The organism is Hymenobacter sp. BT188 (assembly GCF_014333585.1).
Classification (GTDB): domain Bacteria; phylum Bacteroidota; class Bacteroidia; order Cytophagales; family Hymenobacteraceae; genus Hymenobacter.
Map to the genome: position 1 here is coordinate 1 of NZ_JACSCW010000001.1, position 115343 is coordinate 115343.

Consider the following 115343-nt stretch of genomic DNA (forward strand, 5'->3'; position numbering starts at 1 on the left):
TAATTCCCCCTCCCCCTGATCAGGATGGCGAAGATTTCCAAACCCCACGGCAAAATCTACCTAATCTATACAAAGAGTCGAAAAAAAAGCCCCCCAAATATACAAGGGGGCTTTTTTTGTCGACTCTATGCTATTTATGTAGTGGCAACGTATCCTCCTTTTCCTCCTTGGGCAACACCAGAGATATAATAACCGATATCACCAGAATGAAGCCCACAACTCCCAAAGAAATGGCCATAGGAATGTGGAAGTAATCAGTAATTAAGAGTTTAAAACCGATAAAGATCAGGATGAGTGATAGGCCGTAATGCAGGTAGTGGAAAAGTCGCATGAGGCCTTCCAAAGCAAAATACAAAGCCCGCAAACCAAGCAGTGCAAACACATTGGAAGTGTACACGATAAACGTGTCGCGGGAGACGGCGAGAATGGCAGGAATAGAATCGGCGGCAAACACCACGTCGGTAGTTTCGACCATCACCAATACCACAAACAGGGGAGTAGCGAAGAGTAGATTTTCTTTGCGCACGAAAAAGCGTCCATCCTCTATCTTGCTGGTAATGGGCATGTAGCGGCTCAGAAACTTTACTACCGGATTGTTATCCGGATCTATTTCGGGCTCACTGCCGCTAGTGGCCATCTTTATGCCGGTATAAATCAGGAAGGCGCCCAGCACATACAGCAGGAAGTGAAACTTGGCCAGCAAGGCTGCTCCCACCAGAATAAAGATTGCCCGCAGCACCAAGGCTCCGATAATACCCCAAAATAGGATCTTATGCTGGTATTGCTGCGGAACCTTGAAGTAGCTGAAAATGAGTAGGAACACGAATAAGTTGTCCACGCTCAGGGACTTCTCAATCAGGTAGCCGGTAAGGAACTCTAGTCCGGCCTGTTCTCCCATCGTGCGGTACACGAGGTAATTGAAACAAAGAGAAAGGGCAATCCAGAAGGCACTCCACCCTAGGGCTTCGCGCATTTTTACCACATGGGCCTTGCGGTTGAACACCAGCAAATCCAGCATTAGCATTGCCAATACAAAGATGTTGAAGCCGACCCAAAAGGCGGGGGTATTTTCCATTCGTTGTTAGTAGGTAGATACTGGACCGCTGCCCGGCAGCAACTCCGCCGTAGGTGCCTTACCTAGTTTAGCGGGCCGGGGTTGCAGTCGTAACTGAAATAGCGTCGGAGCTGCCAACTGACGTCCGATCGAAGCGTCGAAACCAACTAGCTACTTTCATCTGCACGACGCCAAAAAACGCTTCTTTAAAAATACCCTTCGACATTTTGGAGGTGCCGCGGGTACGATCAGTAAAGATGATTGGGACTTCTTTTATGCGGAAACCATACTTGTAAGCTAGCCATTTCATCTCAATCTGGAAGGCGTAGCCAACAAAACGGATGCGGTCAAGCTCAATAGTGCGCAATACCTCCGCCGAATAGCACTTGAAGCCCGCCGTAGCATCGGCAATAGGCATACCCGTGATGAAGCGAACGTAGGCGGAGGCAAACCACGACATCAAAACCCGATCCATGGGCCAGTTGACCACATTCACGCCCTGGCAGTAGCGACTGCCGATGGCCATGTCGTAACCTTCCATGGTGCAGGCTTCATATAAACGCTGAAGATCCTCGGGGTTATGTGAGAAGTCAGCGTCCATCTCAAACACATAGCTGTAGCTCCGCTTCAGAGCCCAGCGGAAGCCATGAATATAGGCTGTGCCCAAACCCAGCTTCCCACGGCGTTCTTCCAGAAAAAGGCGGTCGGGAAACTCACTTTGCAGCTCTCGTACAACCTGAGCGGTACCATCAGGCGAACCATCGTCGATGACGAGCACATCGAAGGCTTTCGGCAACGAGAATACCTTGCGAATAATCAACTCCGCGTTTTCGCGCTCGTTGTACGTCGGAATTAGGACCAGCCCATCATTCATTGGATCAAAGATAGAAATATAGGCACTCAAGCTGCACTTTTGGCGATTTTTTCTGCCATTTGACGAGCGTAACGCACACAGTCGGGCACGCCAACACCAGCCCGCCAATTGGCCACAGACTCTATTCCCTGTGTCGCCAGATCATCGGCAGCGGCATGAGCCGCTACAATGTTTGCATCAAATTGCGGAATAGCCTTAGCCCAGTAGTATTGGTACTGCCACAGCGGGGCACTCTTAATTCCGTAGAAGCGGCTTAATTCTGTGTGTACGGCCGCCTTTTGCTCATCGGCCGGCTGGCCAGCCTGAGCCGCGTACTGGCTGCCACCCACAAAGGTGGTAAACAGCACCTGATCAGTAGGGGCCCGGTCGGGGAAGATAGAACTAGTCCAGATGCTGCCAGCCGAGTAGGGTTGCTCTACCTTCGGGTGAAGAGCACCAAAGCCATCAAGCGGGTGGATGACATCGGTGCGGCGGTAGGCAGTGAATACGGCCGCCATCGGCGGATAATTCACCGATGCTAAGGCAGACGCTGCTTCCGGAAAAAGCGGTTCAAGCAAAGGCGCAGCGGCATAGGCAGGTAGGGCCAAGGCTACCACATCGTAGGAGGCATCTGAAAAAGCCCCCCGAGTTGTCTGAACGTGGTATTTACCCGCCGCATCACGCGTCAGGCCTGTTATAGGCTGGCCCGGATGCCGGTGAGTAAGATGATTGCTAAGAGCTATGGCTAGTGTTTGGAGGCCGCCACGCAGAGAGAAAATTTTGCGCCGTCCACCCGCACCGCCCGATTTGGCCAAGCCGCGCAGCACCGATCCGTGCGTTTGCTCCAGGGCAGCGAGTTTCGGGAAAGTCTTGTGTAGCAGCAGCTGTTCCGGGTCGCCGGCGTAAATGCCTGAGATAAACGGATTAAGGGCGTAATCAACGACTTCGGAGCCAAAGCGCCGCCGAAAAAAGCCCCCCAGCGTCTCCTGCGGATTGATTGGAGCGGCAGGACGGACAAATTCGCGCAACAGATTCAGCTTGGCTTTGAAGCCGAAAAAACCACTGGTAAGCAAAGCCGGCGGCGAGGCCGGCAAGCGATGATAGCGTCCATCGCGAAGTATGTAACGGTTAGCGCTGACGGCGGCCGTATCCTGAATTTCGCTGGTAAGGTTCAGGTCGGCGAGCAGGTCGCGCAGCTCGTCACTGAGCTGCAGGGAGTTGGGGCCGGTTTCAAGCAGATACCCATCTCGGCGCTCGGAGCGCAAATTGCCCCCCAGCACCTCATTTGCCTCAAACAAGTCGTAAGCAATACCCGCTTTTTGTAAGTAAAAAGCGAGCGTAAGCCCCGAAATTCCGCCTCCCAGAATAGCGACTTTCATCAGTCAGTGAAAAGTAAATGCCGCTAAGTTATGCGAGCTGAATAGTGGCCCACGAGCGACACTTTCATCAACACACACGGCAGCTAATAAATGCCTTTAATCAGCAGTGGCTTCAAAGGTAAGGCCGCTAATTTGCCCCCCAGCCAGAATCAGTAGCTTTATGCCAATGAATAACCCGCAAACTGCTACTTCCTCCCGCGCCAAAGCCGTCTTTCTGGACCGCGATGGTGTTTTGAATAAAGAAATTGGCGAATACGTCTGGCGCCTGGAGGATTTTGAGATACTGGAAGGTGTGCCCGAAAGCCTCGCGCGCCTCAAAGTGGCTGGCTATTATCTGATTGTGGTGACCAACCAGGCTGGTATCGCCAAGGGCTTGTACACAGCCGCCGAGGTAAAGGCTTGCTATGCCAAGCTGCAAGCGGCCTGCAATGGTGTTCTGGATGCGCTTTACTTCGCGCCGGGGCATCCTTCGGTAAGCGAGTCGCTGCTGCGCAAGCCGGATTCGCTGATGGTGGAAAAAGGCTTGGCCCGCTTTCATCTCAATCCGGCTCAGTGCTGGATAATCGGTGACCGACTTCGCGACATAGAAGCCGGTGCGCGTGCCGGAGTGCGTGGCATATTGGTTGGCGATATCGCTATTCATGCCGACCTCGTGCAGGCCAGTAATTTAGTAGGCGCTACTGATTTCATTCTTGGTAATAGCTAAACGACTGCTTAGCTCTCTACACGCACAAAAGCCGGCCTCCCACTGAAGGAAAGCCGGCTTTGATGCGTGTAGCAAAACCTTGGCAACTTACTGCCGCGCGGCCGAAGTTTGTTCTGCGCTAGCCGTAATGGAAGACGAAACCTGGGTAGCAGGCTTGGTAGTGGAATAAGCCGGGCACTTGGTGCGGCATGAGCCCAGGCCGGCCAGTCCGACAACGGCTACTAGAAGCAGTTTTTTCATGATAAAGTACAAGTTGAGAGGAGATTCGGACGCTGATACTGCATTCCTCAAATGTTATGCCCGATAACGTTCAGGCGAAATTTAAATTATCTGTGTGGCTCGAATTATACGGAGCTTATGCAAAAGCACTGCATCAGCGTATGTTTTAGACTCTAATATACTTCAGTCTTACCCAATTTTCGATTGCAAATAGGGTTAAGAATACTTTCCTGAGCGGAACAAGATCTGAGTCGTGTTGTTGCCAACTATTGATACTTGATATTACTAAAAAAGCCCCCCAAAACAAACATGGGGGGGCTTTTTAGTGCATCAGCTACAGTTCAACAAGCGAAGTGCCAGGCGTAGTCGGTAATTCTACTGCTGATAGCCCAAAATGCGCATCATGCTGTCGCTGTCTTGCTCGTCGGCAAATACCCAATTGCGCAGAGTGCCGTCGGCGTCGCGGTCGAGGATAACGTGCTTGGGCGCCGGGATAAGGCAGTGCTTGAGGCCACCGTAGCCGGAAAGGCTTTCCTGATAGGCGCCCGTATGGAAAAATCCAACGTAGAGCGGCTTGGCGTCGGTGGGCTTGCGCTCGGGCAGGAACACCTGATAAATGTGCTTTTCAGCGTTGTAGTAGTCCTGCGAGTCGCAGGTGAGGCCGCCCAGCTGAATCTTCTTGTAAGACTTCTCCCAGCCATTCAGCGCCAGCATGATAAAGCGCTGATTCAGGGCCCAGGTATCGGGTAAGTTGGTGATGAAAGAGCCGTCGATCATGTACCACAACTCCTTGTCATTCTGAAGCTTCTCATCCAGAATAGAGTAGATAGTAGCTCCGCTTTCGCCCACCGTGAAAATACCGAACTCGGTGAAAATATGCGGCTCCGGTACACCTTCCTCCTTGCAAATACGCTTGATGGTGCGCAGAATCTCTTCTACCATGTACTGATAGTCATATTCGGGCTGAATGCTGGTTTGAATGGGCAAGCCGCCGCCGATATCAATAGTGGTAAGGGTAGGGCACACGCGGCGTAGCTCGCAGTATTTATGCACGAAGCGCGACAGTTCCGACCAATAGTAGCTGGTGTCCTTAATACCAGTATTGATGAAATAATGCAGCATAGTAAGCTGAAAGCGCGGGTCTTCCTTGATTTTCTGCTCGTATAGCGGTACTGCATCGGCATAGCGAATGCCCAGGCGGGAGGTGTAAAACTGGAAACGCGGCTCCTCGTCGGAAGCCAGGCGCATCCCTATGTTGCACTTCTCAGTGACGTGGTCGTGGTAATAATCTATCTCAGCGAGGTTGTCCAAAATGGGCATGCAGTTCACGAAGCCCTCATTGATCAGCTCCGTGAGATGCCGCCGATACCGCTCGCGCTTAAAGCCGTTGGCAATGATATAGCTCTGCTTATTGAGCTTGCCCCGCCGATACAGCTCGCGCACAATGTGAATATCAAAGCCCGAAGAAGTTTCGATATGAATGTCGTTTTTTAGGGCTTCTTCCAGCACAAAGCTGAAGTGCGACGACTTGGTGCAGTAGCAGTAGGTATAAGTGCCTTGGTAATCGGTTTTCTCGATAGCGTCGGCGAACCATTTTTTAGCCCGCTGAATCTGGGAGCTTATTTTAGGTAAATACGTGAGACGCAGCGGGGTGCCATGCTCTTTCACGATGTCCATGAGCGGAATATCGTGGAAGCGAAGCTCGTTGTCCTGAACGGTAAAGTCGACAGTTGGGAAATCGAAGGTTTGGGAAATCAGGTCGTGGTAGGTATCCATTAGGGAAAGTAAGGAACTGAATGGGTAGAATTAGAGGACGGAGCGGGCAATAAAGTGGTCAGGCGGGAAGTCACTAACTGCTTTTTCCGTACGTCAACAACAGATTGGCCTTTTGCGGGCTTTTCCGCACCTTTGTAGGCCGGCAAAGATAGGCGGTAGGTGGGTACTCCGATGCGGGGCGCCCAGGGCGAGAGCGGTGAGACGTGGTCCTGCTCTCTGGTATTCGGCCAAGGCCCTTAGCCGCCTGTTGCTGTCGGCGCATCGTTCTTTTATGAAACGTATTAAGCTCATCGAAGTCCGCTCCGAGCTAGGGGCCGGGACTCGCGGGGCCAGTCTGGGCGTGGATGCGCTACGGATTGCCTGTTTAAACAAAGGTTCTGATTATTTCCGCCGGTTCAATTCCGTGGCTGTGCCGGACCTGAATCATGTGCTGTTCGATAAAAACCACTTCCCTTACGCCAAGCACATCGACTCAGTTTATACGGTTCAAAAAAACATTGCCAACACGGTTGAACAAACATTACGCCTCGGAGAATTTCCACTAGTTCTGGCCGGCGACCATTCCAACGCTGCCGCAACTATAGCAGGTATTAAAACCGCTTATCCGCACAAAACGCTGGGCGTGGTGTGGATAGACGCCCACGCCGATATTCACTCGCCCTATACTACGCCCTCAGGCAATATTCATGGCATGCCCATCGCCATGGCGCTGAACGAGGATAATCTGGAGTGCCAGCGGAATGTGCCGGAGCCTGAAACTGAATTTTTCTGGCATCGGCTCAAAAACCTAGGCGAACCCGGCCCCAAGCTCAAGCCTGAACACCTTGTGTATGTAGTGGTGCGCGATACGGAGCACGAGGAGAACGAAGTAATCAAGCGCCACAACATTAAGAACTTCGGCTTGGCTGAATTCAAAGAGAAAGGCCCGAAGCAGGTAGCCCGCGAAATTTATGAGCGCCTCCGCTATTGCGACTTAGTGTACGTGTCGTTCGACGTAGACTCCCTAGACTCGCGCTTCAGCAAAGGCACCGGCACACCCGTAAAGGAAGGCCTGAATGTAGAAGAGGCCATTGCCTTATGCCAGGCGCTCTTGGATAATGACCGGGTCGTGTGCTTCGAAATGGTAGAAATAAACCCGACACTCGACTCGGAAAACACGATGGCACGAAATGCCTTCGACATTCTGGAAGCAGCCACCGATACCATCCAAAATCATCTGCAACATGCCGACGCTACCTCGCGCCAAAGCCGCGCCACCACGTAGTAATGCTAGCTTCTACTAAGTGAGTTGCCGTAAGCGCAACTTCCAACGTGTATACATGCAACATGGGATGCTGGGGGGCTTTTTTAGTTGGCTGTAGTGCCTAATTTAAATCTCAACAGTAGTTTTTGCTGCTAAAGCTGCGGTGGCTTACCTATATTCAATTCCAGTTCAGACTAAAAATTCAGGTATATGAAGCTCAGGAACGCGCGGTTGGGAATAATGGCTTTGGCGCTAAGTGCCTGCTCCGTAACGCCCCAAAAGCGCGGCCCTGAAGGCGATGTGCCTGGCCAAACCGTAAGCGCCGCTGTTACGGGCACCGTAAGCTACCGCGAGCGAATAGCACTGCCGCCCACAGCTATAGTAAAGCTGCAACTCCTAGACGTAAGCTTCGCCGATGTAGCCGCCACTGTGCTCGACTCCCTGACCCTGCGCCCCTCGGAGGGCAAGCAGGTGCCCTACGAGTTTTTGCTGCGCTACGATCCGGCCCAAATAAATGCGCAGAGCACTTACGCCGTGCAGGCACGCATACTGGCAGATGGCAAATTGCTATTCACGACCACCCAAGCCTACCCCGTTATTACCCACGGCAACCCCCTCGACGTGAACATTGTGCTCCAGCAGGTGGGTGCTAAATAAGAGGCTGGGGGGCTTTTTCGTAACCTAAGCCGTAGCTTGCACTACTTTTGTGCCGCTTAACTTCCTAATTCTCCGCACCCCGTGCAACAACTCGAACAAGACATCAAAGCTGCGCTGAGCGCCGCTATTCAGCAGGTATTTGGCGCTACGGTTACAACTGAGCAGCTTGTTATTCAGCCCACACGCAAAGAATTTGCCGGCACATTTACGCTCGTGACGTTTTCGCTGACGAAAAGCTTGGGCAAAGGCCCGGAGCAGATAGGGCAGGCGCTGGGCGAATGGCTGGCTGCCAATGAACCCCGCGTGAGTAGCTTTAATGTAGTTAAAGGCTTTCTGAACCTGGAAATAGGCGACAGTGAGTGGCTGCGCCAATTTGCCGAAATGCTAGCCCGTCCCGATGGTGCTCCGGTGCCTTCAAATGGCCCCCAGCGCGTGGTAGTGGAGTATTCATCGCCTAATACCAACAAGCCTCTGCACCTGGGCCACCTGCGCAATATCTTTCTGGGCTACTCCGTGGCCGAGATTGTAAAAGCCACTGGTGCCACCGTTACCAAGGCCAACCTCATCAACGACCGCGGTATCCACATCTGTAAGTCGATGCTGGCGTATCAGCGCTTTGGACAGGGCGAAACGCCGCAAAGCTCGGGTATCAAAGGCGACCATCTGATCGGGAAATACTACGTGCTGTTTGAGCGCCATTACCGCGAGGAAGTGCGGCAATTGGAAGCCGAAGGCGTGGCCCAGGATATAGCTAAGCGCAAGGCGCCGCTGATGACAGAGGCGCAACAAATGCTGCAACAATGGGAGCAGGGCGATGCGGAAGTGCTGGCCCTTTGGAAGCAAATGAACGGCTGGGTGTACGAAGGCTTCGATGAAACCTACCGTACTATTGGCGTCGACTTCGACAAGTATTACTACGAATCCGAAACCTACTTGCTGGGCAAAGAGCGCGTGGAAGAAGGCTTGCAAAAAGGCGTGTTCTTCCGCAAAGACGACGGCTCGGTGTGGGTTGATTTAAAGGAAGAAGGCCTCGACGAAAAACTTCTGCTCCGCGCCGACGGCACCAGCGTCTACATCACCCAGGACCTGGGCACGGCGGAGCTGAAATACCAGGATTTCAACTACGATTCATCGGTCTACGTTATTGCCGACGAGCAGAATTACCACATGCAGGTGTTGCAGGCGGTGTTGCACAAACTAGGCAAGCCCTACGCAACGGCCATTCATCACCTGAGCTACGGCATGGTTGACTTGCCTTCGGGTCGCATGAAGTCGCGGGAGGGAACTGTAGTGGATGCTGATGAACTGGTGCAGGAAATGGTAGATACGGCCCGCCGCACTACCCAAGAGTTAGGGAAGATCGAAGGCCTCACCTCAGAGGAAGCCGAGCAACTCTACCACACCTTGGCGTTGGGAGCCCTTAAGTATTTCTTGCTGAAGGTTGACCCCAAAAAGCGCATGCTCTTCAACCCCGAGGAAAGCATCAACTTCCAGGGCAATACCGGTCCGTTTGTGCAGTATACGCACGCTCGCATTGCGGCCATTATGCGCAAAGCCGCAGAGCTGGGCCTGACTGGGGGGCAAATTGACAGCCCCGAAAGTCTGCACGAAACCGAGCGTGACGCCGTGCAGCTGCTGGCCGGATATCCTGGGGTTGTGGCGGAAGCTGCTCGTCTTATGGCTCCCTCCATTCTGGTGCAGTACGTGTACGAAGTGGCAAAAGCATACAACCGCTTCTACACCGAAGTGCCCGTGTTTGGCGAGCCCGACGAAATGAAGCGCCGCTTCCGCGTAGCTCTTTCCGCCCAAACCGGCCGTACCATCAAAGCCGGTATGCGCCTGCTAGGTATCACCGTGCCCGAGCGAATGTAAAAGTTAAGCTGCCTGCCTTCACTTAAATGCAAAAGGCAAGCAGTTTTTCTAAGTAGTCAAAGCCGAAATACGCTCCTATGCGTTTCGTCGAATACCATCCTGTATGAAAAGTGTAGCAGTTTATTGCGGTGCCAATGCCGGCCTCAATGATATCTTTCGCCAGCAAGCCGAGGTGATGGGGCAAACCCTGGCCGAGCGTAAGATGACGCTGGTTTATGGCGGTGGTCGGGTAGGCCTCATGGGGGCCATCGCTGATAGCGTACTGCGCCACGGTGGGCGCGCCATCGGGGTCATTCCCGATTTTCTGGTAGAGAAGGAAGTAGAACACCGCGGCCTGACAGAGCTGCACATCGTCAAATCAATGCACGAGCGGAAACTGCTGATGGCTGATTTAGCGGAAGGCTTCGTGGCTATGCCCGGGGGCTACGGCACGCTGGAAGAGCTGTTCGAAGTACTTACTTGGGGCCAACTCGGGCTGCACCGCAAGCCGGTGGCCGTACTTAATGTGGATGGCTACTATGATCAGCTGCTGGCTTTGCTCGATACGATGGCAGGGGAGGGATTACTGCGCCAGGAGAACCGTGCGCAGCTATTGCAACACGAATCACCATCAGTGCTGCTGGATAAGATGCTGCATTTTGAGCCGATTGAGGTAGAAAAATGGCTTACTCCGCCCACAACCTAAGCCGGCAGCCTTGCTACTTGAGGAGGTAGAAGGAAGCGCACCTTCATCTCTGTCTTTTATCTTATCAAGCCCAAAACATTGCGTCATTACCAGCGGTTTGGGCGATGCTACCCGTATTGGTTTTACTACTTAGCTCTTGAAAAAGCCCCCCATGCAAGCTTCAGCTATTCTTCTAACGGTCGCGCTTGCGTCCTGCGGCATTTCCTCTTCCTCCCAGCCTACAACCGATTCTACTACCATGACTACCACTGCTCCCGAAACCGCCGCTGCTGGCACCGTGTATGATTACACCGTCAAAACCATCGATGGTAAAGATATGAAGCTCAGTCAGTTTGCTGGCAAAAAGCTGCTCATCGTAAACGTGGCCTCGGAATGCGGCTACACGCCCCAATACAAGGAGTTGGAAGAACTGCACAAAAAGCACGGCGACAAAGTGACGGTGCTGGGCTTTCCAGCCAATAATTTTGGTGGTCAGGAGCCCGGTACCAACGAGGAAATTGCCACTTTCTGCGAGAAGAACTTTGGCGTAACCTTTCCTCTTTTTGAGAAAGTATCAGTGAAAGGCGACGACACAGCGCCCCTGTTTCAGTTCCTGGCTGACAAAACCAAGAACGGCGCCATCAGCGACGCACCCACTTGGAATTTCTGCAAATATCTGGTGGATGAGCAGGGCCACGTAGTCGGTTTTTATCCTTCCAAAGTAAAGCCCATGAGCGATGAGCTAGTGAGCGCTATTCTGAAATAGAAGGTTTATAGCTTTTGTTTCTTCTGCAAAACGTCATGCTTCGAGAGACTTAGCATGACGTTTTGATTTCCGCTTCTGGCGTATGACTACCTCTTCGGCTTCTTCTACATCTACACACCCAAGCCCCGTCAAAGCTTGGGTTTCGGCTTTCCGGCCTCGTACGTTGCCCCTTGCGCTGGCTAGTATTCTCACGGGGGGCTTTTTAGCTGCCGCTGGGGGACAATTTAATGGCGCAGTCGTTGGGCTGGCGGCGCTTACTACCATCTTACTCCAGATTCTGAGTAACCTCGCCAACGACTACGGCGATTCCCAAAATGGCGCCGACAGCGTGCACCGCGAAGGGCCATTGCGGGCCGTGCAAGCCGGCTATATCACGCCGGCCCGTATGAAGCAGGCTATGGGCGTGTTTGGCGTGGCCGCTTTTGTATCGGGGCTGACGCTGCTCTGGGTAGCGCTGGGCGCGGCTGGCATGTGGATTCTGCTAACGTTTTTGCTGCTGGGCCTGGCCGCCATTTGGGCTGCAATCAACTACACAGCGGGCAGCAATCCGTATGGTTACGCCGGTTTGGGTGACGTGTCGGTGTTCATCTTTTTTGGGCTTGTGGGCGTGGGTGGCACTTATTTTCTGCAAACCCAGACGCTGCCGTTGGCTGTTCTGCTTCCTGCTATTACCTTAGGCTGCTTTGCTACGGCCGTGCTCAACGTAAACAATATCCGCGACCTGCGCTCCGACGAGCTAGCCGGTAAAATCACGATTCCCGTGCGGCTGGGGGGCAAATCGGCGCGGCGCTACCACTGGCTACTGCTGATATTCGGCCTGGGCAGCGCCACTGTGTACGTCGCGCTCACGTATCACTCGCCTTGGCAGTGGCTGTTTGTGCTTTCAGTTCCACTTTTCTGGTTCAATGGCCGTCAGGTTTGGGCGCGGCAAGACTCCAAACAACTCGATCCGCTGCTAAAGCAAATGGCCATGAGTACGCTGGTATTTGTGCTGCTGTTTGGAATAGGGCAGCTTCTGTAGTACCTGCTCTTGCGCATTTGTAGTAATTTCTGGGGGGCAAATGTGTACATTAGCCAGTACTATGCGTGCATTAAACCTGCCCTCGTTATTCTATAGTCGATTTATATTAGTGTGGAGCTGCCTGTTCAGCTTCTTTGCCGCTGCTCCGGCGCGTGCTGCCACGGAAGATACGCTGGTAATGCGGCCTTCCGGCGCCGATTTTTTTATCGATGGCTCCTACTATAGTGTGCTGGAGGACTCCTCGAGTCAGTTAACAATTCATGACGTGCGCCGCCCGGCAAGGGCCAGCCAGTTTGCCCCCTACACCGGCGCACCGAACATGAGTAATACGAATTCGGCGTATTGGCTGCGCTTTACCGTGCGCAACGAAGACCCTTCGGGTACGCACTGGTTTCTCGATTTATTCGATTCCCATATCAATGATGTGCGGTTTTTTCAGCCTACCGCTACCGGCTACAAACAGATTCATACCGGCGCCGATCTGCCTTTCGCCACGCGCCCCCATCCTTACAAAGACTTTCTGTTTGACCTTCCCTTATCGCTCGGGGAGACTCAAACGTATTACCTGCGCTTAGCGTCTGATTCTAAGACGAGCTTTCGCGCCATGATGCGCAATGAGCCGGTGCTGCTCACTCATTTCCAGACCCAATACGGATTGCTGGGGAGCTTTTATGGAGTGCTTTTCATCATGGTAGTGTACAATCTGTGCATCTACCTTTTTATCGGGGAAGAAACCTACCTACGCTACGTGCTGTACGTGCTGAGCTGTAGCCTGTTATTCTTATCCGAGGATGGGCTGGGGTTTGAATATGTGTGGTCAGATTTGCCGTGGCTTAACCGCCTGATCAATGCTGGAGCACCCGTATTGCTGCTCTTTACCTTTATGCACTACGCGCGCGGCTTCCTCGATACATCCCTGCGCGTGCCCCGCCTCGACTGGTGGATTCGGCTGATTGGTACCCTGAGTGTGGCCCTGCTGCTGGCCGATATAGTGATAGTGCAATCGGGCTTTAGCTTCTGGCTGTATCTGCTGCCTTATTGTCTTATTTATTATGCTGCTGTGCTGGTGTATCAGCAGGGGCTGCGGGCGGCGCGCTATTTTTTGCTGGCGCACGCGCTGGTAGCTGTCAGTCTGGTTTTCCTCATTACCCGCAAGCTGGGCATCGAATTCTTAAATAATCACTTCACTGTGTACAGCATGAACGTGGCGTTCGTGGTGGAAGTGACCATCTTATCCTACGCGCTGGGTGAAAAGATTAAGGGAATCAAAGATGCCCGGCTCGCCGTGCAGGCTCGCCTGGTTAAGCAGCTCCGCAAAAAGCATCTGGCCCAAGACCGCCTGGTGGAGCAGCTCCAGCAAAACCAGCAGCTCAAGGATCAGCTCAACTCAGAGCTGGAAGCGCAGGTAGCCCGCCGCACCCAGGAACTGCGTCAGCAAAGCGAAACCATAGCTGCCCAAAACCGCGAGCTGCTGCAAGCCAACGGATTATTAGCCCTGCAATCGGCCGCTATTGAAAAGCTAAACGCCAACCTTCAACATGATTTGCAGCAGGCGCAGACCGCCCGTGTCTTAGCCAAAGAGGTAGATTTTGGCGAGTTCAGCCAGATCTATCCCGACAAAGATGCCTGTCTGAGCTACTTAGCGGACCTGAAATGGGCAAATGGCTACCAGTGTCGCAAGTGTGGCTATGAGAAATACTGCGCCGGCCGCGAGCCCCACGCGCGGCGCTGTACCCGCTGCCGCTACGTGGAGTCGGCTACGGCCTATACTATGTTGCAGAAGTGTAAGTTCTCGATAGTCAAGGCTTTGTACGCAGTGTTTCTGATTAACGCCCACCAAGGCAATTACTCTTCCCAAGAGATGTCCCGCCTTTTGGACCTGCGCCAGGCCACGTGCTGGAGCTTTAGTCAGAAAGTAATGGATGCCATGCGCCGCCGCCGCCAGTCGCCCGATTATGAGGTAAACGAAAGCTGGACACATATCCTGCTTGACGCCACCAGTGAGACAGAGACAGATGAGAACTCTGATTCAGACTTTTCTGCTTCGCTTTCTCAAAAGGCCTGAACCCTCAGAGCAGTAGCACACTGATATTTGCCGGGCAGGGGCAGAGTCGGCTTAGCAAATAGCGCTAGCTGGATAGAGTAGCCCTTTCAATTTCCTTCTTCGGTATCTCAGAGAAAATCATTTAAAAGATGACTAACCGACTGTTTTTGTGAAAAAAATTCTGTCTGACTCCACTTTTTTTCATTGTTTCTTAGCCGTTGTCTCCTCCCTCGGGCTTAAGTCAGCTATAGCGCAGTAGCCCACAATTAGCTGTGTTTTACGTGTGCAGTAAGTGTATAAATAAGAATCGATATTCATCAAAAAAGCTCGTTTTGAGGCTGTAGAGGGCTTTTTTGCTTTGCGTTTTCAAAACAAGGACGAATATATTTGAGAAAACTTCTCTGTCCTTATGAGATTACCTACTTCCTTTTTACGGGTATCTTTTCCTTTCAAGAATACGGGGGCATCATCGACGAGCCATCTTGGCAAGCTTGCTCTGCAAGGGCTCACGCTCGGTGCGTTGCTCAGTGCTAGTCAGGGTTGCCAACGGACAAGTACCTCCGCCACAGTTCCGGCAACTACTGTCACTGCTTCAGCTCCGCCCGCCACCAGTTTTAAGCCCGCGCCCGTGAGCGAGCGGGTGCGCGCCCTACTCGCGCAAATGACGTTGGAGGAGAAAATTGGGCAGATGACCCAGCTCGCCAATACAACCATTAATAATACCGGGCAGCAGAAGGACATCACCTTAGACTCCGCCAAGCTGATTCCGCTCATCAAGCAGTTTCACGTCGGCTCCTTCCTTAATGGTGAAGCAGTTGAGCCAGCACAGTGGGCTAAATATTCGGCTGCTTTACAGCGCATTGCGATGCGCGAATCGCGTCTGCATATTCCCATCATCTATGGCATCGACCACATGCATGGGGCCAGCTATGTGTCTGGGGCGGCCATTTTTCCTCACAACTTAAATCTGGGGGCCACTTTCAATCCTGAGTTTTCCCGTCAGGCAGCTCGTGCTACTGTGCTTGAGTCGGCTGATCTGGGGCACCACTGGGTATTCGCCCCCGTCATAGACTTAGGTGTAAATGCGCAGTGGCCCCGCTTATACGAAACCTACGGCGAAGATCCATTGGTGGCATCGGTGATGGGCGCTGCTTTTGTGCGGGAGATGCAGGAAAATAAGGAAATTGCCCCCTACAAAGTGGCCGCTTGCGGTAAGCACTTCCTCGGCTATTCCGATCCGCGTACCGGCTGGGACCGCACGGTAGCCGAGATTTCCGATCAGCGTATTGAAGAGTTTTTTCGTCCTTCTTTTCAGGCCGCAATCGATTCAGGACTCAAGAGCATTATGATAAACAGCGGCCAGATCAATGGTGAGCCGGTGCACGCCTCGCGCCGCATTCTCACCGATCTGCTCCGCACCAAAATGGGCTTTCAGGGCGTGGCCGTCACCGATTGGGAGGACATTATACGCTTAGTGCGCATCCAGAAAGTAGCGGCCAACGAGAAGGAAGCCACGTTTATGGCCATCGACGCGGGCGTAGATATAGCCATGACGCCCTATACGACCACCTTTTGCACCCTAGTTAAGGAACTGGTGCAGGAAGGTCGCCTGACGGAAGAGCGCATCAACTTGTCCGCAGGCCGCATACTGCAATTGAAGGATGACCTGGGCTTGTTCGAAAATCCGATGCCCCGCACCGACCGCCTCAGTCGGATTGGAGACCCCGCCCTGAAACAACAAACCGTAGAGGCTGCCCGCGAGTCTATCGTACTGCTCAAAAACACGAATAATTTACTGCCCCTTGCAGCGTCTGAAGTAAAGCGCCTATTGGTGGTTGGTCCTTCGGCTGACTCGCGCGCAAACCTAGCTGGTGGCTGGACACTGGCGTGGCAGGGCAGGGCAGAAGAGGCTTATCCTAAAGAAGTTCTGACCATTTACGCAGCTCTAAAGAAGGAGTATCCCAATGCCCAGGTTGAAACCGTTGCCTACCGTGATGCAGCCGGTGCGTTGGCGCTGCCACGCATAACCGCCGCCGCTCGCCGTGCTGATGCCGTTATTATGGCTCTCGGTGAGCGACCCTACACGGAAGGATTAGGTAATACCAGCGACCTGACGCTGCCCGAAGACCAACTGCAATTGGCTCGGGCAGTGCAGGCTGTGGGCAAGCCCTCTGTATTGGTGGTGATAGGAGGGAGGCCCAGCATTATTCGGGCCGTAGCCGATGGCTCGGGAGGCATTTTGTGGGGCGGGCTGCCCGGCTTTGGCGGCGGTCAGGCCATCGCTGAGATTATTAGCGGCAAGGTAAACCCCAGCGGCAAGCTACCCTTTACTTATCCGCAGTTTGCTGGCCACTTATCGCCGTATCATCACGATAATAATGAGAATAGCCTGGAGCTTAGCGACTTTGGGGCTGGCTTCGAGAACCGGGGGGCAAAATACAAGCCTTCTATGCTCACTGAGTTTGGGCAGGGCCTGAGCTACACTACCTTCAGTTACAGCGACTTAGCTCTTGCCGACTCAGTGCTTAGCGGCAATGCTACGCTGCGCGCTACCGTGCGCGTGACCAACGCGGGCTCCCGCGCCGGTAAAGAGGCTGCGCTCTGGTTTCTGACCGATGAAGTAGGCCGGATCACCCGCCCCGTGCGCTTGCTCAAGCACTTCGAAAAAGCCCAATACAAAGCTGGTGAAAGCCGTGAGCTGGTTTTTGAGATTCAGCCCCAACGCGATTTAACCTACCCCGACGCCGATGGCCGTCGGCAACTAGAAGATGGCTATTTCACGCTTCGTATTGGCGATCAACTAAAACGTTTCCGCTACACAGGTGCCACTGCTCAAGTAGGTGGCACTGGCAGTGGCGCAAAAGATTCCAAACCTTAATTTCTCACCTGTAGCGCTGACTATTAGTCAGGGCTGTTCAGGTTTTCCACGCTTGCTTTCAGCTTACTTATTTTCCTACCCACATGACCCTAAATTCTTACTCATCCTTCTTGCGAAGAGCCATTCTGCTGACGGCCTGTGGGTTGCCAGCGGTTGTGGCTCCCGCTTTGGCCGGGCGAAATTTGCCCCCCAGCCCCGCTGCCGCTTCTCTCGCAACGGCCGATGTGCCCGTATCGGGCCGCGTAACCCAGTCTAATGGCGAAGGCTTGCCGGGCGTAACGGTGCTCGTAAAAGGCACATCCATAGGTGCTTCTACCAGCAGCGACGGTACTTTCTCGCTCAACGTACCCGAAGGCAGCACCCTAGTGTTCAGCTCCATTGGCTTTACCAGCCGCGAGTTGCCCGTAACGGGAGCAACAACCAGTCTTAATGTAACTCTGGAGAGCGATACGAAGTCGCTGAACGAAGTAGTCGTGGTAGGTTATGGCACCCAGGAGCGGGGCAGCGTAACCGGCGCTATTTCATCGGTGGCCAGTGAAGAGATTGTGCGCCAGCCGGTCGCCGATGTTACCCAGGCTATTCAAGGCAAGGTTTCCGGTGTCACCATTATCTCCAACGGCGGCGCTCCTGGTGGCGCGGCTGGTACTTCGGTGCGTATTCGCGGCATAACTTCAGCCGGTAATAACAGCCCACTGTACGTAGTAGATGGTTTTCCTTTGCCTTCGAGCGACCAGGAAAATCAACTGAACGCCATCAGTCCCAATGACATCGAAACCATTGATATTCTGAAGGATGCATCAGCGACGGCTATCTACGGGGTGCGTGCTGCCAACGGGGTTGTAATCATCACAACCAAGCGCGGCAAGGCTGGTAAGACCAATGTTAATTTCGATGTGTACCGCGGTATTCAGAGCGTGGCCCGCAAGCTGGACTTGCTGAACGCACAGGAATATGCCGTTATCAACAACGAGAACCGCATCGCGGCCGGTCTGCCGATTGTGGTAGATCAGTTGCGTAACCCCGCCGCTTTGGGTGAAGGCACCGACTGGCAGGACCTCGTATTCCGTCAGGCTCAGATTCAGAACTATTCCCTTTCGGCCACGGGCGGCAGCGAAAGCGCGCGCTATGCTTTGTCGGGTACCTATTTCCAGCAGGATGGTACTATTGTCGGCACCAACTTCGAGCGCTTCACTCTGCGGGCCAACGGCGACGTGCAGGTAGGCAGAATGCTGAAGCTGGGCAATAGCATTCAACTCACTCACTTACAGGACCGCCAGGTAACGACCAACAGCGGAGAATATGGCGTAGTGCAGCACTTGCTGCGTATCCCGTCTACCGTGCAGCCTTATCGGCCTGATGGCTACTGGTACGAGCCAAGCGGCAGCGTCGACAACTTTATTGAGGAGAATCCCCTCGCCAGCGCCCAGCGGACCAACCAGAAATTCACCCGCAACCGGGCATTGATCAGCTTATACGCTGAGCTAGAGCCAGTCAAAGGCCTGCGCTTGCGTACCAATGTAGGTGGCGACTTCATCTTCGACAACTTCAATGCGTTTGCCCCTTCTGCCCCGACGCTGGCAGGCTTCAGCTCACGCTATACGGTGGCGGGTGCCACGGCTACTTCTGCCTACGCGCCTACCTACCTGATCGAGAATACGGCCACCTACGATCATCTCTTTGCCGACAAGCACCAGGTCACCTTCCTGTTAGGTCAGTCGGCTCAGGAGTTTAACCGTAGCAACGTAGAGGCTTATCGCACGGGCTATCTTCGCAACGACTTGCAGGTAATCAACGCCGGTCCTCTCAATACGCTGTTAGCGAATGCGGGCACCATAAATGCCCCCCAGCGCCTGGCCAGCTACTTTGGTCGTCTCAACTACGAGTTTGATGGTAAGTACCTGTTATCGGCCGTAGCCCGCTACGACGGTTCCTCCGTATTCCCTCCCGGCGATAAGTTCGGCTTCTTCCCTGGCGTATCTGCAGGCTGGCGCATCTCCGAAGAAGAGTTTTTGAAAGACAATACTACCATCAGCAACCTGAAACTTCGGGCTGGCTACGGCAAAGTGGGTAACCCACTGAACGCGGGGCGTTTTTCTTACCTCTACTCTGTCAACTTCGGTATCACGTATCCATTCGGTCCGGATGGCACGATCAATACGGGCGGAGCACCCACGCGCTTGTCAAACCCTGAGCTGCGCTGGGAAACCAACAACCAGGCAAACATTGGTCTGGACATGGGCTTCCTAGAAAATCGCTTCGAGGCCAGCATCGACCTCTACAACCGCAGCTCGCCCAACCTGATTGCTCCCGTGCCGCCGCTCTTCGCTTCGGGCACCTACGAGCCAGTGAATCGTAACGCGGCCTCCGCTTACAACCGTGGTGTCGACTTTAGCTTTACTTCCCGCAATGTGCAGGGCTCAGGGCAAGGCTTCAACTGGACCACGACGCTGAACCTGTCGGCTTTCAAAACGGAGCTGGAGTCATTGGGTAAAGGCTTGCCTTACAATGGGTTGAGTTCCTTGAGCGGAGTTATCGTGCGCTACGACGAGGGCTATGCCTTTGGTTCATTCTTCGGTTACACGGCCGATGGCCTGTTTCAGACGCAGGATGAAGTAGCTGCGCATGCTAAACAGCAAACCGGTACCGCCCCCGGCGATATCCGCTTCCGCGATCTGAATGGGGATAATGTCATCAACGCCGATGACCGGACCTTTATCGGTAATCCTAACCCCGACTTCACGTACGGTATTACCAATAATCTGACCTTCAAGGGTTTCGATCTGAGCTTCTTTATTCAGGGTTCGCAGGGCAACGACGTGTATAACCTGAACCGCTACATCACGGAAGGTGCCCTGTATGGTACTACCAATGGCACTACCCGCGTACTGAACCGCTGGACCGGCCCCGGCACCAGCAACGACGTGCCTCGCGCCATTGATGGCGACCCGAATACCAACCTGCGCGTGTCTACCTACTTCATAGAGGATGGCTCTTACGCCCGCATCAAAAACCTGACCCTAGGCTATACGCTGCCAACAGGCTTGCTGAGCCGGATTTCGGCCACTCAGCTGCGCGTGTACGTCACGGCTCAGAACCTGGCCACGCTGACCAAGTACAGCGGCTTCGATCCTGAGGTGAGCGCCAGCGGCGTCGACCTGGGTATCTATCCCCAGTCGCGCGTATTCATGGCCGGCTTAAACATCGGGTTTTAATCCTTTCTAAACTCCCACAGAACAATGACTATCTCAAAATATACGTGCGGCGCTTTTCTGCTCACGCTGGGCTTACTGACCGGCTGCGGTGAGAAATTCCTAGAGGAGGCCCCCACCGACCAGATAACGGACGCTAACTTCTACAAAACCCAAACCGACGCCATTCAGGCCGTGACGGCCGCTTATAGCGAGCTGACGAAAGAAGGCCAGTACAATGCGGCTTTGTGGGCCATGGATATCATGGCGGACGTCTCGACTACGGGCGGCGGCGGCGGCGGCGATGGTATTGAATACCAGCAGCTCGACAACTACAATACTCCCACTACCAATATCATTGCTAACCGTCTCTGGGGCGGGTCCTTTATTGGTGTTCAGCGGGCTAATATTGTTCTGCAAAAGGTGCCCCTGATTACGAATATTGATCCCAATATTCAAAAGCGTTGCTTAGGCGAAGCACAGTTTCTGCGGGCTAAGTATTACTTCGACTTAGTACGGGCCTACGGCGATGTACCTTTGTATACTGTACCGCCCGTCACGGCGGCTGAGGTAAATATCCCACGTACGCCCGCCGTTCAGGTATATGCGCAGATCGAAAAGGATTTAATTGAGGCTATTGGTAATTTGCCCGCTTCGTATAGCGGGGAAGATATCGGTCGGGCTACGAAGTGGGCAGCTACGGGGCTGCTGGCCAAGGTGTATCTCACCCAGGATAAAAAGACGGAAGCCGCTCAGCGAGCTCGCGAAGTCATTGCTGGCTCCGGCAAAACCCTGTACGCCAACTACGCCGATATCTTTAAAGTAGAAAACGACAACGGCCAGGAGTCGCTATTTGAAGTGCAGTTCGTGAACGGCCGCAACCAATACGACCGAAACAATGTAGGCTCGGCGGCCAACCAGTTTTTTGCCCCCCGCGGCGGTGGACTCACGCCTGTAGGCGATGGCTACGGCTTCAACATTCCGGAGCCCGACTTCGTGAACGGCTATGAGGCCGGCGATACGCGCAAAGCCGTCAGCATCTTCTCGCCTGGCGACGCGTGGCCCGGTGGCGGAACGAATCCTGGTAGCCTGCCGGGTTCTCCCTTCGGTTACAGCTCCAAGAAATGGTTCATCGGTAAAGTGAACACCAACATCTGGGATTCGCCCCTGAATATGAAGGTAATGCGCTTGGCTGAAGTGTATTTGATTCTGGCTGAGGCCGTAGGACCAACAGCTGAAGGCGTAGAAGCTATCAACAAAGTGCGCCGCCGGGCGTTCGGGCTGCCTATTAATACGCCTTCTGCCGCCCGCGACCTGACCACGACAACTCCCAACTTCACGGATGCTGTGCTGCGGGAGCGTCTCTACGAGCTCGCCTTTGAGATGGACCGTTGGTTTGACCTGAAGCGGACGGGCAAGTTCATTACGCGCATGACGGAACACTCCGCTTTCCTGCGGACGCTTGGTGTGCAGCGCGGCGTACCAACGGCAACCAATCTGGTGCTGCCCATTCCGCAGTCGGAGATTGATGCCAACCCTGCTCTCATTCAGAACCCTGGCTACTAAGCCACTTCCCACCGACGATTTACTTCGATTTATATGAAAAATACCTGGAATAAAGCGGGTTTGGCGCTACTAAGCGGCTCGTTGCTGCTTGCCTCCTGCGACAAAGAAGACACGGGGCAGATAGAAGGGGTAGTGCCAACGGCCGATTTTACAGCTGCTGTTAATACCACTGAGTTTCCCACCGTTGTCACGTTCACGAATACCAGCCAGAATAGCTTCCTCTATCAGTGGGATTTTGGCGATAACTCTATTGGCAGCGGCGAAACTGTAACACACACATATCCGCGCGGTGGCACCTACAAAGTCCGGCTCATAGCCGCTGGCCGGGGTGGTACTGGCACTTCGCCCGAGAAGGACGTAGTAGTTCCTTCGCCTTGCGCTAATGCTTCCTTCGCGGGGCTCACTGACTGCAACGGAGGCGGTGTCACCGTCTGGACGTACTCACGCGCTGCCGGAGCGATAGAGGTACTGGCGGCCGATGACCGCACGGTGGTATCGAGCTCGGCTGCCAATAGCCTGCCTGCCTGCCAAGCCGACGATCAGTTCAGCTTCAGCAGCGGCTATCAGTATATCTACAAGAGTGGGGGGCAAACCTCTGTGAACGGTGCTTGCGCTACGGCCGCTGATGCCAATTCTGCCTTCCGGTTTCGCCCCAATGGCGGCGGCCCGGCCCAAATTGTTCTCCAGGCTGAGAATGCCTTCATTGGCACTTCCAGCCCCGCCTCGGCTCGCACCTACGACATCGTGGAAGCTACTGCCCAGCGTCTGCGTCTGAAAAGCACGAATGCCAACGGCACCAAAACCGTGGTAACACTCGTGCCCTTCAATGCCACTGACCCAATTCGTCAGCTGCTCACGGGTGGCTCGTCTAAAACCTGGATGCTCGACAACGCTACCGATGCGCCCATCATCGTGGGTACGGAAGGTAATCCGCTACAGTACTTTGCGGGCGTAAAGGCAGGCGAGTTGCCTACTTGCCAATCTGATGACGAGTACACATTCTCTGCGACGAACACGCTGACGTATAATGCGAAAGCTGAAACGTTCTCGGCGGCCGCTGGCTTTACCTGTCAGCCAGCGCAGTCGGGTACTTCCACTTTCACCTTTGGCCCAGCGAGCGGCACTGGCTTAGCGCAGTTTGTTCTGGCACGGACGAATGCCTTCATCGGCACCACCGATGCTTCGCCCACGGAGCGCGTGTATCGCATTATCTCCATCGATGATAAGAAGATGACGTTGCGGGCGGGTAGTGGTGCAAACGGGGGCACCGTGTTTACCATGAAATTCGTGGCCAAGTAAAGTCGTGCTGAGAGCTGTGGATGCTGTTGATTAACTGTTTGTTTTATGAGAAAAGGTAGCTTGAAGTACCATCGGAGCTTGGGGGGCATTTTTGTTGGTGCCGTATTGTGTTGCCTAACCGCAACGGCCTGCACAGAGGAAAAAGAAGCTTCTGTGCCAGCCCCAACGCCCACACCTCCCGCCGCCACTGAAGTAAACGCCGACCCCCGCGACTATAATCAGTACACGGAGCTGGTGTGGAGCGACGAGTTTGATGGCAGCGCTCTGAACCAGACAAAGTGGACCTATGAAGTAAGCGACAACTGGTTCAACAATGAGCTGCAAGCCACTACCAACAGCAGCGAAAACCTCTTTCTTACTGGCGGCAACCTAACCATTCAGGCGAAGCGGGAACAGTTGCGCAACCGGCAGTACACTTCGGCCCGCATCATTACAAAGGGCAAGCAGGACTTCGCCTACGGCCGCATCGACGTGCGCGCGAAGCTGCCCAAGGGCAAAGGTATTTGGCCGGCCATTTGGATGCTGGGCAGCAACGACAGCCAGGCCCCCTGGCCGGCCTGCGGCGAAATCGACATTATGGAGTTACGCGGCAGTCAGCCGGCGGTGAATATCAGTACCGTGCACTTTGGTAACACGGTGGCCGAGCGTAAATTTAAAGGCACGGAGATACGCTTGCCCAGCGGCGATTTTTCCGACGACTATCACATCTTCAGCTTGGTGCGCAGCAAGGGCCAGTTGCGGTGGTTTCTGGATGGCCAGCAGTATTTCACCATTACGCCCAACGACGCTTCCCCATATCCCTTCGACAATAAGTTCTACATGATTCTGAACGTGGCCGTGGGGGGCGATTTTGACGGCAACCCCGATGCCAGCACCACTTTTCCCAAGCAGATGCAGGTAGATTATGTGCGGTATTATCAGTACAAATAAAGCTGCTGCAAAAGCGTATTAGTTGACCTTTGAGGGGCTTTTTTCCGAGTAATCCTCCGCTTTTGCAGCAGTTGATAGTCCTTGCTCCAGACTGAGTAATTCAGTTTGGTAGTGAGTGTCAGAGCCGGTTCGTCGCGTTTGAGGTGCGAGCCGGCTCTTTGACTTTATTTGAGTATATCGGTTGAAAACACCTGTTTTCCTTAAAATGGGTATGGGTAAATCGATAGAGTAAATAGCATCAAAAAAGGCCCATTTTATCTGTGAAATCGCAGATAAAATGGGCCTTTTTTGTATCAGATTTTGGCTAATAAATAGACTGGTTTTTTAGCAAAAGCGAGTCGCAAAAACTGTTCGTTTGACCATTTTTATTTGTAGAGAATCAGCTTTTGAGAGTAGAATTTCAAGGATTAAATTGTTTAGAAAACTGATTAGATTCAGAGCGTAATCGTCTAAGTAATAATTATATAATAAAAAATGTATCTACATATGATGTAATTTAAGAAATAATGTTTGCTAACTCAATCGTTTACAATTTCATAATTCAAAGATCCAGTTGTTCAGGTAAAATAAAGCCCATTTCTTGTCGGCATCAGTTAAATTTTTTTTAACGCTTAAAAACCGACACATGAGAAAAATCTTACTACTGTGCATGCTTACAGTATTTGCCCTCCTTGTCCACCAAGTCGAGGCGCAGGTACGCACTATCTCTGGAAAGGTGGCGGCAGCAGATGGTAGCACGCTTCCGGGCGTTACTGTGGTGGTGAAGGGAACCACGCAAGGGGCCTCTACTGATGCCGATGGCGCTTACACCTTGGCAGCGGTGCCAACCACGGCTACTATCCTTGTGTATTCCTTTATCGGCTACGATACGAAAGAGGTAGCAATAGGGGATAAGACGACCATCGATGTGAACTTGGCGCCTAATACTACCGGTCTCGACGAGGTAGTAGTAATTGGCTACGGTACCCAGCTTCGCCGCGAGCTGACGGGTTCAGTAGCTACCATCAGCGGAACGGATATAGCTCAGAAGCCAGTGCAGAGCTTTGAGCAGTCGTTGCAGGGCCGCGCCCCCGGCGTGAACGTAACGACTCCTAATGGCGTGCTGAATACACCGCCCGTTGTGCGGATTCGGGGAGTGAACTCCATCAACCTCAGCTCGGCCCCGTTGTATGTAATCGACGGTATCCCAGCGTTCAGCGGCAACAATTCGGCTCTTTCCAGTGTGCCAAACAACCCGCTCAGCAACGTTAATCCCAATGATATCGAAAGCATTGAAGTGCTGAAGGATGCCGCTGCCGCTGCTATCTACGGCTCCCGGGCCGCGGGGGGCGTTATTCTGGTAACGACGAAGAGTGGCAAAAAAGGTCAGAGCCGTATCTCTCTCGATTCGTGGGTAGGCTGGAGCAAGCCCGTCCGCCTGTACGAAGTGCTGGGTGCTGAGGATTATATGTTGATCAAAAACGAGGCTGTTCGCAATCTGAATGCAAACCGCGCCTCCGTAGGGGCCGTTGCCAACAACCGGGAAGGATTCCTGCCTTCTTTTGATGCTGATGGGAATGTTGTTGACACTCGTTGGTATGATTACATCTACCGCACTGGCTTTTCACATTCCAACGCTCTGAACTTCTCGGGCGGTACTGAAAAGACGACCTATTATGCCTCGGTTGGCTACACGGGCCAGAATGGTATGTTGAAGAATAACGAATTTCAGCGTCTGTCGGGCCGGATAAACATCGACCACAAAGTCTATAAGAACTTCACCGTAGGCGCTCGTATCGGCTATTCTAATAACTACAACTCCTCGCCCAACTCTGGCTCAATTGGCGATGCCGCTTTCAGCATAGCAGGCTTAGGTCGGGCTCCGCTGGTATTGCCTCCAAACGTAGCTGCTCGCAATCCCGACGGCACTCCAAATATTAATACGGCGGGCAACGGCGTCGGGCCAGGAGCTAATACCAACCCAGCTCCTAACTACGCCCCCTTGGTCACGGGCTACTACAACCCACTGGTTGACTTAGAGAACAACTACTTCACCTCCGAAGGCAATGAGATTCAGGGTAGTTTGTATGCCAACTGGGAAATACTGAGAGGCCTGAACGTACGAACCACTTATGGTTTGAACAACAGTTCTTTCGAAGATCAGCTGTTCTATACTGCCTTATCCGGCGACGGCTATTCTTCGGGTGGACAAGCTGCCAACTATTTCCGCACCAACAAGCGCTGGAATTGGCAAAACACCGCTCAGTACGACCGTAGCTTCGGCAATCATAATGCTTCCATCCTGTTAGGTGGCGAGCAGCAGCGCACGCAGGTAGACCGCTGGGGAGCCAGCCGTACGCAGGTAGCTGACGACTTCTTTAACACGTACCAAGGCAACTACACCAACATTGCCGTATCGGGCAACTCCCAGGGAGAAAACTACTTAGTTTCTTACTTCGGCCGTTTGACCTACGATTTTGCCAAAAAATATCTGGCCTCTATTAATGTGCGTCGCGACGGCTACTCAGCTTGGGGCAACGAGAAATGGGGTAATTTCTACGGGGCATCTCTGGGCTACATTGTATCGGAGGAGCAGTTCTGGAAGGATGCCGCCTTTTCCAATGTCTTCAACTTCCTGAAGTTCACGGGTAGCTATGGCGAGGTAGGCAATAGCCAGGGAATTAATGACTTCGCTTCGTTGTCGACGTATGGTTCGGGCCTGTATGGCTCTAGTGCTACGCTGGGCTATTCCACGGCCGGCAACCCGGATCTGACGTGGGAAACCAGCAAAAAGACCGATGTTGGCTTTTCCTTCGGTGTATTCCAAGATCGGGTGCAGGGTGATTTCTCTTACTATCACAACCTAGTCGATGGGTTGATTCTAGACGTGCCCCAGGCACCTTCCAGAGGTGTCCCGAATAACACGATTGCAGCCAACGTAGGCTCCATGCGCAACACCGGCGTTGAGTTGAACCTTAACCTGCGGGCTATCCAGGGCAAGGATTTCAGCTGGACGGTTAACGGCAACTTTACAACCCTGAAAAACCGCGTATTGACGCTTGTTACTGAAGGCCAGCGCATTGCTACGGCTACTTCCGGTCTGGAGATTGTCAACTTCACGGAAGTGGGCCGGTCGGTGGGCGAAATCCTGGCTGTTCCCTCCATGGGCGTTAATCCGGCTAACGGTCAGCGGATGGTGCGCAAGATCGACGGCACCATCGTTCAATACAATCACTTAGGAACGTCCGGTCCCGGCTCCACGGGCTGGACAACGCTTGACGGCGTGAACACCACGGCTCCTACGCAGCTAGCCGACGGTATTTACTTTGGCCCAACGCTGCCCAAGTGGTACGGCGGCTTCGATAACACGTTCCGCTACAAGAATTTCGACTTGGGCGTATTCATTCAGTACTCGGGGGGCAATTACATCTATAATGGCACCAAGTCGGGTTTGCATGATCAGCGCTTCTGGAATAACGAGAAGGATATCCTGAACCGTTGGACCTCAGAAAACACGAATGCTGAATGGCCCCGCGTGGTGTACGGCGACAACGTGTCGAACGGCTCCGCGCTGGTGATATCGAGTAATGTAGAAAAGGGTGATTTCGCTCGTCTGCGCAATGTGTCGCTGGGCTATTCGGTGCCTTCAATCTTGGCTACCAAGTTGGGACTTGCCACCGCTCGCGTGTATGTGCAGGTGCAGAATGCGGCCTTGCTCACGAAATACTCAGGTATTGACCCCGAAATCTCGACAAACGGCAACAGCAATACGGGCTCAGGTGTCGACCGCAACTCCATCGGTCAGGCCCGCACGTTCACGGCTGGCTTCAACATTGGTTTCTAATTCTAGCTCCCTCTGATACAGATGAATACGATACTAAATAATAAGGCGAAGGTGGCTATCTGCACTGCCTTGCTAAGCATGGGAGCATTCTCCTGCCAAACTGATTTGCTGGAGCCGGTGCCCGAAACGGTGTTCTCCGACTTAGTGGTGTTCGACACTCCCACGCGGGTTGCGCTACAGGTTAATTCCCTCTACACATATGTAAAGGCAGGCGCTTTTTACGGTGGCCGCTACCAGGTGTATGGCGATATCCGGGCCGACGATTTTATCGTGCAAACGAGTAATAACGTGACGGGCTACAGCGTGTGGAATCATACGCTTACCGAGTCGTCGCAGAACGACGTTACCAATCTTTGGAACGCGGCTTATGCGGCCATTAACCAGGCTAATGTGTTCTTGGCTGGACTTGATGCCAACACGGCGAAGTTTGTCGCTCCGGCCTTTCCCGCCGACTTCGCAACTACTACGGCCAACGCTTACCGGGGTGAGGCCCGGCTACTTCGGGCGCTGAGCTACCATGCGCTTTTGCAGCTGTATGCTCGGCCATATGCTGATGGTCAGGGCAGTAAGCCCGGCTTGCCTTTGCGCATTATGGCAGAAACTGGCTCGACCAACAACGACTTGGCGCGCAGCACAGTAGCCGAAGTGTACGACCAGATTTTGGCTGATCTGATCTTTGCCGAGCAAAATTTGCCCCTAACGTATAGTGGTGCTGCCCTAAACACAACCAGAGCACATCGCAATACCGCTATTGCCCTAAAAACGCGGGTACTCTTGGCAATGGGACGCTATGCTGAGGTTATTACGGAAGCTAATAAGATTGTGTCTGCCGCCGCGCCTTTTACCGCGACTAGTGGCGTGACTCATGCTCTCAATCTTTCGATAACCGCCGTATTTACCTTTCCAGAGGAAACCTCAGAGAGCATCCTGAGCTTCCCGTTCACTGCTCAAAACGCTCCTGGCACCCAGAATCAGCTGGGATTTTACTTCCTGCCAGGCTCACGGGGTGGCAACGGTGAGTACGCGCTGAACTCTGATGGTATTCTGGGCAATACGGCCTGGTCGGCCACAGATGCGCGCAGAACGAACTTCGTATTCCGGGTCGGAACTACTCCTTTTCTGACGAAGTATTCCAACGGCTCTACTTCCACAAACCCGTTCCTGGATAAAGCGCCGGTTATTCGGTACGCTGAGGTGCTCCTGAATTTGGCTGAGGCGCGTGCTCGAGTAAACGGGCCCACCGATGCTCAGGCTTTGGCCCTGCTCAATGCTGTGCGTACGCGCTCTGCAGGCACCCCTTATACGCAAGCTACGGTAAGCAACATTCTGCTTGAGCGCCGTATCGAGTTTTTGGGCGAGGGAATTCGCAACCTGGATATTATGCGATTGAATGCAACGATTCCAGGTAAAAGCTCTGTCAGCGCTGTAGCACCATCAGATCCGCTGTATGTGTGGCCGATTCCGGCTGGCGAGCTACAGGCAAATGCGCTGATGACTCGCAACTAGACTATTCACCACAAACACCAAAAAGCCCCCCAACAATATGCTGGGGGGCTTTTTTTGGCTCGATGCGTATGCCACGCTCATGTGCACGGATGAAGATTCTGTGGACTAGAAATGAGAGAAATAAACTTTCATATTCAGGCTCACCATCAGCTCTAGATCAATAAAAAGCCCTGCCTACTTAAGTAGGCAGGGCTTTTTATCAAAACTGCGCAGCTAGCTTAGGGGTTAATGTGCTTGCGTTTTTGAGCACGACGCTGTTGGGCTTGCTTCACCCGGCGATACAACGCCTCCAGAGGCGTTTCTACTTTTTTCGTGGTAGTAGCTGCATCTTTCAGCTCTTCAACCTTTTTTGTTTTGGTAGGCTTCATAAGGGAAGTATTTAGGTGCTTATCAACGGTAGATATTCCGAGAAGGATACATTTACTCATTGAATTGCCAAATGTAAGGCCTTTTTATTCAGGCATCTATTTGCTGATTTTTTACCTCCCCTTGCTTAGTACCTTCATTTGCCTGTTCAGGGTAGGTGTAATGGCAGGTTGAATAAGCAAATGGGCTGTAGAGCGAAGTGCTGCTTTTCCCTTACTCAGCAATATTGTCTAGACCTAAAAAAGCCCCCCAGACCAACACTAGGGGACTTTTTATTCTCAAAATGATGCATCCTGACGAATAACCTCAAGGCCGGCAATTCATTCGTAATATTAAGGTCACACTTAGGTAACATAGGGGTAACATATAATGCCGCACTTTGTGCCAGCATTATCCTTTCATGAAGAAATTGTTACTCAGCTTGCTGGTTTTATTAGCCAGTCAAGCTTACGGTCAAATGGCCGACTCGCTGCCTCCAACCCCGCCGGCTGCTAAAAAATGGTACCAGAACATTGCTATCCGGGGCTACGCGCAGGCACGCTACAACCGTTTGCTTGAGACCAACCCCGACCTGACCTGTGAGCAGTGCGACAGGTCGTGGGGCAGAAATGGTGGATTTTTCCTGCGGCGGGTGCGGGTAATTTTCTTCGGGCAGCTGCACGAGCGCGTCTATTTTTATCTGCAGCCTGACTTTGCCAGCGTTCCAAGTGGGAGCAGCTCCCAGAACTTTGGGCAATTGCGCGATGCCTACATCGATCTGGGCCTGGATAAGGCTAGCCGTTTTCGGCTGCGGATAGGGCAGAGCAAAGTGCCTTATGGATTCGAGAATATGCAGTCGAGCCAGAACCGTCTGGCCCTCGACCGCAATGACGGCCTAAATAGCGCTGTGGCTAATGAGCGGGATCTAGGAGTCATGTTTTACTGGGCGCCTACGGCCGTGCGGCAGCGCTTGGCCCAGCTCGTCAAGGATGGACTCAAAGGCTCCGGCGACTACGGCATGCTGGGCGTGGGCGCTTACAATGGCCAGACCGCCAACCGCCCGGAGCTTAACAACCAGCGCCACATAGTAGCGCGCTTCACGTACCCGCTGGTCATGGGTCGGCAGATCATAGAGCCGGGACTACAGGCCTATACCGGCGAGTACGTGGTAGCCAAGGATCAACTGTCGGCCCGCGTGAAGTACCGACCCGACCTGCGCTACCCCGATCAGCGCGTGGCAGCCACTTTCGTGCTTTATCCCCAGCCGTTCGGGGTGCAGGCCGAATACAATGTGGGCCGAGGCCCCGAGTTTAACCCCCGCACCGATAGCATTGAAACCCAAAACCTGCACGGCGGCTACATGCTGCTGAACTACCGGCTACGCTATAAACAGCAGCAGCTTTATCCGTTTCTGCGCATTCAGTACTACGATGGCGGCAAAAAGCACGAGCGTGACGCCCGCAGCTACACCGTGCGCGAGGCCGAAATCGGAGCGGAGTGGCAGCCGTTCAGCAGCTTCGAACTGGTGGCCATGTACACGCTTTCCTCGCGACGCTTCGAGGATTCTCAGCGACCCCGCAACCAGGAGCGCGGTGGGTTGTTGCGCCTGCAGGCTCAAGTCAACTTTTAAGTAGTTAATTACCTTGCCCGACTCCCAACAGGCTGCGAGGTAGGTGACCCACTTGCCTAAGCTAGTTCCGCCAGCAACTTTAGGAGTTTGGCAGCTTGGCTTCCTATAAAAAAAAGCCCCCCAGATAGTTATCTGGGGGGCTTTTACTTGAGTTCTACTCTTTGTCAGCTACTGAAGGCGCCGCTTGCGCGGTCTCGGTGCTGCCGCCTTCAGGCCGCGGACCACGACCATTGCGGTTGCGGCCACCGCGCTTGCGACGCTTCTGACCTTCACCAGTGTCTCCTTCAGCCCGAGGCTCGCGTGGTGGGCGTGGTGGGCTGCTGCCATTCGTTGGTTCTCCCTCAGCTCTGGGTGCACGTGGCTCCCGCACTTCGCCTTCTGGGCGCGGGGCACGTGGCGGGCGCTGGTAGGGCTGGGCGGGCGCACCACCGGCATCGAGGGCAGCCAGGGCCGCGTTAGCCTTGGCAATACGCTCTTTCTGTGCCGGATCGTTGGCATCTGCATCGCGGCGGGGTGGGCGGCTGCCATCCCGAGGGCCTTCACGGCGGGGGCCACGGCCGCCGCCATCACGCGAGCTGCCACCGGCTGAGTGTCCATTGCGAGCCGGACGACCACCAATTTTGCCCCCCAGACCACTAAAGCGCTTCGGGTCAAACTCCGGGGCGGGGCCTAAGCCCAATTCCTCGGTGATATTCTTCTTTTCCAGCTCCCGCTCAATAAGCTTTTCAATCTTAAGAACGCGGTCCTGGTCCTGGTCGGCAATGAAGGTAATAGCCGTGCCGGTAGTAGCCGCGCGGGCCGTGCGGCCAATGCGGTGAACATAATCCTCGGCTGCCCGCGGAATATCATAGTTCACCACGTGCGAAAGGCTGTCGATATCAATGCCGCGGCTGAGCACATCGGTGGCTACCAGAATCGGGAACTGCTTGTTCTTGAAGTCACGCATGATCTTCTCGCGCTCTTCCTGAGTGCGGTCGGAACTAATGCCCTGGGCCACGTAGCCTAGCTTATTGATAGACCGCACAATGTTGCCCACTGCTGCTTTTTGCGAGGTAAACAGTACCATACTCTGCACATTCTGGGTTTTGAGAATGTGTTCTAGAATGTAAATTTTCTGGCGGTCGAAAGCCATGTACAGCTGCTGATCAATGCCAGCAGCAGGCTTGGACACGGCCAACCGAATTTCCTCGGGCTCATTGAGAATCTGCTTCGAGAAGTCGCGGATTTTATTGGGCATGGTTGCCGAGAACAGCAGCGTCTGGCGCTTTTTCGGCAACTGCCCCACGATGTTGAGGATGTCATCAGAGAAGCCCATATCCATCATTTTATCGGCCTCGTCCAGCACCAGATACTTTATCTGATCGAACTTCACATAGCCCATTTGCAAGTGAGCAATCAGGCGACCGGGCGTAGCAATGATAATGTCGGCTCCGCTGGTGAGGGCGCGCTTCTGCTGCTCCCAACCTTCACTTTTGCCGCCGCCATAAATGGCTATGCTGCTGGCTTCTACGAAGTAGCCGAAGCCCGTTACCTGCTCATCAATCTGTGTGGCCAGCTCGCGGGTGGGCACCAGAATGAGGGTCGAAGTGTGGCCGTGCTTGGCGTGCGAGATGCGGTCGAGGAGGGGGAGGAGGTAGGCCGCCGTTTTGCCGGTACCCGTCTGGGCGCAGGCAATCAGGTCTTTACCTTCAATAATTTTGGGAATCGCCTGCTCCTGTATGGGCGTGGCGTTCAGATAATTCATGGCATCCACACCGGCCAGAAGGTCGTCGTGGAGATTAAACTCGCTAAATTTCAAGGTGCAGCTAAGTGAAGTGAAGAAATAGCTGACCTTGTTTTTCTGGTCAGCGAACCGCTTGATTTAGTGCAAATATACGCCATTTTGAAGCGCTGCCATTGGGGCTACATTTGCTTGCATCACAGATGAGTGCGGAGTATATAGAATAAGACAAACGTCTTCGTGCTGCGGTTCAAAAGCAGCTGTAACGGACCAGTTAAAGAAGTGCCGCTTGCCGGATTTATCTTGCCGAACTTCTGCTGGCCAAAAATGGATCTGACTACCTTGCCTTCTGCTAATTATATAGTTGAAAAAGCCTCCCAGCCTTTCACTGGCATATTTATTCTGGAATTAGCCTCTGTGCTAGCGGGGCCGCAGGTCGGTCAGTTCTTCGCCGAACTGGGAGCAACAGTTATGAAAGTAGAAGCCCCCAGCGGCGATGTAACCCGCACTTGGAAGACCGCCTCTGAAACTGCTGAGACGGATATATCAGCGTATTTCGCTGCTTCTAATTGGGGTAAAAAGTCCATCGTGCTGGACCTTACCACGGCTGATGGCCAAGCGGCTATCCGTACGCTCGCCGTTCGCGCCGACATTGTGCTGGCCAGCTATAAACCAGGCGATGCCGAAAAGCTGGGCGCCGATTACGCTACCCTTTCGGCCGCCAATCCGCGCCTCATCTACGGTCATCTCACTGGCTACGGCCCTGCTATCAACCGCGCGGGTTATGATGCGGTGCTACAGGCCGAAGCGGGGTTCATGTACCTGAATGGCCCGCCCGGTAGTGAGCCGCTGAAAATGCCGGTAGCTCTAATCGATCTGTTGGCCGCTCACCAGCTGAAAGAGGGCTTGCTCACCGCGCTTTACCAGCGTACGCACACCGGCCGCGGTGCCTATGTGCAGGCGTCTTTGCTCGACAGCGCATTGGCTTCCTTGGCCAATCAGGCCGCGACCTGGCTTGTTACTGGCCACGACCCCAAGCCTTTAGGATCCGGGCATCCGGGCATTGTGCCTTACGGTACCGTGTACCGCGCCGCCGACGGCCGGCATCTGGTGCTGGCCGTCGGCAGCGACCGGCAGTTTGGATTGCTATGTGCCGCCCTGGCCCGGCCGGAGTGGGCAACAGATGCCCGCTTTCAAACGAATGCCCTGCGCGTGGCTAATCGAATAGCGTTGGAAGAACTGTTGCGCCAACGCATAGCTGAAGTGAATGGCAAGGAGCTGCTGCAGACGCTGGAAAAGCAGGCCGTGCCAGCCGGCGCGGTGCGCAAGGTAGGAGAAGCGATAAAACACGAGTCGGCGGAGCGCATGATTTTGCCCCCCACAGCCGATTTTCCGCATTCGGGTCTGCGAACGGTCGCTTTTCAGAGCAGCACCTGGGAGCCGGTACCTGCACTTGCCAGCCCGCCACATTTAGCTCAGCACCAGGCAGAAAACGGGTTGTTGGCCCCTGAGTTGTAGTAGTTCGATTTGGCCAAAGCTGGCTTGGCACAGCTTTGGTTCACTAACTTAACAAGCTCAACCGCGTAACTTCCTACTACTGCTCACGGCTTTTCGGTCCGGCGGCTGCCTTTACTACCCTTTGCAATTATGGCCAAAAGAACCCCCAAAAAACCAATTGCTGACCCTATAAAGGATGCTGAAACTACTCATAAACATGAGGAGGCGATGGCTGCCGCCGAAGTAATTACGGCTGAGGTAGCCACTGAGCGTCTGGCACTTATTTCGGAAGGACTGAAGCAAAAAGCCACGGCCAAGCAAGCCATATTCCGGAACACCAGCGCCGCCTTTGAGTTGCTGCGTCAGGTATCGATGGAACTGACGCTGGAGCTAAGTCGGCGCATCACGGCCATCGATTCTACGGTGGTAATTGAGTACCGGCCAATCAACGAAATGGAGTTTCATATCCGTTTCTCCGGCGACCTGCTTATGTTCGTGATGCACTCCAATATTGTCACTTTCCCCGATGACTACGGCCCCATGCCGAGCAAGTACGTAGAAGAGGATTTCCGGCGCCGCTTCTTTGGTCATATTATGGCTTACAATTTCATGGCCGATAGCATCAAATATCAGCGCCTCAATGACCCTGGTTATTTAGTGGGTCGATTGCTCATTAATATCGAAAATCACTACTTCATCGAGGGTGTAAAAGAGCTCGAACTGCCTGATATAAATATGGCGGATAACATGCTCACCCACGATGCCCTGAAACTGTTTGTAGAAAGCGCCATGATTGCCGCCGTAAACAACGATTTGATTGCGCCGCCACTCCAGGAAATACAGAAAATTACAGTAAAGCAAAAGATCGAAAATCAACAGGTAAGCCGTGGTAGTAAACTAGGATTTAGCTTCTACAGTGGCCAGCACCATCTCGAATAGTTACACCCTTGGCTATTCAAGTTTTATATCTTTACGAGAAATTTCAGGTTAGTAAAAAGCCCCCCAGAGGCAGCTCTGGGGGGCTTTTTATTGAAAAATTTGCTTCGATTACAATGTGCTATTTGTCAGGCCCAAGTAGTTTTATTTCTAGATCGAATAGCCGATTTTTTCGCGTACTCGATTAAGAACTTCCCGTCCATAAGCCTGCGCTTTGCGAGCGCCTTCGGCCAAACGTGCGTCAAGCTCAGGCAGATTTTGCATATAGAAATTAAACTGCTCACGCTCGGTAGCAAAGCGCTGCATGATTAGGTCAAATAACGCCTGTTTGGCGTGGCCATAACCGTAGCCGCCAGCCAGATATTTCTCGCGCATTATTTCAGTATCGGTAGGCGTAGCGAGCAGCGAGTGCAGCTTGAAAATAGTGTCGTTTTCCGGGTCTTTCGGGTCGTCAAGTCCGCGGCTATCCGTCACGATAGTTTTGATGGTTTTGAGTAGCTCTTTTTCGGGGGCAAATATGTCGATGATATTGCCATAGCTCTTGCTCATTTTCTGCCCATCGGTACCCGGAATTGTCATTAATTGCTCATCAACACGAGCCTTAGGCAGCACAAACGTTTCGCCGTAGCGGCTGTTGAATGTAGCGGCAATATCACGCGTGATTTCCAGGTGCTGAATCTGGTCTTTGCCCACGGGTACAATATCGGCGTCGTAGAGCAGGATATCCGCAGCCATAAGCACAGGGTACGTAAACAGGCCCGCATTTACGTCCGCCAGCCGATCCGACTTATCCTTGAATGAGTGGGCATTCGCCAGCATCGGGTACGGCGTGAAGCAGCTCAGATACCAGGTCAGTTCCGTTACCTGCGGCACATCGGACTGGCGATAAAACAGGTTTTTCTCCGTGTCAAATCCGCAGGCCAGCCAGGCTGCGGCCACGGCGTAGGTGTTTTGCCGCAGTACCTGCGCGTCGCGCACCGTAGTGAGTGAATGCAGATCAGCAATGAAATACAGCGAGTCGTTCTGGGCGCTTTTCGACAGCTCAATTGCGGGCAAAATGGCCCCCAGTAAGTTGCCGAGGTGTGGACGGCCGGTGCTTTGGATACCGGTGAGAATTCGGGACATGAAAAAGAGAGTCTAAAACTCGCTGGCCAAGCCCGTGCGGGGAACGTCCACGAAAGGCTGACCAGTATTGAGTGAATGGATGAAAGCTTCGAGATTACGCTGTGAAATGCGTTTATCTGTTAGCAGTTTAATTAAGTCCCCTCGGTTTTGGACGTAAGGCGCCAATGCTAGGCGCAGTTCTTTGCTATTCTTTGGCAACGAAGTCGCCTCTTCTTCATTTGGCCGTTGTAACAAATAGGTGTTAAGGGTATAGGCACCACCATACGACATCATGGAACCACCTGATCCCATTATAGGCGCATATCTGTTTTCCTCGTTGTAACGCATGAGCACTACTTGCCCACTGTCAAGGAGTTGTACAAATGTCAGTTTCATTACCTTTTCAGCTGTAACTGTTGGAACAATAAAGCCGCTAGCAGTAGTGAAATTGCAGTTGCCAATTTGAAAACGATATACATCTTCTGGCAATAGTTTGACTACTTCTCCTTTCCCATTCTTGAAGTCTAAATAATTCGAGTGAAGTCGAATCATACCTACATGCCTTGTTTGGCTATCATTGCCAAAAATGCAGGAACCAGACTGAAAACCTTGAGCTAATAATAAATGAGGCAATAAAACCCCGAAAAACGAAAGTAGAAATGCACGCATAAAGGCTTTGATTATTAACATCTACAGTTGGTTTGATTCTTACACACTTACATCAGCCGCTGCTTCCTGCTGCAATTCCACAGTTCCTTCGCTGCCTAGGTAGCGGTCAATCAGAAAATGGGCCAAATAAATTACCGGCGTCAGCATAATTGCCGCCGCGAATTTATACCAGTAGTTCGTGTTGGCTACGCTGAGCACTTGCTCAAACGACCAGTTGCCGAATAAGTAAAACGCCACGTACAGTACCACGAAGCTATCCACAAGCTGGGAGATGAGCGTGGAGCCAGTAGCGCGCAGCCACACGTAGCGCCCACCCGTCAGGCGCCGTATTGCCTGAAATACCGTCGCGTCGAGCACCTGCCCAATCAGAAAGGCCGTGATAGAACCGGCAATAATTCCCAGACCCTGGCGGAAAATGCTTTGGTAAGCAAAGTCAATATTGAATGGACGGCCAGCCGCGTCCGTCTTGTTTACATCGAGCCAGAAGGTGGCGGGGGGCAAATGTGTGGTGGCCAGAATAACCACGAAGGAATACAGAATCAGGCCCACGGTGAGGTAGCTGATACGCAGCACGCCCGCCCGCCCAAAGTATTCGTTGATGATATCGGTGGTGACAAATACGACTGGCCAAATAAGCACACCGGCCGTCAGGTTGCCGGGCAGCCCCATCAGGGCATCTACCGAAAAAATCTTGACTCCAATGATTTCTGCCAGCAATGCATTCACTACAAAAATCCCGCTGAGCACGAGGTAAAGCTGCTGTTTTTTGCGTCCGAAAGGGGTCATAAAAGCAGGAGCACGCTATAGCACGCTCAGATTTCGGTTGAAAAGAACTACTGGCTCAGTAAGCGGCCGGCAGCTACTTAGAGGGTAACTATTTTGCCTTCAGTCGCCAGCTCTACCCACTCAAATACCGCTTTTGCCTCATCCAATAAAGGCTCCAGCTCGCGGTAGCGGGAGGAGAAGTGACCAATAAGCAGGCGGTGAGCATTGGCCCGACGCGCCAGGTGTGCCGCCTGCCGTGCTGTAGAATGATGGGTAAGCGTGGCCCGCTCGCGCATATCATCCATGAAAGTAGCCTCATGATACAGCAGATCCACGTCGCGCACCAAGTCGGCAAGGGCAGGAGTGTAGAGCGTATCGGCGCAGTAGGCGTAGCTGCGCGAAGGCGAAGGATCGGTGGTAACATCGGCATTGGCCACCACCAGATTGCCGGCTTCGTCGAATATATCTTCGCCCTGGGCCAGTCGGCTGAGCTGAGCTGGCGTGAGGTCGGCGGGGAGGCGGGTTTTATCGAGGTGGCGGCGCTTGGGGTGCTCCCGAAACAAATAGCCACAGCACGGAATCCGGTGCCGCATGGGCAGGCTATGTACAGTCAGATACTTGTCCTCATACACCAGCGCATGCTGCGTAGTATCAACGGGGGTAAAGTTCAGCTCGAAAGAAAGCTGGGTATGGGAGTAGCGAAATTGTGTACTGATGATATCGTCGAGGCCAGCTGGGCCGAAGAGCAGCAGCGGTTCGGTGCGGCCGTGCAGGTGCATGGTGGAAAGCAGCCCAAACAGTCCGAAAAAGTGGTCGCCGTGGAGGTGAGAAATAAAAATGGCCCCCAGTCGCTGGTGGCGCACTTTGTATTCCATCAGGCGTCGCTGCGTGCCTTCGCCGCAATCAATGAGGTAGGAGTTCGCGTCGACGGAGAGCACCTGGGCTGTGTGGTGCCGGTTGAGAAAAGGCGTGGCCGAAGCACTACCCAGTATTTTTAGCTCAAACTCCATGTGAGAAAGATGAATGGCTGAATGGAGGAATGAGTGAAATAGTAGTCGGATAAAAGACAGTTATTCACGCATTCCCCATTCACTCATCTAGCTATAAAAAAAAGTTGGTCGTCTACTATCAGCTTCGATAAACTGACAACAGACAACCAACAGCAGATAACTGAAAAACCTATTCCTTGCTGGTCAAGTCGCGCTCGATAGCGTGCAGAAATACGCGGTCAATCCCTTCTTCAACGGTGGGCAGAATATGCAATACAGATTCAAGCTTGCTGATGGTGATAAGCTTCATCACATGGTCTTGCAGGCCCGTGAGCACCAGCAAACCGCCGGTAGAATTGCATAAGCGGTTGGCAATCAGGATGGAGCTAAGCCCGGAAGAATCAGTGTACTTCACGTTACCCAGATCCAGGATGAGGTTATTGATGCCTTCCGCGTTCAGCTTGACAAACTCCGATTTCAGGTCCGGGGCCACCGTGGTGTCCAGCTTCTTCTCATCAATAGTGATGATGGTGTAAGTTTCCTTTTTATCGATGGAGTACTTCATACGGACGTTAGGGACGGGTTAATGGGAATTGCGAAGGTAACAAAAAAACAGTTCGTGTGAAATTGGCTAATCCCGGATAAGGAATACTCACACACAGACAAAAGTAAAAGAGTGGAATGAATTAATTGGGCGTAGCTAAGCGTAATAAGTACCCCATTCTATCATTCTTTTTATTCGAAATAGTCACTAAGCTAGGAAAAATACTGATTAAATTTAAGTACTAATCCCGAATTTTTTAAAGGCCCTTTTGGGGGGCAAATCCAAACGTAAGCGTGGCCCAAGTGCTTTGCCAATCGGCCGTTTTGCGGTCGGTGGTGGGCGCCATACACACAGTGCTAAGCATATAGCTGCCCGGAGCCGACAAATGAAACAGCACTCGTCCATTTTGGTTAGTGTATAATTTGGTTCGGCGGGTAATTGTTTGATTGGGTGCGCCACGTTGCCACACATGTACCAACGCTCGGGGTAGCGGCTTGCCTTCATACAATACCCGCACAGTAAGAGCGGCCCCGGCTTTCAGGGCGTAAGGATTTTGCTCTGGAATCAATTCCAGCGCCTGCCCACTAGGGCGGGCAAACGTGCTGTCGTAAGTAATAATAGGTCCGGCCACAAGAAGCGTTTTGGCGCAGCGCTGGTATAATTCGCGGCCGGGCTTGGTGGTTTCGCCACGCTGGCGGCGCAGGGTTAAGGCATTGTCGAGGCCAGTTTCCTGTAGGTAAGAAGTGAATTTATCACCGGCCAACTCCACGAAGGAATTAGTGGTGGTAAGCGCTAGCAAGTGCAAACCTGGCTTTTGGAAAGTAATAGCCGTTTGCAGCGTGTCGGCGCTGGTAGCGGCTGCGGTTAAATCAACGGAGTCTGTGGCGGTATAGTGGTGCAGACTGGTAAGGCGGGCGCTTTTACCAGCCCACCGCTCACCAGTAAAATCCTCCCCCACAAAAACGTGCAGATTCTGCTGGTTACCAGCCAGCACAAAGAAGCGTGGTGGCAGCAACCAGAGCTCACTAGCTAAGCCAGCCACCGAGCACGCAAGCAGCGGCAGGATTATCAGAAATTTATGAGAAAGACGCATAAAATGAGTAAGACAACTTTCAGATATGATTGATTAACAGGCTTTAATGAAAAATTAATACAAACATTTTTTCAACTCACATGTAATAGTATCTCAATGTTTGTTTAACTTTTTAACTAAAAAAATTCAACAAATGAGAACGAACACTTTATTCCGCTCGCTTCCCTCATTCCGGGCCTTGCGATTACTTGCCGTTGGTTTGTTGGTTGGGCTAGGCGCTACCAGCTGCGACGACGATGAAGTGGATGTGCCGCCAGTTACCCAGCAAAATATTGTGCAAGTGGCCCAAGGCAATGCTGACTTCAGCGTTCTGGTTGCTGCTGTCACCAAGGCTGATCTGGCCACGACGCTAAGCGGCACCGGGCCCTTTACTGTGTTTGCTCCCAACAATGCAGCATTTGCCAAATTAGCTGGCGGCCCCCTCGACGCCTTCAGCTCGGCAGCCAAAATTAATGCCGTAACGGATGCCACCCAGATTGCAGCCCTACGTGGCGTATTGCTCTATCACGTACTGAGCGCCAACGTAACGGCCGGCGATATTGCTGCTGGGGCTAGCACCAGCACTACGGCGCGGCCGGCTAGTGCTTCGGGCGTCAATGACAACTCCATTTACCTGACCAAGGCCGGCAACAACGTCTTTATAAATGGTGGCACCAGAGTAGTAACAGCCGATATAGATGCCAGCAATGGCACTATTCACGCTATCGATAACGTATTGCTGCCCCCAAGCCAGACTATTGCCGCTATCGTGCAAAGCAGCGCAACTGCTAGCCCGGCCCAGTTTACGTTGCTATTGCAGGCACTGTCGCGACCCGCAGCGCAGGCCCTGTTAACGGCCGCCGCTGCCAACACTTCCAACATCACCGTATTTGCCCCCACTGACGCTGCTTTTCGGGCAGCTTTGACGGCATTAAATCTGCAAAATGTAAGTCAGATACCTGATGCCACGCTGGTAAGCATTCTGCAAAAGCATATCGTCGGGACAGGCCGGGTCTTCTCGTCTGATCTGGCACCAGGCAACGTGGCTACGCTGAATGGCAATGTGACCATTGCTGCGGCTGGCAACGGCTTTACCGTGCGCGGAGGATCCGGCACGGCTGCCAATATTACTGCCGCTAATATTCTGGCTACCAATGGCGTAGTGCACGTCATCAACCAAGTGCTACTACCCTAACGCTAAGCGTAAGCACACGCATCAAAAAAAGCCCCCCAGCCGCTTTTATCGCACCTGGAGGGCTTTTTTTGATCAAGATGTAGAGACAAGCAAGTGTGCTATTCTTTTCTACACTTTCTCCAACGCCAGTGAATAAGCCCGATCGTAGTGTTCACGCAGGTTTTTCCAGTCGAATAGCTCGGAGGAACTCTCCACTTTATTTCGCTGCATAATTCGCTCGCGCCGATTTAGAAGCACAAAATTCCAGAGCATATTAGTGAGTTCTTCGGCCGCTTCGTCGAAGGTTTTCTCTTGGCGCTGCACCACATAAATGCCTTTGTCTTCGTGGTCGGGCACATTCTGCATCACATAGTCGCCAAAGCCGGATAAGTCGCTGGTAATGGCTGGTACGCCACGGGCCACGCATTCGAGCGGCGTGTAGCCCCAGGGCTCATAATACGATGGGAAAATACCCAGGTGGCAGCCGCGCACAAATTGCCCGTACTCCATTCCAAACAAGGGAGACGTAGGCGAAACAAAATCAGGGTGGTACACGATTTTAACGCGGTCGTGCTGGTTGTTAACCAGGTTGGAGCGCCGCAGGAAATTTAAAATGTCATCCTTCGCGTCGTCAACCAAGTTGTGAGTGATAACGGAAGGTAGCTGTGTGGTTTTCCAACTTTGTAGGGTGCGGCGGTAGCGCAGGCGCCAGTAATCATCTACCATATCCGACAGATTAGGCAAGCGATGATCGGTGCTAGCGGCGGCGGCATACACGAGTCGCTCACCTACCTGCCGCTCTATGGCCGCGCAGGTTTCGCGCACTTCATCCAGCACCGCCCGGCTCTGAAGCACCAGCGGGTTGATGCTGGTAAATGGCCGCTTCGTGATAAAAAACATTACAACCTGACCTTCCATGCCGCTTTGCTGCAAGCGGTAGTTCAGACGTGCCAGCGCTTCCAGCGTTATATCGAAGCCCTTGTTGTGATATTCATAGCGGCCCGAGGTAAACATGTATAGCGTGTTATCCAGATCGAAGGCGTAGCTCTGGAAAAAGTGCGCCATTACAAAGTCATGGATCTTGGCCTTGTATTGCTGGTGCAGATTCTGAAATTCGTGCAGGGCCACGAAGCGCTCAATATTGAGGCCGTTGGGTAATACCGCGTCCGGAATTCTATCCAATAAATAAATGCACTCGCGCACCGTCAGCTCACTAACTGTCGTGAATACGTGGGAGCCGTGGGCAGCCGCGCGCTCTATCCGCACGGCCGTTTCGATGTTAAAATTGCGCGATTCTGCTTCCCAATTGACCTGCATGAGGTGGTCGTAGAAGTTGGGATCATTCATGGCCAGATAGCGGCCCAGCAGCGTGGCGTGGGTAGTGAACACAATGTGTAAAGGCACCTGCTCGCGGCGCAACACCGGAATAGCTACGCCCGTCATCCACTCATGAAAATGAGCCACTACGCGCTGGGGTGGCACTGTTTCGGCAGTCAGAATTTGCAGAAAAATAGTAGCCAAATGCCCGAAGGCTTCAACCTGATGCAGCAGGTCGTCGTGGTCGGGTGTGGGGATACCGTGGTGCTGCCATAGGTCAGTTTTGATGCTACCCAGACGGTCGTACACCTGAAAAGGATTGATGAGCACCACCCGCGGCCGGCCCGTTACAAGCCAAGTGCCGTACTGCACGTCGTAGCCCATGAGGCGCATCTGACGCACGGCCCCGGCAAATGGGTCGGTGAGGAGCGTTAGCTCATGATCTTCGATGGGCTCAAACTCGCCTTGTGCCTGCTGCGGAAAATAAGGCCCAAGCAGGCAATAACGGTCGCCCCAGCCTTGCACCGTGGCGGGTACTTTGGAGCGAATAACGGTATAAATGCCCCCCACCTGATTGCAGACTTCCCAAGCGACTTCAACGAGCAGAGCATCGGGGGCAATGATTTCGGGGGCTGAGGGGGGGGGCTGCATATGCGAAAGAGTTTAGTAGGTCGTAGGGCTGACAAGATAGACGGGCTTACGGATTTTCCGCAGACTGGCACGTGTGAAAACGCAGAAGAGCGCAGAACGGGTAATTTGCTCTGCGCTCTTCTGTAAGATCCGATTTACGACTTTTATTGCGAGATAATCAAGACGGAGTATGGTGCCAGCCCAAAACAGGCATGAAATGGTAACGCATCGTACTCGCCTTCCTCTGCCTCGGCGCCGAAGCTTTCGAAGTTGCTAAACTCCTGATCGTAGCCTTCCCAGTCGCTATTGAAGCGTACTTGCCACTGTCCAGCAGAGGGTAGCCCAATGCAATATCCTTCACGTGTGGTATCCGCGAAATTTGCTAGGATGATGGTTTCATCGCCGGGGCCGCCCTGGTCCCAGCGGCGGAAAGCAATAATCTTATCTTCGTTATTGATATGAAAAACCTCTGTATGCTGACCTGAAAGGCCGCGCGTAGTGCCAGAGAAATTGCGGCGCAAGGCTATCAGGTCGCGGTAGAGGTGAATCAGGCCGCTATGTTTTTCGGCCCGGCTCCAGTCCAGCGGCTGATCGTCGGAGAAAAAACCATCGGCCAGCATCGCCTGACCTTGAAACAGCATAGGAATACCGGGGGAGGTGAGCACGAGCGCCGCTCCCAGAGTTGCGCGTTTTTTGGGGTACCAATGATGAGCGGCGCCGGGCATGATTTCCTCCGGTACCCGCGACTTTCCGTTGGCCACCTCGTCGTGCGACTCGGTATAGATAACCCGTTGGAAAGCGTCGCCATTGTAGGTCTGAGCGATGGCACCGGCCACGGCCAGCATGTCGCGGTCGGCGTCGTGCTGAGTTGTTAGGGCTTCGCGAATGGGATACACGAAGGCAGCATCCCACTGAGTAGAAAACCCTTGCCCATCTTGATCGGTGGAGCGGGTGATGTACTCATTGCCCAATAAATCTTCGGCAATCGTGATTTTCCAGGGCATACGGGCCTGAATCTCCTCATTGATCCAGCGCATCAGGTCCCATCCTTCGGGCAAGTCGGTGGAGGGGTCGGCGCTACCGTGCACGTTGCGAATGTGGGAGATAGAGTCAGCCCGCAGGCCATCGACCCGAAACTCTTCCAGCCACATCAGGGCATTGTCGCGGATGTACTGGCGCACCTGGGGGCGACCGTAGTCGGGGCGGTTGTGGCCCCAAGGCGTTTCGGCCCGCCAGTCGTTGTAGAAGTAAATGCCACCACCATCATTTTCCTGCCAGCCGTCAAACTGCCACAGGTCGAGGTCGCCGGGGCCAAAGTGATTGTAGACTACGTCCAGAATAACAGCTATTCCGTGTCTGTGCGCCTCTTTTACCAGTTGCTTAAAAGCGTTGGCCCCACCATAATCAGTTTCGATAGCGAAGGGATGGGAGGGATTGTATCCCCAACTCCGGCTGCCCGGAAACTCTGTGGGGGGCATAATTTCGATGGCATTAATGCCTAGCTCCCGTAAATAATCCAGCTTCTCGATAACATTGTAAAAGGTGCCGGGCTTATCGGGATCGGGGGCATTGAAGGTGCCCACGTGGATTTCGTAGATGACGAGCGCGTTCCAGGGGGGCATTTCAAAGTGGTCATCTTCCCAGTCAAAATCGTGGTTTGGTACCACCGAGTTGCCGGCCGAATGCGTGACTTCGCGGGCGTAGGGGTCGTTTTTGCTTAATTCCTGCCCTTGGTAGCAGATCAGAAACCGGTACTCATCGCCGGGCTTCACGCCAGCAACATCGATAGCCCAATAGCCGTCGGCCTCGGGGCGGAGCGGATTGCTTTTGTTGGACCAATCATTGAAAGTACCTATTACGTTAACTTCCTCGGCGTGAGGCGCCCACACGCGAAAGGTGGTGCCGGCAGAATGTGGAATAGCGCCCATACCCAGCTGTAGGGTAGAGGCAATGGGGGCAGGGTGAGTTGGCATTTAGGGGTAGTAAGTCGCGGATCCGTCGCTACAAAAACTGGACGGTAGATCGTGTTAAACTGACGAGGTTGGCATTTGGTTGTCTGGGGCACAGCTGATTCTGTCAGAGCACTACAATGGCCGGAAACCATGACATTGCACAAGCCCTGAAATTTGCCGTGCTTAGTCGCTATGAGTCCTGCTTCCCCGCCCACCGTGACCGGTTGTTAGCCCATGCCACAGAGATATTTAAGAAATAACGCGCTGAAATAGCCCAGGAGAAAAGTGCCGAAAGCCTGGGAAGTAGTGGGCATTGCGGAATAAATTGCCGGCGTTTCGTGTTCTGAAATTTGCCCCCCAGCCATGCCCAACCTATTGGTGGGCGGCTGGTTGTTGAATTTTCGTATCTATCTCGCTTTCATGGCTCGACCAAAACCTGTTCGTTACGGCTTATACCCCTGGACTCCCGATTATGGCCTGCGCTACATCCATCCGGCCAACCGCCGCACCTTCGAGTGGCTGGAACCGATGGGTAAGCTATTTGAGAAAATTGATGAAACTGACGACTGGATTTTGATTCGGTATGATGAACAGCAGTTCAAAGTCAGTGGCGAACTGTTCACGGAGCTAAGTGAAAAGCCCGTGTTCAGCTTCGGCGACTTAGTAGAAGAAATAAACCCGGAGCCGGGCCGGGAACCGCACCGTGGCCTCATCTCCGACGTGTATTGGGACGAAAGCCGCGATCGGCCCCGGTTTCAAATCGTGGAGAAAAAGCGCAAAATCAAGCGAGTGTTTGAGCCCGAGGAATTGCGCAGCGTTATTTGAAGTCAATTTCACAAAAAAAGCCCCCCAGACGACTATCTGGGGGGCTTTTTTTGTGAAAGAATCATTGTAAACCGATTACAATACCAATGACCACCGCCAGCGCGCCCAGCACTAGCAGCCCCAGGTATAAGGGCAGCACAAACTTCCACCACGCATCAAACCGTACGCCGCACGCTGCCACAATGGCCATCAAGGCGCCGTTGGTAGGCGTAATCAGTTCACAGAGGCCAGCGCCGTATTGATAAGCCAGCACTGTAACCTGGCGCGACAAACCGAGCAAATCGGAGAGGGGCGTGAGAATGGGCATCGTGAGTACCGCCTGGCCGCTCACGCTGGGCACGGGCAAATGCAGGGCCGTATGCACCGCCATCATGCCCAAGGCTGATAGCGTAACCGGCAACCCTGCCAGCGGCGCAGACATAGCCTGCACAATTGTATCTACGATCTGACCCTGCTCTAGCACCACAAAAATGGCGCGCGCAAAGCCAATCAGTAGGGCCGAAAAAGCCAGGTCGCGGAAGCCGGCAATAAAGCTTTCAGCCGTGCCCGTTAGGCCCAGGCCACCAACTAAGCCGGCCGTTACGCCCAGCACGAAAAATAAGGCACCCATCTGCTCGAATTCCCAACCCAGATTAAGAACGCCGTAGGTAAATGCGGCAAACGTGAGCAGGAGCAACAGCAGCACCAACCCATGGCGGCCCGCGCCGCCCGTAGTTTCGGTTTCGGCTTCTGCCAGTTCGGGAGCTACGCGGTGGCGGGTAGCGTAGCGAATGGTGCCGCCAATCCAGAGCACTAAGGCAGCGGCCAGAAAAATCAGCCGAAAGCCCGCGCCGGAAAGCAGAGGCAGCTGAGCCAGCTTTTGGGCAATGCCTACTTGAAAAGGATTGATGGGGCTAAAAGCCGCTCCCACAGCGGCAGCACCCAAACTTACCGCCGCAGCCGTAAGCACCGGATAGCCTAAGCGTCGCATGAGTACCAGCAGCACGGGCACCAGCGGAATGATTTCTTCCTGCATATTCTCCAGCGCGCCCATCGTGGCGAAAAGCAAGGAAATAAGCGGAATAACAAGTGCCTCTCGCCCTTGAAAGCGCACCAACAGCCAGTCGACGCCCCGCCGCAGCGCGCCCGTATGGTCAACGACGGTGAAGGCCCCGCCCGTCAGAAAAACGAAAAAGATGACGCTGGCCGCTTCCTGCATACCTCGCGGAATACTAACCACCGCTTCCAGCGGACTAACTGGCGAAGGGGCCACCCGGTGATAGGAGCCCGGAATGACTACTTCGCGGCCGGTGGCGGCATCGGCGCGGCGCTCAAATACGCCGGCGGGCAGCACGTAGCTCAGCAGCGTGGCCAGCACAATAAACCCAACCAGAAGAACCAGCGGGTGTGGGAAGCGAAAGGTGTTCATGATGTGGATTAAGGAATGCTGAACAGTCAGCAAACATCCACGAAAAAATGCATTCTCCGCTAATCAGCCTTAAAACTAAGTGGCCGCAGGCTGTGGCAGTCGGAGCAAGCCAGCGGCGGAAATACGTGCTGCGTTAACCCGCCAAATCAGGCGGAAATACTGGCGTAGTGCTCATCGATGGACTTGTCCATGGCTTCGCGAAAAGTCACCAGAAGCTTGTTGCGCTCGGTATCGGGCATACTTTGCAGGGCTTGCTCAAAAGTAGTGCGGTATACATGCACCATAAATTCGGCGCCGTGACTAGACAGAAACCCATCATGGATACTCTTAAATACCACTTTTTCAGCGGAAGAAATAGTAAGCGAAAGAGCCAGCCATTCCTTCGCATTATTGGCTAGGCTGAGGCGTAAGTCTTCATTCATAATCGTACTGATAAAAAAAGCAATGATTGAAGGTCAGTGATAAGCGTTAAAGTACCGCTTCCAACGCGGAGCCTGATTCTTACAAAGAACTAGGCGCGGGAGGCTCCGCTGACCAGTTTACCTGCCGCAGCAACACGCGGAACTCTGCTTCGGATGCTACGCGGCCCTGAAAGCTATAGAGCATCTGGCCATCGACTACCTCCAGCAAAGTGATTTCATCATCTTCGTAGAGCACAACAGTTTCCTGTCCGCAGGCGCTGGGACGGCTATACCGCATTTGGCGGGGCGGCGAGCGGAATTGCACGAAGCCCAATGCTTGGAGTAACTCCGCAGATGGTTGATAAAAAACAGACATGTGAAATGGCCCCCGATAAAAGCGCCAAGCAACTACGCTGAGCGGTAAGCTGTAACGCGTAATAAGCTAAAAGGCAAAATACCAAACAGTTGCCTTGAATTAAGAACGGGAATGGATTGCAGCTACTTGGCAGGCTAAGGCTTTTTCGTCTGTTCTAAGAACAGAAGTCGAAGCACGCCACCTGTTCAATCCTTTCTTGTTCTTAGAATATGACAACACAAAGAATGGTCCAGCTTAGCCGAACTTCCGGCAGCGTCAGTAGCTATTCTAGTCTTTAAGGCGAATAGCTTGTAAAGATCTGTCTGGCAAGTAATTATTTATAAAAATAAATAATTACGTAAGCTATATAGCGCTTCACCTAGAAGCAAACGAGTTGGCGCAGCAAATATTGCTTTGCCCAGCGGCCTGAGACTTGCTTTGCTTCCAGATTTGCCCCCCAAAGAGGGAATAACGGGTAATCAGGGCTTTCCCCCGGCGGCTGATGCAGGCTCGGTGGGCGGCATAGAAGCGGCATCGAGAGGGCGGTGGGAGCCAAAGAAAAGCCGATAAAAGCCTAGCAGTTTGCGTTTTTCCAGTACAAAGAAGAGCACCGTACAGAAAACGGTCGTGAAAATAATTACGGCAAAGGTGATGGTTTGAATAGCGGGGCCGCTGGGCAAACCCCGCTGGGCAGGCAGCGTGGCCAGTACGGCCGCCCCCAAGCCCTTGGGAATCATGATGCTCATGAAGGACATGTCGAACAGCGGGGTTTTGGTGTCGGCAGAAGCCAGCACGACCGGGATGCGCACCAGAAAAAGCAGCAGGGTAATAGCCGCCCCGAGCACAATCAGGTAGGCGTTGTTGAGCACAATCGACATGCCCACATACACGAAGAAAAACGTGCGCAGCAGAAACACCATTTCGGAGAAAAAGTCTTTCTCAACCGCGGTCAGCTCGATGTGGCGACTGGGCAGATACGGGTAGAGCAAACGCGGGCGCAGCAGCGTAACGTTGCCCAAGGTGATGCTGAAAAACAGCACCGCAATCGGGCCGCTGAAATCAAGCTGCTCCACCAATCCGTACACGATAAAGACAAAAGCTGGCGTGGAAAAGCGCGTTTTGAGAAGCGTGGGTACCTTATTCAGTAGTATGGACCACAGGTAGCCGGAGGCCACGCCCGCTACTACAGCCAGCACCAGCGAGGTGAAAATGTGCCCAAACATGGAACCCAGACTAAACGAAGCGCCCGTGTAAAGGCTGATCAGCGAGATGGGAATGGCCAGCGTGTACACGTCGCTGAAGGCCGACTCCATGACCAGCGTGGTAGAGGTTTGCTCCTGAATATCCACCTTACGAGCCAGCGTGGTAACCACCGCCGAGGAAGTGCCCCCCAGAATGCTGCCCAGAATAACGGAGCTGAGAAAGTCGAGGCCCGCGAACATCTGGGCCATGGCCGCCACCAGCATGGTGGTCACAATGAAGTTGAGGGTGGTGAGGGTAACGGTACCCCGCAACGCCGATTTCAGCTGCTCAAAACGTACCTCCAGCCCACTTTCAAACAGAATAAATACCAGTACGATGTTTGTGAAAACCCTGCCCGCCTGCCCAAACGAGGCCGGATCGATGAGGTGAAATACAGGGCCTATTAGGATTCCTACCAGCAGCAAGCCCACCACATCAGGAATGCGGGTCCGGTCGAACATCTCGGCCAGATAATGGCCGAGGAAGATCAGGAAACCGATAAAAATAATGAGGATGGGAGTTGTCATGCTAAAGTTAGTTACCCCCAAATCAGCTCAGATGCACTAGTGCGGCCCGAGCGAAGCATCCGGTTTGGGCAGTACGTGCGAAGTAGGACGCGTAGTTGTCTTCGGCAACGTGCTAATTTTGGGCCTGGGGGGCAAAATTAGCGATGCAACGCTTAATGCAGCCCGCCGAGGTACTCCCCTGGAACCCCCGTAGCGGCATCGCCCGTTGAGGCATTACACCTTATGCAACTCACCGCCTTCAAACTGCTACCCATGGGCCACCAGGCCGTCTTGCTGCGGCAAGGGGGGCATTTCCTGGCCGAGCGCCAGCAAGATAGCTTTAGCCTGCAACTTTATGCGTTCGGCGATTTTTACGCCGAAGTGTGGCGCGTGCAGGATGAAGAGCGCATTCTGTTCATTCATCTGTTTCAGCACCCGGCAGGGCTGGCTGCTTATCTAGAGAGAATCCGGCTGCCCGAGGTATAAAAAAGCCCCCAGCGGCCACCATACAAAAAAGCGCAGCCACTGGCTGCGCTTTTTGCATTAGAAAAGATGGTTCGTATCCGGGCTATTGAATCACTAATTTCTGGGAAGAGGACCGGCCTGCTACCTCAAACTTGGTGATGTACATGCCCTTGGGCAGTGCGCCCAGGTTCTGGGTCAGCGACAGGCGCTGCGTGCCTTTGGTACGGAATACTTCGCGGCCGCTCAGATCGGACACTACCACGCTGATGGGCTGGTTTTCCTCGGCTACTACGTTGAAAGTCACCTCGCCCGTAGATGGGTTGGGATACACGCTTGCTTCGGTGCCCAGGGCTAATACGCCGCTGCCTTTGATGGAAGAAGCTGCTACTGCCGTCAACGACTCGCTTCGTACGCGGTTCTTCAGCTCTTCGAATACTACATCAGCCTGCACGAAGCCGTAGCCGGTTTTGAAGTCGAAGCCCGTGTCAAAAACGCCAGGAGTCAGCGGGTTGTCCATATCAAGCGCCGAGGCAATCAGGCGCTTTCTGATCTGGGTGGGGGGCAAATTGCCGACTACGCCGCCCAGCATAAGCGCCCCCACGGCCGCTACGTGCGGTGCCGCCGCCGAGGTACCAAAGAAGTTGGGGAAAGCATCTGCATCAATCGGAGTGTCAGCGCCGAAGAAAGTAGTGTTGGCTCCGTCGGGGCCAGTTACCTCAGGCTTCTCATATACCTGTGGCTTTTTCAGCTCTACGCCATCCTCAAAATAAATTGGCGTGCCACCCAACGACGAAAAGCCATTGATGATCGGGCGGGGCGTGTTGGGGTTAAACTGCGGTGTGTTGAAATAGGCCGAAGCACCCACAGCAATAACCTTTTCCGCGTTGGCGTGGCCGGCAATGGTAGAGCTACGCGTGTCGTACTCCACAGCAAGGGGCGTGCTGCCGAAGTTGATGTACTTCAGCAGCTTAGGATCGGGGCCGGCAAACTTGGTAATAACCAGCTCGACGGTGGCTGCGGCATTTCCATTATTGGTGACACCCAGAATTTCCACGGGGTCGCCGTTGGCTATGTTATCGGCGGCAGAAAAAGCGATGAGAGTATTACCAAAGAACAGATACATATCCATGTCGGTCTTGGCACCGGCTACGCCGTTAGCCGAGAAAAATGGATCAGTCCATTGTAGGGAAATCGTCAGGCTGCCACGGGCAGGTATCCTAATGCTCTGGCGAACGTCGCCGGGAGCGAAAGCGTGGGCTGTGCCCTCAAGGCCAGGTACTACGATGCCCGAGTTGGCGTAGGGTGCCTGATAGGATTGCTGCCCCTGGTTGCCGGCGGACGAGAAATACGAAGAGCCCCGATCTACCACTTCCTCAGCGGCCTGCGCAATAATACCATCCTCGAAGAAAGGCTCAGCGAAGTAAATAACATCGTCCACAATCATGCGGCTTCCGGCCTCCTCAAGGCGAATAATGCCCTGGGCAAAGCTGGCCTGACCCAGAAAAGCGGTGTGAAAGGCAAGGTCGGCGCCGGGCGCTACATCGTGCACCAGCTCCGCCATGCCACGACCTTCGTCGCTGCCGCCGCTGGGCAAATCTTCCAGCACCTGTACGTTGGCTGGCAAGTCGCCGCTGGCTACTCCGGCCGCGGCCCCATTCCGATTGTTATAGCTATCGGAGAGGATACCCACCTTCACCCCGGCCCCTGACACGTTGTACTTGGCGCGCACCAAATCCGACTTCAGCGATACGTCGCCCTGGCTGGTTACGGCACCCACGTTGCGGGCCGGCGTGTAAGCCGGGCGCACAAACAGCAGGGAGTTAACCGCTTCCAGGCCTTGCAGCTTGGCAATCGGGAACAAGCCCGAAACCATAACACCGTAGGAAGCCCCGCTTTTTAGGCCCTGGGCCTGCAGCTCCTGCAATAGTCCACTTGCGTTGCCTTCAACGGAGGTAGCCTCAATGACAACATAGCCGTCAAAAATCTGAACGTCAGGCGTTACAGAAAGGCCTTCTACCTGACTAACCACAGGAGCCGAGCGTTGCGCCCTCGCTGCCTGATCTTCGGCCACCTTCATCAGGTCAGCAGAAATCTTGGATTTTTTGTTTTTGGCTATGCCTGAGCCTCTTTCTTGGCTTTTTCCCTGAGCCAGCACTTGGGTCTCGCTAACTAACGCAAGGGCTAGGGAGCCCAGCAGTAGTTGCCTCATGTAATGTTTTTTCATACCAGAATAGTTAGGTAAGAGTGAAGTGGACTAGAAAAAAACAATGTTTTGAGGAGGAGCTTATATAATTATCAAAGTGGAAAAATGTTATATATCATTTTTTAGTCTGCGGGAAGTTTTTGCACAAATAAGTCGAGGCTCAACATCAACCATTCGCTACTGCGCATGACAGGCGCTTTAGCCGCATATACATAGAGTATTGAGTAGTAAAATTCCTGAGATTAATTTATTGCTGCCCGCGTTGGGCTAAGCCTTGATGGCCTCTAAAAAGCCCCCCACACCTACCTTCAGCTGCCGTAATAGCTGACCATGCTACGGGAGCATGCTTGAGTCAAATCACGACTGTGTGTCCTATCACTCAATAACTTTGCCCCCCGGCCACCGTACTGTGAAGTGCCCGCTAAGGCCAACGCGCTTAGGTATCTGGAGCGGTGTGAATGCCGGAGTAGTTGACGAAGCCGAAGTGTATGTGGATTGTCTTTTCGTTGTTAGCGGCCGTGTCGGCGGCTGTGGTAGTTACCCTTTCCAAGGCCGGCATTAAGAATGTTGATTCCAGCCTGGCCTTCGCCATACAGTCGGTGCTGATTTTGCTGGTGGCGTGGAGTGTGGTCGCTTATCAGGGCAATCTGCCGGATGTATCGCGCATCGACCGGCGGAGCCTGACCTTTCTGGTAATAGCCGGCATCGTGACGTGCGTATCGTCGCTGCTGTCGTTTCAAGCCCTTAAGCTTGGCGAGGCATCGCGCGCCTCGCCCCTCGACAAAGTGTCGCTGGTATTTTCTATAATTCTGGCCGTCGTTTTCCTGAAAGAAAAAATCAACTGGCAGGTAATTGTGGGAGCGTTGCTGATGGCCGCCGGCGCACTGTTTATCGCGCTGGCCAAGCCCTCATCCAACTAAATTATGCGGCGGAATCAGGCCCGACTAAGAGCGGCGCATGGGAATGTGCGGAATGCCGTCTTCCAAGTACATTTCGCCGCACTGCACGAAGCCGAAACTACCGTAAAATCTCTCTAAATATTGCTGTGCACCAATCTTAATGGGCTGGGGGGCAAAATACCGCTCGCAGTGCGTAATTGCCTGGCGCATCAGTTCCTGCCCAAGGCCGAAGCGCCGAAACTCAGGCGCGACAATTACCCGCCCAATGCTGACTTCCTCGTAGCTGATACCGGCGTCGAAAAGCCGGGCGTAGGCTGCTAATTTTCCGTCGGGTGTGTGCCCCAACAGGTGATATGCCGCCATATCCTGGCCGTCAATATCCTGAAAAGCACAGGCTTGCTCCACCACAAATACCTCGCTGCGGAGTTGCAGCAATTCGTATAGCTCGGTTAAAGATAAGTCGTTGAATTGCTTGCAGGTCCAGGATAATGTCATGTGTAGTATTGCTGCTATTACGGGCAAAATAAGAGCTGATTCTTTTGCGAAAACAAGGCTTATTTGCGTTTGATTTTCTTCAATGATTCAGCCAGATCTCGAGCCGAATAAACTTTGCCGCGGGAAACAACAGCGGCTATTTTTTTGATGTTGTTAATGTCAGCCAGCGGGTTCTGATTCAGCAATACCAAGTCAGCATATTTCCCGGCTCCAATGCTGCCCGATTGATCGGCCACGCCCATAAACGTGGCGCCGTTGATAGTGGCCGTGCGTAGGGCCTGCGCGGGCGTAAGTCCGGCCTGCACTAGCAATTTCAACTCGCCCTGCAACGACACGCCAGGGTACACAAACGAATTGAAAGGGCCACTGTCGGAGCCAGCCAGAATGGTGACGCCAGCGGCCTGCATTTCTGGTATCATCGACATAAACTTGGCCGAGAGCCTTTTGCCGAAGGCAACGGTTTCCTTGGGCTGCCGCTTCGCATTGTTGTAGCGGCCCATGTAGGTGGCCTGAATCCTGGGGTCGATGTAGGCAAGCATGGTGTCGCGGGCGTGATCCTGCTCCGTTATTCCGGCCAGCGTTTTCTGAATGAATAAGGTAGGAACCACCGCCGTTTTGCGGTCTGCCAGGGTTTTGAACATAGCGGCCGCCACCGTCGCGTCGTAGGTTTTATAAATGGTGGGCAGCACCGCAAACAAGCCGAGCGGCTTGTCGGTGAGCAGGCTCTGCTTGATAGCGGCCGTCAGGCTGTCTTCGCGGGAAGAGCACCCTTTGAACACATAATACAGGTGCTCACTGGCATCGAGTCCCCGCTCGGCAGCCTCACGCAGCGTGACGGTGTAGGGCATGTGGCCCGTTGTTTTGAGGCCGCGTTTTTCAGCTTCGGTAATAACATTCAGGAAAGCCTCGCCCGAAATTTTGCTCTCATAAATCTTGACGTAATCTACCCGCAGCTTCTGCAAGGAATCCAGGGCAGCAGTTACTTGGGCGGGTGTTTCTACTGCCAAAGAGCCAGGCCACGTGCCGCCCGGACCATCAATCTTGGGCCCCGAAGTGAAGATTCTGGGCCCCGCTAGTTTGCCGGCATTGATCTGCTCGCGCCAGGCGTAAACCGCTGGTGTTAGGTCGCCGCCCGCGTCGCGAACGGTTGTGATGCCGTGCGCCATATACAGCGGCAGTAGGTTCTTATTTGCTTCCGTCAGCGTGTCGCCGCCCCGAAAATGCACGTGCATATCCCACAAGCCAGGCATGAGGTATTTGCCGGTGCCATCCAGGTGTTGGGTGGCATGCTGGGGGGCTTTTTCGGCGCTTTCTATGCGCTGAATCAGGCCGTTTGAAACAACCACATTCTGATCAGTCTGCACAGTGCCGGTTAGCACATCAATCACATTGACGTGGGTAATAACCAGGTCGGCTTTATTCGATTTTACTGCAGCACATTGCGTCAGAATGAAGGCGAGTGAGCAGGCAGCAGCGAGGAGGTGTAGTTTCATAAAAGCAGAGAAGCGGCGAGAAACAGAGAGCGGAGAAATTCCAATCGTACTTGGCTCAGCTAAAGTAGCGCAATTTGCCCCCCAGCCCTTTACGTGACTATAACAACCTTGTATTCTTACCTTACAGACCGTCATGCAGAGACGGAGCCGAAGCGTCTCGCGTGCTGACGCTGGATTGCTATTCCTGCTAAACACGCGAGATGCTTCGGCTCCGCCTCTGCATGACGTTCTTATTGGATAACAGATTTAGACGACCTTGCTGCTCTTTACCGGCTATTGGTGCGGTCAATTATATTCTGCACGTCCTTGGTCGATACTTTCTGCCCGGTTTCGGCGGCGCGGTAGATGGCGGCCATGAGCTGCACATCGCGCAGGCCCATTTCGCCGGGTACGCGGGTAGGTTTGTTGTTGAGAATACAGTCGGCAAAATTGTCCATTTGCAGAGCCTGTTGATTCACGTTTTGCAGGTTCATCGGGCCCTTGCTGGTGGTGCCTTTTATGCCGCCGTAGCCGAAAGCCGGCGAGAGCTCAAATTTGCCTTTGGCCGCTTCGGCCTGGAGGCGGTTGGGCAGGCTTTCGGCGTAGCTGGTGCGGCAATCGGCTACTGAGCCGTCGGCAAACTGGAACTGCCAGTTTACGCCCGCTTCCACTTCTTTGAAGTATTTATTGTCGGCGGGCTTGGGCGTAAATTTCGCCGTTACGGAGGCCGGAAGCTGGCCTTTGGTGTACACTACGCCTTGCACGCAATAAATGCCCAGATCCACCAATGGACCACCGCCAGCCAGCTCCTTATCCACGCGCCAGGGCGTGTCGTTGTTGAACACGTACCCATTGTCGGCCACCAGACGCTTGATCGGGCCGTAGATTTCCTTTTGACCCAAGCGCATCATTTCCATATTGTGGGGCTCGAAGTGCAGGCGGTAGCCGATGCTGAACTTCTTGTTAGCTTTTTTGGCGGTATCTATCATCTGCCGGCACTCGGCGGGCGTCATAGCCATGGGCTTTTCGCAGATCACGTGCTTGCCCGCCTGCAAGGCCCGGATAGTGTATTCGGCGTGCATAGCAATGGGCAGCACCACGTACACGATATCAATATCGGGGTTGTCCACGATGCGGTCGAATGACTTATAGTCGTAGACGTTTTTGTCGGGGATATTATACTTGGCTTTCCACACCGGCACTTTCTCCGGCGAGCCCGTCACGATGCCGGCCAGGCGGCACAGCTTGGTTTCCTGTAAGGCCGGCGCCAACTGCCCGGTGCTGTATTTGCCCAACCCCACCAGGGCCACATTCAACTGCTTGCCCGCCTGCCACGCTTCCAGACTGGCCGGCCCGAAGCTGCTTGCTTCCAGGCCGGTAAGTGAGCCAGCCAGCCCCGAAGTGCCCAGCAAAATGCCCCCCAGACCCAGGGAGGCGTGGCGCAAAAAGTCGCGGCGCGAGGCAGAAGCGCTGGCAGAAGAAGAGGAGATATCGTCGTAGGTTTTCATGGCAGAGAGTTGGGGTATGGTAGCATTACCTCGCCAGGCAATTCTGGGTTGCGCTAATAGGCTGGTAATAACGATGATCTTGTAAACAGGAAATCAGACTTATACATAAGAAAAGACAACGAAAAGGGGCAGCTGACCGCGCAGCTGCCCCTTTGTAATGGATAGCAAATGACCGTTAGCGCAGGCGCTCGTCGTCGTCAAGTGGCCGGTCGATGATGCGGCTGCGCAACACGGTATTGGTCGTGACGGGCTGGGTTGCCGCAACGGTAGGATCTGGGTGGGGGCCCGGTGCGGGACCATGGGCCGACAGCGGTACGCCGCCGTGCTGCGCCACGTAGCGCCGGGCGTACTCGGAGGCATTTACCGCCCCGTGCTGATCGAGGAGCGCCTGCACCTGCTCGGCATCTTGGCGGGAGCGCACATGGATGGTGAGCGTGGTGCCCCGGCGGGCGGCTTCCGAGTGGTCGCGCACATCGTGCTCGTGGCCCGTAAACACGGCCCGGAAGAAGTTATGGAAAGAGTCATTTTCAGGAAACTCGCCCGTGGGATTGTCCTGGTTGACATCGGCCGTGGTCACGTCGATATACTCGCGGCCAATGCCATGACCGACAAGCGCGTGAAGGGCTTTATTCGCAACGTCGGCGTTTTCAAATACGCCAATTACAGTGTATGCCATGGCAGATCGGGGTTAGGGAGTGAGAATGGAGTAGGAAGATCGGGAATATTTGCTCCCGCGGAAAGGAGTTTTTTCAACGTTGGATTCCCGTCATAGGTTGGGGTGCCGGCTGAGTTGCCGCGGAGGCCGAGTTAGCAGATACCTAGGTTCTAACTGGTGTCTGACTTCGCGTTGGCAGGGCTGCCGCACGCTTCATCCGGCTTATCCGACACTTCAGTAACCTTTCTTTTCAACGGGCTCAGCAGCCGACCACTTTTGGTCAATACTTCGCTGCTACCCCATGAAACGAATCCTGCTTCCGCTGCTTCTATTCCTGATTACTGCCAAATACGTAGCCGCCCAAACGGCCGCTACCACGCTCAGCGGCACCGTCCGCGACCAGAGTGGGCGGGCGTTGCCGGGCGTGAACGTATTCCTGAAAACGACCTTCGATGGCGCCAGCACCGATTCGGTGGGACACTTTCACTTCAGCACCCGGCAAACCGGTACGCTGCCGCTGGTGGCTACGCTGCTCGGCTATCAGCTTCAGGAGCAGAGCGTAACGCTCGATGGTAAACCTCAGCGCTTCACCTTCACGCTGAAAGAAGCCCGCAACCAGCTTGGCGCCGTGACCATTACTTCCGGCACGTTCGAAGCTGGCGGCGACAAGCGCAATACCGTCTTTTCGGCCCGCGACGTGGTAACCACGGCCGGTGCCTCGGCTGATGTGGCGGGGGCGCTGAACACCATGCCCGGTACCACCCGCAACGGGGAAGAAGGCCGCCTGTTTGTGCGCGGCGGCTCGGCCGGCGAAACCCGGCAATACCTGGATGGGGTGCCCTTGCAAAGCCCCTATAATGCCAGCGTATCGGGAGTGCCGGCCAGGGGGCGTTTTTCACCGATGCTGTTCAAAGGCATGGCCTTTAGCACGGGCGGCTACTCGGCCGAGTACGGACAGGCGCTGTCGGCTATCGTGGCGTTGCAGTCAGAAGATTTGGCCCCCGAAACGCAAACTGGTATATCGTTGCTGTCGCTGGGGGCGCTGAGTTTGTCGCACCAGCAGCGCTACGAGCGCTCGTCGGTGGCCGTGACGGGCGATTACATGAACATGCGGCCCTACTTCGGACTGGTGCCTCAGCAGCTACTCACGGCGTTTCAATCGTCGGGCGGTTCGGTGGCACTGCGTCAGCGCACCGGCGAGGCGGGCCTGGTGAAAGCTTATGGAGCGTTCAATCAGCAGCGCATAGGAGTGCGGCAGCCGGAGACCGAATGGGAGGGAGGGCGGCCCGTGAATCTGGAGGCCAACAATGTGTACTTGAATACCACCTTTCGCAGTCCGTTGCGGCGGGGCTGGTCGGTGCAGACCGGCGCGGCAGCGACGCGGGATGTGCAAACGGCCCGCATTGCCGTCCGCGACACGCAAACCCAGCAAGTAAGCGACCAGGCCCGACACGAGCTGGAGCAGTCGCTGGTAGGCCGACTTGTGCTTACCAACGACTCGGCCAGCGCCTACTGGAACGTGAAGCTAGGAGTAGAAGGCTTGGCCCAAAGCAACCAGCAGCGCTACGAATTTGCCCCCCTGGACACTGTTTTTCGCTTTTCGGAGCGGCGTTTGGCCACGTTTGCGGAGTCTGATATTGCCTTCAGCAACAAGCTAGTGGGCCGGGTAGGCGGACGGGGTGAATATTCGGGTGTACTAAACCGCTGGAATGGCGCTCCACGCTTGGCGCTGGCGTATCAGGTAAATGAAAAAACGCAGCTTTCGGGGGCTTGGGGCTACTTCTACCAAACCCCCGCCAGCGACCTGCTGATCAGGGCAGAAAACCGCCAGCAGCTGCGCTTCGAACGCGCTCAGCACTTCCAGCTTACGTATCTGCGGAGCCATGACGACCGCACGCTGCGGGTAGAAGCTTACGCCAAAACCTACGCTCATCTCGTTCGCTTCCATGAAAAAGCCCCCCAGAACCTGCTCACGCCTTTCGACCCGGCTTCGTACCGCAGCACGGGCCGCGGCTACGCCAACGGGGTAGATGTACTGTGGCGCGACCGTAAAACTGTCAAGAATGCCGATTACTGGGTGAGCTACGGCTTCCTGGATACGCGCCGGCACCAGCGCCTCGATCCGGTGCTGGCTGTGCCCACCTTTGCCGCCCGGCACAACCTATCGGTGGTAGGCAAGTACTGGCTGGCCAAAATACACACGCAGGTAGGCGCTACCTACACCTACAATAGCCCCCGCGCCTTTCACAATCCGAATGAGGCCGCTGGCTACAACCAGGGCCGCCTGCCCAACTTCCAGGATTTCAGCTTGAACGCCAGCTACGTCACTACGCTCTGGAAAAACCTGACCATTGTGCACGTATCGTGCACCAATGTGCTGGGGCGCGAGAATGTATTTGGCTACCGCTACGCCGCTGCCCCCGATGCGAATGGACTGTATTCCAGCACGGCCGTGCGGCCTTCTGCGCCGCGCATGGTATTCGTGGCCTTACTCATCTCTATCAATAAAAAGCGCCCGGCCGACATCGACACGGCTCCGGAGTAAAGGCTCATCCGCCGACTTCTGCACTTCATCCTGCCCAACCGACGCTTCGGTAACAGAAAATTTTTCCACCCTCGGCCTTCGCTCATCTTTGACACAGGCTTTCCACTACACAGCTTTTCTCACTTCATTTTTCTGATAACCATGAAAACGCTCATCCTCCTGCTGGCCTTCGTGGCCGCTTCCTTCTCGGCCACCGCCCAACAAGCCACCGCACCCGCCGGCTACACTGAGTTGATGGCGGCCACCATCACCGAATTGAACAGCACCGGCGACCCCGCTCAGCTTAAGCAAATCGTGAGCAAGTTTGAGCGAGCGGCCGCCGCCGCGCCCACTGATTGGCTGCCTGCTTATTACCAGGCGTACGGCCTCCTGATTACCTCTTTTCAAAGCAAAGAAGATGGCAGTACGAAGGACAAATACCTCGACCAAGCCGAAGCCGCGCTAACGCAGGCCCGCAAGCTGCGCGGCGACGAATCGGAGCTGCTGGTGTTGCAAGGCTACATTTATCAGGCGCGGCTGGGCATTTCGCCCATGGACCGCTCGGCGAAATATTCACGTATGGTGAGTGAGGTGCTTGGCCAAGCCAAAGGAATAAACCCCGCTAACCCACGCATCTATCTGGTACTCGGGAACAATGTTTACTTTACACCCAAGATATTTGGGGGCGGACCTGAGGCCGCCAAGCCACTTTTTGAGGAAGCGAAAGCCCGATTTGCCGCTTTCCAGCCCAGCAGTCCGCTGGCACCTGGCTGGGGCGAGCGGCAGCTACTGAGCCGGGTGAAAGCCTATGAGCCGGTTGCTGGCGCGCAGGCTGCTAAGCAATAACTAAGCACACGCGGCGCGGCGGCGCGCGGTGACGGGTGTACTTAATTTCTCTCCGCAACCTCTGCCATCATGGACTTGCTGCATCAGTTCAACATTGGCTTACACATCGTTTGCGGCACGCTGGCAATGCTGTTTGGCCTCGTGCCGATGATGGGGCGCAAGGGTGGCGCGGCCCACCGGCGCTTCGGCCGTTGGTTTCTGGCAGCCACCGCAGGCGTGCTCATGACGGCGGTGCTGGGGCTGGCAGTGTTTAATTTTCGCGGTTACCTGGTCGGTATTGTGCTGCTGAGCGTGTACCAGGCGTGGTCGGGGTATCAGGCGGTGCGTACCCGCGTCACTGGTCCCACCCGCCTCGATGGGTGGGTGGCTGCCGCGGCCCTGGTAAGCAGCGTAGTGCTGGTGCTTTGCCTCAAAGCCATTGAACTGGTCTGGACGCCGGGCATTATTTACTCTACCCTGGGTGCCTTAGTAGTCATGACGCTCTATGATTTGGCGCGTTTCCGTTTTGTGCCGCTGTGGCGTCGCACCTTGTGGCACTATGACCATCTGTGGAAGATGATCAGTGCTTATTTTGCTCTGGTATCGGCATTCACCGGCACGGTGCTGCCGCAGTACAAGCCGTATAGCCAGTTTGGGCCGTCGGTGGTAGGAGTGATGCTGGTGCTGAGCTTTGGGCTGTACTATGCGTTGCGCCCGGCCGCTTCCAAGCATGGATTACTTACCCCTAAGCGCCCCGCCTGACCTTGTCTACTAGCCCGTATCTTGCCAGCGCTACCACGCCTACTGAGCTTGGTTCTCCCGTCCTCACTATGCCCGTACATGCCCCCACAATGCCCCCCAGACAAGCCACACGGGCCTGGCTGCGCATATTGCTGACGCTACTGTTGCTTTCCTGCACTATCAGCCTACTTACCTGTCTCGATTGCCTGGATAACCCCCGAGAGCTGGCTATAAACTTCGTGTTGACGGCCGTGTACACCACAGGGCTGTGGCTGGCCAACGGCTACTCCGTGGATTGGCTTGATCGGTACGTGAGCTGGAAGCAGGCGCCCGCTAAGCGGCTGGCCCTTACGTTGCTCGTGTCGCTGGGGGGCTCTTTGGTGGTGATTGTGCTGGTGCGGCTGGGGTATATCCTGTATCGAGGCCGCAATCCAGCGTTGCTGTTCTCACCCCAATACGTTGATGGCTACTTGTTTCCGCTGGTCATCACGGCCCTGATTTCCATGTTCATGCATAGCCGGTCTTTCCTGCTGGGCTGGCGCGAGGCCGTGGTTCAAACCGAGCGTTTACAGAAGGAAATGGCGCAGGCCGAAGCCGAAACACTCCGCCAGCAGCTTGATCCGCACTTTATGTTCAATGCCCTGAATGCCCTCACTTCGCTGGTAGAAGAGGAGCCACAACTGGCAGTGCGCTTCATTCGGCAATTGTCGCAGGTGTACCGCTATGTGCTTGATGCCCGCGGACGGGAGGTGGTGCCGCTCACCGACGAGCTGGAGTTTGCCCAGGCTTATCTGTTTTTGCAGCGCATTCGCTACGGCGAAGCCTTGCAGGCCGAACTACCTGACCCCAGCAGTGTACCGTCTCAGCTGATGGTGCCGCCGCTGAGCCTACAGTTGCTGTTAGAAAATGCACTGAAGCACAACATTGCGCTCCAACAGCAACCGCTGCATATCCGCTTCGAGCTAAACTTGCCCGCCCGCCAGCTAACTGTGCGTAACACACTACGGCCACGTCGCCTTAGCCCCGAAGAAACCAGCGGCCTTGGCCTGCGCAACCTGCAGGCTCGCTACGCTTTTCTGACCAAGCAGTCTCTGCTTATTCAGCCGACTGCCAATGAATTTGTCGTAACACTGCCGCTGCTTGAAATAGGCTAATTAGGAATAGAGATGCGTAGTTTCATCTCTCGCTCAGCAATACTTATTCGTCCTAATCTAGTCCACCTGTCATCCTGAGCTGGCGAAAGACCTTGTGCCAGTTGAACGATTTGTTCTCGCGTGAGAAGGTCCTTTGCCAGCTCAGGATGACAGACAAACAAGATGACAGACAAAGTGGAAGATTGAAGAATAGATGATAAGCAACGCCCACGACGAATAGACGTGAATACGCGTCTTTATATATAGTAGAAAAAGCCCCCCAGAACAGCCGAAATCACTTTATAACAAATGTCGACTCTGCCTGCGCTTCGTGCCCTTATCATTGAAGATGAACCCTTAGCTGCCCGGCGCCTGACGGAGCTGTTGCGTCGGCAGCAGCCGGTGGTAGAAGTGATAAGCACCGCCGAATCGGTGGCGGCAGCCAAGGTGCTGCTCGATACGCTCCGGCCCGCGCCCGACGTGCTCTTTTTGGATATTCATTTGGCCGATGGCCTGAGTTTCGAGCTGTTTGAGCAGACTACGGTGCCATGTCCGGTTATTTTCACTACCGCCTACGACCAGTATGCCATTCGAGCTTTCAAGGTGAACAGCGTGGATTATCTGCTCAAACCCATCGATACCGGAGAGTTGGAAGTAGCTGTGCAGAAGCTGCGCGAGCGGCGCGGCAGCACCCAAGCGGCTACCCCTACGGCCTTCGATCCAGCTTTGCTGGCGCAGGTATTACAGCAAATGCAAACCCGACCCAGTTACAAAGAGCAATTTGTGGTGCGCGTAGGCGAGCATCTAAAAACTATTGCCACAGAGCAGATAGCCTACTTTTTTAGCCTCGAAAAAGCCACTCTGCTCCAGACCCGCGAAAACCGCCGGTTTGTGGTGGACTACACGCTGGAGCAGTTGGAAAGCCTGCTCGATCCGCGCCAATTCTTTCGCCTCAACCGCACGTACCTCGCCCAAGCTAGCGCCATTCAGGATATTATTCACTACACCAATTCTCGCCTCCAAACCGTGCTTCAGCACTGCCCTGAGGGCCCCGTGCTGGTAAGTCGAGAGCGGGTGCCGGCTTTCAAAGCCTGGCTGGATAGATAGAAAATTTGCCCCCCAAACCAGTTTTAGGTTGATAAAATCAGCCTTCTAGCCATTGCTTAAATACACTGGCTTTCTCCCGGCTCACTACCACTTCATCCGTTGGACTGGGGGCCAAATCCAGCTTTAGCTTGCCGTTGAAATGCGGGTGCAAGCGCTGCACGGCCTGTAAATGAGTCACAAACTGCCGGTTAAGACGAAAAAAATGCCGCGGGTCGAGCAGGCTTTCCAACTGCTCCAGCGTATAGTCCACCACAAACCGGCGGCCGTCCAGCGCCACGAGCGTCGTGACTTCATTACGGCTCTGAAACCAAGCTATTTGCCCCGCCGGTAGCGGCAATAGTTGCTCGCCGCTGCGCACCAGAAAGCGCGATTTATAGGGCTGATTGGGGAGGGGCAGGCTGTCGAGCAGGCGCTCCAGGCGCTGGGCGGTATCGGGTGGGGGCGAGGTGGCCGGTGCCCGCCATTGCTCCAGCTTCGTGAGGGCGGCCTCCAACTCGGCCAGCTTGATAGGCTTTAGCAAATAGTCGATGCTGTTCGTCTTGAAAGCCCGGATGGCGTAAGCGTCGTAGGCGGTGGTGAAGATGACTGGACTGCGCACCACCGTACGCTCAAACAGCCCGAAGCTGAGCCCATCGGCCAAGTGAATATCAGCCAGAATAAGGTCGGGGGGCAAATTTGACTTCAGCCACGCCAACCCTGCCATCACGCTATCCAGCACCGCTACAACCTTAGCCTCTGGCGCCGCCTGATGCAGTAACCGCTGGAGGCGCTCCGCTGCTGGGTACTCATCTTCGAGCACTAAAACGGTCATGGATAACTTGAGGGCCATCTAGATTAATGGAATAGATAATTGAGGGGATAGGGGATAAAATAGGTCTCTTGGGGAAATACAGCGAGATATAAAGGCAGAGCTAAGGCAAAGTACCACGTCCAGGCAATAAAAAACAGTTGGAGCGGAATACGGAACCAGAGGTAGCGCGGGCCTAGCCCATCCAAGGTGCCAGTCTGGTAATTCAAATGGCGTTGAGCCGCGATGATGTTGCCGGGCAAAATCAGGACGAAAAAGGCGATAAGTAGCCAAGCCGTGACTGGGCGCAACGCTGGAAGTAGCAACCCCACTGCCGCCGCGATTTCCAGTACGCCAGTAGCTAGTATCCATGCTTTTTTGGCAGGCAGAAAGTCCGGCAGCATTTGCATCATACCTTTTGTAAAGGCAAAATGCGCCACTCCTGTAAACAGCAGCATGGCGGCCATCGCTCCGTTGCCGGCGAAGACAAAATTTGCGCTGCCATCCAGGAAATACGTGCTGCCAGCCAGCAGACCGAACATGGTGAGCAACACAAATAATGGTTTCATACCGATAGCTGTAAAGAAGAAAGCGCTGCCTCAACGAGGCCCCAGCAGCGGCAGCCGCACCCGAAACCGATGATTTTCAGTGCTGATTTCTACTGGCTGGGAGGCATGCAGCAGCTCGTAGCGGTGCTGCACATTGCGCAAGCCCGTACCGGTGCAACGCACGAGCCCCGCCAGCCTTGGGCGCAGGATATTTTCCACCGTGAAGTATCCGGTAACTGGATCGGCAGTGAGGCGAAGCTCCAGCGGGTGTTCGCGCGAGGCGACATTGTGCTTGAGCGCATTTTCCACCAGCAGCTGCACGCTCAGGGGAGCTACATGCCAATCGAGCGCCGCTGGTGGAATATCATGCTCAACCCGTAGGTTATCGCGAAAACGGACTTTTTGCAGAGCCACATAGGTATCCACAAAAGCCAGTTCCTCCGCCAGCGACACCGTTACTTTTTCGCGGCTGAGCAGCACGTAGCGGTATACATCGGCTAGCTGTTCCACAAACTCTTGGGCGGCCGTATTGCCGGGCTCAATGAGGGCAGAAAGCGTGTTGAGTGAGTTGAACAAAAAGTGCGGATCGAGCTGGTTTTGCAGGGCCTCAAGCTGGCTTTGCACCCCGGCTTGGGTAAGCTGCTCGGCATGGCGCACATTCTGCTCCCACTTCTGAAAAAAATGGTGACTTTCGTACACAAGCAGCACCACCGAAGTAGGCACCAGATTCAGCAGCACTTGCACAAAAATCCGCTCGGCACTTAGCACCCCAAATATTTCGGTGGGCAGTAAAAGTGTGAGCCCAACGGTGATGGTAACGGTAGCCAAACTGGCGTAGAGCAGGCAAGCGGCAGCCAACCACCAGATGCGCACCGATGTTTGACGCACATCAGGAAAACGGCGAATAAGCCATTGCCAGATAGCGCGGGTTCCCAGCCAAATGGTAAGTGTGTAAACAAGCGAAATCGGCCAGCTGACCAGGAACACCGGAACAGACCGAAAAGCATAATCGGCCTCGGGAAGCAGCATGAGCACGCTTACAATCGGGATTCCAAACAGCAGCAACTGACGGTCTTGCATGGTGGGTGGCGTGGGTTTTGGCCCCCGTGGGGCTAGCGGCAACTTACGCACTTTCCCTTACTGCGAAAGCAGGGGCAGACCGCTCAGCGCCCGCCAGTACAGCAGCGCCACCCCACTGGCGTAGAGCGCCGCGAAAGCAAAAATCCCTGTTGTTTGAGCGCCAGAGCGCCAATTGGGCATTGTGCGAGCCAGCAGCCAACCGGCCAGGGGAAGCGCCTGCAAGGCGTGCAAACCCAGGAAATGGGCGGCGCGCAAATCGCCGGCGCGGGTGCTCCAGCCCAGCACGGGCAAGCCGGCACCACCATCGGGGGCGCCTACAGTATGACCATTCTGACTAATCATGGCTCCCCCGATGGCACTTCCCAGCAGAAACAATAGGAGCCCCAGCCGCATGCCCCACACGTACCCAGCCGAGCCGAAAGGCCGGTGGCGCAGCATCAGGTACAAGGCCCACACCAGCAGTAGGGTATTAATGGCGATAAACAAGCCCATGGCGGCAAATACCAGCGCATCGAATACGGAGCTGTTGTTGAAATGTGAAGTAGTACCACGAGCAGCCTGTAGGAAGATTGCCGCAATTTCGACCGTCATGCTGAGGGCTATGCCCCAGCTTATAAAGCGTACCGACCGTTGCGCGGGGGCCGGCAAATCGGCCAGCAGCCAGCCTAGCGTCCACAAATAAATAAGGTTGGAAAGCGCGAACTTGAGGGGCTTAAACCAGGCGTTGAGGCCCGTCACAACGCGCTCATCAAACGGCACCAGCGCCAAGGCTACCAAGGCCAAACCCGCACTCAGCCACCCCGCCCACGAAAGCACTGGGTTGCAACGGTGCAGAATAATTAGCCATTCGCGCAAGTCTTGGCCCGAACCAAGGAGCACCGGACGGCGGGGAGAAAAGGAAGCGGAACTGCCGGAAGCGAAGAGGAGCGTTTTCATGCCTATGACGAATAAGATGAACGAACAGAATCCAGCGTTTTGGCAGGGCAGGGGGGCAAATTCAGCGGGTAAAAGCGGCGCGCGATGGCGTACAGTAGCAGTCCTACCGGCCCAAGCAAAAAGGTGAATACCAGACACGGAATCAGCAGTAAGTGCGGCACCCCGCGGCGGTGCGCATCACGCGCCGACCACGCGCCCACGGCCAAATCGAAGCAGAGGTAATGCACCCAGCCTGCCAGCAGCGCCCACGGATCCTGGAACAGCAGCGCCACCTCGGCCAGCGAAGAAAAGCCCCCCACGCTGCCCTGCGGACCAGCATAATGCACTCCAATTACTACCGCGTAAACTACAGCCAAGCCCAGCGACAACGCCCCGCTGAGCACCAGCCGACGCGTGACCACCCAGCGTGGTGCTATCAGCAGCAAGACCCACCCCAGCATGGCTACGGTGTTGGCAAAGGAGAACAGTGCGGTGGGCGTGAGCATAGCAGAGAGCTTTGTTTCAACTAAACTACTCCTGATTTCTACCGCAGAAAACCCTTATCCAAGCGAAACCGAACCCGCGCTGGGTGAACCGACAATATTCTGCGGTGAACCGTTGCCGTAGCCTGGAGCGAATACAAGAAACTCAGCTGGGGGGCTTTTTTACTGGCCGGCTTCTACGTTGCTGCTTCCCATCGACCGATAACCCACAGGTAATACCTGCGTTGAATTAAAGTACTCCGGAGCGAGCTGGCTTGTCAGGCCGGCTATTCTTCCACTCACGTATTTCTGTCTGGTGGTCGCGTACTTTTAGCCTGTGAATAAGCTCGTACTCCTGCTGCTCCTGTTGCTGAAATCGGCAATTGCCACGCACGCGGCCAGCGTAACGGTTGCGGCCGTGGTGCCCGACAGCGTGTTTGTACGGCAAACCCACCGCCGCCCGGTGTTTCAGTTCGACCAGCGCTTCTCGCTGCTCAATGGCAAGGTGGTTGGGATCAATGGGTTGAAAGGCGGCATCGAATTTAATGGGCGTCTGCGGGCCGGTCTGGGCGTGTACCTGCTCAGCGGCGGCGTGCCTACCGATGCTCCTTTGCCCCCCGATTTGCCCCCCAACACCCGCGACGAGCTGCGTTTTCGCTACCTCGTAGGCTATGGCGAATATGTGCTCATCGGCAACCCGCGCTGGGAACTGAGCACACCCGTACAGATTGGAATGGGCAAGTTTTACTCCCGCTATGAACTCCCCAACGGCGAAGTACGCCGCTCACCCAAAGACCAGATTTATATCCTGGAGCCTTCCATCGCCAGCCATTATCGGGTGTTTAAGTGGCTAGGCCTGGGCGGGGGTGCTGGCTACCGTCAGATGCTATTTATCAACGACAAGCTGGAAGATGAACTGAGCGGCGTCATCTTCTATGGTCGGGTGAAGCTATTTTTGGGCGATTTGTACAAGATAACACGGGGCCGGCAGAAGCTGTTTTCGCAGGATGGGCTGCGGTCAGAGGACTGGCAGGAGTAGAGTAATTTCTAGCTGCCTCAACCCCTAGCCCCTTCTCCTAGGGGAGAAGGGGAACTAGTTCTAAAAACTAGTATTCAAGTGCTGGCTAATTTTCTAGATAACTAAAGGTTAGTTCCCCTTCTCCCCTAGGAGAAGGGCTAGGGGTTTAGGCCAATCGTTGAAAGTCAATAGGACAGTGCTTTCACAGTGCCGCGCCGATCCAGCTTGCCGGAGGCTGTTGTTTTGAACTGGGGCACAAACACCAACTCCCGCGGCCGCTCATAGCGACCCAGACGCTCGGTAAGCAGCGCTAGCAGCTGCTCACTCTGCGTGGCTGATAAAGGCTCGCCTTCCAGAAAAGCCGTTACCTGCTCCCCCAGGCGTTCATCGGGCCGAGCGGCTACGAAGGTGCGTCTGGGGGGCAAATTGAGTTCAGCTAGGGCCACTTCCAGCACCAGTTCCACTTTTTCGGCCTGCACCTTCACCCCCCCGGAGTTAATGACAAAGTCGGCGCGCCCCAGCCACTCAAAGGCGTGCTCTGCGGGCAGTAGGCGCACGTGGTCATTGGTTACGATGAGCTGATCGTTGGTGACGTCGGCGCGCACGGTGAGGCAGCCGCGTTCGTCCTGCTCCACATGAATGCCGGGCAGCACTTTGTAATACGGCGAAGCATCCGGGCCATTTAAGCGGCGCAGCGCTATATGTGACGCGGTTTCGGTCATGCCGTAGGTGTGATACACAGGCACCGTGAGGGTTTGGGCAGCTTGCGTCAACCCGCTTTCCACGGCCGCACCGCCAACTAGAATGGCCCTCATGGTATTCAGCCGCGCTGCGTGTCCGTTTTCCAGCACGGTGCGCAGCTGCAAAGGCACGAACGAAGCAAAGTCAAACGCTGCCTCAGCCGGCATTAACGCTAGTGGGTCGGCGTGAGGCTCCACGATGGTCAGGTGCAGATTCAGCTCCAAGCCGCGCACCAGCATCATCAGTCCACCCACGTACTCGCAGTTCAGGCACACCAACATACGGTCGCCGGGCCCCAGGTCGAAATAGTCGCCAGTGCGGCGGGCACTAGCCGCGAGCTGCTGCCGCCGCAGTGTTATCCGCTGCGGCTCACCCGTAGAGCCAGAAGTCTGGAGGCCAAATTCCATCGCTCCATTCAGCCACTGCCGACAGAAATCCAGCACCTTGGCCTCGTAGCCATTCAGCTCGACGGGCGTAGTGGCCGGATACTGCTTAATGTCAGCGTAGCGAAATTCGCGACCGTTAAGTAGGAGGGAATCGGGGATTAAGGCAGTGGTCATGGTGTAAAACTACTGGGGTGAGTGCAGACGGCACTCACCCCAGTTTTATTTAGCAGAATAATGCACGAGTGTCGGGCGTCTTTAACCCTGCTTCTTTTTAGCTTTTTCCTGTTGCTGCTGAATAAATCGGTCGGTCATCTTTTCCAGAATCGACAGCGTAACAGTTCCGTTGGAAAGCACCATGTCGTGGAAGGCGCGTACGTCAAAGTCTTCTTTCAACGCTACCTCAGCTTTTTGGCGCATTTCTTTGATCTTCAACTCTCCCATTTTGTAGGCCAGCGCCTGCCCAGGCCACAAAATGTAGCGATTGACTTCGGTGTTCACTTCGTGCAGCGACAGAGCCGTGTTATCGGCCAGATACGCCACGGCCTGATCCCTAGTCCAGCCTTTCGAGTGAATACCTACATCAATCACCAGGCGACAGGCCCGCCACATTTCATAGGTCAGCCGGCCAAACAGGCTGTATGGGTCCTTGTAGAAACCCATTTCGTGTCCCAAATACTCGCTGTATAATCCCCAGCCTTCGCCAAAGGCATTGATGTAGTTATTTCTGCGGAATTCGGGCAAAGTGGTCAACTCCTGCGTCAAGGCATTCTGTAAATGGTGACCTGGCACCGCTTCGTGCAAGGTCAGCGACTCAAGGGTGTACAGCGTGCGGTTCGGTAGATTAGACGTGTTTACCCAATATTCCCCGGCCCGGGTACTGCTGATGGGTGCACCCGAATATCGCCCTGCGGTATAATTAGGGGCTAAATGTTCTGGTACGGGCACTACCGTAAATGGCTGGCGGGGCAGCTTGCCAAAGAGCGAAGGCAATTTGCCCTCCACGGTTTTCGCAATAAAAGCAGCATCCTTCAATAAGGCATTCGCTGTTTTCGGTTGGAACTGCGGGTCAGTGCGCAAAAAGGTGGTGAATTCTTTGAAGTTACCTTTAAATTTTACGTCGCGGATAACATTATCCATTTCGCCTCTTATCCGCGCTACCTCCTTTATGCCAAGCTGATACACTTGCTCCGAAGTGAGATTGGTGGTGGTGAAGTGCCGCACCCGGTCCTCGTAATAGGCCCGACCATTAGGAAACCCCGAAGCGCCGAGCGTGGGACGAGCTTTGGGTAAATATTCCTGATCAAAAAACGTCTTTATCTTCTGGTAACTGCCAACTACATCCTTGCTAATAACGGCCTTTGCAGAGGTTTGTAATGCGGCCCAATCCGCCTCAGAAATGGAAGCTGGTTTTTTCGCAAACGGCTTCCAAAACACCGATTGCTCAGCCGTTGGCACTATATGCTGAGTGTAGCTGGTTTCATAGCCATTGAGTACTTCTCTGGGCTGCGTAATGCCTTGGGCAATGCCCTGTCGCATCAATTGTAAGTTCTCATCAACGAAGCGCGGAATGTCTTTTAATAAAATAAGGTACTGCTCAGCGTCTTTTTTTGAATTAATAATAGCTTTTCCTCTCGAGGCCAATGTAGCGTGAAAACCAGCATCGGTTTGGATGGGGTTTAAGTAGGATTTGAATTGATATTCGGCCAATTCATCTAGTACATCATGGCTCAATAATTCCAGGTTAATCTGGTCATCAAACGACAGTGCTTTTTTATTAATCGCCTTCAGCTGTGCGTCGATCTTTTTGTAGAAAAGTCCTTTGGCTACATAGCTGCTTTCTGTTCGGGAGCGCAACACCTGGTTGCTGCTGCTGTCGCGCTTCCATGCCTGCTTCTCGAAATCCTTGATTGCCGCCAAGGCGGCAGCTATATCTTTCTGGACGGGCTGTTGTTGGGCGCGAAGACCACCCGCAACGAGCAGGAGGGAGAAAGTGAAGAGTACCGGAACTCGCATAAGCAAACTGTTAGGGATGAGTCTTGCAGTGGGTAAGCAAGGACCGTAAATGTAGAGCTACCGGATCAGCCACCGCTGATACGTTTTGGCCGAGGGCGCCATCACTACGCAGAGCGTCAGCAATAAACACCCAAAGAATAGCAAATCAATGGGGCTTCTGGTAATTGTGTAGGTAATTAGAGGTGGCAAGCCTGCCAGGCCTAATAAGCTGTTGCGCAAAAACACACGGCTCTTGTACAGCCGCAGATTCTCAACCGCTGGCCGGCGCAGGTTCGGCTTGATCTGGGACGAAACCAGGTAGACGAGCACACCAACCAACAGCAATAAGCCCCCCAGTAGTAGGAGCGCGGGCCACGTGGCAAGCTGCGGGTTAACGGCTCCCGAGCCGGCGGTTCGACGGCTGGCAGCCAATACCAGTGCAGCCATTACTGCCGCCTGTATAGAATAGTGCAGCCAGTGCATGCGCCGAATTCGCCGGATAGCTTCGTCGTATGTGGGGTCTGCCATGCCTTCGGCCACGTAGCAAGCTTCTGGATATATAAGCGGGTTATGGTAGCTCTGTTTAGGCCAAAGTAGCAGCCGACCTCGTTGGTCAACGCTGGTTACTTGGCTTTAACAGGCTCCGGCAGTAATTTAAAATAGGTGGCTACGAAACGGTTATTTACCACTTCACCTTGTACTTCTGCCTTTCTGATGGCGCTACAAAACCCGTCTTTGGCATGAGCATCGCCGTGCGAATCGATGTTTGTTCCATCAACAAAATACGCTTTGCCATCAATCTTAACAGCCAAATCACATTCCTTGCCTTGCAGCCCTAGCTTGCACTGCCCACATGAAGCGTCTACTATCATCACCTTTTTGGCCTTGTTGGGCGAGGCGGCCACGCCAGCAGCTTTGGTAGTCTGAGCATTTGCAATGCATACTGCGAAAAAGCCAAAAACGATTAGCATTAATAAAGACTTCATTGGGCTGTTGGTTATGGATGGACGGGTATCGGCGACAAAGTTGCCAAGTGTAAATAACGAAAAAAACTACCTGCTCTAGTAAGAATAGGTAGGTAAGTGGTAGGCAAAATCTGCGGCCGTGCATAGGTTATTTCATGGGTCAATCTAAAGGAACCCACCCGGCACTTTGTAAGACTTGAATCAACTGCTGATCGTCGGTAGACATAGGCCGAAGCCAGATGCCAACCCGGTCGCGATTCCAATAACGTCCTTGGTCGTTGCCGGGCTCGGCAAATGTATAACGGTACAGCACGGCCCGAATGTAGCGCGGCGGCTGATTAGGGAAAGGGTTGCTCGCAAATAGACTTACCGCCCTAGGTCGTTGTGCAGGAGTTTCCAGATCAAATTCACCGTCCAAGGATACTCGGCGGGAGAGGACATAGAGGCAAACCACATTTGCCAGTCTAGTCGCAGCTGATAGGGGGCAATTTGGGGCGGACGCTGATCCAGAGCCACGGGCAGGCCTTTGTAGATATAGGGTTTCCAGTTGGCTTGGTCGCTGGAGTTCTCGTCCATTGTTCCTTCAAATACCACATTTAGCCGCTCCCGCCCCACCGTTCCAAACGCTCCGTAGGTATTAACGAGGCCCAGCGGGTCGAAGGAAGTGTTCATAATCTGTCCCGGCGACGCGATGTTTAAAGCAGGCTGAATGCTTAGAATAGCAACAACAGATGTTACAACCCAAGCCGTAGTCAGCATAGGCTTGGATACCTCAGCGCGGGCAGCAGCAATTTCTGCCTTCTGAACGAGCACACGGGGCAGAAGCTTCGCCCAGAAGCCATCATCCAAACAAGCCAAAGCCGGCACGATTGTCAGCCAGTTTAGAAACGAGAGGTTGCCGCTGAGGATGATGTTGAGCTGAAATACGATAATCACGACCCCCGCGATGTGGCGTGCTACCCGAGGCCAGAACACGAAGAAGGGCGCCACAATCTCGGCCAGCCAGTTAAACCAGACACCAAGTTGCAGCACAGGTTGTGGTAGAAAATGAAACCACCGGCTCAGCGGGCCGGGAATAGGCTGGGTTTCGAAATGATAGTAAAGAGCAGTGCTGTTACGCCATATCTCATCCCCGCGAAGTTTTATCAGTCCGGCTCCTAACATGATGCGGAATGCCAGCCACCGGAACAAAACGATAATGGGCATAGGGGGCGCGTACCGAGGAAAGGGCCGCAGATTGAGCAGCGGGCAGAGGAAGATAGCGAGGAAGCCGGTCTCGGTAACCTGAATTTCCCAGCCGTACCCGTACCATTCTTGCCCAACATGCACGAAGGACATGTAAAGAAGCCAAAGTACCGCTAGCAGCAAGGCATTGGCGTAGCCAGCCACCACCACGCAGGAAAGTACAAACCCAATCCACGCTACCGTTAGCAGAGCCCCATCTGAATGCCAGAGCCAGAATAAGGACGGTAGCCGTAGGAAGCCTGCTGTATTTGACCCAAGCGCCTCACTCACCCGCTCCAAATACAGCCCGACCGGGAGCAGTCCGTTAGAGCCAATCAGCGGAATAATCTGGTTGATTGCCACGAGGAAGGCCACGGCATACAGCGCTCCTAGCAGGCGCAGCAGAACAAAGCGGGTGAGCCAGTAGGAGGGAGGACTATCTGGGGCACGCGTAGCACTTTGAGATTCGCTAGCCATGTCGTTTCACTTCCGTTCGTTTGTTACCGATGGAAGCTTAATACGGCTGCTGTTTTGCGTTTGGCGGCTAGTGACGGGTCATAAATGCTTATAAATTGCCCCCCGTGTTGGTAACAGTTCTACAAATCTTAGCTGGTTTAGACTAACTCTACAGAGTAACTATCTCACTGCATTTTGGTGCTGTGCAAGCACATAGCCATTTACAGGGCTGTTTATGCCCTTCAGGGTAAGGGCCTTCTTTTGCGCATCGGGAAATTGCTCTTTTACCTGACTGAATACCTCTTCCGTGACCATAATTTCACCTATGCCGGCAGCTCCCTGCAGCCTTGACGTTAAGTTTACTACCGGGCCTATGGCGGTAAAATCCTTGTAAGTGGTTCCTACTTCCCCCACGTAAGATTCTCCTGTATGAATTCCGATGCCCACACCAAGGGTTTGGATGTCACTTAAGCCAATCTCCTCTTTCATGTGCTTACAGTCTTTTTGCAGTTGTACAGCGGCGCTGACTGCATTTTGTACATGGTCTTTCCTGATCAGTGGGAAATTGAAAATGGCAAGCACCGCATCGCCGATGAACTTGTTGACAACCCCATCTTTTTCCCATACTGCTGCTGAGCATCGGTCGTAAAACTGGTGTAACAATTCATTCAGCTTTTCAGCTTCTATTTGCTGCGACAAATCCGTGTACCCTCGAATATCAGCGAAGAGAATGGTGGTGGAAACAGGGACCTGTTTATGCTTCATGATCTTGGCAAAATTGCTCTCGCAGAATGTGCACATATTTGGGTGCATCTTACTTCTCTTAATGCCAAATGTTCTGAAGAAGGCTGAGAATGGGCCGCGTATGGCAGTCGGCATATGCATATGCTCCCAGCATCCTTGGCAAATTTGTGTCTCTTTCATTTTGCTCTTGAAGTCCCTTGTAAACTTCAAATTTAATATAGTATTATATCAGTTAATATTTACACGTTTCTAACAATTTCTTGCTTGCTCGTTGATAGTGTAAGTATGTAACTCGGCCCTACTTTTATAGTAGCTTTAGTTTGGTATAGTGATGAGTTATAAGCTCGAACTAGAATTTGGGCCTAGTGCGGTACATGGGTAAGGTGGCCGTGAAGTAACTTTACTTAACAAGTACTTACTTTTTCTTTTCCCTGATATAATACGCCTGGATTCGGGGTACTTGGTCGGGTGTGAGGGTGAAGCTTACTTCTAGATTCTTCTTTTCTCCCTCTAGCAGGAAGCTACCCCGTAACCCGTTTTGTGGTATTAACTCTCCAACTCGCACAATCTTACCAGCCTGCTCAAAAAGTGTAGTTGCTTCTTGGCGCAATGAAGAAGTGAAGTAATCTAAAAAGAAATTCTCTGCGAAAATACCGCTCGCTTCAGCCTCGTTCCAAGATGGTAGTAACTTCACTAGCTGATCCTTACGCTCATTCAATACGCTAGAAGGACGAAGCTGGCGTGGCTTCAGGTTAGCTAGCGTCGCGAGCGTGTCTAGCATCCGGATCATGATGCGGGTAGTGGGTGCGTATGTAACGTTTGCAAAGCACGCTACCCCAATACCATAATCGGGCAAAATGGCCCAGTTGCTACCGAAGCCCGGTAGCCCACCGCTATGCCCAACTGTCACGCGGTTCTCACAATCCTTGCTCCATCGTATGCCGTAGCCATATGCCGTAACCTGCGGACAAGCGCGCCCAGATGGGTATGTGTATTGGGCGTTCTGGCCAATCAAATTCGATGGGGTCTGAATTTCCCGTAGCGAGCTTCTTTTCACGGGGCCTTTATCTGTTGCGCTAGAAGCTGGCCAAGCCGATTGATAGAAGGCCATGTATTTGCCAAAGTCTTCCATAGTCGTTATTAGGCCGCCCATTGCCCCGCCAGCACCATCATGTAGCATAGGCTGCTCTACCCATTGTTCCTCCAGCCAACGGTATCCATGCGCTAATTGGGTAGGAGGCACTTTGGCGTAGTCCCAGTATGTGTGCGTCATGCCCAAAGGCTTCAATATATTTTCGTTTATATACTGTTGGTAAGGCTTACCTGAGACTTTCTTGATAATGTATCCCAGGGTAAAAAACCCTAGATTACTGTATTCATAGGTTACTCCCGGATTGTTTGAGTAGCTGAGCCCATTGTTAATAAAGTCAACCAGTTGCGCATCGCTCATAGCAAGCTGACGGTCGCCCCAGGGGTTATCTTCCGGCAAGCCCGCTGCATGCGTAAGCAGGTGCCGAATGGTTGCTACCGGAGCGTCAGCAGTCGGGAAGTGCTGTTTTTTAAAACCGGGTACGTAGCGCGACACGGGGTCATCAAGGCGGAGCTTCCCAGCGTCACGCAGCTTAAGAATCGCCATAGCGGTGAAGCTCTTAGTCATGGAAGCAATCCGAAAAGCTGATTGCGGAGTAGCGAGGATTTTCTGGTCAATATTGGTATAACCGGTACCACCTGATGCAAGTAGCTGTCCATCAACCATCACCCCGTACACAAAGCCCGGTGCATGTATAGCAGTAGCATATCTTTTATACATCCCGTCGAGCACGGGCAGTGCTCTCCGAATCTTCGCCATCCGGGCTGTATCGGCAAAAACAGGCTCAGGGTAGGTGATGGACGTGGGTTTTAGCTGTGCAAATGCGTTCAAAGAGAACAACATAAGCAGAAGAACAGAAGGGCTGCGCATAGAGTGGGTTAAGCGATAAATATAGATTATTTCGAATAAAATACTCCCATCTATTACCTATTTCGTCCTAATAATTAAGTATAAAATTCAATGATGGCGTGATAAGCTGCAAAAGCGTCAAGGCCAATCCATCGTATATCAGTGTAAATAAAAAGCCCGTACCATGTGGTACGGGCTTTTTCCTTAGTGACTATTCAGCAGTTACGGAAACTTAGGATACTTGTCGAAGTCAGGCTTGCGCTTCTCGACGAAGGCGTTGCGGCCTTCTTTGGCTTCTTCGCTCAAGTAATAGAGCAGTGTTGCGTTACCAGCCAGTTCTTGAATACCGGCCTGTCCGTCGAGCTCGGCGTTGAAGCTGGATTTGAGCATACGCAACGCTAGGGGGCTTTTTTCGAGGATTTTGCGGCACCAAGCAACGGTCGTTTCTTCAAGCTTTTCCAGCGGCACTACTTTGTTTACGAGGCCCATGTCGAGGGCTTCCTGCGCGTCGTACTGGTCGCAGAGAAACCAGATTTCACGGGCTTTTTTCTGGCCTACTACTCGAGCTAGGTAGCTAGCGCCAAAGCCACCATCGAACGAGCCTACTTTGGGGCCGGTCTGGCCGAAGCGGGCGTTTTCAGCGGCAATAGTCAGGTCGCAGACGACGTGGAGTACGTGGCCACCCCCGATGGCCCAGCCGGCCACCATGGCGATAACAGGCTTGGGAATGGAGCGAATTTGCTTCTGCAAATCGAGCACGTTGAGGCGGGGCACAGTGTCTTCGCCCACGTAACCGCCGTGACCGCGCACGCTTTGGTCGCCGCCCGAGCAGAAGGCTTTACCGCCTTCGCCAGTCAGAATGATCACACCAATATCAGTGCGGTTGCGGCAGATGTCCATGGCCTCAATCATTTCCTGCACTGTGAGCGGCGTGAAGGCATTATGCACCTGCGGGCGATTGATGCTGATTTTGGCGATGCCCTCGTGAAAAGTGAAGAGAATTTCGCGGAATTCCTTGATGGGAGTCCAGGTAATGGCCATAGGGAAGGTGGGTTATTCTAATAGAAGGAGGTTCTGACAGAAGTACGGTAATGCTCAAAAAAGGCCGCGTTGGTGGCGCTGTCGGTGGTAATTTCCAGCAGCGCTGCGCCGCCTTCGGGTGCAAAGAAAACCGGTAAAGCCGATTCTAGTTCGGTGAAGGTGTTAGCTGTGAAGTAGCGCAACCCAAAATCACGCGCTGTATTCTCGGCGGTGAGGGCTTGATGGGTTTCGAAAAACTCCTCTAGCTCTGGCTGTTGGCGCGGCCCATCAATAAGCCGAAAAATGCCTCCCGCGTGATTATTGAACAGCACAATGCGCAAGTTCGGCAGCGGATAATTGTGCCAGAGCGCGTTGCGGTCGTAGAAAAAAGCAACATCGCCGGTGAGCAGCACCACCGGTCGCGTAGGCTGCGCTAAGGCCGTGCCCACGGCGGTGGAGGTGCAGCCATCGATACCACTGGTGCCACGGTTGGCAAATACCTCCGCAGTTTGGTTGGCTAAGCCCAAAATATTGGCGTAGCGCACGGCCATGCTATTGGCGAGGTGCAGAGCATTGCCTTTGGGAAGAAGCTGTAGGGTGTTATGAAACACCGTAAACTCATTGAAAGGCTGGTCTGGGGTAGTAAAAAAATCAGCCAAAAAGCCATTCGCCCACCGCTCAGCCCGCTGCCAATGTGATGCGTAAGAAGCATCGGCCGCACCAGCATCTTCGCCTTCCGATGTGTTGGCGTGTGTCGGGATTCGTAATGGCACGGGTGCGGGAGCAACTCGGGTAGCATCCGCCACAGCCGTAAGCCTATTGGCTTTAGCCCCTGTTAATTCTGAGTTAATAAATGGCTGTTTATTAAGCAGAAGCAACTGCTGGAAAAAAGCAGTCGGCTCCAGCCGAATAATGCGCGTCAGGGATTTAAAGGTGTCGGCGACGGGGCCGGCGGCTTGCACATGCCAGTGCTGCTGGGGGGCAAATTCGCGCAGGTACAGCTTCAGCGCTTTAGAGATAAGCGACTGGCCAAACGTAATCAGCACCTCAGGTCGCAGGTCGGCTTTGAGTTCAGCATCAGGCACAGCCAAAAAAACATCCTGATGTCCCACCGGCACAGCACCCGAAACCTCAGATTTGACCCCCGCTGGCTGATGCAGATTCGCAATCACATCGCCTACTACCGGCACCTGATAAGCCGCCGCAAACGCCCAAAGACTTTGCACCAACTGCTCATCAAAAACATGCTGGCCAGCCACCACGAGCACCCGCGAAGTCTGGCGTAGGGCTTGGGCTAAGTCGGCCAGCTCGCTGGGGGGCAAAGTTGGCTGGCCTGCCTGCTCTCGGATTATTTTGACTTCCTCAAACCGCAGCTTCTGACCAGCTTTCGGATAAAAAGGTTCGCGCAGAGGAATATTTACCTGCACTGGCCCAGCCGGAAACTGCTGAGCCATATTAATTGCCTCCGACACAATACGAGCCGAATGCCACTTAGCATCGGCGTGGCTGGTATCAGCGGGAAACGTGAATGTGCCTTTGGCGTGCGCACCATAGAGGTCAGTTTGACGAATCGTCTGGCCGTCGAGCTGGTCAATCCACTCCGGGGGGCGGTCGGCAGTGAAAATAACGAGCGGAATTTGCTGAAAATAAGCTTCGGCCACGGCCGGCGCGTAGTTCAGGCCCGCCGTGCCGGACGTGCACACCAACGCCACGGCCCGCCGCTGACTTTGCGCCAGTCCCAGCCCGATAAAGGCAGCCGCTCGCTCGTCTGGCACCGTGCGCACCCGAATCTGCGGGTGGCGGGCAAAGGCAATCGTCAGAGGCGCACACCGCGAGCCCGGCGACAGCACCACATCTGTAATGCCGTGGCGAGCACAAATTTCCGCGATGTTATAAACTGCCTGCATGCTTTTGAGTGAGAATTAACTGGAAAGCTAGACTAAGAAAAAGGCAGTTATGCTTCGCTGCCGCTCGGCCTGATCACCTTTTAGCATAGCTCGCTCTGTATTGTATTTGGACTGATGTGTTTCCAGAAGTTTATCTATCTAAAACTGCTCCGGCGGTCTGGAGTTTAAGCTCGGTTTCCTCCCACTCGCGTTCCGGGTCGGAATCGATGGTGAGGCCAGTGCCAGCGTACAATATCGCTTCGGTGGGGCGGAGCTGCATGCAGCGCAGATTCACAAACAAGCGTGCGACGCCCGCTTGCGGCAGATTTACTGGGCCCAGAAATCCGCTGTAATATGCTCGGTCGTAGCCTTCGTATTGCTGCAAAAAGTCGAGAGCAGCTTGCCGGGGCATGCCGCCTACTGCCGACGTGGGATGAAGCAGGCGAAGCATGTCGGTGCCTAAAGATGGGAACGGCACCTGCCGCAAATGCACGGCAAAATCGGTACGCAGGTGCAGTAATTCGCCCGCTACCACGGTGCGGGGGCCAATTTCGTCGTACTCGCGGAGGCGCAATTGCTTGAAGCAGCTCACTATATAGCGGGCCACCAACGCCTGCTCCTCTATTTCCTTCTGCCGCCAAATGGCCTTTTGGGGCGTTAGACCCGGCGTGAGTGGTTGGGTGCCAGCCAGCGCCATCGTCCGAAAGGTGCCCTCTGGCGTAACCTCAGCCAATACCTCAGGTGTAGCGCCCAGCCAGGTGCCCGCGCCCGGTGCACTTACCAGCGACACAAACGCCTGCGGATACCTGGCTTGTAAATCCTCAAAAGCTTGCAACGGATCAAAGCCGGGAGGCAAAAGTTGGCGCGTTGCCCGCGACGATACCACTTTCTGGACTTCGCCCTGCTCAATAGCCGCCACACCACGCCGTACCAATGCAGTATACTCGGCCAGGGAAGCCGTGGCAGGTGCCGGTTGCGGACTTTGGTGCCAAACCAACGAAGAGGTGTCCGGAGTGGCGTGCAGAAACTGCCGTAGCTCAGCCAAGCGGAAGTCGGCAACACCTGTTTTATTAACCCAAAATACTCCTGATTGCCCACTATCGAAGAATACGTTGGCAGGCAGAAATAAGGCTGGGTTATGGTCGGAGTCGCGGAAGGGGAAGAAAGCGAAGCCTGCCGGGGCGCTTGCTTCGAGGTTGGGGGGCAAACCAGTAAGCGCTTCTTCCCACGAAAAGCTTAGGCAAAGTTGGGCATGAGTTGCCCCCGGTAGCCGCCACAAGGCTACCGGCAAATCTGCCTGGAGAGCAAACGCCACTAGCTGCCGCAACTGCTCCATGGGCGCTAGCTGCTCACCGCCGGGGTACGGTACTAACGTTGGCCGGGGGCGCTGACTCATGCGGCCTTACCCTCTTTTGGGGGCAAATCAATGACGGCCATCGTGATGCGACTAACGCAAACCAGCGCCTCCGTTTCCTCATGCGTAATGCGAATTTCCCATACCTGCGTAGTGCGCCCCACATGCAGGGCTACCGCCCGGCCAACCACATAACCCGAGCGAACTCCTTTCAGATGATTGGCGTTGATTTCTAGACCTACACAGGCTTTTTTGGTTCTGTCGACCTGCAGAGCGGCGCCTATGCTGCCTAAGGTCTCGGCCAGCGCCACGGAAGCGCCGCCGTGCAACAGGCCCATGGGCTGGTGCGTACGGTGATCAACGGGCATGCGGCCAACCAGCAGTTTATCACCGATTTCGGTCAGCTCCATGCCGAGGTGTTCGCCCATTGTATTGCGGCACCAAGCATTGAGCTGCGCGAGGGTAGGGGCGGGTGGTATCATAGAGGAAAATGAAAAAATCGGGGTCAGCGGCCTGAAAAACCAGTACTTTCGGACCCGTCACAACAAAGCTAGGGGTAAAGTGAGCGTCAAAAAAATATACCTCATTCGGCACGGGCAAACCGATTTCAACGTGCAAGGTATCGTGCAGGGCAGTGGCGTCGACTCTTCCCTGAACGCAGCCGGCCACGAACAGGCGAGCCGTTTCTTCGCTGCTTATAAACATTTGGCGTTCGATAAAGTCTACACCTCCACGCTGCAGCGCACCCAGCAGTCGGTGCAGGGCTTCTTGGATTTGGGCTTGCCGCACGAGGCGCATCCGGGCCTGAACGAGATTAGCTGGGGTCTGCGTGAGGGAACCCGCATCACTCCTCAGGAAGATGCTGAATATCAGAGGGTGCTGGATCAGTGGGCCAGGGGCGAAACGCACGCCCGGCTTATGGGCGGTGAAAGCCCTGATGAAGTAGCCGCCCGCCAACGAGCTTTTATCGATTTGATAATCAGCCGTCCCGAGGAAGAAACCATACTAGTGTGCATGCACGGCCGGGCCATGCGGGTGCTGTTGTGCCAGCTGCTCAACTACAACTTAAGCCATATGGATGCCTTTGAACATCGCAACCTGTGTTTGTACCGACTGCATTACACGGGCTCTATGTTTTCGGTGCGAAGTTTTTTAGATACAGCGCATTTAACGTAACACCCAAAGTGGTTTGCTGCGTTAACACAACTACCCTTTCTAGTACTGAAAGCGACTTTTACTCTTTAGCCTACGCCCATCCTGCGTTTAGCATTTGCCAGCGCAGATTTTCAGGCTAATTTTGACCCTTCACAACCCAAGCCCAAAAAGCAGATGGCCGAAATCATAAAAATGCCCAAAATGAGCGACACGATGACCGAGGGGGTTATCGCGGCTTGGCTCAAAAAGGTAGGCGATAAAGTGAAGTCCGGGGATATCCTGGCCGAAGTGGAAACCGACAAAGCCACGATGGAGCTGGAAAACTATGAGGACGGCACCCTGCTCTACATTGGCCCCAAAGAAAAAGATTCTGTGCCCGTAGATGGGGTATTGGCTATTGTAGGCAAAGAGGGCGAAGATATCTCAGCCCTGCTGGTCGGCATCAGCGGAGGTAGCGCCGCCGCTGCACCTGCTCCCGAAGCGCCAAAGGCTGAACCCGCGCCTGTTGCGGAAGCACCCAAAGCGGCTCCTGCACCGACTTCAGCACCTGCTGCTCCGGCCGCCGCGCCGCAAGCTGCTGCGCCAGCCGCCGCTGGGAACGGTAAAAAAGCCACCGTTGTGCGCATGCCCAAAATGAGCGACACAATGACCGAAGGCGTCATTGCTGGCTGGCTCAAGAAGGTAGGCGACAAAGTGAAATCAGGTGATGTGCTGGCCGAAGTGGAAACCGATAAGGCGACCATGGAGCTGGAGAATTACGAAGATGGCACCCTGCTGTACATCGGCCCAAAAGATGGTGAGTCCGTAGCTGTTGATGGCGTACTGGCTATCATCGGGGAGGAAGGCGCCGACATTGAAGCCTTGCTGGGGGGCAAATCTGGTGGCGCTGCTGCGCCAGCCATAGCACCTGCTGCTGCTCCCGCCGCTGAAGCTGCCGCCCCTGCATCGGCAACTACTTCAGCTCCGGCCGAAGCTGCCGCTCTAAGTGGGGGCCGCGTGCTGGCCTCGCCGCTGGCTAAGCGCATCGCTCAGGAAAAAGGCATCGACATCAGCCAAGTAAAAGGCTCCGGCGACAATGGCCGCATCGTGCAGCGCGACGTGGAGAACTTTCAGCCCGGCGCTGCTCCTGCCGCTAAGCCCGCTGCCGCACCGCTACCGGAATACATCGCGCCTGTTGAAGCGCCCAAAGCCGCACCAGCGTCAGCTGCTCCGGCGGCTGCACCTACCAGCGCTCAGCCCGAAGGCACTTACACCGATACTCCCGTTTCGCAAATGCGCCGCGTGATTGCGCGCCGCCTCGCCGAAAGCAAGTTCTCGGCTCCGCATTTCTATCTGACGATGGAAATCACCATGGACCGCGCCATGGAAGTTCGGACCCAGCTCAACGCTTTGTCGCCGGTGAAGCTGTCGTTCAACGACCTCGTAATTAAGGCTGCCGCCGTGGCGCTGAAGCAGCACCCAACCATTAATTCCTCATGGCTCGGCGACAAGATTCGTCAGAATCATATGGTCAATATTGGCGTGGCTGTAGCCGTGGACGAAGGCTTGCTGGTGCCCGTGGTGCGCAATGCCGACGGCAAAGGGCTGTCTGCCATTGCTACTGAGGTGAAAGAGCTGGCCGGTAAAGCCAAGAGCAAGAAGCTGCAGCCGGCCGAGTGGGAGGGCAGCACCTTCACTATCTCGAATCTGGGCATGTTCGGCATCGATGAATTCACGGCCATCATTAACCCACCCGATGCCTGTATTCTGGCTGTGGGGGGCATTAAGCAGACTGCCGTCGTAAAAGACGGTCAGCTGGCCGTGGGCAACATCATGAAAGTGACCCTGAGCTGCGACCACCGCGTGGTAGACGGAGCCTCGGGCGCCGCCTTCCTCCAGACCTTGAAAGCTCTGCTGGAAGATCCCATGCGCATGCTGATCTAACCGTCGAATTACTATTTGAGCTTCGAAAAGCCAGCCCGGGAGGGCTGGCTTTTTTATTTATTCGCTTAATTGTGAAAACAATATATGTTTCCGTCCTGCTCCACCTAGCTCCAAGCATCCATTCACTTTTCTTTTTAAAGCAATGAAACAGCTAGTACCAATTACAATCATGTGCCTGACAAGTGTCATGGCCATGGGGCAAGATCAAAACCTGACGGGGCAAGTGCTGGATGTGGCGGGCCGGCCGGTAGTAGGGGCTACGGTGCTGGAAAAAGGCACCAACAACGGTACGGGCACCGACGGCAGCGGCCGATTCACGCTGCGTGCTCGTTCCCAGTCGCCCACGCTGGTCATCAGTTCCATCGGATTTGCCCCCCAGGAGGTGAGTGCGGGCGCCGGGCCCATAAGTGTGCGGCTCGCGGAATCTACCACCAGCCTGGATGCGGTGCAGGTGGTTGGCTCGCGCAGCCAGAACCGCTCCGTCACCGATTCGCCCTCGCCGGTTGATATAATTGATATCCGAGAAGTGACGACCAAAACTGGGCAGCTTGATGTAAACCAGTTGCTACAGTTTGTGGCGCCTTCTTTCAACTCCAACCGCCAGACAGGCTCCGACGGCGCCGACCACGTCGATCCGGCGACATTGCGCGGCCTCGGCCCCGACCAAACGCTGGTGCTAGTGAACGGTAAGCGCCAGCATCAGTCGGCGCTGGTCAACTTGTTCGGCTCGCGCGGCCGGGGCAATACGGGCACCGACCTGAACGTCATTCCGGCCGCTTCTATTCAGCGAATCGAGATTCTGCGCGATGGCGCCGCGGCCCAGTACGGCTCCGACGCCATTGCCGGCGTGATCAATATTGTACTGAAGAACAGCGTGGATGAGCTGACGGTAAGCGCCAACTACGGCGCCTACGACGCGAAATACCGCTTCGACGACGAGACGTTTGATGGCGGCAACTTCAACGCCAACGTCAACTACGGTATCGGAGTGGGTAGCAAGGGCGGTTTTGTCAATGCTACCCTCGACTACAACAAGCGCGAGCACACCCAGCGCGCCAACGTACCCTCGTCCGCCGATGGCATAGCCCGCCGCGAGTATGGCGACCCAGAAGTGTCGAATGCGGCAGCTTACCTCAACGCTAAGTTTCCGCTTAGCGATAAAGCCCACATCTACACGTTTGGCGGCATGAACAAGCGCAAAGGCGACGCCTACGCCTGGACGCGCTTCCCCGACGATGACCGCAACGTACCCGCTATCTACCCCAACGGCTTCGACCCGATTATCACCAGCGACATTATAGATGGCTCGGCGGTGGTAGGCGCGCGGGTTTTGGTAGGCGAATGGGATCTGGACCTAAGCAACAACTTCGGCTCCAACCGCTTTGAGTACGGCTTGCGCAACACGCTCAATGCCACACTAGGCGCGAGTTCGCCTACTAGTTTTGATGCGGGGGGCTTTCAGCTCCAGCAGAACGTGGTGGGCCTAAGCGCCACGCGCAACTACAAAACGGTGCTGCAAGGCTTTAACCTGGCAGCTGGGGCCGAGTATCGGCGCGAGTGGTATTCGCTTTTTGCCGGCGAAGAAGCCTCTTATCGCAACTATGACCCCAACTCCGGCGTGGCAGGCGGCTCGCAGGGCTTCCCCGGCTATCAGCCCAGCGACGCCATCAAGGCTGACCGCGACAATGTGGGCGTGTACGTTGATGCTGAATTGAACGTGACGCAACGCTGGCTGCTGGCCGCCGCTCTGCGGTACGAGAACTACAGCGACTTCGGCAGCACCCTCAACTACAAAGCTGCCACGCGCTACAACCTGACCGAGTTTCTGACCTTGCGTGGCACGTTCAGTACGGGTTTCCGGGCGCCTTCACTGGCTCAGATTAACTTTAACTCCACGTTCACCAACTTCATTGGCGGCGAGGCCGTGGAAGTGCTATTGGCTCGCAACAACAACCCCGTCACCCAGAAGCTGGGCATTCCGAGTCTGAAGCAGGAAACCTCCACCAGCGCCAACATCGGATTGACTAGCCGAATAGGTTCGTCGCTGAGCCTGACGCTGGATGGCTACTATATCAAAGTCAACGACCGGGTGGTGCTTACCAGTCAGTTTGCGGCCCGCATTCCCGACCCTAATGATGAGAATAACACCATTCTAGACCCCGTGATTGGGGCCGACCTGGAAGCGGCGCGCGTAGGCCAGGCGCAGTTCTTTGCCAATGCCGCTTCTACTTCTTCGCTGGGCCTCGATGCCGTACTTAGCCACACGCTTACGCTGAGTGGCAGCCGCCTGAATTCCACGCTAGCCGCTAACTTCAACCGTCTGCGCATCGACCGGGTGACGACTTCGGGCCGATTGGCTGGGCGCGAAGATGAGTTTTTTGGTCCCCGCGAGCAGGCATTCGTGAAGGCGTCAGCGCCACCGTCTAAGATCAACCTCACGTTTGATTACCAGCTGGGCCGATTTGGGGCGCTCCTGCGCTTCGTGCGCTTTGCCGAGATTGAGTTGATTGGTTACGATGATGAGGCTCAGGTGTACAAGCCCCGCACGACCACCGATCTATCCTTTAGCTACGCCCTCACCGACCATTTACAGTTCTCCGTGGGTAGCTCCAACTTGTTTGATGTGTACCCCAACCGCTTCGACCCGCAGCTCACCGAAACCGGTGGCGCTTGGGACCCGGTGCAAATGGGTTCGAACGGCCGGTTTTACTTTGCTAAATTGCAGGCCCGTTTCTAAGCAGGTGCCAGCCAATAATCATCTGTCATCCTACGAAGGAAGGACCTCGCCCAGTTGGAACACATCATTCCAACTGGGCAAGGTCCTTCCTTCGTAGGATGACAAGTGTTTTTCTGACAGCTGCCAATTACTAATTCTCACCCAAGTATGAAAATAAGATCAACTACTGTCCTGGGATTGCGCCACAATGGGCAGATTGCCGTGGGCGCCGACGGACAGGCTACCATGGACAAGCACGTGGCCAAGAGCAACGTGCGTAAAATTCGGAAGCTGCACGATGGCAAAGTAGTGACCGGGTTTGCCGGCTCCACGGCTGATGCCTTTATGCTGCTCGATAAGTTTGAGGAAAAGCTAGGCAGCTATAATGGCCAGCTGCGCCGCGCCGCCATTGAGCTCGCCAAAGAGTGGCGCAAAGATCAGTATTTGCGCAAGCTGGAAGCCATGATGGTGGTAGCCGACAAAGACGAGCTGCTCATCGTGGCCGGCACCGGCGACGTGCTGGAACCTGATTTCGACGTAGCTGCTATTGGCTCGGGCGCTATGTATGCTCAAGCTGCCGCACTGGCTCTGAAGAAGCACGCCCCCCACCTCACGGCCCGCCAGATGGTGGAAGATGCCCTGCACATTGCGGCCGATATCTGCATCTACACCAACCATAACCTCATGATTGAGGAGCCTAGCTAAGGCTCTTTTTGATAAGTAACCCAGGTCAAATTGGGCGCTGTTTATATTTTTTGCTATAAACAGGGCTCAATGAACGATTCTGAGCTGCTAATTGATTGTACACCACGACCCACCACTACTACATAGAACAACGATTCGATGAACGTAACGAACTTCCTCAAGCACCACTATCGCCACTTCAACGCCGCTGCGCTGATTGATGCCGCTGAAGGCTACAACAAGCATCTCGCGGAAGGTGGCAAAATGATGATTACGTTGGCTGGTGCCATGAGCACAGCCGAAATGGGCATCCAACTGGCTGAGCTGATTCGCCAGGACAAGGTGCAAATCATCAGCTGCACGGGTGCCAACTTGGAAGAGGATATCTTCAACCTCGTAGCCCACGATTTCTACGAGCGGGTGCCTAACTACCGCGACCTGACGGCGGCCGACGAGCAAGCCCTCCTAGAGCGCCACATGAACCGCGTAACCGATACTTGCATTCCGGAAGAGGAGGCAATGCGCCGCCTTGAGCACTCAGTATTGAAGTTCTGGGAGCAAGCCGACAAGGCTGGTGAGCAGTACTTCCCGCACGAGTTCTTCTACCAAATCCTGAAGTCGGGCGAGCTGGAGCAGTACTACCAGATTGATCCTAAAGACTCCTGGATGCTGGCTGCGGCCGAGAAAAACCTGCCGATTATCTGCCCCGGTTGGGAAGATTCTACGCTGGGCAACATCTTCGCGGGCCACGTTATTTCGGGCGATGTGAAGAATGTGCACACCGTGCGCACGGGCATCGAGTACATGATTTACCTGGCCGAGTGGTACACCAAGCAAGCTACCGACGAAAGCAAAGTAGGCTTCTTCCAGATTGGTGGCGGTATTGCCGGCGACTTCCCGATCTGCGTGGTGCCGATGCTGCACCAGGATTTGGGCCGTACCAGCGTGCCGCTGTGGGGCTATTTCTGCCAGATTTCGGACTCTACTACTTCCTACGGTTCGTACTCCGGTGCTGTACCCAACGAGAAAATCACGTGGGGCAAGCTGGGCCAAGACACGCCTAAGTTCATTATCGAGTCGGATGCCACGATTGTGGCGCCGCTGATCTTTGCCATAGTATTAGGGCAATAATTGCGGTTCGCTTTAATGAGAAAAAAGCCCCCCAGAAGTTTTCTGGGGGGCTTTTTCTTTAACCTTGCATCAGGTTACTTTTTGGTCACGCGCACATCTACCCGGCGGTTCTGGGCGCGGCCTTCGGGGGTGTCGTTCGTGGCGATGGGGTGCTCCTGACCGTAGCCTTCGGCGGCTACGCGACCGGCATCGATGCCGTTATCCATCAGAGCTTTGCGGGCGGCGTTGGCGCGGTCGGCGCTGAGCGTCAGGTTCATATCAGCCTTACCCTTGTTATCGGTGTAGCCGCCCAGCTTAATAGCTGCATTGGGAAAAGCTTTCAGAATCGCCGCCGCGTTTTTCAGCTGCGCCTGCGATTCGGCTGTGAGTGCCGATTTGCCGGTGGTAAAATATACGCGGTCCAGGCTCATCCAACCCTGGGTTTTATCATCGCTGACGGTCTGTTTTGGGTCGTTCAGGAAATTATACAACCGTGACTCAAAGGAATTGCTTCCTACGTTCAGCACCGTGCCATCGGGTAGCTTAATTTCAGTGTTGGCACCCGTATCGTAGATGTAGTTGCCGCTGGCCTCGTCGTAGCGACCGGTAGGGGCCGCAAGGGGAGCGGCGGCTACGGTGGCCGTATCGGCTACCATATCGGTGGTGGCTGGCGCGGCTGCTTCGGGCTCCTTATCACAGCCGCGCACGAAGAAGAATGCTGCTGCTAGTGCTAAAAGGCCTAACAATATCCATGGCCACCGATCCGGGGAATCGGTGTCGGTTTCCACGCCACGGGCCGTGTTGCGGGCGGCGTCGCCGGTGCGGTGGGCAGCGGCCGAAACGGTATTGCCAAGGTTGTGGGTAGCGGAACTGGCTGCGCTGCTCACACTAGCCGCTGCCCCACCCAGGCCCAGGCCGGCAAGCATGCTGCTTATGTTGCCGGGCAGGCTGCCCAGAGCACCCATAATGCTACCGCGCTGACTGCTCAAATAATTACCAAAACCGGTGGGATCCAAGTTATTGTCGGCTGCGTGCTTGCCCAGTAGGCCTAGTATCACTGGCGTAGCCATGCCCATCAGGCTGCTGGTGGTGGAGTTGCGCACGCCGGCCTGCTGACTGATGCCATCCACGGCGGAAGTGTAATTGCTGCCAAATACGGAGCGCAGCATTTCGGCCCCCTTGTTTAGCAGGCCGCCATCGGAGGCGGTTGCGGTAGTACTGGAACTGCCCATGCCGCCCACCATGCTGCCCGGACTACCAAGAATACCGCTGCTGTACGCCTGACGGGATAAATCAAATAGCTCGGCATTGCCGCCGGGCTGTTGGGAGCGGGCAAATAATCCACCTAATACCAAGGGCACAACACTGCGTAAGGCTTTGCCAACACTACTTTCGTTTTCGCCGAGGGCAGTGCTGGTCTGGCGTACTGTGTCGCCGCTGAGGTAACTCTGAACAAGCTCTAATATGTTCTGGCTCATACAAATAGGGAGTTGAATGGAGAGAATATAGTTTCATACGAATTCGTGCTATTACGGTCTAAATTAATATACACATTTTAATTTATAATATAATTTTTCGCAGTTTAAATATAGGCTTTGGGCACTAATTAGTAGCAAGTGTAGAGTTGATCAATAGCATAAAAAAGCCCCCCAACCGGCTGATTGGGGGGCTTTATTAATTATTCAAATGGAAAACTAAAGCCTAAACAGCGGCCGCTCAGGGTTCCAGATACCCCACGGAATCATGAGTAGTACCAGCAACAGCGCCACGGTAAACCAGATGAACGCCTTTTTGTGCTTGGATACCGGATTGATGGCCTTTTTAGAGATGGAGCGACCCACCTGGGCAAAAATGACGGCCAAAACCATCGTGACAATGTGCTCTACGCCCCAGAAGCGCAACTCGGGGTTTTTCATGGCGGCGCCCATGCTTTGGGTGGCGGCCTTCGCTACCGGGCTCAGGCCGAAATACAGAATCAGGCCCAGCAGCAGCTGTAGGTGCATGGAGCCGACAAAGGCCGCGCCCATACCATTATCGGCGCCGAGATAAGGGCGACGATTTTGCCAGCCCACAAAGGCCCGGTACACAGCAATCAGCCCAAAAATAATCACCAGCCAGCGCGACCAAGAGTGCAGCGCAAGTACGATATCATACATAGGAGAAAGGAAAAGTGAGGCGGTAAAGGTCGGCAGTGGGAACGAAAATGCCACGCTGGGGGGCAAAATGTTGGCTATGGCCCTTTTGTTGACAGTGGCTAAGAGGAAAAAGCTAAAAAAGCAGAGGTGCTTTCTCATTTTTATGCCCTTCAAAGCTGAAGACTTTTTCCTGCACAAACTGCTCGCCTTCCTGCCGCAGAATAGTGATGTTGTTAATGTTTAGCCGCAGGTTAAAGGTCTGCTCGTTAAGGTGTTGCAGCACCGGGCCGAGTAGATCTGGTGAGGTGTCGTGCAGGGCTAGGGAAATATGTGGCATCCAGCAGTCGGGGCCGCTGAACTTGTCGGTGCGCAGGCAAAGCGGCGCGGTGGCATTCACGATGCGCATGTGCAGCTGGTTGAGCGCATCGGAGCGCAGTACCGGAATATAGATAACCGGATTCGGGCCCGGAAATACCCCCAGTCCCGTGGTAAAGGCCGGAAATGGCTTGGTGGTGCGAGCGACATCGCGCAGCACGGCCTTGAGCAACGACAGCTTGCGCACCCCCGCCAGCTGATAGGTGATGTGCGGGTCGGCGGTGGCCTGCACGTCGTCGAGGCCAAATTGCGTTTCCAGCTCCTTTATGATGCGGTTGATGCGTGCCGCGTTAGGCGGACTGAGCAGCGTGGTTATTGCGAGCATAGCCCCTAAACTATAGAATTGGGGTTAGGGTTGGCACGTTGCTGCACTTGTTGGGTAAAGTTTTCGCTTTGGCCCCGTGGTACACTCAAATTTTGCCAGTCAGCGCCCCGCAGCAGTTTGCCCAGTTGCACGAGTTGTCCCACGTGGTAGCTGTAGTGAGCTACCTGTCGCTCCAAGGCCGCTAGCGCGGTGTGCGCTTCCCCCCGAATCGTAACCGTGCGCAGCAAGTCATCGGGCTGCAACGAGTTTAACAAGTCAAACAGAATGCGCCAAGCCGTTTCCCATTGCTTCCGCAAAGCCGGTACATATGTCTCGGCGGGGGCATTGGGCTCCTCAAACTCCGGGTCGCGGCGACGGTCGGGCTTTTCGCCGTCAGTGGTCAGGAAGTCGGTGAAGCGGGAGCGGAGGTTGCCGACCATGTGCTGCACAATAACGGCCGCACTATTAGCACCCGGCGCGGGAGTATACAACCATTCGGTGGGCTGAATCTGAGCCAACGCCCGATCAGCCAACGTTTTATACTGAACAAAGATGTGGCGCAGATTGGCCAAAACAGCTTGGCCCAGCGTATCATTCGGCGGCATTGACATAGCGCTAGCAACAAGAGTTTAACAAGTACTAGATTACAAAAAAGGCTGCCCAAATGCACGGGCAGCCTCTTCGTTTTTTGCTGATAGCGCAGCTGTATTTTGCCGGTTTAGAACCGAACCTTATTGATGCTAAAGTCGGATACCGGTGGATTTTGCCCCCCAAACAGCGCACTCAGGTAAGCATAGAGTACATACGTTTCGTTGCCGCGGCGCGTGAGGGTCGTTGGAAAGACGTTGCCGGTGGCAAAATTGCCCCCCACGGTAGCTGAAGCGAAGTTATCCGACGAGTTCAGCCGAAATACCGTGCTTTGGCTGTTGGATACGACCAGCAGCGTACGGTTGTCTTGCAGTAGAATGCCGTCGGCACCTACCAAGCTCTGAGCGCTGGCTACCGGGCTGAACGCAACGGGGTTACTCAGCGGCACTTTGTACACGACGCCTTGCGTCGATTGAGCAACCAGCAGATAGCCGTCGGGATGATAGGCAATACCATTCAGGCCAAACGCGCCGGCTGGGGCTGCCAACTGGCTGCTCTCCAGAAATACAGAGGGATTGCCCTGTAAGTCAACCTTATAAATAATGGGTGAGAAACTGTCTGTGACGTAAGCATTGCCCTGGGCATCGATGGCAATATCGTTGGCAAAATGGCCCTGGCCTGGCCGCAAGGCACCCAGATTAACAAAGTTGGCAAGCTGGCCATTATCGGCGTTGAAAATAGCTAAGGCCGCCAACCGACCGGCGGTGGCGGAGGTAGAACGGGTGGTGTTGGCACCCGGATCGGAGACGGCCGCCAAGAGCCGCTTGCGGCCCGCGTCGAGGTGGAGGCCGATGGTAGAAACCAGCCGGGCATCATCGGTAAAGACGCGGTAGTTGCCATTGTCCTGCACCTGCCCGATGGCGCCGCGCGTCAGGGAGCTGACGAAGAAACGATTGGTTTTGTCGTTGTACTGCACGCCTTCGGGGTACAGCGCGGGCTGAGTGAAAGTGATGGTGTTTGGCCCGACAGGGGCGGGGAGCGCACCAGTATCTTCGGAGCAGGAAGAAGCTACGCTCAGTAAGCCACCAAGCAGCAAAGTAGAAAAGGCGCGCCCACTGAAACGGGAAGCGCGGGAGGAGAAAGAGTAGAACATAATTGGTGGATAGGTAAGCTGGAACATAGATGCTAAACCAGCAGTACCCGTTGTTGGAAACTGGCAGGGGACTTTTATTCGTTGAACGGAGCTTAATCTCCGCCGAAATGCCCCCTGTAGTCCGTGATTGCGCCAGTCCACCTCCAACTATCAGGTCACTGCGGTGTTATTTCATCCTATGATACCCTCATCTTATGCTACCGGCCAAACTCACCAAAGGCAACCTGCCCACAAAGATCTGCGCCACCTGCGGACGCCCTTTTGAGTATCGGAAGAAGTGGCGCAACTGCTGGGATGAAGTGAAATATTGTGGTGAGAAGTGCCAGCGCTCCAAGCCGCCCACTTTGAAATAGTTTCAAACAAAAAGGTCCAGTTCTGAAGAACTGGACCTTTTTAGAAGGTAAATCGGAACGGAAAAGCGCTAGTGTGTCAGCACCACGCGGCCGCTGTGATTTTTAGCACCGGCCCGCAGCTTAAACAAGTAAGTGCCAGCTGGCAGATTCGTGCCATCAAAGGAGTGCTCGTGCCAACCCGCAGCTTCTTGGCTATTAACTACGGTTGTCACTTTGCGGCCCATCATGTCAAATACTTCCAAGCTTACAGCACCTGCTTCGCTCAGGTTGTAACTGAAGCGAGTGCGGTCGGAGAAGGGGTTTGGGGCGGCCAATACTAGGTCGCGCTGAGCGAGTTGGGCATTAGAGGTAGCACTTTGGCTAGCAACGGCATCAAGCGGAGCTGAATTCCATTGGTCGTGAGTACGCGTCACGATGACTGCAAAGTCGGCACGCTTCACTTTCTGCAATGGCTTAAATGTAGCGTGCAACTTAGGCAGCAGATCATAAGGCCCTTGCGTAACAGTGTAGAAGGCATTAATGATGTTCATATCCAAAGCCACCTGCACATAGCCAGCCAAGCCGGCCGGAATCTGGGCAGCGTCGTCGATTGGAATACGCTTGCCATCAACCTCTACAGTTACTGAACTTGGTACCTGTTGGGCTTTGTTTTGCAAACCTAAGCTTTGCACTAGAGAGTAAGCCAAGCTGGCGCGAGTAACGGCGGCCGATGGGCCAAATACCCCCGCCGACAAAGGCTGCATCACACCATTTTGTACCTGCACACGGTCGCGTAGGGCCGCACCCGTAGCCGTTACCGATTCGGCAAGCAGCCGATCAGTGGCGCTTACGTCGCCAAAGGAAACGGCACCGCTCAAAGGCAGAAACTGACGCACGGCTTGGCCCATTAGCAAATAATCTGCTAGCTGAATGCGACTTAAGTCCTGATCTGGCTTGAAGCCATTAGATAAGCCATCCATCAGACGCTTGCCAATGGCCATTTGAATAGAAGCTTCTGCTGGGTGGCCTACTACGTCGGTAAGACCAGTACTACCAGCCGCTTGATTTAAAGCAATGGTGCCATTCACCGTTTCGGGTAGAGCTAGCCCCTGCAAGCCTTCGAGGCGCACAGTCCAGGTGCCAGACTCAGGACCAGCAACGGCAACTGCGCGGCCGGGGCTAGTCGCAAACAATACAGAAATGCCCGAAGCATAACGCTTACCGGTAGGAGAGAGTAATACTAGGTTTACAGGGTTACCGGTTTCACCCAACAAGCCCGATACTTTGCAGCTTACCTCCAGCGACGAGGTGCCAGGAGCCACAGCGAAGGTGCTGGTATTCGTGGCGGCAGTCAGTGGGTTGAAGTTGATGGTGAAGTTCGAATTAGCCACGTTGGTATTCACGCTGCTGTTGAAAGTACGCGTGGCATTCACTGTGCCACCGTAGCCTGCCTGCCGGAAAGCCCGATCCACAGCTGCATAAGCGTTAGCCATGCCCCGACCTACTTCCCATGATTCGCGGTTGGGTAAGTTGGTAGCTGTTTGCTCCAGAATGGTTTTTACTTCCAGCGGGGTCAGATTAGGATTAGCATCCAGCATCAGAGCCACAATACCGGCTACGTGCGGAGCAGCCATCGACGTACCCGTCAGGTGAGTGTAAAACGGTACGTGAGCGGGTTCCATATTTTCTACATCTTGCTGCGTGCTGAGTACGCCGATAGGAGAAATAGCACGCGTCGAAATGATGTCTGTGCCAGGAGCCGTTACCGTAGGCTCATCGCGCCACGAGAAACTCTTGCCATCCATAGTGAAGCTGCCGCCCATACCCTTCCGACCACGAGAAGAAGAAGGCGCCAGCACGCCGGCCTTATCTGAGTTGCCTACTGCAATTACCCAGGGGGCTTTTTTGTAATTACCCGTAATGGTACCTGAGCCTGCGCCCGAGTTACCAGCCGAGAACACAACCACGATGTTGCGATCCACGCAGCGTTTAGTAGCAATGTTGATTGGATCAGCAGGGTTTGGCTCGGTGCCAATGTCTGAGGTAGTACCAAACGAGTTGGTAATAACACGAATGTTATACTGAAACTGGTTTACCAAGGCGTAATCGAAAGCGCCCACCACATCCAGAATAAATAGGCCCGCGCCCGTGCCGTAACCAATGAGGTCGGCACCCGGCGCAACCCCAGCATACTTTCCATTGGAAGCTGCGCCCGTAGCACCCACAATACCAGCTACGTGCGTTCCGTGCCCGCCGCTCTGGTCAGTATTGGGTATATTCTCTACATAGGTAATAGGTAGCATGGCATCCTGAGCGTTCAGGTTGGTAGTGCCCAACACGTTCTGCTTCAGGTTCTTGCCCAGTGTCATGTCGGGATGCGTTCCGTCCACGCCGCTGTCGTTGATTACTACACCTATACCCTTGCCAGATACGGGCAAACCGCCATTACGCTGGGTAAAAGACGATTCTAATCGTACCCGCTGGGCGCCGGTCAGAGCAGTGGCACCGTCGTTGTCGCGGACAAGGGAGCGATTCAGATAAACGGATACCACGCTGGGGTCTGCAGCCAACCGATCAATCTGAGCCTGGGTGGCTAGCACGCCAGCTACGGGTAATGCCTTTAGCGTCACACCTTGGCTGATGCCCAAGGTGCTCAACAATTGCAAGTTAGCCGCCGTTGGGGCACCTCCACCTTTAAAGGTCACAACGACTTGTTGAACACCAGTAGTGGTGGCCAAGGCCGATTTGAGGTGAGAATCAATAAAAGCTTGAGCGAGTACAGCCCCGGTGCTGCCCATCCAGAGCAACAAACCGAGTAAAGTTTTCTTCATGCGTAGCTGGTAAAGTGGTTTGGGGAGAAATCAGAGCCACCTACGGAAGTTTTTGAAATTCAGATTCTTTAGATAACCCGAACTCCTTGATAACAAGTATGAATGCATACTATAATTGCCTATAATATTGTATTATATACAGATAGGTCATGGGTTAGTATTATTATATTTTGTTTTTTATATAAATAACTATGTAAAAAATATTATGTTGAATTTTAATTAGTTACATATCTAAAAACGAGTGCATTTCTGTCATTATTTGCATGTTAAATAAGTGTATAAAATATATTTCTGTACTAGAAAAAAAGTTTAAAAATAAGTTCACTATACCACAGAAATCTTTCTTTAACCTTGTTGCTAATCGTGATTTGATAGAGATAAGTAGCTATGAGTAAAGACGAATCAGTCCTCGCAAGACAACCAAACACAGGGATTTACAGCTTAGGGAAATGTTTAAAATTCTGCCTCGTTAGTAGCTGTTAATAAAGCCCAATCCGTAGGTAAATTCATTCTTTAATAAAGAATCGGGTTACATAAGTACATTCTTATACTTTGAAAAATAACCGCCGCGCCGTGGCGCTTTTGTTTACGGCCAACGCTATTTCCGGCTTCGCCCAAGGCATCACGATGCTGGCGGTGCCCTGGTTTTTTGCCCGCCAGAATGCGTCCAGCACTTTTAACTTATTGTACGGACTGGTCACGTTTGCTTCCTTATTCTGGGGCATGTACGCCGGTGCCTTAGTCGACCGTTTCGACCGCAAACGAGTATTCTTGGCGTCGAATATGGTGGAGGGGGCGGTGCTGCTGGGAGTGGCCAGTTATGGTTTTGCCACGGGCGGCGTGCCGCTGGGGGGCATTTTGCTGGCTTTTACCACCACCGTATTTGGCTACGGCATTCATTACCCCAACCTCTACGCTTTTGCTCAGGAAATCAGTCTGCCCAAAGACTATCCGCGCATCACTTCCGCCATCGAAATTGTAGGACAAGCTACGTCGGTGGTGAGCGGTGCGCTGGCGGCGCTGTTGCTGGAAGGATTGCCCGTGGGCCAGACGTATAATTTGTTTGGAGCACAACTAGAACTGCCTTTCTCTCTGGAAGCTTGGCCCTTACACCAGATATTCCTGCTCGACGGCATTACCTACGCCGTAGCCGTCGGGCTCATTGCGTTTATTCGCCACCAGCCTGTCATTCAGACCCAAGTAGAGTTGGGCTCGCTCTGGAAGCGCCTGCGCACTGGCGTCACGTATTTGCAGGAACATCGCGCAGTATGGGTGTTCGGCCTGTTTTCCTTCTCGGTGTTTGTGGGCTTGCTGGTGAGCCTGAACGCGCTGATGCCCTTGTATGTGCACAACCACTTGAAGGCTGGGGCGGCGGTGTTTGGCGCGGCCGAAGTAGCTTACGCGGTCGGTGCTCTAAGTGCGGGCCTGTTTGTGCGACGGGTATTTCTGCGCCACCCCACGCTGCGCTCCGTTATCGTGCTGATGATGATAGCTGGGGTGAGCTTTGGCGTAGCTGCGGCCACGCGGTCGGTGGGGTTATTTCTGGCATTCTCGCTGGTTTTAGGCTTCACCAATGCCGGCACGCGCATTCTGCGGGTGAGCTACTTGTTTGTGCACGTACCGAATGAGGTAATTGGGCGAGTCAACGGCATTTTCAACGTTGTAAACGTGCTGCTGCGCACAGGTTTTATTTTGCTGTTCTCGCTGCGCTTTTTCACGCTGGGCTCCAATATAGCTTGGGGCTATGCCTTGCTGGGGGGCTTTATTATGGCCTCGGCGGCTGTGCTGCTGGTGCGCTACCGCGAGCTGAGCGCTACGCCGGTGCCCGCTTAGCCGTGGGCCTACGTGGGGGGCTTTTCTGGAGGTCAGCAGCAAAAGGCGCATAAAATTGTTAAGGCACCATTGGTCGCCCCATCCGACCTTTGTATTTCCTTTCTGCCTGCCTTATGCCGCTTACCCAGGGTGCCCGCTACATGCTGCTCTCCACGCTGTTTTTCGCCCTCATGAATGTGTGCGTAAAGCTGCTGCCCCATTTGCCCGCGCTCGAAATTATTTTGTTTCGGTCGGTTATCTCCATTGTTATCAGCTACATAACGCTTCGAGTGCTAAATATCCGTCCTTGGGGTTCCAACCATTTCTTTCTCATTGCGCGGGGCGTTACCGGCGCGCTTTCCCTTATTCTCTACTTCTTTACTCTTCAGAATATGCCGTTGGCCACGGCCGTTACGCTGCAGTATTTGGCTCCCATATTCACTACAGTATTGGGCATTTTCATTGTAAAAGAGAAAGTCAAAGCGTGGCAGTGGGCATTTTTCCTGCTGTCCTTCACCGGGGTTTTAGTAGTTGAGGGGGTTGATACGCGCGTGAATCCGCTGTACTTGATGCTTGGTATTGCTTCGGCCGTTTTCTCGGGGTTTTCCTACAACTCTATTCGCCGCTTGAAGGGCCGGGAGCATCCCTTGGTCGTGGTGTTTTACTTCCCAATGGTGGCTTTGCCAATTGCCGCTATCTATTGCATGTTCCATTGGGTAACACCGCATGGCTTCGACTGGCTGTGGCTAATCCTCGCGGGGATATTCGCACAAGGCGCCCAAGTATGCATGACCAAAGCCTACCAAGCCGAAAAGCTCTCTAATGTAGCCAACCTAAACTACATAGGTATTCTGTATGCGTTGGGCTTAGGATTTGTCTTTTTTGGCGAAGCGTTCCGTCCTGAGGTATACTTAGGTATGAGCCTGGTGCTACTAGGTGTAGTGCTGAATACTTGGTATGTGCGGCGCCATCGTGTCGTGCCGGTAGCTCCGGTAGCAGAACCTGTAGTCTAAAGCCTGCTGGGGGGCTTTTTCAGGCTGCTCAACCTGAAAGCTCAGGTAAGTACGCCAACAAGCTTCATCATTTTCAGGCCCGAGACCCACCATGTGGGCAGCGCTTTGGCCTTGCGGATTAAACTTCTCCACCCACTCTCCATACCGGGTGTTGTAGAATCATTCTGTGGTTACTCTAACGGGCTCAGTTTCGTACTCAACACTAGCTTTTCTACTAAAGGTACAGTCGAGCTATTAATAGCACAATTATCTGATAGCATAGCTGTTGTAGAGCACTAGCTACGACCAGAAATGACTGACTTTTTCTTGCGTAAAGTACAATTATGCTAAAAATAATATAGTAAAATAACGCAATAAATACTTATTTAGATGATATAAATACGGGTTGTTGCATTTTGTGAAATATAACTAGTACCTTAATTACGTATGGAGATAATCAACAATTTTCACCACTTAATACAAATAGTTATGTCGCATATTTCTCACAAAAGCTCTGAAGCAGAAAATGCTCAGGAGGAAGTAATGGTGCCCTTGCAACGCCGGGCGTTTCTGCGCTACTCTGGTGCCGGTGTGGCCCTGAGCGGACTGGTATTGGCTGGCTGTACCGACGACCGTTTGAATGACATATTCAAACAGGTTGACCGGAATAGCGGCGTAGTGAATGTAGGCAGTGGTGATGTTGGTATTTTGAACTATGCGTACGCACTCGAGCAATTGGAGGCGGCTTTCTACGCTAAAGTGACGCAGGAGCAGTTTTATCTGAACGCTACCCGTGCCGAAAGAATTATTCTGAAGGACCTGGCAGATCACGAAAAAATTCACTCCGATTTCCTGTATGCCGCTATCAAGGCCGCGGGGGCCATTCCGATCAAAAAGCTGACTCCCGATTTCTCGTCCGTCAACTTCGCTAGCCGGGCTAGTGTCCTGGGTACCGCCAAAGCATTTGAAGATCTGGGTGTAGCAGCCTATAACGGCGCTGGAAAGCTGATTAGCAATCCAGCGTATTTGACGATTGCCGGTAAAATTGTGTCGGTAGAAGCACGCCACGCGGCCCTTATCCGCGACCTGTTGCAGAATGGCACCTTCGTAGGACCTGACGTAGTAGATCCGACCACTGGTTTGGAAAAATCGAAGTCGCCTGCTGAGGTAGCTGCCATTGCCAATACCTTCTTGGCTCAAGGCTCTAAAATCGACGTCAGCAGCCTGCCTAGGGACTAAGCTGCGTCTGCCATATCCATTCCTTCTATCGCCAAAAAATCTTACCCATGAATATTCTCAAAATCATTACCGAAATCGAGAAAGTAGATCCAGAAGTCTACGAGCGTCTCGATCAGCGCCGCCAGATGTTTAAGCATTTTGCTGGATTTGGCAAAAAGCTCGCTGTGGCCGCCGTACCGCTGGCTATGGGTGCCATGTTCCAGAAGGCCTACGGCCAAACAGGGGGGCTTAGCCGGCAAATTATCGACGTACTGAACTTTGCTCTGCGCCTGGAATACTTGGAGTTTTACTTCTACGAAAATGGTCTAGATTTCTCGGGTAGGACCGGATCGGCTCTGAACTCTGGCCTCACCGGGCAGAACCGGGCCGATATTGTCAAGATTTACAACGACGAGCGTGCCCACGTCAACTTCCTGCGCTCAGTGTTGGGGAGTGCGGCAATTCCCGATCTTACCCGGGACTCGTTTGACTTTACAGGTTCTAAAGGTGGCACCCGCGCGGCCCTGTTCCCCGATGTATTCAGCAATGTTGGTACTTTCCTGGCAGTAGCCCAAGCTCTTGAAGATACGGGCGTACGCGCTTACAAAGGGGGCGCTCCGTTGCTCATCAGCAACAACACAATATTGGAAGCTGCATTAAATATTCACTCAGTAGAGGCTCGCCACGCTTCCCACTTGCGTACTATGCGCCGTGGCGGGCCACAGGCTGAGCCAGGTGATCCAAGCAACGCGGGAAGTACCCCTCAAAGCTGGATTTCAGGTAACGATAACGGTGGTCCGGCACCTGCCGCCACTGCTGCTGTTTATGGCGCAGGCAACCCTGCTAGCTTATATCCTAGCGAAGCTAATGTTATCCAAGGTGGCCTGAACGTTCAAAATATCAGCCAGGTATCGCCAAACGAAGCTTCTGAAGCTTTCGACGAGCCACTGGATATGGGAACGGTGCTTGCCATTGCTGGCAATTTTACCAGATAAGCGAAAATTCATTCCGCTTAACGTATTAAAGGACAGCCCTATGGGCTGTCCTTTTTTGTTTTAACTACACCAGATTCTAGTGCAACCATGCAGTATTTCAGCGGCCTGTAAAGCCACGGAGCAACCTTATTGCCCCAGTTTCTATCTACCTTGACGAAGATTGAATTATCCGCCCGATGCGCTCCTATCTATTTTTTGCTTTAGTCTTATGCAAGGCTGTCCTGTTTACTACATTCAGCGGATACGCCGGTATCATCCGGGGCCGGGTGACGGACGCACAGGGAACAGCGCTGGCCTACGCCAACGTAGCGGTGCGCACCACCTCCACCAGCACTGCCGCTAACGAGCAGGGCGATTATCAGCTAAAATTGCCCCCTGGTCGCTACGAATTGGTGTTTCAGTACGTGGGCTACAAGCCCCGCATCGAAGCCGTGCAGGTAGCCGGCGGCGACACGCTCACGGTGCTGAATGTGAGTCTGCAAACGGAAACCTACAACGTAGGGGAGGTGCTGGTGCGCTCCACCGACCGCGACCCGGCCTACGCGCTGGTGCAGCACGCTATTCAGTGGCGGCGCTACCACCGCTCGGAAATAGCTGCGTTTTCAGCTCGCACTTATATCAAAGCCATCATTCGTTTGACCGATGTGCCCGGCAAGATTCTGGGTATTATCAAAACGGACCCTAGCTTGAAGCCAGGCGTGGTGTATTTGTCAGAATCGGTTTCGGAGCTGTCATTTCGCCAGCCGGGCCAGATTCGGGAGCGCATGATTTCCTCGCGGGTAAGCGGCAGCAGCAAGGGCTTCAGCTTTAATAGAGCCTCGGGACGGAGCTTCAATTTCTATGATAACCTGATTCAATCGGGGTTTTCAGAGCGCGGCTTTGTTTCGCCTATTGCCCAGAATGCTATGCTCTTTTACCGCTACGAGCTGGTGGGCACCAGTACCCAGGACGGGCGGCAAATCCACAAAATCCGCGTAACGCCGCGCCGCCGCAACGACCCGGCTTTCACTGGCTTTATCTATCTGGTTGATGGTACCTGGCGGCTTCATAGCCTGGAGCTGAGCCTGAACCAAAATTCGGGAATTGAGTATGTCGAGAGCATCCGCATCTCCCAGCAGTTTGCGCCCGCACCTGGCCCCTCCGACGTGTGGGTGATGCAGTCGCAGAAGGTGAGTCTGGTGGGGGAGGGCTTCGGGTTTAAAGGCAATGGCTCCTTCAATGCTATTCTGTCGAACTACCGCGTCACGCCCACCTATCCCAACCGCCCCGACGAGAAAGTAGTTGCCGCTGCGCCTGTAGCCCCCGACGCCACGTCTGCGCCCGTGGGTCGCGAAACAGTAGCCGAGGTTAAGAAGCAGCGCCCCGATTTGGGGGGCATTTCTCGCCAGCTGCGCAAGCAAACCAAGCTGGCTGATCAGCAGCTGGAGCAGCAAGCCCGCGAAGTCGGTGTTGAGCCATTAGCTAAAGGCGAAGTAATGCGGGTAGAAGAGGGTGCTAACGAGCGCGACTCCAGCTACTGGGCCCAGATCCGCCCCATTCCGCTCACGGACGAAGAAGCGCGCGACTATCAGGTAAAAGACAGCTCGGAAGTCATCAAAAAGTCGCGGCCCTACCAGGATTCCCTGGACCGCAAACGCAACGAGATTGAGCCGACGGAGGTGCTCCTAACTGGCTACGAGTACACCAACTCTTTTCGGCGGCGCACGGTGCGCGTAGAGCCCATCTTTAATATTCTGCAATACAGCACTGTAGAGGGCACCATTGTGAATGCAGAGGCCACTTACACCCAGCGTTTCGAAGACCGGCGCAACTACTCCTTCACGCCGACGTTGCGTTATGGTTTCGCGGCCAAACTGTTTAGCCCAAGCCTGTCGGGGGGCTATACTTACAAGCCGCTTTCGTTTAGCCGCATAGGGTTTGTGGTGGGCCGTACGATCGAGAATTTCGACCCAGCCAGCCAGCTTACGCCCTTCATCAATACGCAGTACACCCTGCTGCGCAATACCAACTACGCCAAATATTACCAGCGCGATGGGGGCGAAATTAACTTCCGCACCGAACTGGTTAACGGCCTCACCCTGCGTACCGCTCTGGGCTATGCCGACCGCCGCGAGCTGCAAAACGCCACCATAAAAACCATCGTGGATGTGCCCGGCCGAGCTTTCACGCCCAATGACCCCATAAACGAGGAATTGCCCGGCGGCACTAGCTTCGGCCGCAACCAGTCGCTAACGGCTTACGCTGAGCTGCTCTGGCAGCCGGGGCAGCAGTACATTATCCGACCAACCGGCAAATTCAACCTGGGCTCTAAATACCCGACTTTCCGGCTGGGACTGCGTCAGAGCTTCGGAGGTGTGCTTGGGTCAGATGTGCGCTACTCGCGCCTGGAAGGCGGTTTGCGTAAAACGCTGGAATTGGGCCTATTTGGCGAAAGCAATTTCGACGTGACGGTGGGGGGCTTTTTGGGTCGCCCTCAACTCTCTTTTATGGACTACCGCCACTTCGCCGGCAACCAAACCATTTTCGCCGCCGACTTCAGCCAGTTCCAGCTGCTCGACTACTACAACTTCAGCACGCGCCGCAGCTACATCGAAGGCCACTACAACCACCATTTCAACGGCTTCTTCCTGAACAAAGTACCGCTGCTGCGCCGCCTGAAATGGCAGGAAGTAGCTTCGCTGAATTACCTGCGTACGCCCAACGTGGGGCACTATGTGGAGCTGGGCGCGGGCATCGAGCACATTTTCAAAATCTTCCGGGTAGATGTGTATACCGCCCTGCGCTCGGGTGAGAAGCTGGATACAGGCATTCGCATCGGGGCTGGTTTTTAGAGCCTTCATGTTATTAAGCTCCGCCTCTGCATGACGTTCTGAAATTTATAGCATGACAATTCCCCCTTTTCCACCTACGCTCCGCTAGCTACACACGCCAACTCATCTTATCTTGACAAGAAAAAAGAGAAGATGAACCGAAGAGTATTTCTGCGTAACAGCAGCTTAGCTGGCGTTGCCCTTTCCACCCTCTCCCTCAACGCCTGCACCACCGATTCCACATCTGCCAAAACCGCCGCTGCCACTGCCGCTGATACCGACGATACCTTTGCCCTTAATGAAATCACGGTAACGGAGCTGCAAGAAAAAATGAATGCGGGCCAGTACACTTCCCGCAGCATCACCGAGCTGTACTTGCGCCGCATTGCGGGCATGGACAAAAAAGGCCCCCAACTGCGCTCAATTATTGAGCTAAACCCCGATGCGCTCAGCATTGCGGAGGAGATGGATAAAGAGCGCCGGGCCGGCAAAGTGCGCGGCCCGCTGCACGGTATTCCCGTTCTCATCAAGGACAACATCAACTCTGCCGATCAGATGCAGACCACCGCCGGCTCGTTGGCGCTGGCCGGCAACAAAGCCTCGCAGGATGCCTTTATTGTCAAGAAGCTGCGCGAAGCTGGCGCAGTGCTGCTGGGCAAAACCAATCTGAGCGAGTGGGCCAACTTCCGCTCCACGCGCTCTACCAGTGGTTGGAGCAGTCGTGGGGGGCAAACGAAGAACGCCTACATCCTTGACCGCACACCCAGCGGGTCCAGTTCCGGCTCCGGCACTGCCGTGGCGGCCAACTTCTGCGCCCTGGCCATCGGCACCGAAACGGATGGCTCTATTGTGTCGCCGGCCTCGTGCAATGGGCTGGTCGGCTTCAAACCCACGGTGGGCCTGCTCAGCCGCACTGGCATCATTCCCATCTCCGCCACCCAGGACACCGCCGGCCCCATGACGCGCACCGTCCGCGACGCGGCCATCCTGCTCTCCGCCCTCGCCGGCCCCGATCCCGCCGACCCCATTACCCAGCAAAGCGCCGGCAAAACGGCTTCCGACTACACCAAATTCCTGTTTCCGCAGGCGCTGGGGGGCAAAATTATCGGCGTGGAGAAGTCCCATTTGGAAGGCAGCTCCGACGCTATTCCGCTATTCAAAAAAGCCATTGAGCTACTCAAGGCCCAGGGCGCGACCATCGTGGAAGTGGACGTGCTCAAGCAAATCAACCCCTTGGGCGAGGCCGAGTACGATGTGCTGCTCTACGAGTTCAAGGACGGCGTAAATAAGTACCTAGCCACGGCCAATGCTAAGGTGAAAACTCTGGCCGACGTTATTGCCTTTAACAAGCAAAACGAGCCCAAGGCTATGCCCTTCTTCAAGCAGGAAATTCTGGAAGCCTCCGAGAAGCTAGGCGACCTGAGCACTCCTAAATACTTGGAAGCCCGCCGCAAATCGTACGCTGGCGCCCGTCAGGTTCTTAGCTCTACGCTGCGCAACAACAGGCTCGCCGCCATCATCGGTATTACCAACAGTCCCGCCCCCGCCATCGACCTGATCAACGGTGACTCCTGGCCCGGCCCCGGCTTCTCGTCGCCCGCCGCTATGGCAGGCTACCCGCACATTACGGTGCCCATGGGCCAGGCGCACGGCCTGCCGGTGGGCTTGTCCTTCGTCGGGCCGGCGTACGGGGAAGCGGGTTTATTGAGCGTAGCCTACGCCTACGAGCAAGCCTCGAAGCAGCGCAAGGCACCGGAGTTTCGGGGGCCTTTTGTGGGGTAGAGAAAATACATGTTATATACAGTCGCTGCTTACGCCGAGTAACTGCGATGAATGTAGAATTTGAGCAATATTATTTAATGGTTCAGACCCCCAACGTTAGTCAAGAGCTTTACGAATCATATTCCTCGTATCTAGAACGGGTAATTGTGTTGAAAGGGATGCTGTACCATGTAAGCAATATCTTTAAGCGAGACTTAAGTATGACTGAATCATGGCAAAATGATTCGACTAATATTTTATCAGCTAGCTCATTAGTTATAGGTGACTTAACAGGGCCTGATGATAATGGATGGAAACTATATTACCACACAGGAAAAAACTATGTAGCTCGGCTGAATTCATATGAAATTGAATTAAAAAATTACGAGGAAAGGGAAGCAAATTATTCTGTTATACAGGCCTACGAATCGTTTACAACATATTTCAAGGATATGTTGGCCGTGTATTTTTATCTATCCAAGGTGAATACAGATTTACTAAAGTCAATTAGTATAAATGCGTCATCACAAGAATATAAAAATGCAATTAGGGAAAATAATTTTGGTAGAGCTAATAAAGAGTTATTCAAGGAGGCTAGAAATATTTCTGATAATTTCAAAAATGGAGAAGTTATCAACGGATCGGGTCTAAATTTATTCGATTGGTATCAGTCTCTGTCAGTAGTGAGAGATGCTATAGTCCATAGTCAAGGTATGGTAAAGTTAAAATATTTTGAAAAACTTACTGATAATCAAAAGAAAATACTGCACAGGTATTTTTGTGACAAAAATTGCGCTGATGACCTCATAAATGTAAATTTAAAGGTCGATTCAGCTAATATGATATTAGAGAGATTAGCGGAGTTCGCCTTCTTCATTTTCAAAAGCCTGTCTATTGAAGTTGGTAAGGAATGGAGAGTTATGAAAGGCCAGTAACTATTATACCCTCCTCTCAAATCCTTACCTTTGCAGCTTCATAGCAAAGTAGGATGATTTCCATTAACGACTTAGACTTCCATTTTGGCTCGCGTACGCTCTACGACAAGGCCAGTCTCCACATAAAGCCCAAAGACAAAATCGGCCTGATTGGGCTGAATGGAACGGGCAAATCCACGCTGCTGCGCATTCTGGTGGGCGAGTACAAGCCCGACGGTGGTAGCATTCAAATGGGTAAAGAAGTGTCGTTGGGCTTCCTGAATCAGGATTTGCTCAGCTACGACACCCACGAGAGCATCCTCAACGTGGCCATGCAGGCCTTTGAGGAAGCCCTGAACGTGCAGAAGAAAATTGACCAGATTCTGGTCGAGTTTGAGAGTAACTACCACGACGACCTCGTACAGAAGCTCGCCGATTTGCAGGAGCGCTTCGAGGCCCTGGGCGGCTACACCATGCAGGCCGAGGCCGAAGAGATTCTGGAAGGTCTGGGCTTCACAACCGAGGAGCTCCAGCGTCCGCTCAAAACCTTCAGCGGTGGCTGGCGGATGCGGGTAATGCTGGCCAAAATCCTGCTCCAGAAACCCTCGCTGCTCCTGCTCGACGAGCCGACCAACCACTTGGACCTTCCCAGTATCAAGTGGATTGAGAACTACCTGGCCGACTACGAAGGCGCCGTTATCATCGTATCCCACGACCGTGAGTTCCTAGACCGTACCACCAACACGACGGTGGAAGTGACGGGGGGCAAATTGGTGCAATACGCCGGTAACTACACCTATTACCTAGAGGAAAAGGAAGAGCGCAACGCTATCCAAAAAGGCGCTTTCGAGAACCAGCAGGCCCAAATTAGGCAGGCTGAGAAGTTTATTGAGCGTTTCAAAGCCAAAGCATCCAAGGCCAAGCAGGCCCAAAGCCGCGTGAAGATGCTCGATAAGCTGGAGCGCATCGACGACGTAGCCAACGACGCGGCCCGCGTGAACATCAAGTTCAATTTCACGGTGCAGCCCGGCCGCCACATCCTGCGCATGGAGCACGTGGGCAAGAAGTACGGCGACAAACTCATCTTCCGCGACACGAACCTGCATATCGAGCGCGGCGACAAAATTGCGCTCGTCGGGGCCAATGGTAAAGGGAAGTCCACGCTCATGCGCCTGGTAGCAGGGCAGGAGCCGCCTTCCAACGGCAACCACCAGCTCGGCCACAACGTGATTATGTCATTCTACGCTCAGCACCAGCTGGAAAGCCTGAACGTGAACAACGAGATTTTGCAGGAGATGAACGAGGCTGGCTCCAAGCGCAACGAGATGGAGCTACGCTCCGTGCTGGGTTCCTTCCTCTTCACCGGCGAGCAGGTGTACAAGAAGATTAAGGTGCTCTCAGGAGGCGAAAAAAGTCGCGTGGCCCTGGCTAAGACGCTCATCTCGGAAGCTAACTTCCTCCTGCTTGACGAGCCGACCAACCACCTGGACATGCAGTCAGTGAACATCCTGATTCAGGCCCTGGAGCAGTACGAAGGCACTTACATCGTCATCAGCCACGACCGTTTCTTCGTGGAGAATGTGGCCAACAAGATCTGGTTTATCGAGGATTACCAGCTCAAGGAATACCCCGGTACCTACTCCGAGTTTGAGCAGTGGCAGGAAGACCGCGACAAAGCCGCCAAAAAAGCAGCCCTAAGCGCACCCGCGCCCTCTACCAAAGCCGCAGTTAATCAAAAATCTGCGCCCGCTAAAGCCGAGCCGGCCAAATCAACCAGCAACGGCAGCGCCAAAAGCAGCCGAGAGCTACAGGAAGTAGAAAGCCGCATCACCATCCTGGAAAAAGAGTTGGCTCAATACGAAGCCCAACTCGCCGACCCCGGCATCTACAGCAACGCCGCCCAACTAAAAGACGCCACGCTGAAATTTGAGCAAGTACAGAAAGAGCTGACTGCTCAGACGAAGCGTTGGGAAGAATTGGTTTGAGAAAATATTAAGCAATTTCTCAGATAAGCGAAAAAGCCCCCCGGAAATATTTCCGGGGGGCTTTCTAATTAGTAACGTTTAAGTATTTGCGAAGGCAGGGAGTTCATTGATTGTCCTGCCCGGTACAAATGCCTAGTTGAAAATATGATGTTGAAGTTAAGAACTAAAGCTGAAAATTAAACGTCGTGCCCGAACCGCTGCTAATGCTTGCACATAGCTGATGGTCCATTGTCTAGCCCTGCTTTTGCAAATAATTTTGTTGGATGCAGCCTTGTTGTCACAACTCATATATTACTTCAGGAATTCCCATATTAGATTTTCTGTTTCAACCGGATTTGAAATAAAGACATAATGATTTGCCCCTTTTATTTCTTTCGTTACTCCATTTCTTACTTCTTTTTCAAACAATGCAATTTGCTCTCTGGCAAGGTTGCCAAACATGGTGTAACAGATATCAGCTTTCTTTTTATTTAAAGAATCAAGTGAATTATAAAATGGAATAACTGTGTGGATTGAGCCGGCAATTGAGTAAATAGCCAAGGCGGGACAACTTATACTTGTATAATTTGGCCGTTCAATACCTGATATAATTTTTCCCTGTATTTCACCAGGCGTTACATCTTTCTGATATTTACCGTCTTTTGAAAATACCATGGTACTTTTCATTTCATCATCAGGCATAGAAACCCCTGTGGTTTTTTTCGCAAATACTTTTAAATTTTCAAATGAAGAAGAATCATTTGCAGTTGGAATTGGGGAAGCTGGAGCATAAGGCATAATGGTAGTTATAATACTACTACGGTCATAAGCTGCATCTAAATAAACTACTTTAGCTACTTTCTCTGGATAAGTTGATGAAAATTTTGAAATTTCTTCACCAGCAATAGAATGACCAATCAATATTACTTTGTCGAGATTCAGGGCTTTTGTTACAGCCAAAATATCCATAGCTAAAGTATCAATACGATAGCCATTAGTCGTTTGTTCAGAAGCCCCGAATCCTCTTCTTGTCATAGCGTAAACATGAAATTTGTCGCAAAATTTTGGAGCAAAATCAATAAACACATGGGCGGAGTTCCCCAAACCTGATAGAAACAGAACTGGTTCTCCAGTGCCACCAAAATCTAGTATTTCAATTTTATTGTTTGTACTGCCACTTACAAATTTCGTTTGATAAACCGCTTGGCTTTTTTTATTTGATGTACTGCAAGAGAAAAGAAAAAAAATAGCTACAATAGTAGCTAAGAATATTTTTAAATGTAGCATTTAGTAGTTGTTTATGATTAGTGCTAAATGATTTTACAGTTTGCTCGTTGAATTTGATGTTGCTCAATAAGGTTGCAGCCAAGATGTAGATACCTGCTATTTATGGGCTGCGTGAATAGCGGGTATTTCTTCTCAGTACGTGAGTAAGTAGCGGGTAGCATACCAAACAAGCCTGCTATCTGCCCCTGTGGCACTACAGGCCCAAGCTAGCGAGTGAAGAGGCAGGGCGGTTTCGTTGAGCCACATAGATTAAAATTTTTAAACCAATTTGCCGGCCACCCTCACGGGTACAGCAGATACTTCAGGCGCCGCTGCTTGTACTGGCTAAGCTGCGGATACCGAGAACGGTAGGACTTAATTGTTTACATTGATATTTAATCGAGATGAAGCGTATTGTATTCATTAATATGTGTTTTTTCAACAATGATATTCTTTGTTTTTGCATTCGCTTGGAAATCATCTATCAATTCAAGTACATCATGGGCAACAGCCTTTGATTTTTCAAAATCAATAATCACTTTTGAGTTTTCAGGTATTGCATTCAATGTTTTTAAAACACTCGCTTTATTGAAAAAAGATACTTCCTCAGCCAGTACAAGATGATGCACTTCGCGTCCGTCTTCCGTTGTTGTCACATCTTTCATGTGGTGGGAGTTACGATAGCTGTGTCTGAGGGTATAGAAGATGCCAAATAGCAGACCTATCGCGATACCTCTTAGCAAATCTGTAAGCAGGATGGCTATTACTGTAGCGGTAAACGGCACAAACTGCTCCCAACCCAATTTGTACATCTGTATGAAGAGAGAGGGTTTGGCCAGTTTATAACCTACCATTAATAAAATGGCGGCTAAACTTGCGAGCGGTATCATATTCATTATTCCTGCAATTGTTACAGCAGAAATTAGCAGGAATACCCCATGCAGGATGGCTGACATTTTTGTTTTCGCTCCGAAGTTGATATTGGCAGAGCTGCGCACGATCACCTGGGTAATTGGCAGGCCCCCAATTAAGCCAGATACCACATTTCCGAGCCCCTGGGCTTTTAATTCCCTGTTAGTTGGAGTAACCCTCTTGTAAGGGTCAAGTTTATCTGTTGCCTCTACGCAAAGCAAAGTTTCGAGGCTGGCCACAATAGCTAATACAATCGCTACCTTATAAACTTCCAGATTTGTTATCTGCGAAAAATCAGGAAAAGTAAACTGGCTAAAAAACTCGTTTAAATTACCTGCCACAGGTAATTGGACTACTTGGTCATTTGCAAGGGAAAAGTTAAGAGCTCCGGACTGGTACAAGTAATTAATTACAATGCCTAAAATAACCACTACTATAGGCCCTTGTATTAGTTGAAATATTTTATGTTTCTTGCTAAGCACCGCATCCCATAATATAAGTATCGCTAACGATATTGCCGAAATCAATACGGCACCGGGTGTAACATGCTGCAAAGCGTTGGTCAGTGCAGAAAATGAGTTTTCGCCTCCCGTAGTAGACATAAATGCTAAATCGCCTTCTGCGTCTTTGTCATATCCTAAGGCATGGGGTATTTGCTTGATAATTATCAGCAATCCAATGCCTGTGAGCATGCCCTTGATAACAGAGGATGGAAAGTAATAGGCTATAAAGCCGGCTCTGGCAAAACCCATTATTAGCTGAATAACGCCGGAAATAACAACAGCTAATAAAAATGTTGCCCACGATCCTAGTGAAGCAATAGAGGTTAAAACTATAACCGCAAGTCCGGCAGCGGGGCCGCTAACACCGAGAGCTGAACCACTTGCTATCCCTACAACAATACCACCGACGATGCCGGCAATGATACCTGCAAATAGAGGTGCGCCGGAGGCAAGCGCAATACCGAGACATAAAGGAACGGCTACAAAGAAAACCACAACACTGGCGGGTAGGTCGCTCTTTAATTCTTTGAACATGCTTTTTGCTTCCATTTTTTTGCTGTTTTTCGTTTTTTAAAACTTTAAATTGTGTTACGTGCTGTCGGTCCGCAATAATTATTTCGTGCTCATAAAATTGATGATAGCAGTGCATCAAATGATATACTGCAACCCTAATTCGTTGTTTTAGCTATGTGAAGTGACAAGGTGATTTTTGCCTTTCTACTCAATCTTCAATTGCTTCAATACCATGTTGCTTCAGTTGCTCCAGGTTCTCCTGAGCGGATGCCGAGAGCGGTAGGATTTGGTTGGATTTCTAGGATACTTCTTGTCCGTCAAATTGGGGTCATCTTCAATCGGGCCGGTCGGCTCCACTATATAAATTCTACCGCGTCCTTCGCCTACGGCCAGTTCCGCAACCCAAATAGCCGCATCCAAGGTGGCGGTCAGATAGACAGAGGCCGCCTTCTTTCGCTTACCATAGTTTGAAGTAAAGCCGGCCTCGATCAGGTATCCCGGCTTCATATTGGCCTTCGTGCCATGATAGAACGGCTGTGAACTCATATCGTGGGTGGGCTCCATAGACTTGATACTAGCTTAATTCAAATTCAACTTCATTGCCATCCAAATCGGCAACTCTTATAAAGCTAAGCCTTTCAAGAAGCTTGATTGCTTCCGTGTTATGTCGACTTGTTATTGCCCAAATACGATTTAACCCAATAGTATTTAGCCCAAATTCAATGGCCAATAACATTGCCGAAGTCATATACCCTTGCCCGCGAAATTGAGGTAATAAAACACAGCCAAGCTCGCCTTCTCCTTTGTTAAGTTCCCGATAATATCCACAAGTCCCTACAAATTTATTCGTTGATTTATCGGCAATGCCCCAATGAATTGAATTACCGTCAACGTGATTCTTGTTGATTTTGGCTTGCATTTCTGTCACTTCTTGCACTGTTGTGGCCTGAACAGCATCGTAAAACGAAATTTCGACAAGGTCTTTAATATCCGCTGTTGTGATTTGTCTTAACGAAACTTTGTCGCCTGCAATAGTTGGAAAAACGCTGTAGGGTGGCAGTTTCATTTTAATTAAGTTACTGATAGAACAAGCGCAGCGCGAACGGAAGGACGGCAGAGCCAAGCTTCCGCTTCGCGTATCGTAGCACGACTGGAATTAGCTTTAAAATGCTAAAATAATGCTACGATTGTTGTTCAACGATGCGCGAAGCGGAAGCTTCGCGCTACATTCGCTTATGCGTCGCTACCTCTCTCTTCTTCTGCTTGCCACTGCTTGCGTGCCGCTGGGTACGCCCATCACAGACCCTAACGCCGCCCGCTCGCCCGGCCAGCAACGACCCCCGGAGTACTACGCCGACAAAACCCTGCGCTACCAGGACTTCATCTATTATCCCGATGTAAAGTCGGTGCAGTGCTACGTGGCCACGGGGCAACCTACGGAGGTGTTTCAGCCGCCGGTGGCACCGTTGCAGGGACAGGGCTTCACGCTGGAGTTTGATTTGCTGGGTAGTAAGTCGGAGCGGCTGACGGCCAAGCTCGTGCACTGCGATGTGGACTGGAAGCCTTCGGTACTTACCGATATGCAGTTTTTGAACGAGATAAATGAGTTTCTCTTCACCGACTACCGTACCGGTGTGGGTACCAAAGTGCCCTACTACCACTACCGTTTACGCGTGCCACCGGTCAAAATCAGCGGCAATTACCTACTGGTGGTGCAAAGCGCCGGCCGGGTGCCGCTGCTCACGCGGCGGCTAATGGTGTACCAGAACGACGTGGAAGTAGATCTGCGCCAGGGCATTCCGGTGGCAGGGGAGGAGCGCTACACCTTGCAGCAGGTAGACTTCGCCATTCGCTACGGCGCCATGAATCTGGTTAATCCGGCCCAGGAAGTAAAGGTGATTCTGCGCCAGAATTTCCGCTGGGATAACGCCAAAACTAACCTGCGCCCGACCTTCGTGCGCGACGCTGAGCGCCTGCTCCAATACCAGTATTTCAACTTCGAAAACGCCTTTCCGGGTCTGAGCGAGTTTCGCTTTTTTGATACCCGCTCCTTGCGCGTGCTGGGTCAGGGCATGGCCAAACTAGACCCCGAGGCCAACCCCCGCGCCGTGCTCCTCACCTTGGAAGGCACCCGCAACGGCCAGGGCTACACCCAATACGAGGATATAAACGGCCAGCGCGTGTTCGAAAACCGCGAGTTTGGCAACGGCGACTCCAACGCCGACTACGCTAACGTTACGTTTCAGCTGAAGGCGGAGCAACCCGCCGCGGGGCCCGTTTACATCATT

General features: G+C 53.6%; 91 protein-coding genes and 2 pseudogenes (1 of these 93 running past the window's edge). 43 read left to right on the forward strand and 50 right to left on the reverse strand.

The annotated features are described in order from the left end of the window. Positions 1-130: 130 nt before the first annotated feature. The 3 genes from H8B13_RS00005 to hemG form a co-directional block, all read right to left on the reverse strand. Positions 131-1075 (reverse strand): TerC family protein, encoded by a 945-nt coding sequence (locus tag H8B13_RS00005; protein ID WP_187308797.1) that lies wholly within the window; start codon positions 1073-1075, stop codon positions 131-133. A 67-nt stretch (positions 1076-1142) separates the two neighbouring features. Next, entirely contained in the window at positions 1143-1928 is a 786-nt protein-coding gene (locus tag H8B13_RS00010; protein WP_187308798.1) for a polyprenol monophosphomannose synthase, read from the reverse strand. 26 nt (positions 1929-1954) lie between these two features. Further along, positions 1955-3286 carry a protoporphyrinogen oxidase gene (gene hemG / locus H8B13_RS00015; protein ID WP_187308799.1) on the reverse strand — a complete coding sequence of 444 codons (1332 nt, stop codon included), beginning with the start codon at positions 3284-3286 and terminating at the stop codon, positions 1955-1957. Between the two features lie 166 nt (positions 3287-3452). On the opposite strand from hemG, the gene H8B13_RS00020 reads away from it, so the two are divergent. Further along, positions 3453-3992, forward strand: a complete 540-nt coding sequence (locus H8B13_RS00020) for a D-glycero-alpha-D-manno-heptose-1,7-bisphosphate 7-phosphatase (protein ID WP_187308800.1) — start codon at positions 3453-3455, stop codon at positions 3990-3992. A gap of 87 nt (positions 3993-4079) precedes the next feature. On the opposite strand, the gene H8B13_RS00025 is transcribed toward H8B13_RS00020, so the two are convergent. Both H8B13_RS00025 and H8B13_RS00030 read right to left on the reverse strand, forming a co-directional pair. Next, positions 4080-4232, reverse strand: coding sequence for a hypothetical protein (locus H8B13_RS00025; protein ID WP_165963497.1), 153 nt, complete (start codon positions 4230-4232; stop codon positions 4080-4082). 354 nt (positions 4233-4586) lie between these two features. Next, positions 4587-5987 (reverse strand): arginine decarboxylase, encoded by a 1401-nt coding sequence (locus H8B13_RS00030; protein ID WP_187308801.1) that lies wholly within the window; start codon positions 5985-5987, stop codon positions 4587-4589. Between the two features lie 271 nt (positions 5988-6258). Here H8B13_RS00030 and rocF point away from each other — a divergent pair, with 271 nt between their 5' ends. From rocF to H8B13_RS00100, 14 genes are all read left to right on the forward strand, one after another. Beyond that, positions 6259-7251, forward strand: a complete 993-nt coding sequence (gene rocF / locus H8B13_RS00035) for an arginase (protein WP_187308802.1) — start codon at positions 6259-6261, stop codon at positions 7249-7251. 189 nt (positions 7252-7440) lie between these two features. Next, a complete protein-coding gene (locus H8B13_RS00040) occupies positions 7441-7887 on the forward strand; it encodes a YbaY family lipoprotein (RefSeq protein ID WP_187308803.1) in 447 nt (148 codons plus the stop codon). A gap of 81 nt (positions 7888-7968) precedes the next feature. Further along, positions 7969-9759, forward strand: coding sequence for an arginine--tRNA ligase (argS, locus tag H8B13_RS00045; RefSeq protein WP_187308804.1), 1791 nt, complete (start codon positions 7969-7971; stop codon positions 9757-9759). A gap of 103 nt (positions 9760-9862) precedes the next feature. Further along, on the forward strand, positions 9863-10444 hold the full coding sequence (locus H8B13_RS00050) for a TIGR00730 family Rossman fold protein (RefSeq protein ID WP_187308805.1): 582 nt from the start codon (positions 9863-9865) through the stop codon (positions 10442-10444). A gap of 238 nt (positions 10445-10682) precedes the next feature. Continuing rightward, positions 10683-11189 (forward strand): glutathione peroxidase, encoded by a 507-nt coding sequence (locus tag H8B13_RS00055; RefSeq protein ID WP_261990164.1) that lies wholly within the window; start codon positions 10683-10685, stop codon positions 11187-11189. Positions 11190-11271: 82 nt separating this feature from the next. After that, positions 11272-12210, forward strand: coding sequence for a 1,4-dihydroxy-2-naphthoate polyprenyltransferase (locus H8B13_RS00060; protein WP_187308806.1), 939 nt, complete (start codon positions 11272-11274; stop codon positions 12208-12210). A gap of 61 nt (positions 12211-12271) precedes the next feature. Further along, positions 12272-14275 (forward strand): 7TM diverse intracellular signaling domain-containing protein, encoded by a 2004-nt coding sequence (locus tag H8B13_RS00065; protein ID WP_187308807.1) that lies wholly within the window; start codon positions 12272-12274, stop codon positions 14273-14275. Positions 14276-14663: 388 nt separating this feature from the next. Then, complete coding sequence (locus H8B13_RS00070) at positions 14664-17132, forward strand: beta-glucosidase (protein WP_187308808.1); 2469 nt, start codon at positions 14664-14666, stop codon at positions 17130-17132. 83 nt (positions 17133-17215) lie between these two features. Then, positions 17216-20344 carry a SusC/RagA family TonB-linked outer membrane protein gene (locus H8B13_RS00075; protein ID WP_187308809.1) on the forward strand — a complete coding sequence of 1043 codons (3129 nt, stop codon included), beginning with the start codon at positions 17216-17218 and terminating at the stop codon, positions 20342-20344. 24 nt (positions 20345-20368) lie between these two features. Beyond that, positions 20369-21886 (forward strand): RagB/SusD family nutrient uptake outer membrane protein, encoded by a 1518-nt coding sequence (locus H8B13_RS00080; protein WP_187308810.1) that lies wholly within the window; start codon positions 20369-20371, stop codon positions 21884-21886. Positions 21887-21919: 33 nt separating this feature from the next. Next, on the forward strand, positions 21920-23185 hold the full coding sequence (locus H8B13_RS00085) for a PKD domain-containing protein (protein WP_187308811.1): 1266 nt from the start codon (positions 21920-21922) through the stop codon (positions 23183-23185). A gap of 45 nt (positions 23186-23230) precedes the next feature. Next, positions 23231-24115: a glycoside hydrolase family 16 protein gene (locus tag H8B13_RS00090; protein WP_187308812.1), complete on the forward strand. Its 885-nt coding sequence runs from the start codon at positions 23231-23233 to the stop codon at positions 24113-24115. 625 nt (positions 24116-24740) lie between these two features. Continuing rightward, positions 24741-27938 (forward strand): SusC/RagA family TonB-linked outer membrane protein, encoded by a 3198-nt coding sequence (locus H8B13_RS00095; protein ID WP_187308813.1) that lies wholly within the window; start codon positions 24741-24743, stop codon positions 27936-27938. Between the two features lie 21 nt (positions 27939-27959). After that, complete coding sequence (locus H8B13_RS00100) at positions 27960-29444, forward strand: RagB/SusD family nutrient uptake outer membrane protein (RefSeq protein WP_187308814.1); 1485 nt, start codon at positions 27960-27962, stop codon at positions 29442-29444. Positions 29445-29662: 218 nt separating this feature from the next. On the opposite strand, the gene H8B13_RS00105 is transcribed toward H8B13_RS00100, so the two are convergent. Next, entirely contained in the window at positions 29663-29812 is a 150-nt protein-coding gene (locus tag H8B13_RS00105; RefSeq protein WP_187308815.1) for a hypothetical protein, read from the reverse strand. A gap of 398 nt (positions 29813-30210) precedes the next feature. Between H8B13_RS00105 and H8B13_RS00110 the strand changes: the two genes are divergently transcribed. Then, positions 30211-31419, forward strand: coding sequence for a porin (locus H8B13_RS00110; RefSeq protein ID WP_187308816.1), 1209 nt, complete (start codon positions 30211-30213; stop codon positions 31417-31419). A gap of 154 nt (positions 31420-31573) precedes the next feature. Here H8B13_RS00110 and H8B13_RS00115 read toward each other — a convergent pair whose 3' ends face one another. Then, positions 31574-33163 (reverse strand): DEAD/DEAH box helicase, encoded by a 1590-nt coding sequence (locus H8B13_RS00115; RefSeq protein WP_187309513.1) that lies wholly within the window; start codon positions 33161-33163, stop codon positions 31574-31576. Between the two features lie 303 nt (positions 33164-33466). Between H8B13_RS00115 and H8B13_RS00120 the strand changes: the two genes are divergently transcribed. Beyond that, positions 33467-34657, forward strand: a complete 1191-nt coding sequence (locus H8B13_RS00120; RefSeq protein WP_187308817.1) for a CaiB/BaiF CoA transferase family protein — start codon at positions 33467-33469, stop codon at positions 34655-34657. A gap of 129 nt (positions 34658-34786) precedes the next feature. Further along, positions 34787-35575 (forward strand): hypothetical protein, encoded by a 789-nt coding sequence (locus H8B13_RS00125; RefSeq protein WP_261990165.1) that lies wholly within the window; start codon positions 34787-34789, stop codon positions 35573-35575. Between the two features lie 147 nt (positions 35576-35722). Here H8B13_RS00125 and trpS read toward each other — a convergent pair whose 3' ends face one another. From trpS to H8B13_RS00155, 6 genes are all read right to left on the reverse strand, one after another. Next, on the reverse strand, positions 35723-36697 hold the full coding sequence (trpS, locus tag H8B13_RS00130; RefSeq protein ID WP_187308818.1) for a tryptophan--tRNA ligase: 975 nt from the start codon (positions 36695-36697) through the stop codon (positions 35723-35725). A gap of 12 nt (positions 36698-36709) precedes the next feature. Further along, the gene (locus H8B13_RS00135; protein ID WP_187308819.1) at positions 36710-37345 is read right to left on the reverse strand and encodes a hypothetical protein; all 636 of its coding nucleotides are present in this window, start codon (positions 37343-37345) and stop codon (positions 36710-36712) included. A 39-nt stretch (positions 37346-37384) separates the two neighbouring features. Continuing rightward, positions 37385-38131, reverse strand: a complete 747-nt coding sequence (locus H8B13_RS00140) for a queuosine precursor transporter (RefSeq protein WP_187308820.1) — start codon at positions 38129-38131, stop codon at positions 37385-37387. Positions 38132-38208: 77 nt separating this feature from the next. Further along, positions 38209-39120 carry a ribonuclease Z gene (locus tag H8B13_RS00145; RefSeq protein WP_187308821.1) on the reverse strand — a complete coding sequence of 304 codons (912 nt, stop codon included), beginning with the start codon at positions 39118-39120 and terminating at the stop codon, positions 38209-38211. Between the two features lie 169 nt (positions 39121-39289). After that, a complete protein-coding gene (locus tag H8B13_RS00150) occupies positions 39290-39664 on the reverse strand; it encodes an STAS domain-containing protein (protein ID WP_084446661.1) in 375 nt (124 codons plus the stop codon). A 235-nt stretch (positions 39665-39899) separates the two neighbouring features. After that, complete coding sequence (locus H8B13_RS00155; RefSeq protein ID WP_187308822.1) at positions 39900-40736, reverse strand: DUF4198 domain-containing protein; 837 nt, start codon at positions 40734-40736, stop codon at positions 39900-39902. A 133-nt stretch (positions 40737-40869) separates the two neighbouring features. Here H8B13_RS00155 and H8B13_RS00160 point away from each other — a divergent pair, with 133 nt between their 5' ends. Then, entirely contained in the window at positions 40870-41910 is a 1041-nt protein-coding gene (locus tag H8B13_RS00160) for a fasciclin domain-containing protein (RefSeq protein WP_187308823.1), read from the forward strand. A gap of 108 nt (positions 41911-42018) precedes the next feature. Here H8B13_RS00160 and H8B13_RS00165 read toward each other — a convergent pair whose 3' ends face one another. Then, positions 42019-43857: a glycosyltransferase gene (locus H8B13_RS00165; protein ID WP_187308824.1), complete on the reverse strand. Its 1839-nt coding sequence runs from the start codon at positions 43855-43857 to the stop codon at positions 42019-42021. Positions 43858-44000: 143 nt separating this feature from the next. After that, complete coding sequence (locus tag H8B13_RS00170) at positions 44001-45809, reverse strand: alpha-amylase family glycosyl hydrolase (RefSeq protein WP_261990166.1); 1809 nt, start codon at positions 45807-45809, stop codon at positions 44001-44003. 399 nt (positions 45810-46208) lie between these two features. Between H8B13_RS00170 and H8B13_RS00175 the strand changes: the two genes are divergently transcribed. Further along, the gene (locus tag H8B13_RS00175; protein WP_187308825.1) at positions 46209-46613 is read left to right on the forward strand and encodes a DUF6960 family protein; all 405 of its coding nucleotides are present in this window, start codon (positions 46209-46211) and stop codon (positions 46611-46613) included. A 61-nt stretch (positions 46614-46674) separates the two neighbouring features. Here H8B13_RS00175 and H8B13_RS00180 read toward each other — a convergent pair whose 3' ends face one another. The 4 genes from H8B13_RS00180 to H8B13_RS00195 all read right to left on the reverse strand — a co-directional run bounded on the left by H8B13_RS00180 (position 46675) and on the right by H8B13_RS00195 (position 50546). Next, on the reverse strand, positions 46675-48021 hold the full coding sequence (locus H8B13_RS00180; RefSeq protein WP_187308826.1) for a YfcC family protein: 1347 nt from the start codon (positions 48019-48021) through the stop codon (positions 46675-46677). A 146-nt stretch (positions 48022-48167) separates the two neighbouring features. Further along, positions 48168-48443 (reverse strand): hypothetical protein, encoded by a 276-nt coding sequence (locus tag H8B13_RS00185; RefSeq protein ID WP_187308827.1) that lies wholly within the window; start codon positions 48441-48443, stop codon positions 48168-48170. Positions 48444-48522: 79 nt separating this feature from the next. Further along, on the reverse strand, positions 48523-48798 hold the full coding sequence (locus H8B13_RS00190) for a hypothetical protein (protein ID WP_187308828.1): 276 nt from the start codon (positions 48796-48798) through the stop codon (positions 48523-48525). Between the two features lie 458 nt (positions 48799-49256). Continuing rightward, positions 49257-50546 (reverse strand): cation:proton antiporter, encoded by a 1290-nt coding sequence (locus tag H8B13_RS00195; RefSeq protein WP_187308829.1) that lies wholly within the window; start codon positions 50544-50546, stop codon positions 49257-49259. A 222-nt stretch (positions 50547-50768) separates the two neighbouring features. Here H8B13_RS00195 and H8B13_RS00200 point away from each other — a divergent pair, with 222 nt between their 5' ends. Next, complete coding sequence (locus H8B13_RS00200; protein ID WP_187308830.1) at positions 50769-51011, forward strand: hypothetical protein; 243 nt, start codon at positions 50769-50771, stop codon at positions 51009-51011. A gap of 82 nt (positions 51012-51093) precedes the next feature. Here H8B13_RS00200 and H8B13_RS00205 read toward each other — a convergent pair whose 3' ends face one another. Continuing rightward, positions 51094-53214, reverse strand: a complete 2121-nt coding sequence (locus H8B13_RS00205) for a T9SS type A sorting domain-containing protein (protein WP_187308831.1) — start codon at positions 53212-53214, stop codon at positions 51094-51096. Positions 53215-53681: 467 nt separating this feature from the next. Here H8B13_RS00205 and H8B13_RS00210 point away from each other — a divergent pair, with 467 nt between their 5' ends. After that, positions 53682-54113, forward strand: a complete 432-nt coding sequence (locus H8B13_RS00210; RefSeq protein WP_187308832.1) for an EamA family transporter — start codon at positions 53682-53684, stop codon at positions 54111-54113. A gap of 24 nt (positions 54114-54137) precedes the next feature. Here H8B13_RS00210 and H8B13_RS00215 read toward each other — a convergent pair whose 3' ends face one another. The 4 genes from H8B13_RS00215 to H8B13_RS00230 all read right to left on the reverse strand — a co-directional run bounded on the left by H8B13_RS00215 (position 54138) and on the right by H8B13_RS00230 (position 58243). Beyond that, complete coding sequence (locus H8B13_RS00215) at positions 54138-54587, reverse strand: GNAT family N-acetyltransferase (protein ID WP_187308833.1); 450 nt, start codon at positions 54585-54587, stop codon at positions 54138-54140. Positions 54588-54646: 59 nt separating this feature from the next. Further along, on the reverse strand, positions 54647-56080 hold the full coding sequence (locus H8B13_RS00220) for an amidohydrolase family protein (protein ID WP_187308834.1): 1434 nt from the start codon (positions 56078-56080) through the stop codon (positions 54647-54649). A 266-nt stretch (positions 56081-56346) separates the two neighbouring features. After that, positions 56347-57567, reverse strand: coding sequence for a Gfo/Idh/MocA family protein (locus tag H8B13_RS00225; RefSeq protein ID WP_187308835.1), 1221 nt, complete (start codon positions 57565-57567; stop codon positions 56347-56349). Positions 57568-57742: 175 nt separating this feature from the next. Further along, positions 57743-58243, reverse strand: a complete 501-nt coding sequence (locus tag H8B13_RS00230) for a hypothetical protein (protein WP_187308836.1) — start codon at positions 58241-58243, stop codon at positions 57743-57745. Positions 58244-58523: 280 nt separating this feature from the next. Here H8B13_RS00230 and H8B13_RS00235 point away from each other — a divergent pair, with 280 nt between their 5' ends. The 5 genes from H8B13_RS00235 to H8B13_RS00255 all read left to right on the forward strand — a co-directional run bounded on the left by H8B13_RS00235 (position 58524) and on the right by H8B13_RS00255 (position 64552). Then, entirely contained in the window at positions 58524-60767 is a 2244-nt protein-coding gene (locus H8B13_RS00235) for a TonB-dependent receptor (RefSeq protein ID WP_187308837.1), read from the forward strand. A gap of 141 nt (positions 60768-60908) precedes the next feature. Further along, entirely contained in the window at positions 60909-61592 is a 684-nt protein-coding gene (locus H8B13_RS00240; RefSeq protein ID WP_187308838.1) for a hypothetical protein, read from the forward strand. Between the two features lie 69 nt (positions 61593-61661). Continuing rightward, a complete protein-coding gene (locus tag H8B13_RS00245) occupies positions 61662-62333 on the forward strand; it encodes a hypothetical protein (protein WP_187308839.1) in 672 nt (223 codons plus the stop codon). 89 nt (positions 62334-62422) lie between these two features. Next, a complete protein-coding gene (locus H8B13_RS00250) occupies positions 62423-63466 on the forward strand; it encodes a sensor histidine kinase (RefSeq protein ID WP_187308840.1) in 1044 nt (347 codons plus the stop codon). 288 nt (positions 63467-63754) lie between these two features. Continuing rightward, complete coding sequence (locus H8B13_RS00255; protein WP_187308841.1) at positions 63755-64552, forward strand: LytR/AlgR family response regulator transcription factor; 798 nt, start codon at positions 63755-63757, stop codon at positions 64550-64552. A 37-nt stretch (positions 64553-64589) separates the two neighbouring features. Here H8B13_RS00255 and H8B13_RS00260 read toward each other — a convergent pair whose 3' ends face one another. The 5 genes from H8B13_RS00260 to H8B13_RS00280 are packed head-to-tail and all read right to left on the reverse strand — an operon-like array spanning position 64590 to position 68388. Beyond that, positions 64590-65381 carry a LytR/AlgR family response regulator transcription factor gene (locus H8B13_RS00260; protein WP_261990167.1) on the reverse strand — a complete coding sequence of 264 codons (792 nt, stop codon included), beginning with the start codon at positions 65379-65381 and terminating at the stop codon, positions 64590-64592. Positions 65382-65386: 5 nt separating this feature from the next. Beyond that, positions 65387-65908 (reverse strand): DoxX family protein, encoded by a 522-nt coding sequence (locus H8B13_RS00265; RefSeq protein ID WP_187308842.1) that lies wholly within the window; start codon positions 65906-65908, stop codon positions 65387-65389. 30 nt (positions 65909-65938) lie between these two features. After that, positions 65939-66967: a sensor histidine kinase gene (locus H8B13_RS00270; protein ID WP_187308843.1), complete on the reverse strand. Its 1029-nt coding sequence runs from the start codon at positions 66965-66967 to the stop codon at positions 65939-65941. Positions 66968-67024: 57 nt separating this feature from the next. Beyond that, positions 67025-67903, reverse strand: a complete 879-nt coding sequence (locus tag H8B13_RS00275) for a hypothetical protein (RefSeq protein WP_187308844.1) — start codon at positions 67901-67903, stop codon at positions 67025-67027. Between the two features lie 2 nt (positions 67904-67905). Beyond that, on the reverse strand, positions 67906-68388 hold the full coding sequence (locus tag H8B13_RS00280) for an ABA4-like family protein (protein ID WP_187308845.1): 483 nt from the start codon (positions 68386-68388) through the stop codon (positions 67906-67908). A gap of 313 nt (positions 68389-68701) precedes the next feature. Between H8B13_RS00280 and H8B13_RS00285 the strand changes: the two genes are divergently transcribed. Next, entirely contained in the window at positions 68702-69403 is a 702-nt protein-coding gene (locus H8B13_RS00285; RefSeq protein ID WP_187308846.1) for a hypothetical protein, read from the forward strand. A 164-nt stretch (positions 69404-69567) separates the two neighbouring features. Here the strand turns inward: H8B13_RS00285 and H8B13_RS00290 are convergent, their stop codons facing one another. The 11 genes and pseudogenes from H8B13_RS00290 to H8B13_RS00340 form a co-directional block, all read right to left on the reverse strand. Next, complete coding sequence (locus tag H8B13_RS00290) at positions 69568-70683, reverse strand: AMP-binding protein (protein ID WP_187308847.1); 1116 nt, start codon at positions 70681-70683, stop codon at positions 69568-69570. Positions 70684-70764: 81 nt separating this feature from the next. Beyond that, positions 70765-72522, reverse strand: coding sequence for a DUF885 domain-containing protein (locus H8B13_RS00295; protein ID WP_187308848.1), 1758 nt, complete (start codon positions 72520-72522; stop codon positions 70765-70767). Between the two features lie 57 nt (positions 72523-72579). Next, positions 72580-73029, reverse strand: a complete 450-nt coding sequence (locus tag H8B13_RS00300; RefSeq protein WP_187308849.1) for a hypothetical protein — start codon at positions 73027-73029, stop codon at positions 72580-72582. 95 nt (positions 73030-73124) lie between these two features. Continuing rightward, positions 73125-73487, reverse strand: a complete 363-nt coding sequence (locus H8B13_RS00305) for a DUF6370 family protein (protein ID WP_187308850.1) — start codon at positions 73485-73487, stop codon at positions 73125-73127. 139 nt (positions 73488-73626) lie between these two features. Further along, positions 73627-75167 (reverse strand): annotated as a pseudogene (locus H8B13_RS00310) (lipase maturation factor family protein). A 159-nt stretch (positions 75168-75326) separates the two neighbouring features. After that, positions 75327-75911 (reverse strand): adenylate/guanylate cyclase domain-containing protein, encoded by a 585-nt coding sequence (locus H8B13_RS00315; protein WP_187308851.1) that lies wholly within the window; start codon positions 75909-75911, stop codon positions 75327-75329. A 394-nt stretch (positions 75912-76305) separates the two neighbouring features. Next, complete coding sequence (locus tag H8B13_RS00320; protein ID WP_261990168.1) at positions 76306-77823, reverse strand: serine hydrolase domain-containing protein; 1518 nt, start codon at positions 77821-77823, stop codon at positions 76306-76308. A 228-nt stretch (positions 77824-78051) separates the two neighbouring features. Then, on the reverse strand, positions 78052-78870 hold the full coding sequence (gene menB, locus H8B13_RS00325) for a 1,4-dihydroxy-2-naphthoyl-CoA synthase (RefSeq protein WP_187308853.1): 819 nt from the start codon (positions 78868-78870) through the stop codon (positions 78052-78054). 17 nt (positions 78871-78887) lie between these two features. Continuing rightward, positions 78888-80756 (reverse strand): 2-succinyl-5-enolpyruvyl-6-hydroxy-3-cyclohexene-1-carboxylic-acid synthase, encoded by a 1869-nt coding sequence (gene menD / locus H8B13_RS00330; protein ID WP_187308854.1) that lies wholly within the window; start codon positions 80754-80756, stop codon positions 78888-78890. 130 nt (positions 80757-80886) lie between these two features. Then, complete coding sequence (locus tag H8B13_RS00335) at positions 80887-82131, reverse strand: chorismate-binding protein (protein ID WP_187308855.1); 1245 nt, start codon at positions 82129-82131, stop codon at positions 80887-80889. Further along, positions 82128-82571: a hotdog fold thioesterase gene (locus H8B13_RS00340; protein ID WP_187308856.1), complete on the reverse strand. Its 444-nt coding sequence runs from the start codon at positions 82569-82571 to the stop codon at positions 82128-82130. Before H8B13_RS00340 ends, H8B13_RS00335 begins: the two co-directional genes overlap by 4 nt. Before the next feature lie 79 nt (positions 82572-82650). On the opposite strand from H8B13_RS00340, the gene H8B13_RS00345 reads away from it, so the two are divergent. From H8B13_RS00345 to H8B13_RS00365, 5 genes are all read left to right on the forward strand, one after another. Then, positions 82651-83265, forward strand: coding sequence for a histidine phosphatase family protein (locus tag H8B13_RS00345; RefSeq protein ID WP_187308857.1), 615 nt, complete (start codon positions 82651-82653; stop codon positions 83263-83265). A gap of 153 nt (positions 83266-83418) precedes the next feature. Beyond that, positions 83419-85167 carry a pyruvate dehydrogenase complex dihydrolipoamide acetyltransferase gene (locus H8B13_RS00350; RefSeq protein WP_187308858.1) on the forward strand — a complete coding sequence of 583 codons (1749 nt, stop codon included), beginning with the start codon at positions 83419-83421 and terminating at the stop codon, positions 85165-85167. Between the two features lie 142 nt (positions 85168-85309). Further along, positions 85310-87904, forward strand: a complete 2595-nt coding sequence (locus H8B13_RS00355; protein WP_187308859.1) for a TonB-dependent receptor — start codon at positions 85310-85312, stop codon at positions 87902-87904. 147 nt (positions 87905-88051) lie between these two features. Beyond that, positions 88052-88588, forward strand: a complete 537-nt coding sequence (hslV, locus tag H8B13_RS00360) for an ATP-dependent protease subunit HslV (protein WP_187308860.1) — start codon at positions 88052-88054, stop codon at positions 88586-88588. Positions 88589-88726: 138 nt separating this feature from the next. Beyond that, positions 88727-89698: a deoxyhypusine synthase family protein gene (locus tag H8B13_RS00365; RefSeq protein ID WP_187308861.1), complete on the forward strand. Its 972-nt coding sequence runs from the start codon at positions 88727-88729 to the stop codon at positions 89696-89698. Positions 89699-89772: 74 nt separating this feature from the next. On the opposite strand, the gene H8B13_RS00370 is transcribed toward H8B13_RS00365, so the two are convergent. From H8B13_RS00370 to H8B13_RS00390, 5 genes are all read right to left on the reverse strand, one after another. Further along, positions 89773-91155, reverse strand: a complete 1383-nt coding sequence (locus H8B13_RS00370) for an OmpA family protein (RefSeq protein ID WP_187308862.1) — start codon at positions 91153-91155, stop codon at positions 89773-89775. A 216-nt stretch (positions 91156-91371) separates the two neighbouring features. Continuing rightward, on the reverse strand, positions 91372-91833 hold the full coding sequence (locus H8B13_RS00375; protein ID WP_187308863.1) for a hypothetical protein: 462 nt from the start codon (positions 91831-91833) through the stop codon (positions 91372-91374). A 112-nt stretch (positions 91834-91945) separates the two neighbouring features. Next, the gene (locus H8B13_RS00380; RefSeq protein ID WP_187308864.1) at positions 91946-92512 is read right to left on the reverse strand and encodes a 2'-5' RNA ligase family protein; all 567 of its coding nucleotides are present in this window, start codon (positions 92510-92512) and stop codon (positions 91946-91948) included. Positions 92513-92517: 5 nt separating this feature from the next. Further along, positions 92518-93102, reverse strand: a complete 585-nt coding sequence (locus tag H8B13_RS00385) for a DUF1572 family protein (protein ID WP_222841304.1) — start codon at positions 93100-93102, stop codon at positions 92518-92520. Positions 93103-93209: 107 nt separating this feature from the next. Then, complete coding sequence (locus tag H8B13_RS00390) at positions 93210-94232, reverse strand: hypothetical protein (protein WP_187308865.1); 1023 nt, start codon at positions 94230-94232, stop codon at positions 93210-93212. A gap of 194 nt (positions 94233-94426) precedes the next feature. Here H8B13_RS00390 and H8B13_RS00395 point away from each other — a divergent pair, with 194 nt between their 5' ends. Beyond that, entirely contained in the window at positions 94427-94585 is a 159-nt protein-coding gene (locus tag H8B13_RS00395; protein ID WP_187308866.1) for a DUF2256 domain-containing protein, read from the forward strand. A gap of 68 nt (positions 94586-94653) precedes the next feature. Here the strand turns inward: H8B13_RS00395 and H8B13_RS00400 are convergent, their stop codons facing one another. Then, positions 94654-97395, reverse strand: coding sequence for a S8 family peptidase (locus H8B13_RS00400; protein ID WP_187308867.1), 2742 nt, complete (start codon positions 97393-97395; stop codon positions 94654-94656). A 552-nt stretch (positions 97396-97947) separates the two neighbouring features. Between H8B13_RS00400 and H8B13_RS00405 the strand changes: the two genes are divergently transcribed. The 8 genes from H8B13_RS00405 (at position 97948) to H8B13_RS00440 (ending at position 109882) form a co-directional block, all read left to right on the forward strand. Further along, on the forward strand, positions 97948-99228 hold the full coding sequence (locus tag H8B13_RS00405; RefSeq protein ID WP_187308868.1) for an MFS transporter: 1281 nt from the start codon (positions 97948-97950) through the stop codon (positions 99226-99228). A gap of 113 nt (positions 99229-99341) precedes the next feature. After that, positions 99342-100220, forward strand: a complete 879-nt coding sequence (locus H8B13_RS00410; RefSeq protein ID WP_261990169.1) for a DMT family transporter — start codon at positions 99342-99344, stop codon at positions 100218-100220. A 468-nt stretch (positions 100221-100688) separates the two neighbouring features. Continuing rightward, entirely contained in the window at positions 100689-101438 is a 750-nt protein-coding gene (locus tag H8B13_RS00415) for a ferritin-like domain-containing protein (RefSeq protein WP_187308869.1), read from the forward strand. A gap of 47 nt (positions 101439-101485) precedes the next feature. Continuing rightward, positions 101486-102412, forward strand: coding sequence for a ferritin-like domain-containing protein (locus H8B13_RS00420; protein ID WP_187308870.1), 927 nt, complete (start codon positions 101486-101488; stop codon positions 102410-102412). A 176-nt stretch (positions 102413-102588) separates the two neighbouring features. Further along, positions 102589-105243, forward strand: coding sequence for a DUF5686 and carboxypeptidase regulatory-like domain-containing protein (locus tag H8B13_RS00425; protein WP_187308871.1), 2655 nt, complete (start codon positions 102589-102591; stop codon positions 105241-105243). Positions 105244-105375: 132 nt separating this feature from the next. Then, on the forward strand, positions 105376-107004 hold the full coding sequence (locus H8B13_RS00430; RefSeq protein ID WP_187308872.1) for an amidase: 1629 nt from the start codon (positions 105376-105378) through the stop codon (positions 107002-107004). A gap of 200 nt (positions 107005-107204) precedes the next feature. Continuing rightward, entirely contained in the window at positions 107205-107918 is a 714-nt protein-coding gene (locus H8B13_RS00435) for a hypothetical protein (RefSeq protein WP_187308873.1), read from the forward strand. A gap of 53 nt (positions 107919-107971) precedes the next feature. Next, positions 107972-109882 (forward strand): ABC-F family ATP-binding cassette domain-containing protein, encoded by a 1911-nt coding sequence (locus tag H8B13_RS00440; protein ID WP_187308874.1) that lies wholly within the window; start codon positions 107972-107974, stop codon positions 109880-109882. 291 nt (positions 109883-110173) lie between these two features. On the opposite strand, the gene H8B13_RS00445 is transcribed toward H8B13_RS00440, so the two are convergent. From H8B13_RS00445 to H8B13_RS00460, 4 genes and pseudogenes are all read right to left on the reverse strand, one after another. Next, on the reverse strand, positions 110174-111148 hold the full coding sequence (locus H8B13_RS00445; protein ID WP_187308875.1) for an alpha/beta fold hydrolase: 975 nt from the start codon (positions 111146-111148) through the stop codon (positions 110174-110176). A 374-nt stretch (positions 111149-111522) separates the two neighbouring features. Then, positions 111523-113091: a SulP family inorganic anion transporter gene (locus H8B13_RS00450; protein ID WP_187308876.1), complete on the reverse strand. Its 1569-nt coding sequence runs from the start codon at positions 113089-113091 to the stop codon at positions 111523-111525. 222 nt (positions 113092-113313) lie between these two features. After that, positions 113314-113619 (reverse strand): annotated as a pseudogene (gene arr, locus H8B13_RS00455) (NAD(+)--rifampin ADP-ribosyltransferase); the annotation flags it as partial. Positions 113620-113629: 10 nt separating this feature from the next. Next, on the reverse strand, positions 113630-114121 hold the full coding sequence (locus H8B13_RS00460; protein ID WP_187308877.1) for a GNAT family N-acetyltransferase: 492 nt from the start codon (positions 114119-114121) through the stop codon (positions 113630-113632). Between the two features lie 169 nt (positions 114122-114290). On the opposite strand from H8B13_RS00460, the gene H8B13_RS00465 reads away from it, so the two are divergent. Next, positions 114291-115343, forward strand: the 5' portion of a protein-coding gene (locus H8B13_RS00465) for a DUF5103 domain-containing protein (protein ID WP_187308878.1). Its footprint extends 276 nt past the window's final position; the window shows 1053 of its 1329 coding nt (coding positions 1-1053); its start codon is at positions 114291-114293; the stop codon falls past the right edge of the window.

What these genes read in the sequence shown, in the direction of transcription:
- H8B13_RS00225 (WP_187308835.1), bottom strand. Translation starts at nt 57,567, where the DNA reads ATGAAAACCTACGACGATATCTCCTCTTCTTCTGCCAGCGCTTCTGCC.
- H8B13_RS00425 (WP_187308871.1), top strand. Translation starts at nt 102,589, where the DNA reads ATGCGCTCCTATCTATTTTTTGCTTTAGTCTTATGCAAGGCTGTCCTG.
- H8B13_RS00190 (WP_187308828.1), bottom strand. Translation starts at nt 48,798, where the DNA reads ATGTCTGTTTTTTATCAACCATCTGCGGAGTTACTCCAAGCATTGGGC.
- H8B13_RS00395 (WP_187308866.1), top strand. Translation starts at nt 94,427, where the DNA reads ATGCTACCGGCCAAACTCACCAAAGGCAACCTGCCCACAAAGATCTGC.
- H8B13_RS00170 (WP_261990166.1), bottom strand. Translation starts at nt 45,809, where the DNA reads ATGCCAACTCACCCTGCCCCCATTGCCTCTACCCTACAGCTGGGTATG.
- H8B13_RS00145 (WP_187308821.1), bottom strand. Translation starts at nt 39,120, where the DNA reads ATGGAGTTTGAGCTAAAAATACTGGGTAGTGCTTCGGCCACGCCTTTT.
- H8B13_RS00335 (WP_187308855.1), bottom strand. Translation starts at nt 82,131, where the DNA reads ATGAGTCAGCGCCCCCGGCCAACGTTAGTACCGTACCCCGGCGGTGAG.
- H8B13_RS00370 (WP_187308862.1), bottom strand. Translation starts at nt 91,155, where the DNA reads ATGAGCCAGAACATATTAGAGCTTGTTCAGAGTTACCTCAGCGGCGAC.
- H8B13_RS00180 (WP_187308826.1), bottom strand. Translation starts at nt 48,021, where the DNA reads ATGAACACCTTTCGCTTCCCACACCCGCTGGTTCTTCTGGTTGGGTTT.
- H8B13_RS00375 (WP_187308863.1), bottom strand. Translation starts at nt 91,833, where the DNA reads ATGTATGATATCGTACTTGCGCTGCACTCTTGGTCGCGCTGGCTGGTG.
- H8B13_RS00110 (WP_187308816.1), top strand. Translation starts at nt 30,211, where the DNA reads ATGAAGAAATTGTTACTCAGCTTGCTGGTTTTATTAGCCAGTCAAGCT.
- H8B13_RS00140 (WP_187308820.1), bottom strand. Translation starts at nt 38,131, where the DNA reads ATGACCCCTTTCGGACGCAAAAAACAGCAGCTTTACCTCGTGCTCAGC.
- H8B13_RS00305 (WP_187308850.1), bottom strand. Translation starts at nt 73,487, where the DNA reads ATGAAGTCTTTATTAATGCTAATCGTTTTTGGCTTTTTCGCAGTATGC.
- H8B13_RS00085 (WP_187308811.1), top strand. Translation starts at nt 21,920, where the DNA reads ATGAAAAATACCTGGAATAAAGCGGGTTTGGCGCTACTAAGCGGCTCG.
- H8B13_RS00100 (WP_187308814.1), top strand. Translation starts at nt 27,960, where the DNA reads ATGAATACGATACTAAATAATAAGGCGAAGGTGGCTATCTGCACTGCC.
- H8B13_RS00220 (WP_187308834.1), bottom strand. Translation starts at nt 56,080, where the DNA reads ATGAAACTACACCTCCTCGCTGCTGCCTGCTCACTCGCCTTCATTCTG.
- H8B13_RS00070 (WP_187308808.1), top strand. Translation starts at nt 14,664, where the DNA reads ATGAGATTACCTACTTCCTTTTTACGGGTATCTTTTCCTTTCAAGAAT.
- H8B13_RS00075 (WP_187308809.1), top strand. Translation starts at nt 17,216, where the DNA reads ATGACCCTAAATTCTTACTCATCCTTCTTGCGAAGAGCCATTCTGCTG.
- H8B13_RS00365 (WP_187308861.1), top strand. Translation starts at nt 88,727, where the DNA reads ATGAACGTAACGAACTTCCTCAAGCACCACTATCGCCACTTCAACGCC.
- H8B13_RS00240 (WP_187308838.1), top strand. Translation starts at nt 60,909, where the DNA reads ATGAAAACGCTCATCCTCCTGCTGGCCTTCGTGGCCGCTTCCTTCTCG.
- H8B13_RS00175 (WP_187308825.1), top strand. Translation starts at nt 46,209, where the DNA reads ATGGCTCGACCAAAACCTGTTCGTTACGGCTTATACCCCTGGACTCCC.
- H8B13_RS00065 (WP_187308807.1), top strand. Translation starts at nt 12,272, where the DNA reads ATGCGTGCATTAAACCTGCCCTCGTTATTCTATAGTCGATTTATATTA.
- H8B13_RS00390 (WP_187308865.1), bottom strand. Translation starts at nt 94,232, where the DNA reads ATGTTCTACTCTTTCTCCTCCCGCGCTTCCCGTTTCAGTGGGCGCGCC.
- H8B13_RS00270 (WP_187308843.1), bottom strand. Translation starts at nt 66,967, where the DNA reads ATGCAAGACCGTCAGTTGCTGCTGTTTGGAATCCCGATTGTAAGCGTG.
- H8B13_RS00290 (WP_187308847.1), bottom strand. Translation starts at nt 70,683, where the DNA reads ATGACCACTGCCTTAATCCCCGATTCCCTCCTACTTAACGGTCGCGAA.
- H8B13_RS00260 (WP_261990167.1), bottom strand. Translation starts at nt 65,381, where the DNA reads ATGGCCCTCAAGTTATCCATGACCGTTTTAGTGCTCGAAGATGAGTAC.
- H8B13_RS00135 (WP_187308819.1), bottom strand. Translation starts at nt 37,345, where the DNA reads ATGCGTGCATTTCTACTTTCGTTTTTCGGGGTTTTATTGCCTCATTTA.
- H8B13_RS00090 (WP_187308812.1), top strand. Translation starts at nt 23,231, where the DNA reads ATGAGAAAAGGTAGCTTGAAGTACCATCGGAGCTTGGGGGGCATTTTT.
- H8B13_RS00150 (WP_084446661.1), bottom strand. Translation starts at nt 39,664, where the DNA reads ATGAAGTACTCCATCGATAAAAAGGAAACTTACACCATCATCACTATT.
- H8B13_RS00060 (WP_187308806.1), top strand. Translation starts at nt 11,272, where the DNA reads ATGACTACCTCTTCGGCTTCTTCTACATCTACACACCCAAGCCCCGTC.
- H8B13_RS00355 (WP_187308859.1), top strand. Translation starts at nt 85,310, where the DNA reads ATGAAACAGCTAGTACCAATTACAATCATGTGCCTGACAAGTGTCATG.
- H8B13_RS00205 (WP_187308831.1), bottom strand. Translation starts at nt 53,214, where the DNA reads ATGAAAAAACATTACATGAGGCAACTACTGCTGGGCTCCCTAGCCCTT.
- H8B13_RS00435 (WP_187308873.1), top strand. Translation starts at nt 107,205, where the DNA reads ATGACTGAATCATGGCAAAATGATTCGACTAATATTTTATCAGCTAGC.
- H8B13_RS00125 (WP_261990165.1), top strand. Translation starts at nt 34,787, where the DNA reads ATGGCCAAAAGAACCCCCAAAAAACCAATTGCTGACCCTATAAAGGAT.
- H8B13_RS00005 (WP_187308797.1), bottom strand. Translation starts at nt 1,075, where the DNA reads ATGGAAAATACCCCCGCCTTTTGGGTCGGCTTCAACATCTTTGTATTG.
- H8B13_RS00050 (WP_187308805.1), top strand. Translation starts at nt 9,863, where the DNA reads ATGAAAAGTGTAGCAGTTTATTGCGGTGCCAATGCCGGCCTCAATGAT.
- H8B13_RS00250 (WP_187308840.1), top strand. Translation starts at nt 62,423, where the DNA reads ATGCCCCCCAGACAAGCCACACGGGCCTGGCTGCGCATATTGCTGACG.
- H8B13_RS00385 (WP_222841304.1), bottom strand. Translation starts at nt 93,102, where the DNA reads ATGTCAATGCCGCCGAATGATACGCTGGGCCAAGCTGTTTTGGCCAAT.
- H8B13_RS00185 (WP_187308827.1), bottom strand. Translation starts at nt 48,443, where the DNA reads ATGAATGAAGACTTACGCCTCAGCCTAGCCAATAATGCGAAGGAATGG.
- H8B13_RS00230 (WP_187308836.1), bottom strand. Translation starts at nt 58,243, where the DNA reads ATGGCATACACTGTAATTGGCGTATTTGAAAACGCCGACGTTGCGAAT.
- H8B13_RS00095 (WP_187308813.1), top strand. Translation starts at nt 24,741, where the DNA reads ATGAGAAAAATCTTACTACTGTGCATGCTTACAGTATTTGCCCTCCTT.
- H8B13_RS00450 (WP_187308876.1), bottom strand. Translation starts at nt 113,091, where the DNA reads ATGGAAGCAAAAAGCATGTTCAAAGAATTAAAGAGCGACCTACCCGCC.
- hemG (WP_187308799.1), bottom strand. Translation starts at nt 3,286, where the DNA reads ATGAAAGTCGCTATTCTGGGAGGCGGAATTTCGGGGCTTACGCTCGCT.
- H8B13_RS00265 (WP_187308842.1), bottom strand. Translation starts at nt 65,908, where the DNA reads ATGAAACCATTATTTGTGTTGCTCACCATGTTCGGTCTGCTGGCTGGC.
- H8B13_RS00400 (WP_187308867.1), bottom strand. Translation starts at nt 97,395, where the DNA reads ATGAAGAAAACTTTACTCGGTTTGTTGCTCTGGATGGGCAGCACCGGG.
- H8B13_RS00440 (WP_187308874.1), top strand. Translation starts at nt 107,972, where the DNA reads ATGATTTCCATTAACGACTTAGACTTCCATTTTGGCTCGCGTACGCTC.
- hslV (WP_187308860.1), top strand. Translation starts at nt 88,052, where the DNA reads ATGAAAATAAGATCAACTACTGTCCTGGGATTGCGCCACAATGGGCAG.
- H8B13_RS00255 (WP_187308841.1), top strand. Translation starts at nt 63,755, where the DNA reads ATGTCGACTCTGCCTGCGCTTCGTGCCCTTATCATTGAAGATGAACCC.
- H8B13_RS00010 (WP_187308798.1), bottom strand. Translation starts at nt 1,928, where the DNA reads ATGAATGATGGGCTGGTCCTAATTCCGACGTACAACGAGCGCGAAAAC.
- H8B13_RS00380 (WP_187308864.1), bottom strand. Translation starts at nt 92,512, where the DNA reads ATGCTCGCAATAACCACGCTGCTCAGTCCGCCTAACGCGGCACGCATC.
- H8B13_RS00445 (WP_187308875.1), bottom strand. Translation starts at nt 111,148, where the DNA reads ATGCTACATTTAAAAATATTCTTAGCTACTATTGTAGCTATTTTTTTT.
- H8B13_RS00025 (WP_165963497.1), bottom strand. Translation starts at nt 4,232, where the DNA reads ATGAAAAAACTGCTTCTAGTAGCCGTTGTCGGACTGGCCGGCCTGGGC.
- H8B13_RS00300 (WP_187308849.1), bottom strand. Translation starts at nt 73,029, where the DNA reads ATGGCAGACCCCACATACGACGAAGCTATCCGGCGAATTCGGCGCATG.
- H8B13_RS00410 (WP_261990169.1), top strand. Translation starts at nt 99,342, where the DNA reads ATGCCGCTTACCCAGGGTGCCCGCTACATGCTGCTCTCCACGCTGTTT.
- H8B13_RS00315 (WP_187308851.1), bottom strand. Translation starts at nt 75,911, where the DNA reads ATGAAGCATAAACAGGTCCCTGTTTCCACCACCATTCTCTTCGCTGAT.
- H8B13_RS00235 (WP_187308837.1), top strand. Translation starts at nt 58,524, where the DNA reads ATGAAACGAATCCTGCTTCCGCTGCTTCTATTCCTGATTACTGCCAAA.
- menB (WP_187308853.1), bottom strand. Translation starts at nt 78,870, where the DNA reads ATGGCCATTACCTGGACTCCCATCAAGGAATTCCGCGAAATTCTCTTC.
- H8B13_RS00120 (WP_187308817.1), top strand. Translation starts at nt 33,467, where the DNA reads ATGGATCTGACTACCTTGCCTTCTGCTAATTATATAGTTGAAAAAGCC.
- menD (WP_187308854.1), bottom strand. Translation starts at nt 80,756, where the DNA reads ATGCAGGCAGTTTATAACATCGCGGAAATTTGTGCTCGCCACGGCATT.
- H8B13_RS00460 (WP_187308877.1), bottom strand. Translation starts at nt 114,121, where the DNA reads ATGAAACTGCCACCCTACAGCGTTTTTCCAACTATTGCAGGCGACAAA.
- H8B13_RS00020 (WP_187308800.1), top strand. Translation starts at nt 3,453, where the DNA reads ATGAATAACCCGCAAACTGCTACTTCCTCCCGCGCCAAAGCCGTCTTT.
- H8B13_RS00210 (WP_187308832.1), top strand. Translation starts at nt 53,682, where the DNA reads ATGTGGATTGTCTTTTCGTTGTTAGCGGCCGTGTCGGCGGCTGTGGTA.
- H8B13_RS00340 (WP_187308856.1), bottom strand. Translation starts at nt 82,571, where the DNA reads ATGATACCACCCGCCCCTACCCTCGCGCAGCTCAATGCTTGGTGCCGC.
- H8B13_RS00295 (WP_187308848.1), bottom strand. Translation starts at nt 72,522, where the DNA reads ATGCGAGTTCCGGTACTCTTCACTTTCTCCCTCCTGCTCGTTGCGGGT.
- H8B13_RS00420 (WP_187308870.1), top strand. Translation starts at nt 101,486, where the DNA reads ATGAATATTCTCAAAATCATTACCGAAATCGAGAAAGTAGATCCAGAA.
- H8B13_RS00160 (WP_187308823.1), top strand. Translation starts at nt 40,870, where the DNA reads ATGAGAACGAACACTTTATTCCGCTCGCTTCCCTCATTCCGGGCCTTG.
- H8B13_RS00080 (WP_187308810.1), top strand. Translation starts at nt 20,369, where the DNA reads ATGACTATCTCAAAATATACGTGCGGCGCTTTTCTGCTCACGCTGGGC.
- trpS (WP_187308818.1), bottom strand. Translation starts at nt 36,697, where the DNA reads ATGTCCCGAATTCTCACCGGTATCCAAAGCACCGGCCGTCCACACCTC.
- H8B13_RS00275 (WP_187308844.1), bottom strand. Translation starts at nt 67,903, where the DNA reads ATGAAAACGCTCCTCTTCGCTTCCGGCAGTTCCGCTTCCTTTTCTCCC.
- H8B13_RS00115 (WP_187309513.1), bottom strand. Translation starts at nt 33,163, where the DNA reads ATGAATTATCTGAACGCCACGCCCATACAGGAGCAGGCGATTCCCAAA.
- H8B13_RS00040 (WP_187308803.1), top strand. Translation starts at nt 7,441, where the DNA reads ATGAAGCTCAGGAACGCGCGGTTGGGAATAATGGCTTTGGCGCTAAGT.
- H8B13_RS00165 (WP_187308824.1), bottom strand. Translation starts at nt 43,857, where the DNA reads ATGCAGCCCCCCCCCTCAGCCCCCGAAATCATTGCCCCCGATGCTCTG.
- rocF (WP_187308802.1), top strand. Translation starts at nt 6,259, where the DNA reads ATGAAACGTATTAAGCTCATCGAAGTCCGCTCCGAGCTAGGGGCCGGG.
- H8B13_RS00280 (WP_187308845.1), bottom strand. Translation starts at nt 68,388, where the DNA reads ATGCTCACGCCCACCGCACTGTTCTCCTTTGCCAACACCGTAGCCATG.
- H8B13_RS00320 (WP_261990168.1), bottom strand. Translation starts at nt 77,823, where the DNA reads ATGTTGTTCTCTTTGAACGCATTTGCACAGCTAAAACCCACGTCCATC.
- H8B13_RS00215 (WP_187308833.1), bottom strand. Translation starts at nt 54,587, where the DNA reads ATGACATTATCCTGGACCTGCAAGCAATTCAACGACTTATCTTTAACC.
- H8B13_RS00155 (WP_187308822.1), bottom strand. Translation starts at nt 40,736, where the DNA reads ATGCGTCTTTCTCATAAATTTCTGATAATCCTGCCGCTGCTTGCGTGC.
- H8B13_RS00195 (WP_187308829.1), bottom strand. Translation starts at nt 50,546, where the DNA reads ATGACAACTCCCATCCTCATTATTTTTATCGGTTTCCTGATCTTCCTC.
- H8B13_RS00030 (WP_187308801.1), bottom strand. Translation starts at nt 5,987, where the DNA reads ATGGATACCTACCACGACCTGATTTCCCAAACCTTCGATTTCCCAACT.
- H8B13_RS00245 (WP_187308839.1), top strand. Translation starts at nt 61,662, where the DNA reads ATGGACTTGCTGCATCAGTTCAACATTGGCTTACACATCGTTTGCGGC.
- H8B13_RS00430 (WP_187308872.1), top strand. Translation starts at nt 105,376, where the DNA reads ATGAACCGAAGAGTATTTCTGCGTAACAGCAGCTTAGCTGGCGTTGCC.
- H8B13_RS00350 (WP_187308858.1), top strand. Translation starts at nt 83,419, where the DNA reads ATGGCCGAAATCATAAAAATGCCCAAAATGAGCGACACGATGACCGAG.
- H8B13_RS00415 (WP_187308869.1), top strand. Translation starts at nt 100,689, where the DNA reads ATGTCGCATATTTCTCACAAAAGCTCTGAAGCAGAAAATGCTCAGGAG.
- H8B13_RS00105 (WP_187308815.1), bottom strand. Translation starts at nt 29,812, where the DNA reads ATGAAGCCTACCAAAACAAAAAAGGTTGAAGAGCTGAAAGATGCAGCT.
- H8B13_RS00200 (WP_187308830.1), top strand. Translation starts at nt 50,769, where the DNA reads ATGCAACTCACCGCCTTCAAACTGCTACCCATGGGCCACCAGGCCGTC.
- H8B13_RS00055 (WP_261990164.1), top strand. Translation starts at nt 10,683, where the DNA reads ATGACTACCACTGCTCCCGAAACCGCCGCTGCTGGCACCGTGTATGAT.